Origin of the sequence: Avibacterium sp. 21-586, assembly GCF_026226775.1 — a bacterium.
Classification (GTDB): Bacteria; Pseudomonadota; Gammaproteobacteria; order Enterobacterales; family Pasteurellaceae; genus Avibacterium.
Genome location: NZ_JAKKOD010000001.1, coordinates 633,341 through 748,683 on the forward strand (window position 1 = coordinate 633,341; position 115,343 = coordinate 748,683).

Here is a 115,343-nt window from a genome sequence, read left to right on the forward strand (position 1 = left end):
CTAGTTTCCCTGTTATCTTGGGGAGTTATTGGAGTTTCTTCTATCCCTTATTTACGCAGAAAATTGTCCGCTCGTTGGTTTAAACTGCATCAGTTTTCACATTTGGTTTTAGCTTTAGCGGTATGGCACTATTTTCTTGCTGTGAAAGGGTATGATCTTTATTCGCTCTTATTTATTGTACTTGCTATTGTTTTTATTATTTGGAAATATTTTAATAAATTATTAATAAGGTTAGTCAAACAATAAAATTGCTAACTATCATTAAAATATTATTGAGTTTTTTAAATAATACTAGAAATATTTCAATCTGTATCAGATTAACTAATATACCTATCTGATACAAATTATATCAAGGTTTTTGTGATTTTATCTAAGCACCTTGATTATAAATCGTTGCCCGCCCCTCTCTAGCAAAACCAACTAAAGTGAGTTGACTTTGTTTAGCTTGTTGCACAGCAAGTGATGTAGCGGCTGAAATCGCGACTAGACATTCAATACCAACGATAACGGTTTTTTGTACCATTTCATAACTGGCACGACTAGAAATTAATACAAAGCCTTGTTTTTTTTGCTGTTTACTGTACCAACCTAATAATTTATCTAAAGCGACGTGACGCCCCACATCCTCTCGAATAGCAAGTAAATTTCCTTGTAGATCAAAAAATGCAGCTGCGTGAGTTGATCCCGTTTTCTGTCCAAGCTCTTGAGAGGTTTGCAATTTAACGAGACAATCATCCAGAATGGACATATTTAAAGAAAAAGTGCGGTGTAAAACAGGTAAATTTTTATGGATTTTCTCTAACTGTTCCGTGCCACAGATACCACATCCAGTTCTACCGATGAGGGTACGACGACTTTCTTTAAGCGCAACAAAACAACGCGTAGCAATCTCTAAGTGTACTTCTATGCCATTACAAGTTTCTTCTATATCAATACCGTAAACGTCTGCAGGCTTTTCAATAATCCCTTCAGTAATTGAAAATCCAAGAGCAAAATCTTCTAAATCTTGTGGAGAACACATCATCACTGTATGACTAATACCGTTATAGACTAAAGCTACAGGCACTTCTACCGCAAGATTATCTTCTCGTTCTTCAAGCAAGAATGTCCTTTCAACTTGTTGATAATTTGTTAATTTTTTGAAAAAAATAATTGGCAATTTTGTGATCCAGCTCAAGCCTTTTCCCCTTCTTAATCAAGATTATTTATAGATTTTGCCTGCAAAAAAGCGTATCCTTAAGATCGTATATATTTTGTTAATTGTAATACAATTTGCAATAAACTATACAGTACTGAATTTTATTGATGTAAAAAAATATTCATTGAGATAAATTCAGTCCCCAAACGAATATCAATAAATTCTACTACTACACAATAACACAACAATTTTGTTGGTTAAGGAGTATCTGTATGCAGGTCACAAGAAGAAAGTTCTTTAAGATCTGTGCAGGAGGTATGGCAGGGACGTCTGCGGCGATGCTGGGCTTTGCTCCAGCAACGGCTTTAGCAGCTCCTCGCGAATACAAGTTATTACGCGGTAAAGAAACCCGTAATACCTGCACCTATTGTGCCGTAGGCTGTGGTATGTTGTTATACAGCTTAGGTGATGGCGCAAAAAATAGCGTGGGTAAACTTTATCACATTGAAGGAGACCCCGATCATCCAGTAAGCCGTGGAGCGCTTTGTCCGAAAGGGGCAGGTGCATTGGATTATGTAAACAGCCCACGCCGTGTGAAATACCCTGAAGTACGTGAAGCCGGTTCAAGCGAGTGGAAACGTATTTCTTGGGAAGAAGCCATTGAGCGTATCGCTAAGCATATGAAAGCAGACCGTGATGCCAACTTTGTGTTAAATAATGAAAACGGCACGCCTGTTAATCGTTGGATGACCGCTGGTTTCTTAGCAGGTTCCGCCTGTAGTAATGAAACAGGTATCTTAACGCAAAAATTTGTACGCTCACTCGGTATGATTTATACCGACAACCAAGCGAGTATCTGACACGGACCAACGGTAGCAAGTCTTGCTCCATCATTTGGTCGCGGTGCGATGACCAACCACTGGGTTGATATTAAAAATTCTGATTTAGTTATTGTAATGGGCGGTAACGCAGCGGAAGCTCACCCTGTTGGGTTCCGTTGGGCGATTGAAGCAAAAAAACAAAATGGTGCGAAGTTAATGGTGGTTGATCCACGCTTTAACCGTACAGCTTCAGTTGCAGATATTTATATGCCATTGCGTTCTGGGACAGATATTGCATTTTTATCTGGCGTTATTCGTTATTTATTAGAAAAAGATCAAATCCAACACGAATACGTTAGACATTATACGAATGCGGCATTCCTCGTTGATGAGAACTTCAAGTTTGAAGACGGTTTGTTCTCAGGTTATGATCCTGAAACACGCAAATATGATCGTTCAACTTGGCGTTATCAATTTGATGCGGAAGGTCAGCCTATTCGTGATCTGACCTTACAACACCCTCGTTGCGTGATTAATCTGTTAAAAGATCACGTTTCTCGTTATACCCCTGAAATGGTAGAACGTATCACTGGTACACCACAAAAAAGCTTCTTAAAATTCTGTGAAGAAATTGCCAAAACCTCTGCACCTGACAAAGCTGCAACCTTTATGTACGCATTAGGTTGGACTCAACATACTGTGGGTTCACAAAATATTCGTACAATGGCGATGATCCAGTTATTACTCGGTAATATCGGGGTTTCTGGCGGTGGTGTAAATGCGTTGCGTGGACACTCAAATGTACAAGGGATTACGGATTTAGGTTTATTCCCACATATGTTACCGGGTTATATCCCATTGCCAACAGAAGCGGATACCAGTTTAGAAAACTTCCTAAACCGTATTACACCAAAAACAATGATGAAAGATCAGGTAAACTACTGGCAAAATACGCCGAAATTTATGGTAAGTATGCTGAAAACCTTCTTTGGTGAAAAAGCGACAGCAGAAAATGAGTTCGGCTACCATTATTTACCAAAATTGCCGAAAGGTGGTATGGATCAAATGCGCTACATTGATGAAATGTATCAAGGTCGCGTAAATGGTTATTTCTGCCAAGGAATGAATCCTGTTGCCTCTTATCCAAACTCAGGCAAAATCATCAAGGCCCTAAGTAATTTGAAATACTTGGTAATTATGGATCCGTTAATTACAGATACCTCTGAATTTTGGAAAAATTACGGTGAATTTAATGATGTGAAAACAGAAGAAATTCAAACCGAAGTATTCCGCTTACCAACCACTTGTTTTGTAGAAGAACACGGCTCAATCGCCAACTCTGGCCGTTGGTTACAATGGCACTGGAAAGCTGTTGATGCCCCATTTGAAGCGAAAAGTGATGGCGAAATTCTTTCTGAATTAAGAGCAGCACTAATCGAGCTTTACCATAAAGAAGGTGGTGTATCACTCGATAGCCTTGAAGCGATGAGTTGGAACTATGACAATCCGCGCGAGCCAAAAGCAGAAGAAGTGGCGAAAGAAATGAACGGCTATGCCTTACAAGATCTCCTTGATGCCAACGGCAACGTGATCTTGAAAAAAGGTGAGCTACTTTCAAGTTTCGCACAAATGCGTGCTGATGGTAGCACTTCTGGTGCATGCTGGATTTATACCGGTCAATGGACACAAAAAGGTAACCAAATGGCGAATCGTGATAACGCTGATCCATCTAACTTAGGTAACACCCTAGGCTGGGGCTTTGCGTGGCCAATGAACCGCCGTATTATCTATAATCGTGCAAGTGCGGATTTATCTGGTAAACCTTGGAATCCAAAACGCCAGTTGATTAAATGGAATGGCAAAAACTGGAACTATGTGGACGTGGCAGACTTCGGTACAGCACCACCAAATAGTCCTACCCTACCATTTATTATGCAACCTGAAGGGGTAAGTGGTTTATTCGTGCGTGAACGTATGGCTGATGGCCCATTCCCAGAGCATTATGAGCCAATTGAAACGCCAATTGGTACGAACCCATTACACCCAAATGTGGTATCAAGTCCTGTTGCACGTATTTTAGAAAGTGATAAAGCAGATATTGGTACTTCTACGGAGTTCCCTTATGTCGGTACAACTTATCGTCTAACAGAACATTTCCACTTCTGGACGAAAAACGTGTTGCTCAATGTAATTGCTCAGCCAGAACAATTTGTTGAAATTGGTGAAGCACTTGCAAAAGAGAAAGGTATCAATAATGGCGACTATGTCAAAGTTACCTCAAAACGTGGCTATATTAAAGCTGTTGCCGTGGTAACAAAACGTATTCGTCCACTCACTGCCGATGGCAAAGCCGTACATACCGTAGGTATCCCAATTCACTGGGGCTTTAGTGGTATCGGTAAACAAGGTTTCTTTGCCAATAATCTAACCATTCGCGCAGGCGATGCGAATACACAAACACCAGAATCAAAATGTATGTTGGTAAATATTGAGAAAGTGGGGGCATAATATGGGAAATATTCAATCACAAGATATTATTAAAGCCTCTGCAACATCGGGATTAACACCACCACCTCACGCACGGGATCACCAGCTTGAGGTGGCGAAACTGATTGATGTAACCACTTGTATCGGCTGTAAAGCCTGCCAAGTGGCTTGTTCAGAATGGAATGACATTCGTGCTGAACCAGAAAAATGTATTGGCTCATACGATAACCCGATCGATCTCAATGCCAAGGCCTGGACGGTGATGAAATTCAACGAAGTTGAAGAAAATGATCGTTTAGAGTGGCTAATTCGTAAAGATGGCTGTATGCACTGCAGTGAACCGGGCTGTTTAAAATCTTGTCCTTCACCAGGGGCGATTATTCAGTATGCAAACGGGATCGTAGATTTCCAATCTGATAAATGTATCGGTTGTGGTTACTGTATCGCAGGTTGTCCATTCAATATTCCAAGAATGAACCCTGAAGATAACCGTGTGTACAAATGTACGCTTTGTGTAGATCGTGTGACTGTAGGTCAAGAACCAGCCTGTGTGAAAACCTGCCCAACAGGTGCTATTCATTTCGGTACAAAAGAAGAAATGAAAAACTATGCAGAAACCCGTATTGCGGATCTCAAATCTCGTGGTTACGAAAATGCAGGACTGTACGATCCGGAAGGCGTGGGTGGCACACACGTGATGTACGTGTTACATCACGCAGATAAACCGGAGCTTTACTCTGGCTTACCAAAAGATCCACAAATTGACGTTACCGTGAAATTATGGAAAGACGTATTGAAACCAGTTGCAGCAGTGGCAATGGGAGGCTTAGTACTTTCTGAAATTGCGCACTATCTTGCAGTTGGTCCACATACGGAAGATATAGAAGAACATGAAGAAGTCGTGCCAGAAGATGAACAAGCACATAAAGGAGGCGAAAATGAGTAAAGTTAAGATCAGCAACGATCAACGAGTTATTCGCCATAAATTACCTGCGCGCTTAAGTCACTGGTTACTTGTAATCTGTTTCTTCACCACAGGCTTATCAGGGCTTGCATTTTTCTTTCCTGATTTTGCTTGGCTAACAGAAATTTTAGGTAATCCAAGAATTGCCCGTTTTATCCACCCATTCACAGGGATAGTAATGTTTATTGCCTTTATCAACCTTTGCTTGATTTACTGGCCTCACAACATTCCTGAAAGAAATGACTGGGTATGGCTAAAAAATATTAAAGAAGTCTTAAAAGGCAACGAACATGCCGTTTCAGACAACGGAAAATATAATTTAGGCCAAAAAATGCTATTCTGGACCTTAATCCTTGCAATGATTACCCTATTAGCAACAGGAATTATTATGTGGCGACAATATTTCTCCCATAATTTCCCGATTCCTGTCATTCGCATTGCAATTTTACTTCACTCTGCTAGTGCCTTTATGCTTTTTACCGGTATTATGGTACATATATATATGGCATTCTGGGTGAAAGGTTCTATTCGTGGAATGGTTGAAGGTTGGGTAACGGTACGCTGGGCGAAAAAACATCACCCGCGCTGGTTCCGTGAAGACATTCTACCTGAACTGGAAAAAGAAGCCGCAGAAAAAGCGAAAGAAAAGCATGTTAAATAATTAACAATGGTAAAGTGCGGTGGTTTTTTGCAAAATTTTGCAAATTTACACCGCACTTTCTTTATTGACAAAAGTTGGTTAAAAATTATGAGTATAAAAATACTGCCAAAAGATGAAATTGTACAAGCTGCCAGCTCTTTTCATCACCCTATTCTTTTATTTTCCAACCCGAAAAATCTTTACCAACGCCGTGCCGAACGTTTACGTTCTTTGGCCGACAATCATCCTATGGCTGATTACCTTAACTTCGCCGCTAATATTGTAGATTGCCAACTTGCACTATTAAACGAACAGCCTGTTACGCAAAAAATTGAAATCAGTACGGAAACAAACGTTCCCCTTGACATAACAAAATGGCAACGTGATCCGCAATGGCGAATCTTGCTACAGGCGTTACTCAATAAAATGAAAAATACTGGCAATGAGAGCGTTCAAGGTACTATTGAAAATTTAGAAAAAGCCTCTGACAGTGAGCTTGAAGAGCTTGCCGATAAACTACTTGCTCAACAATTTTCTGATGTAAGTAGCGACAAAGCCTTATTTATTTGGGCAGCACTTTCCCTTTATTGGATTCAGCTTGCACAGCAATTACCACAAAATAGTAAAATGGAAAGCGGTGAACATCTTCATCTTTGCCCTGTGTGCAATGCCCCACCTACAGCAAGTGTGGTGCATTTTGGATCGGAGCAAGGCTTACGTTATGTGCATTGCTCCTTATGCGAAAGTGAATGGAATGTAGTACGTAGCAAATGCACGAATTGTAATCACACTGGAAAATTGGATTATTGGTCAATCGATAGCGAGTCAGCCCCAGTTAAAGCCGAAAGTTGTGGTGATTGTCATAGCTACCTAAAAATGATGTATCAAGAAAAAGATCCTTATGTGGAAGCCATTGCCGATGATCTGGCGAGCATCTATCTTGATATCGAAATGGAAGAAAAAGGCCTTGCACGCAGTGGTTTAAATCCTTTTATGTTTCCAAATAAAGGAGAATAAAGGAAGAATAGCCCAGTCTTATTTCTAATAAAAAACGAGCAAGAAAAAACTACCTGCTCGTTTTCATTTTATAAGTTAGCCAAAAAAGGATTACTTTTCTTTTCTTGACCGATGGTGGTATAACCACCATGTCCAGGAATAATCACCATTTCATCTGCGAGTGGATACAATTTGTCTTTAATACTATCCAATAATGTTTGATGATCACCACCTGGTAAATCTGTTCTTCCTACTGAGTTTTGAAACAATACATCGCCAGTAAAAGCAACATTTTTAGCCTTTTCAATAAACCCAATATGACCTGGACTATGTCCAGGTAGATGTAATACATCAAAGGTAAAATCACCCACCTCAATTACATCACCTTCATTGAGCCAGTGATCAGGTAAAAATGCTTTTAATTCAAATAGCAAGCCAAAACGTTCAGCCTGCTGTGGAAGGCCTTCAAACCAATATTTATCCGCTTGGTGTGCACCAAAAATTTCAACAGCAAAGTGATGTTTTAATTTTTCTGCCGCCCCAATATGATCTAAATGTCCATGAGTAAGCAGAATGGATTTTAAATTTAATCCTAGCTCTTCAATACGTTTAACTAATTTATCCGCTTCTCCACCTGGATCAATAATTGCTGCAATTTTTTCATCATCATAAATTAATGAACAATTTTGCTGGAAAGGCGTAACAGGGATAATTTCGATATTCATTTTATTTCCTTTTTATATGCTCTTTAAAACGATAAAACCGCAATCACTTGCGGTTTTATGTGATGATTAGAATAAAATCAACTTCCACGCCAAGTACGCACAGGACCTGTATCAATATGGACAAAATTACTTCTTGGATAATAGCCTACTCCACCATTATTTAAACTTTCTGCAGCTCGCTTTACTCTAGCAAGTGGTATGCCATCAATTCGAAAATCGATCGCCTGACCACGAATATGGTAACTATTACTCGCAACCCCACGACTTCTACGATGCATGGCGGCGTTACTTGCTGGAGAACGATAACCACAAATAATTTGGATTTCTACATTGTGCAATCCTAAATTATTCTGGATTTGATAAAACTTAGTAAACAATCTAGGATCCATTCTATGGACACTATTATTACGCTTATCCCGTAACAAGTAATCTAACTTCTTTAAATTATTAGCAGAAAATCCTTGAGAAAAACTAAACTCCCCACTGAAAGTATCGCCTGTATTAATATTTCTAAAACGTAAAATTCTTGGTTTCTGTGTTGAAAAGGCGGCTAATAAAACATTAGGTACTAATGATACACCTAAAGCAATACCTCCCAAAGATAACCATTTTCGACGGGGCTTATTAACGCTATTCATATACATTACTCAATTTAACTTTATAATACTTATTTCTCTTAGTCCATATCATATTGAATTAGTTCAATAAAATTGATTAAAAATAAGAAATAATCATTACATTAAATATTTTTTTACCGCACTCCAATTTATATAGCTAAGATTTGGAACAGAGTCATACCCATAAATATCTGGCAAAGAGTATATTTTTCCGCCATCAACCCACGTTGTTACATAATATAAATACACAGGATTAGTTGAGCGAATATTAGCAGAAGCGGTCTTCTTACTGCTTAATACTTTATTTTTCCGCTCTTGCGTCCAACCAGCTTCTTTTAACAAAATAGTGGCTAATTGATCGGACTGTTGAACACGAACACACCCAGAACTCAAGGCACGATCTTTCTTACTAAACAAATTATGATTTGGCGTATCATGTAAATAAATCGCATCAGTACTTGGCATATTAAATTTATAATTACCTAATGCACTATCTCCTGGAGCTTGACGAATACGATAAGGAAATTTAGCCCCAATTGCAGCCCAATTGATAGAATACGGATCAATAGTTCTTCCTGAGCTATCTGTAATAGTGTACCCATTACGAGCAACATAACCTGGATCTCGTTTAATTTTTGGTACAAGATCTTCATTGACTAAACGTGTTGTAGGAGTCCAAGGTGGATTAACTACAACGTTACTTAATTTACTATACATAACAGGTGTCTTACGAGCTTGCTTACCCACAATTACTCTCGAATTTAAGAGCAACTTACCATCACGATAGTAATTAAGCTGATAACTTGGAATATTAACAAAGATTCCATTGATAAATTCAGGAATAATTCTCAAACGTTGGACATTAATTGCCAATTTATAAATTTGTCTACTCTCATTCTTGCCTGATGCGATAAGCGCTTCTAATTGATGTAATGTTTGGCGATATAAAGAGTTTTTACCCGACAACTCACTAATAAAAGCAAAATGCGATCCATCTTTCACTGCACCTAGCCAAAGCTGAATGTCCTGTTCCGTAGGTTCACTTGCTTTATAAGCATTCGCACTATAAAGCCAGCGTTGTGCAGAATTCAAAGCATTCTTACTGTAAAAAAGATAATCTAAAAAAGCATCAGTTAATAAAATATCACGCACAAGGGGATCTTGATTCTCCGTTTTATAAATGCGATCTAAATTTTGTGCAGATTGTCTAGAAATACCGCTAGCAACTAATGCCGCATAATCGCGCAAAAACTGCTTTTCAGCTTTCTTATCTTCCCATAATAGAACATAATCATTTTGCGTATAAATCTTAGCAATTCTAGATTTAAATTGTAATGATTGTGTACCAATGATATCTGTCAAACGCTGTTCAGAACGCTCCTGTTGCTCGGCATTAAGACGATTATCTTCCGCCATACGCTCGGCAGTCAATTTATCTGCAACAACCTGTTTTTCGAGAAGTAATTGTTCATTAGTTAATTTGACCTTTTTTACAATACCCGATTCGGCGGGCATTGAAGAAATCACTGGAGCGGCTTGTGTCTGTGTTGCCAACACATTTCCAACATAAGCATAAGACGTCAATAAAGTTGCTACTTTGACTAACTTAAATGAAGTCATCTTTAACATATTTGAGTCCTTAAATTGAAAGTTTATTATTGTAATTAAAATCTATACAAGCAATTATACCATTACAAATATTAGGCAATAAATATTCAATCCTAACAATAAGTACAGCAATATTTTATTCAAAATGATAAAATTCTTTTATGGGTTTGATAAATCACTTGCTTTTTTAGTATAAAATGAAACCAAATCTGCAGCCATATGTTCGGCTTCTTTCAAGGCAAAATCAGGCGCCTCATAATCTTTAGGTAATTTATCTAAATCTTGTATTGGCTTTTTGCCTTCGCGTTTAAAGCGTTCATTAAGATCTTTTAAGCGCTTAGCATCATCCTTATCATTTTCAGCTTTCCGCTTGTCATAATTTAATGATAAAAACTTACGCGCACGACGTTCTTCAAGTATCTTAAGATTTTCATTCAAGACGATAAATTCAGGATCTTTTGCCATTCGAGCAATATGAATAGGCTCTAATTTCTCAACCGCTTCTCTTGCTTTACCCTGCTCTGAATAAGTGGCAGGGGGAATTTTATCCCAAGGCAAAGCATTATCTTCTTTTTCTTCACCATATTCTTTCATATCAATTAAGGAAGGAAAAGTAATATCCGGTTTAACCCCTTTTAATTGAGTACTTCCCCCATTAATACGATAAAATTTTTGAATGGTATACTGGATTAACCCCAATGGCTTATCATTTAAATCATAAATAAAATTGAGTGAATTGCTACGTTGAACGGTCCCTTTCCCAAAGGTATTTTGCCCGATTATAATACCACGATTATAATCTTGAATTGCTGCGGCAAATATTTCTGACGCAGAAGCACTAAATCTATCAACCATTACCAATAGTGGACCTTTATACACTTGCTCAACATCTGGATCTTCATGAATACGAATTCTCTGATAAGCATCGCGTACTTGAACAACTGGACCATCACTAATAAATAATCCGGTGAGCTCAACAGCCTCACCTAATGCACCACCACCATTTTCGCGCAAATCAATAATTAATCCTTGTGCTTTTTTATCCTTTGTTTCTTTCAACAGTTTTCTTACATCATCTGTTAATCCAATGTAAAAGCCAGGAATTTTTATGACTGCGATTTGTTTACCATCAACTTTATTCAAGGTCAATTTAGCCGCTTGATCCTCCAGACGAACACGATCTCGGACTAAAGTGACAATATGATTCTTTCCCCCTTTCTCGGGTTCAATTTCTAAACGAACTTTAGTACCTTTTTTTCCCTTAATTTTTTCAATAACATCATCTAAACGCCAACCAACTACATCAACAATTGGGCCTTTAGCTTGTCCAACACCAACAATTTTATCACCAGCTTTAATTTTTTTACTACGATCTGCTGGCGCGCCTTTAACCAGAGATTTTACTACTGTTTCTCCGGTTTCTTCTGTTTGCAAGGTTGCGCCAATTCCCTCTAAGGAAAGGTTCATCGTCTCATTAAAGCTCTTAGCTATTCTTGGTGCAAGATAGCTAGTATGAGGATCAATTTCACGAGCTAGTGCATTGAGATAAAGCTGAGTAATATCTTCTGCTTTAGTTTGGGTTAAACGACGAATAGATAAATTATAGCGTTTGACTAATGTTTTCTTAATTTCAGGCCATTTTTTGCCTTTTAATTTTAAGCTAATTACATCATTTTTGACACGCTGTTGCCACAGTTTATTTAGTTCAGCTTCTGTTGTAGCCCAAGGAGATTTTTCACGATCAATTTCAATCTGATCATCTTGACTTAAATCAGGCTCTTTATCTAATAAGGAAAGCGCATATTCATAACGTTCATAGCGTCTTTTCATCATTCTGTTATACATATCAAATGCAATATCTAATTTACCCTGATTTAGTTGATCGCCAATCTTACCTGCATATTTCTGGCGCATTTCTACTATATCAGAATCTAAAAAGGTATTGCGATTACGATCTAAGCCTTTTAAGTAGCGATCAAAAATTCTTTGTGAAAACTCATTATCCAATTGAAATTTTTGATAGTGAGAATTAGTTAAACGTGCGGTTACACGTTTGGTTGCTAATTGATGACTTTCATTATATTTGGGTAAAACAATATCAGAACTTTTTAACGTTGGTACAACAGCAAAACTGAGCTGGCTAGATAAAAACAAAGTACCAAGCATAAAGACAAATTTGCTCTTGCTTTTATAAAATTTCATCAAACTTTCCTAATCAATTAAAGCAAAATAAAAAGCATATCATTAAACAAATAAACGATCTGCTGTTACAGAAATAGTTAAACCGTTTTCTAATTGCACACGTGCATTTTCTTTTACAACTTCAATAACAACAGCAGATTTAGCCGTATTCCCAGCTTTTACTTTCACCACATCACCTTGTGCTAAGGTTGTAACATCCACCGCGACAAGATTAGGTTTATTTTGTGGTTTTTTCGCTACAAATTTCTTCGCATTTGGACGTGCAGGCTTTTTATTCACTTTCGGATTTGCTGCACGCTCTGCTGCACGTTTTTCTGCGACTTTCGCTTTGCTTTCTGCTAATTTTTGTGCAGCGTGTTCAGCATGTTCTTTCTCTAATATACCTGCTGGATTACCTTGTAAATCGACACGCTCAGCCCCTTCTTTACAAGCATATAAATAACGCCAACCCGCTGTATATAAACGCAATGCTTGGCGTAATTGAGTTTTACTCACTCTTTCATCATCTGCAAGAGCTTCTGCTAAATCTTGGAAAATCCCGACTTTTAACGGTTTTGCCTCACCCTCAAGGAAAAAACAGCGCGGAAACTTTTCCGCTAAATAGGCTATAATTTCTTTATTATTGGTTGATTTCTGAACTTCTGTCATTGTGTAATCTCACATACCATTAATTTTTGAATAGAAAAACGTTGCACATTCTAGCTTAAATTCGCAAGAAATGGCAATTTTTTGATTAGTTTTTACCTTACACCTTAATAAAAACGCAGTGCGGTGCTTTTTTTCAGCTCAATTTTCTGTCAAAAACTAACATACAAAAAACTAACATACTTTGAAAAGCAAGCAAATCCATATAAAATAATACTTTTAATTTGCTTTTAGCAATAAAATTATATAGGTATTAAAAGCGAGATAGAACCGTTGAATACTAAACATTATGCCACACAGCGTATAGCACGTTGCTCTCATTGTGATGCTACGGTATCTGTACCCGTATTAGAAAAAAACCAATACGCGGAATGTCCTCGCTGTGATGAGGTACTGTGTTCGGGCAGCCGTTGGAGTTTGCATCGCTGTGCCATGATTGCATTATCCATTTTGATTCTGATGCCGTTCGCCTTAAATTATCCTTTACTAAGTATTGATTTACTTGGTTCGAATATCAGTGCATCAGTCTGGCAAGGTATCTGGAAAATGGCAACTCAAGGTTATCCTTATACCGCATTTTTAATATTTCTCTGTGCTGTATTTATGCCAATTTCCTTTGCAATTTTGGTAATTTTACTGCGTTTATCACAAATGCTCGCAATTAAACCTCGTAATGTTCTACTCGCCTTAGGCTATATTAAACCTTGGGTGATGTTTGATGTCTATTTGGTTGCCCTAGGGGTAACGATGTTTAAAGTGCGGGAATACGCGACCCTTAGCCTTGATATTTATTTAATTGCCTTTATTTTCACCGCACTTTTGACAACACTACTGTTTATTAAGCTTAATCTCAATGCGCTGTGGAATGATTTTTATCCACAAGACAGACTTTTGACTGAAATACCTAATCAGCCACCTTGTGTCTGTTTGGAATGCCATTACACTTTTACAAAGCCTTATCAAGACAGCAAACATCGAGCGCGTTGTCCGCGCTGTTTAACGCTACTAGAAGCGCCAATAAACATCAAATTGCAACGTACTTGGGCAACTTTGATTGCCGGCATCATTATGCTTTTCCCCGCTAATTTATTACCTATGTCGGTGGTTTATGTAAATGGTGCGCCAAGTGCCGATACCCTGATATCTGGCGTAATCACCTTTGTTGAAATGGGCAGTTATTTCGTGGCATTTGTGGTATTTACCGCCAGTATCTTTATACCCATCAGCAAAATTTTTATTTTGCTTTATTTATTAATTTGTGTACATTTCAATCTCCGCCAATCGATAAAATGGCAAATGCGTTTATTTCACTTTGTACATTTTGTAGGGCGTTGGTCGATGTTGGATTTATTCGTACTCGCATTGATGATGTCCTTGGTTACTCGCGGACAGATAATCAATTTTTCCGTAGGCCCTGCTGCTTTTTATTTCGGGGCAGCGGTCTTCTTAACTATGATTTCAGCTTCGCAATTCGATAGCCGTTTACTTTGGAAAATTTATGACAGACAACAACAAAGCACCTTCCGTTGAGGATAATTATAATGCTGTAAAAGCCACTATTCATAAAAACAAACGGATTTCGCCATTTTGGTTACTTCCATTTGTTGCCTTATGTATTGGCGCAATTTTGTTCTTTCAAATTGTGCAAGAGCAAGGAATAAATATCAAAATTACTTTTGATAATGGTAACGGATTAATAGCAGGAAAGACACAAATTCGTTATCAAGGATTACAAATTGGTGTGGTTAAAAAAGTAAATTTTACTGATGATCTGAAAAAAGTTGAAGTACAAGCCAGTATTTATCCAGAAGCAAAAACCATATTGCGAGAAAACACCAAGTTTTGGCTCGTTCGTCCAAGTGCTTCATTGGCAGGAATTTCAGGTATAGATGCTCTCGTTTCGGGCAACTATATTACCCTACAACCCGGTGATGGTGAATCGCAAGATGAATTTATTGCTGAAACGGAAGGTCCGATCGCCCAAGTTAGCGAAGGCGATTTGCTCATTCATTTACTAGCTGATGATTTAGGCTCGATCTCTATCGGCGCGTCTGTCTATTTCAAAAAAATGCCCGTGGGGAAAATTTATGATTACCGCTTCACCAAAGATCAAAAGAAAATTGAAATTGATGTGGTAATCGATAAGCCTTATGCCCAATTCGTAAAAAAAGACAGCCATTTCTGGAACATTAGTGGCATTAACGCCAATGTTGGGCTTTCCGGCATTAACGTACAAATGGATAGCCTAAATGCCGTGGTGCAAGGTGCTGTGGCATTTGATTCACCGCAAAATAGTCCAAACGCGGAAAGCAACGAACGTTATCGTTTATATGCTAATTTACAGGCAGCCAAACGCGGTATTGAAATCAATGTAACTGTGCCAAATATTGCGGGCTTACGCGCGGGTAAAACTGCGGTGTATGCACAAGATTCACAAATTGGTTTGCTTTCAGAATTAAGTGCGGTGGAAAATAATGAAGAAATTTTACAAGGCAAATTACTCATTGACCCAAGCGCTGAAAATCTGTTTAAAACCGACACAGAGATCGTGCTACGCAATACTAAATTTAATTTGAACGAACTGAGCGATACGCAAAAACTATTCCGAGGTGAATATTTTGATGTCATCAGCGGAACGGGTGAAAAACAAACGCAATTTAGCGTGATTAAAGAAAATGAACTACTACTCAAACAGCCTGATACCTTAGTCTTAACCTTAACCGCACCTGAAACCTATAACATCAGCGAAGGGCAGAAAATTTACTACAATAATTTCCCTATTGGTGAAATTGTAAATCAGCGGATCGAACAAGAATCAGTACGTTTTAAAGTGGCGATTGCAGGACAATATCGTCATTTAATTCACCCTGACACACTCTTTATTGCTGCGTCAAATTTTGAAGTGAGCATTGGTACTGACGGCGTGAAAATGCAAGCCGCAAGCCCTGAAAAATGGCTACAAGGTGGCATTCGCATTGTTGCTGGTCATCAATCGGGTAAATTACCTGAAAGTTTCCCGTTATACAGCGATCTAAGCAATGCTGAAGCAGGAATTGTGAGCAATAATCTCACCCCAACCCTTACCTTAACCACTTCACAGCTGCCAAGTATTGATAAAGGCTCTCTAGTGCTTTATCGCCAATATGAGGTAGGCAAAATTCTGGCTATCCGCCCGAAAAAAGATCATTTTGACGTGGACGTATTCATCTATCCAAAGCATCGCAATTTGCTCACTAGCAAAAGCCTATTCTGGGTGGAAAGTGCAGCACAGGTGGACATTACACCGAAAGGCATTACTATCCAAGCAACGCCTATTGCTCGCACCTTAAAAGGCGCGATCAGTTTTGATAACAGCGGTTCAGGCAATAAAATTCTTTATCCAAATGAAATGCGTGCCAAATCCGCAGGACAAGTGATTAAGCTCACCGCCACCGATGCGACCAACTTAAGTAAAGGAATGCCGTTACGTTATATGGGCTTAAATATTGGTGAAGTGGATAGCATTGAACTTTCTGCCGATCGCAAAATTATCGCCACGGCGTTAATTAACCCGAAATATATGGCAATCATTGCCAAAGAAAACAGTAAATTCCGCCTGATTTCACCGCAAATTTCAGCGGGTGGTATTGAGAATTTAGATAGTTTATTACAGCCTTATATTGATGTAGAAGCAGGCAGTGGCAAAGCACGCCGTCAATTCCGCCTCGCGCAATCTGTGCCAACCACCAACAAATATGGTGATGGTTTCCCACTCATTTTAGAAACCAAAAACGCAATGAATATCACAGTGGGATCCCCTGTGTTGTACCGAGGCGTGGAAGTGGGAACAATTCGCAATTTAGAACTCAACAGCCTTGGCGACCGCGTGTTAGTACATATCGTGATTGCCAATAAACACAAAGCCCTTGTGCGCCAAAATTCAGAATTCTGGATCTCATCAGGTTATGGTATGGAACTTGGTTTTAGTGGCTTATCCATTAATACGGGATCAATGCAGCAACTGTTAAAAGGTGGAATTGCCTTCTCAACGCCGTCTGGCTCTGTGGTACAACCGCAAGCAAAAGCCAACCAGCGTTTCTTGTTGCAAGACAAGCGTCCTAAAGAAGCCATAAACTGGAATTTAGGCATTTTAGGTAACGAATAAAAATTCACAAAAAACCAACCGCACTTTTATTTTGCACGCATTTGCGTTTTCTGCGGTTGGTTTTCTTGTTAAACTTTCGCCAATTTTTTGATTTGAAATTACGGACTCCCAATGACAACAAATTATTCCGCCAATGAAATTACCGTTTTAAAAGATCTTGAGCCAGTTCAGCTGCGCCCCGGTATGTACACCGACACCACTCGCCCAAACCATTTAGGGCAAGAAGTGATTGATAACAGCGTGGACGAAGCACTAGCCGGCCACGCCACCAAAATTGAAGTCATTCTGCATAAAGATCAATCCCTTGAAGTGATTGATAACGGACGTGGAATGCCGGTGGATATTCATCCAACCGAAGGCATTTCAGGGGTGGAAGTAATCCTCACCAAATTGCACGCGGGGGGAAAATTCTCCAATAAAAACTATACGTTCGCTGGCGGTTTGCACGGCGTGGGGATTTCTGTGGTGAACGCCCTTTCTGAACGCGTGGATATTCAAATTAAGCGTAACGGACAAGTATATAAAATCGCCTTTGAAAATGGGGCAAAAGTGCAAGAATTGGAAGTCATCGGCACTTGCGGTCGCCGTACTACTGGCACAACCGTGCATTTCAAACCAAACCCAAAATATTTTGATAGCCCTAATTTTTCCGTCAGCCGTTTACGCCATTTATTGCGTGCCAAAGCGGTGCTGTGTTCAGGCTTAGAGATTCGTTTTATTGATAAAATCAACGGCACAGAAGATGTTTGGCTCTATCAAGACGGTTTGTCCGATTACTTAACAGAAAGCGTAGAAGGTTACACCACCTTGCCAGTCTCCCCTTTTGTTGGCAATTTTGAAACTGAAAAAGAAACCGCCAGCTGGGCGTTAATTTGGTTGCCTGAAGGGGGGGATTTGCTCGGCGAAAGCTATGTGAATTTAATTCCCACCATTCAAGGGGGAACGCACGTTAATGGGTTACGCCAAGGCTTGCTCGATGCAATGCGTGAGTTTTGCGAATTCCGTAATTTGCTACCCCGTGGTGTGAAACTTACCGCCGATGATATTTGGGATCGCTGTGCTTATGTGCTTTCGATCAAAATGCAAGATCCACAATTTGCAGGGCAAACCAAAGAGCGTTTATCTTCCCGTCAAAGTGCGGTGTTCGTCAGCGGCGTGGTGAAAGATGCCTTTAGCTTATGGCTCAACCAAAACGTGCAAGAAGCCGAAGAACTGGCGAAAATGGCGATTAGCTCGGCAGAACGCCGTTTGCGTGCAGCGAAAAAAATCGTGCGTAAAAAACAAGTGAGTGGCCCTGCCCTGCCGGGAAAACTCGCTGATTGTAGCTCACAAGATTTAGCACTGACCGAATTATTCTTAGTCGAAGGGGATTCCGCAGGAGGATCGGCCAAACAAGCACGCGACCGTGAATATCAAGCTATTTTGCCATTGCGCGGAAAAATTCTAAATACTTGGGAAGTGTCTGCTGATCAGGTGCTTGGCTCGCAAGAAGTGCACGATATTGCAGTGGCATTAGGTATTGACCCTGATAATAGCGATCTTTCTCAGTTACGTTATGGCAAAGTTTGTATTCTTGCTGATGCGGATTCTGATGGCTTACATATTGCCACCCTACTCTGCGCCCTATTCTTACGCCACTTCCCGAAACTGGTCGCGGAAGGACACGTTTATGTGGCAATGCCGCCACTTTATCGTATCGACATTGGTAATGAAGTCTATTACGCCCTTGATGAAGGAGAAAAAGCAGGCATTTTAGCTCGGCTAAAAAATAAAAAAGGCAAAATCAACGTGCAGCGCTTCAAAGGGCTAGGTGAAATGAACCCGAGCCAGTTGCGTGAAACCACAATGGATCCCAATACGCGCCGTTTGGTGCAGCTCACCTTTGATCAAGAAAATGAACAAAGTGAAACGGAAACCTTTGAATTAATGGATATGCTGTTGGCAAAAAAACGTTCCGAAGATCGCAAAACGTGGTTACAGGCCAAAGGCGACCAAGTGGATTTGAGCGTATAAGCCTGCTACCAAATAAGCAAGGAAACACCGAATGAAAAAAAACTTTTTAGCCTTAATTTTCACCGCACTTTTAAGCAGCAATGTTATCGCCACAGAACAACATTCAACGAAGCCCAATGCGGTTGAAAATACAAATACAGCGAAAAATACCAATTTGTCTGAAAACAAAAGTGCGGTGCAAAATGTGAAAATTTCTGATCTTCCCGTGATTGAGGCAGAACTCACTACCGCACCAAATGTGCCAGCCCCCATTACGCGCGATTATCCGGCGCGTGTGGTGGTAAGACTGGAAGCGCTGGAAAAAATTATGGAAATTATGCCAAAAGTGCAATTCAAATATTGGACATACAACGGTTCAACCCCCGCGCCGTTTATTCGTGTGCGCGAGGGGGATACAGTGGAAGTGCATTTATCCAATCCAATCAATTCCAAACTACCGCACAGCATTGATTTCCACTCGTCAGACGCCCCTGAAGGCACGGCACTGGCGAGCAACACCGCACCGGGACATACCAGTATTTATCAGTTCAAAGTGCTATCTCCTGGGCTTTATCTTTACCACTGCGCCGCAATGCCCGGTGCACCAATCCACATCGGCAAGGGTATGTTCGGTTTAATGCTGGTTGAGCCAAAAGAAGGCCTACCACCAGTGGATAAAGAATTTTATATTGTACAAAACGAATTTTATACCCAAGGGGAATTTGGCGAAGCGGGCTTGCAAGTTTTTAGTCAACAAAAAGCGAGCTATGAACTACCTGACTATGTGGTCTTTAATGGGCATTATGGCTCAATGCTCGGCGATAACGCATTAAAAGCCAAAGTGGGCGAGAAATTACGCTTTTATGTCGGCAATGCGGGGCCAAATAAGGTGTCGTCTTTCCATTTGATCGGCAAGCCTTTTGATACGGTGTATGTGGAAGGCGGTTCATTGCAAAATCACAATGTCCAAACCACCTTAATTCCTGCTGGCGGCGCGATGATGGCTGAAGCCACCATTCTCGTACCCGGCCCTTATCCTTTCGTGGATCATTCCATTTTCCGTACTGAAAAAGGCGCGAAAGGGGTGTTAATGGTAAGTGGGGAAAAAAATCCACACATTTTCAGTGGAAAATTAAAAGATGAGCCTTACACCAAGCGCAACCCTGATGCGGATGTTTCCACAGGATTTCAACATTAAAAATCGCACAAAAAACTACCGCACTTTAATTTTAACGAATATAAGAGAAAAACAAATTTATGGCAGAAATTAATTACGAAGGCATTGAGCAAATGCCACTGCAAAACTTCACCGAAAGTGCCTATTTGAATTATTCAATGTATGTGATTATGGATCGCGCATTGCCCTTTATTGGTGATGGATTAAAGCCCGTACAGCGCCGTATTGTGTATGCAATGTCGGAATTGGGGCTCAATGCCACGGCGAAATATAAAAAATCTGCGCGTACCGTGGGGGACGTATTAGGTAAATTCCACCCGCACGGTGATACTGCTTGTTACGAAGCTATGGTACTAATGGCACAGCCTTTCTCTTATCGTTATCCGCTCATTGATGGACAAGGTAACTGGGGTGCGCCTGATGATCCGAAATCCTTCGCGGCAATGCGTTATACCGAATCACGTTTAGCCAAAATTTCAGAAATTTTGCTCAGCGAACTGGGTCAAGGCACGGTGGAATTTCAGCCTAACTTTGACGGCACGCTAGAAGAGCCTGAATATTTGCCTGCTCGCCTACCGCATATTTTACTCAATGGCACAACGGGGATCGCCGTGGGAATGGCAACGGATATCCCCCCACACAATCTCAATGAAGTGGCCGATGCGGCGGTAATGTTGTTGGATAACCCAAAAGCCAATTTAGATGATGTAATGAGCGTGCTGCAAGGACCTGATTATCCAACGGAGGCGGAAATTATTTCGAGCAAAGAGGATATCCGTAAAATTTACGAGCAAGGACGTGGCTCAATCAAAATGCGAGCGGTGTGGAAAAAAGAAGATGGCGAAATTATCATTAGCGCACTGCCCCACCAAGCCTCGCCATCAAAAATCATCAGCCAAATTGCTGAACAAATGAATGCGAAAAAACTGCCGATGGTAGAAGATATTCGTGACGAAGCAGATCACAATAACCCAATCCGTATCGTATTGGTGCCACGTTCCAACCGCGTGGATACCGATGCCCTAATGGCACATTTATTTGCCACCACGGATTTAGAAAAAAGCTATCGTGTGAATATGAATATGATTGGCTTGGACAACAAGCCTGCGGTGAAAAATCTGCTGCAAATTCTCACTGAATGGCTGATTTTCCGCCGTACCACGGTAACCAGACGCTTACAACATCGCTTAGATAAAGTGCTGAACCGACTGCATATTTTGCAAGGTTTGATGATTGCCTTTTTAAATATTGATGAAGTGATCGCCATTATTCGTAACGAAGACAAGCCAAAGCAGGAATTAATGGCACGCTTTAATTTAAGTGAGGAACAAGCCGAGGCCATTTTAAACTTGCGCTTACGCCAATTAGCCAAATTGGAAGAGCACGAACTGCAAGCGGAGCAAGATAAATTAGAACAAGAGCGGTTGAATTTAGAGCAAATTTTGGGATCAGATCGCCGTTTAAACACGCTCATCAAAAAAGAAATTCAGCAAGATGCCAAAACCTTTGCTAGCCCTCGCCTTTCGCCAATTGTAGAGCGTGCGGAAGCCAAAGCAATGGCAGAAAACGAAATGATCCCAGCCGAACCTGTTACTGTGATTTTATCGCAAATGGGCTGGGTGCGTTGTGCCAAAGGCCACGACATTGATCCACAAGGACTAAGTTACAAAGCAGGCGATGGATATCTAGCGCACGCCTGCGGAAAAAGCAATCAGCCTGTGGTATTCCTTGATAGCACAGGGCGTAGTTATGCGGTAGAACCACTATCCTTGCCTTCCGCACGCTCACAAGGCGAACCGCTAACGGGCAAACTTTCCTTGCCAGCAGGTGCAACAGTGTCCCAAGTGTTAATGGAAAATGATGAGCAAAAATTATTAATGGCATCGGACGCAGGCTATGGGTTTATTTGCCAATTTAGCGATTTAGTAGCACGTAATAAAGCAGGTAAGGCCTTGATTTCCCTGCCAGAAAATGCCCACGTCTTGCCACCATTAAGCTTACAAGAAAATAAAAACTTGCTGGTAGCACTCACTTCCGCAGGCAGAATGTTGATTTTCCCAGTGCAAGATCTGCCTGAGTTATCCAAAGGAAAAGGCAACAAAATCATTTCTATCCCCGCGGCTAACGCGAAAGATCGCAGCGAATTATTGGTACGCTTATTGCTGATTTCTGAACAAGCAAACTTGGTATTCCATTCAGGCAAACGCAAAATCACCCTTAAAGCGGAAGATTTACAACGCTTCCGTGCTGATCGTGGTCGCAAAGGCAGCCAGCTACCAAGAGGCTTGCATAGTGGCGCAGAAATTGAAGTGATTGAGCCAAATCAATAAAACGTAAATGTACTTATAGGCGAATCATCAGGTTCGCCTATTTTTCTCTTTTCTCTCGCTAAATTTTTGATATTGCTCACAAATATTGAATTTAACACAAGCTTTTTTATTCTTTCTGCTTTATGATGAAAAAAATAGCCCCCATGTTATAGAGAATTGAGAGGATAAAATGAGCCGTATTGAACAACATATTTCTCACCGTTTACAGCACGCCTTAGCACAATTAGAAAATCAAAACTTGGCACAAGATCTTTGGCATATTTTCGCCGAACAACATTTTCAAGGGTTTCTATCTCACTTTGCCGTACAGCATTTATGCCAAAAATATCAATTAGATCCTAAAACCCTTTCTTTGTTATTATTGCCCGTCAGCGCAACCTATGCCAATCCAACCATCTCACAATTTAACGTGGGTGCGGTGGCAATTGGCGAAAGTGGCAATTTCTACTTTGGCGGAAATCAAGAATTCTGCGCCACTAATATTCAACAAACCATTCACGCAGAACAAAGTGCCATTTCTCACGCCTGGATGCGCAAAGAGAAAAAGCTCACCGACATCACGGTGAATTACACACCGTGCGGGCATTGTCGTCAATTTATGAATGAATTAAATAGTGCAGATAGCTTACATATCCATCTACCACACAGCCAGAACAATCTACTCCATAGCTATTTGCCCGATGCCTTTGGCCCCGCAGATTTAGCCATTCCTTACCGATTATTTGACGAAAAAACTAATGGCTTACAATTATCCACAAAAGATCCGTTAATTCACACCGCACTTGAAGCCGCAAACCAATCCCACGCACCTTATACCCAAAGTTTCTGCGGAGTCGCGGTAGAATTACAAGATAAACAAGTTTTCCAAGGCAGCTATGCAGAAAATGCAGCTTTCAATCCTAGTTTGCCAGCTCTACAAGTGGCCATCAACTATCTCCTACTGAGCGGTCAAGAAGTAGAAAATATCGCTCGCGTAGTGATGGTAGAACACCCAGTCAAACTTTCTTACAGACAAATGGCCGAAGAATTATTGGGTTATTTAGGAGAAATAAAATTGGAGTATATTGCGGTTTAAAATCGACAATAAGTATAGCCTGAATTTAGCTAAAATATGATCTAAATCACAGTGATATCAATCGAACTTCGATAGGATTAATTTTCTTACTGATCTTTTCTTAAATAAGGAGCAAACAATGCAAGCCTCACTACAAGATATTCTCGATGTGGTTAAAGCGAAAAATCTAACCTATCATCAAAAATTAATGAGCTTAGGCAATATTGCTGAGCGGCTATTTAACCCTATTGATTTATTAGGTTACACAGAAGAAGAATGGGAATATCTGCAAAATCATATGATTTGCGATTTATGTGAAGGCTATGCCATTTATCGTCCGCGTTATATTTTGCCTGACTATAATGTTTATATCCAAAAAGGCTGTAAATTCCTTGACTTGCCTCCACCCAAAGATCTTGATGAAGTGCTAGATGGCTTGCTCATTCTCTATTCCCACGTTCCGTCCATTACCACTTATCCTGTTTATATTGGACGCTTAGATGAGTTGCTCGATCCTTTTATTACTGACGAAAAGCAAGACTACATCAAAATTAAACGTTTCTTAAACCATATTGATAAAACCATTGCAGATTCCTTCTGCCACGCCAATATTGGCCCTTATGACACTAAAGCGGGGCGTTTAATTCTACAGGCGGTCATTGAGTTAGAAAACACCACGCCAAATATGACCATTCGCTATGATAAACAAAAAACCTCGCGTGAATTTGCAGAACTTGCTGCTAAAGCCTGTTTATTAGTGTCAAAACCGTCCTTTGCCAATGATCCTTATTACATTGAAGATCTCGGTGAACAATATGGTATCGCCAGTTGTTACAATGCTCTGCCTGAATGCGGCGGCGCTTATACCCTGACTCGCTTAAGATTAGGCACCATCGGACGTGCTTGCTCAAGTGTTGATGAAATGGTGAATGAATTATTGCCTAAAGTGGCAAAACTCGCCCTTTCCACTATGGATAAACGGCATAAATTCTTGATCGAAGAAAGCAATTTCTTTGAAAGCAGCTTCTTAGCACAAGAAGAATTTATCAAGCGTGAAAACTTCACCAGTATGATCGCCATTGTGGGATTAGCCGATGCGGTCAATCATCTTTTACAACAAGAAGGCATTAACGAAACTTTCGGGCAAAGCCAACGTGGTGATGAGATCGCCACACTCATTATGGATAAATTGGAAGAGGTCAATAACGCGCATAAAGGGCTTTATGTGGAGCGTACAAATCATCGTTATTTACTACACGCGCAAGTGGGGGCGAGCAATCACGAAGAAGATAAGATGAATACACCGGCACACCGTATTCGCGTAGGTGAAGAACCAACATTATTAGCACATCTAAAACAATCTGCCCCATTCCATAAATACTTCCCCTCTGGTACAGGGGATCTCTTTGCTTTCGATCAAACCTATACCGATCATTTAGATGCGGTGGTGGATATTATTGATGGTGCTTTCGCACAAGGCTATCGCTACATTACGACTTACTTAAAAAATACCGATCTCATTCGCGTAACAGGCTATTTAGTTAAGAAAAGCGAGGTTGAACGTTATCGCAAAGGCGAAGCGGTATTACGCGATACCACTTGGTATGGCTCTGGCACAGACGATTGCGCCAATGTCTTTGATCGCCAATTGCGCGATGAAGAAAACGTCAGCGCCAATTCATAATGACTAAGCCAGTTCAGCTTTCAGAAATTTATGTTCCTCTGCATCGGATTATTCCCTTTTCCAATGTAGAGGGACAAGGCAATCGTACCAGCATTTTTCTGCAAGGGTGTAAGCTGAATTGTCTTTATTGCCATAACCCAGAAACTATTCCAAGAAAAAATAGCGAAGCAAAGCTGGTCAGCTTGCAATATTTGTATGATCAGGTAATGCACGCCGTGCCGTTTATTCGCGGCATCACCGTTTCTGGCGGTGAACCCACCATTCATCATAAAAAATTAGTGCCACTTTTCACCGCACTTCGTCAGCAGAGTCTAACTTGTTATCTTGATAGCAGCGGATTTTTTGATTATGACAGCACGCAATCCTTAATTGCCGTAACCGATAAATTTCTCTTTGATCTCAAAGGTGATGGCTTAGGCTTACAGACACTCTGTTTTGAACGCCGCAATCAGCAAGGCAAAGTGCCAACTCAAATTATCCCCACAACGCAGCATATCAAAACAGAAAATCTTAGCCGAAATTGGCAAAATCTCGCCAAATTATTACCGCACAATAAAATTGAAGAAGTGCGGTTGGTTTTTATCAAAGATTTTTTTGACGCCTACCACTTAGTGGAAAAAGCGGCGCAACTGCTACGGGATTATCCCGAGGTGTTATTCAAAATTATTCGAGTGCATAGCAAAGGGGCAAGAGATGAAGCTGGTTTAACCCCTTTTATTCCCACTGTGGAAGAAACTCAGGCACTGGCCGCATTTGCTAAACAATGCGGAATACAAAAAATTACCACAATTACCTAAATTCATTCATCAAGGAGCGTAACTATGGATCTCATTATCAGTATTGTCGGGATTTTCGTCCTGCTTGGTATTGGCTTGTTGTTTTCCAACAACCGCAAAGCCGTTAATTTCCGAACTATTTTTGGTGCCTTAGCCATTCAAATCGGCTTTGCTGCGCTGATTTTGTATGTACCAGCGGGAAGAAATGCCCTGCTTAGCACCGCTGAAGGCGTGAGCAAAGTAATTAATTATGGCAACGAAGGGATCGCCTTTCTTTTTGGTAACCTTGCCGATCCAAGCAATGTGGGCTTTATTTTTGCTTTCAAAGTGCTACCAATTATCGTCTTTTTCTCAGCCTTAATTTCCGTATTGTATTACATTGGCGTAATGCAATGGATAATTAAAATTATCGGTGGTGGCTTGCAAAAAGCACTGGGTACATCAAAGGCGGAATCAATGTCTGCGGCTGCCAATATTTTTGTTGGACAAACCGAAGCACCACTTGTGGTTAAGCCTTTTATTAGCCGAATGACCGAATCTGAATTATTTACCGTGATGGTAGGTGGAACGGCCTCCATCGCAGGTTCTGTATTAGCAGGCTATGCCGGTATGGGTGTACCACTCACCTACTTAATCGCCGCGTCATTTATGGCAGCGCCCGCAGGCTTATTGTTCGCCAAATTGATGTATCCACAAACAGAAAAATTCAGCGACACCTTAGAAGAAAATGTCAAAATCGAAAAACCAAATAATATCGTTGAAGCACTTGCCAATGGTGCGGCGTCAGGGGTAACGCTTGCCATCAATGTGGGTGGTATGTTGATCGCCTTTATCGCCTCTATCGCCTTATTAAATGGCTTAATCGGTGGCATTGGTGGCTGGTTTGGCTATGGCGATCTCACCTTACAAAGCCTACTTGGTTATCTATTCCAACCTATCGCGTTCATCATCGGTGTACCTTGGCAAGATGCTGAAATCGCAGGACAAATGATCGGAATGAAATTAGCCGTAAATGAATTTGTGGGCTATTTAGAATTTGCTCAATATTTACAACCTGACGCGGCTGTACAACTTAGCGATAAAACCAAAGCCATTATCACTTTTGCTTTATGTGGCTTCGCTAACTTCAGCGCGATTGCCGTGCTAATCGGCGGAATTGGCAGTATGGCACCAACTCGCCGCTCAGACATCGCTCGTCTAGGCTTAAAAGCCGTCATCGCCGGCACACTCGCCAACCTAATGAGCGCCACTATCGCAGGATTCTTCATTGATCTCAGTGGTGCGGCGTTGAGTTAATCACTCAAAATAAAGGCATAGCGGGAACTATTCCGGCTATGCCATTAATAAAAAATTGACAAAAAAGCACCGCTCTTTAATTTCTTTCTCTTTCTTAAGAAACTCCACTCCCCCACAGCAACATCACAAAAAACAGCAAGGATACTGCCATTTCTGCCATTCCGACTTGCTTAACAGAAAGTTTGTATTTTGGGAGCAAGATTGCGCGGATAAATGGTGGGACAAAAGCGAAAGCTAATACATATTGCTTGCATAAGGCAAAGCCAAGAATGCAGAGTAAATGGAATGCGATGGACGCGTGTAGATAGCGTGGATTTTTGCGTTCACGCATTACAGATTTTACATACAGGGTTACACCAACAAAAAATAAGCTTGGGTAGAGCGCAACCCAGTAGATTTTGTGATCGAATTGTGAATTAGCGAAATAATACGCGGCCATTCCTGCGATGGCGAAAATGATAATGCCAGCAAAATCGTTCAGCAATGCACGTTCATCTTTTTGTTTTACATAGTAAATATTCACTGCGACAAAAGGCAACATTGCTAGCAGAAAATATAAAATATGCCAGTTATGCCATAAAGCGGGCAAGGCGAAAAGTAAGCTAGCAGTGGCGTAAATTAGCGTCCATTTGCGATAAAGATCAAGATTTCTGCCTTTGAATAAATTTAAAAAGGGGTAGGTCATCAAATAAAGGGCGAACCACGCCAATAACAGAAATAAATGCAGCGTAATCGGCGTGGAAAGTAACATTCCGTATAAAAACGGCATCAGTGCCATCACGATAGCACCGTGTTGATTGGAAATAAGCAATTTCATAATAGCGAATAAGTGCGGTGAAAAATTGCCAAGAATTTTAGCTATTTTTTCTCATAATCGCTATAATCCTTGCGAATTATTTTTATTTCATATGAAGGAAAAAAATGACAACAATCCAACGTTTTCACGCCAATGAGCGCCTTGCCGAAATGTGCGTTTATAATGGCGTGGCTTATTTGGCGGGGCAAGTGCCAGAAAATACGCAAGGCAATGCTTATGAGCAAACCAAGGAAGTGCTTGGCCTAATTGATAAATTGCTGGCTGAAGCGGGATCAGATAAAAGCAAAATCTTAAATGCACAAATTTTCTTGGCTGATATGCAAGATTATGCGGAAATGAACCGCGCTTGGGACGAGTGGGTTGATCGCCACAATCCACCAAGCCGGGCGACCGTAGAAGCCAAACTAGCCGTGCCTGAGTGGAAAGTGGAGATCGTAATTACCGCTGCGGTGTAGCCAAAATTAATTCCACCAGTAACGGATTATGATCGGAACTGGTGGTCTGTACCGTGCGCGCCGATTTCACGCTAAAACCCCGCACAAATACCCAATCAAGCGGATTATCCAAAAAACGTAGCCTGTCATCAGGCTGAAATGATACGCCGGTCAAACCATAAAGTGCGGTGAGTTTTTTGATTAACTTTATCCGTCCTTTGTTCCACGCATTGAAATCACCTGCCAAAATAATTGGCCCTTGATGCTGTTCAATCAGTTTAAACATTGCTTCTAACTGCTGTTGATAATGGCTTGGATGCAGCTCAAAATTCACCAAATGCAAATTAATTGTCAATAGCGATTGCCCATTACTCAACGGAAACGCCATTGCATTGCCCACTTTAGGAATACGAATCCAAGGCTCAACAGAAGATCCTGCACAATAATATTGTGGCGCAAAACGGCTCATCAGCGCGACGCCTGATTGATTGCCTAAATAGGCAAAACTGCTAGTATAAAGTGCGGTGGAAAATTTGGAAAAATTTTGGGAAGAAACTTGCTCTACCAACTTTTGCTGACTTGACACTTCTTGCAACAAAAGAAAATCTTGCCCTTGCGACAAGCTGGCTAATTGTTGCTGCCAACCTTGATCTTGCCCTTTGTGCATATTCCACACCAACAGTCGAAAATCCTGCTGTTCAATGGGCTTAACAGATTGTTCAGCATAAAAACACCTCACCGATTTATCTAACGTTTTTCGATGATAAGCTAAGTGGCTTTCTATATGAAATTTAATTTGAGGAACCGAATAAATTTCTAGGTTATCCCACAAATAACCTAAGCCAAGTAGAATCAAACCTAGTAATCCGACAAGAAAAGATTTTAATTTACTCATTTTGATGTATTTTTAAATTTTATGCTTTCTAAATAGTAGCAGTTTACTTATACTACGCCAATTAATTTGGTTTATCGCTATTCCTTTCTAGTTACCAGATGGAGTAAAATCAGCCAACTTTCTTAGCTAGATTTTTTGTTATTTGATCAAGGTATCTCAATGAACATTTATACCTATATTTGCTTTCTGTCAGCCATTTCTATTCTAATCGGCTTTGTTACACAAAAAATTAATGATAAAATTCAATATACTATCGCCATTACTGCAACTTCTATGATTGCCTCGCTCATTTTCCTTATCTTAGGACATTTAAATCTGTTTAATCTAGATAAGTTAGCTCGAGCGGTAATGGAGCAAATTGATTTTAAAAGTTTCTTACTCAACGGAATTTTAGGTTTTCTCTTATTTGCTGGAGCATTAGGCATCAAACTTCCCGTAATGAAAAGCCAGAAATGTGAAATTACTATTCTAGCCTTATTCTCTACCTTTGCTTCCACTTTTCTTATCGGTACAATCCTATACTTTTTAACTTACGCACTTGGCTGGCAAATAGATTTTATTTATTGTATGTTATTCGGTGCATTAATTTCTCCAACTGACCCAATTGCTGTATTAGCTATTATCAAAAATCTCAAAGCCCCCAAAAAATTATCTATGAAAGTAGAAGGTGAATCCTTATTTAATGATGGTGTAGGTTTAGTGATTTTTACTACTATTTTTGCCATCGCTTTTGGTGGAAAACAACCTACGCTGGTAGATGTGAGTGAACTTTTTCTTATGGAAGCTGGTGGCGGTTTACTATTTGGATTAATACTTGGCTTAATCGCTCATTTTCTGATTTCAGCTACCGATGATGGAAGTTTAGAAATTCTCCTTACTCTTACAATCCCGACTGCCGGCTTTATGATAGCCGATTTACTTGAAGTATCAGGCGCACTAGCCATGGTGGTTTCTGGGATTATCATAGGAAACTGGACAAGGCTAACTGGCTTCTCTAAACAAAGCCAGCACTATTTAGATCATTTTTGGGAAATGATAGACCATTTCCTAAACTCTCTTTTATTCCTCTTAATCGGTGCGGCAATGTTATTGGTAAACTTCACCTATCAAGGCATTATTTTAAGTTTACTCGCCATTCCACTTTGTTTAATCTGCCGTTATATCAGTGTCTGGACACCATTCAAATTGTTAAGTATGAAAACCACTTACAATCCTTACACCCTGCGCATTCTAACTTGGGGCGGACTACGTGGAGGGCTTTCTCTGGCAATGGCTCTTTCAATTCCAGTTGGAAGCTTATATATTCCCAAAATCGGAATGAACGTCCGTGATTTACTATTAGTAATGACCTATGCAGTGGTAATGTTCTCTATTTTAGTACAAGGTGCGACAATTGAAACGATGGTTAGAAAATCAAAAGAAGCCACTCTGCAAGCAAGGGGATATGTAGGATTAAAACCTGAACATAAAGCACAGAAAGAATAAAAAGATAACATAAAGGTTAACTTCCTATACTCTTAAATTGATATAAAAAAAATCTGCACGGAAATCCTAGTGCAGATTTTTTATTGATTATAGTATTAAATATTCATCTTTTATTATTCTTCAATACTACGCAGTAATTCATTGATGCCAACTTTACCTAAGGTTTTTGCATCTACTTTTTTCACAATTACAGCACAGTATAGGCTATATTTGCCATCTTTTGATGGAAGGTTACCAGATACTACTACAGAACCTGCTGGTACACGACCGTAGTGAATTTCACCTGTTTCGCGATCATAGATTTTAGTAGATTGACCAATAAATACTCCCATTGAGATAACGCAACCATCTTCTACGATAACACCCTCCACTACTTCAGAGCGTGCGCCAATAAAACAGTTATCACCGATAATAGTTGGGTTAGCTTGTAATGGTTCTAATACGCCACCAATACCAACACCACCTGAAAGATGGACATTTTTACCAATTTGTGCACAAGAACCAACTGTTGCCCAGGTATCCACCATTGTACCTTCACCAACGTAAGCCCCGATGTTTACATAAGATGGCATTAATACAGCGTTTTTCGCAATGTATGCTCCTTTACGCACGGTTGCCGAAGGGACAACACGAAAACCTTCTTGTTGAAAACGCGCTTCGTCATAATCAGCAAATTTAAGGGCGACTTTGTCGTAATATTTGGTTTCAGCCCCATCAATTACTTGATTTTCATTGATGCGGAAAGAAAGTAATACAGCCTTTTTTAACCATTGATGGGTCACCCATTCGCCCTCAATCTTTTCTGCAACACGGTATTTACCGCTATCTAAACCTTCGATGACCTCTTCAATCGCAGAACGAGTCTCCGCATCGACACTGTTAGGTGTAATTTCAGCTCGGCGTTCAAATGCCGATTCAATAATACGTTGTAAATTTGACATACCTGTTTCCTATTTAAATAAAAAATTAAGTGTTGTTTGTATCATATTTCTGTATAGAACTCACCTGTTATATTAAATTTCTTTGCTTAAAAATAAAAAAGAAATCTAAACTATAAAACCTCCAATACCACATCATCAAACAACTTTTTCACCATATTATTATCAGGTAAACGTTCTGCTTTTTCTACCATTGAACGCGTTAAATGAGGTGAAAACATATTGATGAAATCATACATATAATTGCGTAAAAAAAGACTATGTTTAAACCCAATTTGCGTCATACTAGCACGGAAAATGTGGCTTGCATCAATGGCAATGAGATCCTCATCTGCTGGCGTGTGAGCCATTGATGCCATAATCCCGACACCTAAGCCTAGTCGCACATAAGTTTTAATCACATCAGCATCGGTGGCGGTAAACACAATATTCGGCAATAGCCCTGCGCTGTTGAAAGCATAATCTAAATCTGATCCCCCCGTAAAACCAAAAGTATAAGTCACAAGGGGATATTTTCCTAGCTCTTCAATGGTGAGTTTTTCACATTGCGCCAAAGGATGCTCTGGCTTAATGATTACGGAACGATTCCATAAATAGCAAGGCAATAAAACTAAATCATCAAATAAATACTGCGCCTCTGTTGTGATAGCTAAATCAACCTCCCCTAACAGCAACGCATCATGAATTTGACTTGGCGATCCCTGATGAATATGTAAGCTTACATCTGGGTATTTTTTAGAAAAACGCTCCACTACTTTAGGCAACATATAACGAGCTTGCGTGTTGGTTGTTGCAATTCGTAATACGCCATGATTTGGCCGAGTATATTCATCTGCTACAGCCTTAATGCTTTGCGTTTTAACCAATAATTCGCGCGCAATCGCAACTATTTTTTTACCTGCTGGGGTAAGTCCTTTAATATGTTTGCCGTTACGCTCAAAAATCTCTAAGCCTAGCTCATCTTCCAATAATCGTACTTGTTTGCTTATACCTGGTTGCGAAGTAAATAAAGTATTTGCCGCCTCGGTTACATTCAAATTTTGATTTACGATTTCAACGATATAACGTAATTGCTGAATTTTCATCATCACTCCTTGCTCAAAGTGCGGTGCTTTTTTATGGCATTTTTAGGCTTTTTTGTAACGTTTATTCATATCCGCATAACGTTTCACCGCTCGGCGGATTTGCCCTGTTTTGGCGCGTCTACGTTGTTGAGTGACGTCTAATTTACTTTGGGTTTCTGGCTCAAGCCCCACCAATTCACGCAGATAATTCACATTGGTGAGATCCATCTCTTCCCAACCGCCACGCGGTAGGGTTTTCATTAATTTAATATTACCGTAGCGAATGCGAATCAAACGGCTGACTTGAATGCCTTGCGATTCCCATAAGCGGCGAACTTCACGGTTACGCCCTTCCATTAGGGTAACGTCAAACCACTGGTTCATACCTTGTCCGCCCATTGGCTTAATAGCTTTAAAATTGGCTGGTCCATCTTCTAACTGTACGCCTTTGCGTAAACGGGCAATCATCGCCTCGTCTACTTGACCAAAAACACGCACGGAATATTCACGTTCCACTTCACGGCTTGGGTGCATTAAGCGGTTTGCCAATTCGCCGTCTGTGGTAAAGAGTAATAAGCCAGAAGTGTTAATATCCAAGCGTCCAACGGCAATCCAACGCGATCCAGTTAAGCGTGGCAAGCGGTCAAATACGGTGGCGCGTCCTTCGGGATCGTGGCGGGTACAAAGTTCGCCTTCAGGTTTGTAATACATCAACACGCGACATACTTCTTTTTGTGCTTGTTGTAAATTCACAACATGTCCGTCAATGCGGATTTTTAAATTTGCATTCACCACGACACGATCGCCTAAGGTTGCCATTTTGCCGTTTACACTCACTCGGTTGGCAGCGATCATCGTTTCAATTTCACGGCGAGATCCTTGTCCTGCGCGCGCTAACACTTTTTGTAATTTTTCCCCTTCCACTTTATGGGTGGCAGAAAGTGCGGTCTTTTTTACCGCACTTTTTTCTTTACTTTCTACATTTGATACGAAAGGCTTGTCTGTACGTTTTCTTTCAGTGTTATTTTTTTCAGCAAAACGCATTCCCTTGACGGCATTGCGTTGTGAATAAGATGTTGTTTTCATATTTCCTCTTGTCGCTTTCCCAAGCGTCTAACAGTTTGAAAAAATTAAATAAATGGTGTGGTTGAACCACTACCCTCGCGCAAAATCACTGGCGTGTTGTCGGTTAAATCTACGACGGTTGTTGGCTCTTGCCCTAAATAGCCACCGTTAATAATTAAATCCACTTGATGTTCTAAACGATCACGAATTTCTTCTGGATCAGATTGTGTAATAAATGCTTCCCCCGGCAACATCAAAGAGCAAGATAAAATCGGCTCGCCTAAGGCATTTAATAAGGCGAGTGCGATTTGATTATCTGGCACGCGCAGCCCAATGGTTTTACGTTTTGATGTCATCAAACGGCGTGGTACTTCTTTGGTGGCGGTGAGAATAAAGGTATAACGTCCTGGCGTGTTATTTTTAATCAGTCGATACGCCATATTATTCACCGTGGCGTAAGTAGAAAGTTCTGATAAATCGCTACACACAAGGGTGAAATTATGATTTTCTGGCAGTTGGCGAATTTGCACAATGCGATCCATTGCGTGCTTATCACCGAGCATACAACCCAAGGCATAACCTGAATCCGTTGGGTAAACAATCACCCCACCTTGTGTCAAAATATCCACCGCTTGATTAATCAAACGCGGCTGCGGATTTTCTGGATGTATATAAAAAAACTGGCTCATAACCTTTATCCTGTAATCATTAACTGGGTCATTATACCGAAATTCCCCATTGATTATAGGGTTAGGGAAAAATAAATTTGTATAAAAATAAACTTACAGATTCTCCAACCCAAACTGATACAACGCATTTTTCTTATAGCCATAAAGCTCTGCGACAATAGCGGCGGCTTTTTTAAGTGGGAGTTCCTTGGCGATAAGGGTTAGGGCTTTGATGGCTTCAGGGGAAAAGCTTTCTTCTTCACTGCTCACATTGCCTTCTACGATCAGTACCATTTCGCCTTTGCTACGGTTTGGATCTTCGCTCACCCATTGGCGTAATGCGCCGACTTCATCACCGTGAATGGTTTCCCACGTTTTGGTTAGTTCTCGCGCTAGCACTATATAGCGTTGTGTACCGAATACCTTTTCCATATCCGCAAGGCAATCTAAAATACGGTGAGTAGATTCATAGAAAATCAACGTACGGTCTTCTTTTGTGAGATTTTCTAATTTATCGCAACGGGCTTTTGATTTAGCTGGCAGAAAACCTTCAAAACAAAAACGGTCAGATGCAATACCTGAGGCACAAAGCCCTGCTATTGCAGCACAAGCGCCCGGAATTGGCACGATTTTAATGCCAGCTTGGCGACATTTTCTTACCAGATGAAAGCCCGGATCGCTAATCAGTGGCGTACCTGCATCAGAAACCAATGCTATACTTGTACCTTGCAGCAGTTTTTCGCACAGAATATCGGCTTTTTGTTGCTCATTATGATCGTGCAAGGCAAAAAAAGGCTTTTTAATGCCGTAATGACTCAACAATAAACCACTATGGCGTGTATCTTCTGCGGCGACTAAATCCACTTGTTGCAACACCCTCAATGCGCGTTGGCTGATGTCTTGCAAATTGCCAATCGGCGTTGCCACGATATATAAAATTCCAGTTAAATTGTCCATTTTTACTTCTTTTATTTGATTTTAATTATGGAGATAAGTAAGATCCCCCAGATTGTTTTCAACAACGGAGTAATTATGACTATTCTATTACAACGCATTAATTTAAAAAATCGATTAATGCCTTTTTTATTTGCATTGGTGTTGGCAGGCTGTACCAATTTGTTCGGTAACAGCTTCACAAATATGCTGAAAAACGATGCTAATGCCAGTTCGGAATATTACATCAATCAAATTCAACGGACACAAAATCTAGAAGATCAACAAACCTATAAATTGCTTGCTGCGCGTGTTTTAGTGCGTGAGAATAAAATCCCTCAAGCACAAGCAATGCTCTCAGAATTGAAAAATTTAAACGAAGAGCAACTTTTAGATAAATCGATTGTTGAAGCGCATATTGCGGCGGTAAAAGGCAATAATCAAAATGCCGATAAACGTTTAAAAGTGATCAACTTGGCTTTATTAAGCCCTTCACAAAAAGCGCGCTACTATGAAGTGGTCGCCCGCGTAGCAAAAAATCGTAATCAGATCATTAATGCGGTAAAAGCCCGTATTCAAATTGATGCGTTATTAACTGATACTAAAAGAAAACAAGAAAATAATGACCGCACTTGGGCATTATTACGTAGTGCAAATCGTGGCTTAATCAACGGCACACCAGCGAATGGCAATGCAGCATTAGCTGGTTGGTTAGCGCTGGCAAAAACCTATAACGATAACTTAAATCACCCAGCGCAATTAAGCCAGGCATTACAAAATTGGAAAGCGATGTACCCTAGCCATTCTGCAAGCTATCTTTTCCCAACAGAATTACAAGGGTTATTTAATTTCCAACAAACTCAGATTGAACAAGTGGCATTATTATTGCCATTAAGTGGTGATGCACAACTTATTGGTAGCACAATCAAACGCGGTTTTGATGATGCCAAAGGTGATTCTGCAATTCAGGTTAAAGTGTTTGATACCCTTTCTACTCCTGTTGAAAATATCATTGAACAAGCCAAACTAGAAGGCATTACCACTATCGTTGGGCCATTGCTGAAACAAAATGTGGATCAATTAACCAATCGTGCCGATCTGCTACAAGGCTTGAATGTGCTAACCCTTAATTCTACGGCAAACTCTCGTGCTATTGGTCAGCTTTGCTATTATGGCCTAGCACCTGAAGATGAAGCAGAATCCGCGGCAAACCGCATTTGGAATGAAGGCATTCACAATCCGTTAGTGATCGTGCCACAAAATGATTTAGGCCAGCGTACTGCATCAGCGTTCAACACCCGTTGGCAAAAATTATCTGGCACAGATGCTAACGTAAAATTCTATAACCGTGCTGATGATATTAGCTTTGCTTTACAAGCAGGCATTAATGAGAATATTAAAGGCTTATACATCGTTGCCACCAATACTCAATTAAGCGAATTAAAAACCGTGATTGACAACACCAATGCGAAGTTAAAACTTTATGCAAGTTCACGCAGTAATTCATCTAATAACGGCCCTGAATATCGCTTATTAATGAACGGCTTAGAATTTAGTGATATTCCATTCTTTAAAGATGTGGATTCTGCACAATACAAAAAAGTCGCAGGCTTTACCAATGGCGATTATTCCTTAATGCGTTTATATGCAATGGGCGCGGATGCGTGGTTATTGATAAACCAATTCAATGAGTTACGCCAAGTTCCAGGCTTCAATATTAACGGTTTAACCGGTAAATTAAGTGCCGGCCCGAACTGTAATATTGAACGTGATATGACGTGGTATCAATACCAAAATGCATCAGTGGTAGTATTAAGCAATTAATATGTTTAAATCCAAACGTCAGCAAGGGGCGAGCTTTGAGCAACAAGCTCGCCTTTTTTTACAAGCTAAAGGGTTAAAATTTATTGCCGCCAACCAGCATTTTAAATGTGGGGAACTGGATTTGATTATGCAAGATGGCGAAACCATTGTTTTTGTCGAAGTGCGACAAAGAAAAAATGATTTTTTTGGTTCAGCTGTGGAAAGTGTAGATTGGCAAAAACAGCAAAAATGGTTAGATGCTGCCAATATGTGGTTGGCAAAACAAGATTGTAGCCTTGAAGATACCGATTGCCGTTTTGACTTAGTCGCATTTGGTAATACAATACAAGACTTACAATGGATTCCTAATTTTCTTGATGAATAAGCCTGATTAAGCATAATGTTAGATAAAATAAAAGATCTTTACAGCGAAAGCATACAAACCCAGATTTCTGCCTCAAGCTTATTGCCCAATGCCATTTTTCAAGCAGTGCAAAACATTGTCGCTTGTCTATTGCGTGGCAATAAAATTATCGTCTGCGGACAAGGAAAATCTTATGCCAATGCACAGTTTCTGGTGGCGAATTTACTTAATCGCTATGAGCTAGAAAGACCAAGCTTTCCTTCCGTCTTATTAAGTTTGGATAACGCCATTGGATCAGCAATTATTGCCGATCGTCCGAAACAACAATTCTACCAACGCCAATTTAATGCTGTAGCACAAAAAGGGGATCTGTTGATAGTATTTTCCCCTTTTGGCAATGAAGAAATGGTGCTAGATACAATTAATTCGGCACTAAATAAAGAAATTAGTGTCATAGCACTAACGGGAGCAAATAATGATCACATTCAAGGCTTTCTCACTGAGCAGGATTTGGAAATCACCGCCCCAACGGTAAAAGAAAGCCGTATTTTGGAGCATCATCTATTTATTATTAATACGATTTGTGAGTTAATTGATCATTCGCTTTTTTCTCATTCATAATTGTCAACGATTTATAGATCCCAACAAAGGAGTATAACTAATGAAAACAAGAAATTTAAAAAAACTTGCCCTTATTCTCGGTAGCGCATTTTTATTACAAGGCTGTGTAACCGCAACTGTTGCGGGTGTAGCTGGTGCGGCCGCCATTGGTACGAAAGTCGCCACAGATCCAAGAACAACGGGAACGCAAGTTGATGATGAAGTTCTTGAAGAAAAAGTGCTAAGTGCAATCTATAAAGACGGGCAAATCAAAAGTGAAGGCCGTGTTAATGTGGTGTCTTATAGTGGACGTATTTTACTCATCGGGCAAGTGCCAAATGAAAATTTAAAAGATCTCGCTACGGGATTAGCTGAAGGTGTGGACAATGTTTCCAAAGTGTATAACGAACTGCGCATTGGTTCACCTATTTCTGTATCACAAATTGCTAAAGACAGTTGGATCACCACTCAAATTAAATCCAAAATGTTTGTAAATTCAAGCGTGAAAGCCACTGATGTAAAAGTGATCACTGAAAACGGTGAAGTGTTCTTAATGGGGAATCTCACGGAAGAACAAGCGAACGCTGCCACTGAAGTTGCAAGAAATGTCTCAGGCGTGGCAAAAGTAGTTAAAGTATTTGATTACCTTAAGTAACCTCGTAAGATTTTAGCCTTGCCCTTAATTTTTTAAGGGCAAAATTTATCAAAAAACCACCGCACTTTTCTTCTTATTTTATTAGCATCACATCTTATTTTTTATTCTGCAGCTCTCCCTTTTAAGCGACCACCTCATAAAGCAAACGATTGCTTAAATTCTATTTTCAAGTATAATGCGCGCTATTTTTTATCACTCAGGAAAGCATTATGAACAACAACCTACTCTATTCCGTTGAAGACAAACCACCTTTCGGGTTAAGTCTATTATTAGCTGCTCAGCATTTGCTCGCTGCCTTAGGAGGAATTATCGCGGTGCCATTGGTTATCGGTAATGTATTAAAATTACCGACTGAAGACACTATCACTTTGGTAAACGCAGCATTACTCATTTCTGGCGTGGTAACCATTATTCAATGCCGTGGCTTAGGTCCGATCGGTATTCGCTTACCAAGCGTAATGGGAACAAGTTTCACCTTTGTTGCCGCCGCCCTTTCCATTGGATTTAGTGAAGACGGCGTGGCGGGAATTTTAGGCGCTTCGCTCGTGGGTTCACTAGTAATGATCATCGGCAGCTTCTTTATGCCTTATATCCGTAAATTATTCCCACCAGTGGTAACGGGAACCGTGGTGATGATGATCGGCCTTAGCCTTATCCCTGTTGCGGTGGACTGGTTCGCCGGCGGACAACGTAACGATCCCAACTATGCCACGCCAGAAAATCTGATGATGGCAAGTTTTGTGTTAGTTATCGTAGTAATTTTAGTGCAATGGGGCAAAGGTATTTTTTCCGCCGCAGCCATTGTAATTGGAATGATGACAGGCTATCTATTGGCGCTCGCTCTAGGTTGGGTGAATTTTGATGGGGTGAAACAAGCACAAATTTTTGCTGTACCACAACCCTTACATTTTGGTTTATCCTTCCCTATCGCAGGAATTATTGGAATGTCTATCGCCTATTTGGTCACCATTGTGGAATCAAGCGGTAATTTCTTAGCTCTAGGTAATGCCACCAAAACCGAAATCACAGGAAAACATTTACGCGGTGGTGTGTTGTGTGATGGTTTAGGTTCTGCCCTTGCAGCGATTATGTCCACCACGCCGTTTTCTTCTTTCTCACAAAATATCGGCGTGATTTCTCTCACGGGAGTGGCTAGTCGCTATGTAGTTGCCATAACAGGGGCATTATTGGTGCTAGCTGGCTTATTCCCAGTATTCGGTGCATTAATCGTGTCAATTCCACTTCCGGTGCTTGGCGGTGCGGGATTGATGATGTTCGCAATGATTATTGCCGCAGGAATCCAAATGCTAGATAGCATCGAACGTAGCAAACGCAACGGATTAATTATCGCGATCTCTATTGGCTGTGGCTTGGCGGTAACCACTCGCCCAGAATTGCTCGAAAAACTCCCGCAATTTTTCAAAGAAGTACTAGGTTCAGGCATTACTGTGGGATCATTATTAGCGCTAATTCTAAACTTAATCTTACCGCAAGATAAAAAAATAGAAAAAACGCAATAGTCTTTCACTCAACGAGCTAGATAAGGGCAAATGCAATGTTTTTGCCCATTTTTATCAAAGTACCTCTTTCATTTTATCACTCTTCATTGCTTCACACTTTAATACTATTATTCCTTGCTAAATACAATAAACCCATAATAAAAGTGCGGTAATTTTGTCTCGTTTTTATTCGATAAATCTTCCCCCTATTGAAATGATAACGGTTATCAATTAAAATCCCCCACCTTATTTTATTCGCCGTAGGAAATATCGTGTTTGAATTAAATGCCGTGTCATTCGCCTTACCTGAAAAAGTGTTGTTGCAGCCTATTTCACTGCAATTCGGCACGGGAAAAATCTATGGTATTATTGGACCAAATGGCTCGGGTAAATCTACCTTGATTAAACTCTTAGCACGTCAGCAATTTCCTTCGAGTGGCGCGCTGCATTTTGCCGATCAGCCTATTCAGCAATGGAAAAACAAAGCCTTTGCCCGTGAAGTGGCATATCTGCCACAATATTTGCCGCAAGCCAGTAATTTAACGGTGAAAGGGCTGCTACAAATGGGTCGTTATGCGTGGAATGGGCTGTTAGGGCGTAACCCTAAAAAAGATGAGCAAGCGATTCAAAATGCCCTTGAGTGGACAAATATGCAAGGCTATGCCGATCAATTTGTGGATACCCTTTCAGGCGGTGAACGTTCTCGCGTCTGGCTTGCAATGTTGTTGGTTCAACAAAGTCGCTTTTTATTATTAGATGAACCCTTGGCAGCATTGGATATTGCCCATCAAGTGGAAGTAATGCAGCTTATCCAAAAACTGGTAAAAAACCTGAATTTAGGCGTGATTATTGTTATTCACGACATCAATCTTGCTGCACGTTTTTGTGATGAACTCATCGCCTTGCAATCAGGCAAATTATTAATGCAAGGCACACCACAAGAGATTATGACCCCGCAAGCCCTTGAGCAAATTTATCATATTGATCTGCAAGTGCTATCCCACCCTGTGGATCAAGTTCCTGTGGCGTTCTTTTAGGAGGCAATAATGAAAAAATATGCTTACTTATTGCACGCACTTTGGCTCATTGTTACTTTACCTACGTTAGCGACATCAAAAGTTGCTACCTTAGATTGGACAATCGCCGAAACCTTGCTCGGACTAGGCGTAACACCCGTTGCCGTAGGGGATAAACAAAGCTATCAAAACTGGGTGAGCGAACCTGCGTTACCACAAAGTGCGGTGGATTTAGGCACGAGATTACAACCTAATAAAGAATTACTGGCACAACTTGATATTGAAAGTTTCCCCAATAGCGATATGTATTTCGCCACCGCACAAGCCAATTTGCCTTATTTGTCCAACGTAAACACCTTGGATCTCGTCAATTTTTACCAAACAGGCGATTTTTGGCAAAATCAACTTCAAGCAACACGCCAACTTGCCAATCTGGTGGAGGTAGATTCCACGCCGTTAATTGATCAAACCGAAACTCTTTTTGCCGCACAAAAAGCTTTGCTCGCCCCATTTCAAGCACGCCCTTTATTAATTGTGCAATTTATTGATGGACGTCATTTGCGTGTTTATGGCAAACAAAGTCTGCCCGGTGTAGTGCTAACCCAACTTGGACTATACAATGCGTGGCAAGAAACGGTAAATTTATGGGGATTTAGCCAAATTAGCCTAAATCAGCTCGCACAATTTCCCCACGCGAAATTGGTGATCATCAAGCCTTATCCGCAAAATGTGCCGCAAGAACTGGCGAGCAATAGCCTATGGCAAGCCTTGCCTCTAGCGAAAGATCCCTTGATTTTACCCGCCATTTGGACATTCGGCGCACTGCCCTCTGCTCAGCGTTTAGCCCTTGCCTTAAGCCAAGGATTACGTCAGCCACAAGGGGAAAGCCAATGGTGAAAATTCGTTTAATGCCAAGCCTTGGGCTGATTGCTATGGCATTATTTGCGTTGCTACTTTGGCAACAGCCGGAACAAAGTGAAACTAGCCAACTGCTGATTTTCAATTTCACCTTGCCGCGCGTGCTAATGGCAATCTTAGCAGGGACAAGCCTAGGTGTGGCTTCGCTATTATTACAGCAAATTATGAATAATTCGTTGGCTTCCGACAGCACCCTTGCAGTGAGTGGTGGCGCACAATTCGCCCTGTTTCTGGCTACCCTATTTTTACCAAATTTATTGCAATTTGGCACAACGCCGATTGCCTTTATTGGGGCATTATTCGCCTTAGGCTTAGTGCTATTACTGGCGTGGCGGCAAATGCTTTCACCGTTATTGATCGTGCTTGCAGGGCTGGTGGTGAGTTTTTATCTTGGGGCATTTTCTTCCCTTTTAATGCTGTTTTACCCTGAAGAAAGCCGTGGCTTGCTCGTGTGGGGCAGCGGCTCACTGGTACAAGAAAGCTGGTATGACAGCCTAACCCTGCTGCCGTTACTCGCCCCTGCCATTGTTGGCATCCTGCTACTTAGCCCAACATTGCAAATTCTGCAATTACAAGAAAGTAACGCACAAAGTTTAGGCGTAAATGTGAAAAGAATCCGCCTGCTCGGTGTGTTGCTTGCCGCTTATTTAGTCGCCATTATCGTCAGCCGCGTAGGAATGATCGCCTTTATTGGCTTAGCCGCCACCACGCTAGCGCGGCAATATCCTGATTATCGCTTTAAGATTTTATTATGGCGAAGTGCCTATTTTGCTGGCATCTTATTGTTGATTGCCGATCTCTGTCTTCAACTGATTGAACAATGGCAAGGCATTTCCTTGCCGACAGGATCGATTACCGCATTATTCGGCACACCTTTGCTATTATGGCTCGTGTTCAAACATCATCAGCAATATGGACGCGTGCAAGAAAGCCAAAGTACGTGGAAAAATTCTGGCAAAAAAAGCACCGCACTTTATTTACCGCTATTTTTGGCGGCGGCGTTAGGCTGTTCTTTATTTTTGGCTCAAGGCGTAAACGGCTGGCAAGTTTACTTAGATCAAAGCCTGTTCGACTTGCGTTTCCCACGCCTTGCCTATGCCCTTTGTGCCGGCATAATGCTCGCTTTGGCGGGAACGATTTTACAACGCTTAAGCCGCAATCCAATGGCAAGCCCTGAATTACTGGGCATTACTTCCGGCGTGAGCTTTGGCGTGTTATTGGCGATTTTTGTCGCTGGTGCAAGCGTGCTTAGTCAATATGTATTATGGGGTACGTTTGGGGCATTATTGATCTTAGGGTTAATCTGGCTTATCAATCGCCGCAACGGCTTGCAGCCCGATCAGGTGTTGCTCACGGGAATTAGCATTTCCGCCTTATTTGACGCCGTGCAACGCATATTTATCGCCAGTGGCGATCCCCGTGCCTGGCAATTATTAAGCTGGGGATCGGGTTCGACCTATTACGCTAGCAATGATGTGGCAATACCTATGCTAATTATCGCAACGGCACTTTTCGCCTTAAGCTTTATTTTTGTCCGCTGGCTAGATTTACTCAGCTTAAATAGCGTGGTGGCACAATCCTTTGGGGTGAGTCTCGTGCAGTCGCGTAGTATTTTGTTTTTATTTGCTATCTTACTCACCTTGCTTGCCACATTGATTGTGGGATCGCTCAGTTTTATCGGCTTGCTTGCGCCCCATTTGGCATACAGCCTAGGCTTTCGTCAAAGCAAAACCCAGCTACTTGCTGCAGGATTATTAGGTGGAACAGTGATGATAATGGCAGATTGGCTTGGGCGGCAATTGTTGTTCCCTTATGAAATCCCTGCGGGCTTGGTGGCAACCTTGCTTGGCGGAACTTATTTTTTATGGTTAATGCGAAAAATGTAACAAATTTACACCGCACTTTTCTACTCGCTTCTATTAGCTGTACAGCAAAGTGCGGTGCAAAAAACTCAATTTTTTATCAACAAATAGGAGAAATCAAATGAAAAAACTCACTAAACTCACTTTGCTTTGCGGATTAGCTTTACCTTTCGCAAGTTCTGCACACGATTTATGGGCTTATGCCCAACACGCGGAAGCAGACAAACCGTTGCTTGCGGTGTTAGGCTACGGGGATAAATTCCCATTAGGCGAAAAAATTGCGGAAAGCCGTTTAAATATCCTCAATCCACTGGTGTTACACCAAGCTGACGGCAAAAACACCACGCTCACCCAGCAAGGAGAGAATTATCATTATGTCACCAAAACGCCATTGGGTAAGGGGGAATTCAAAATTTCAGGAAGCTACAAACCGACTTTCTGGTCAAAAAATGAAAAAGGCTGGAAACGTGAAAATCTCACCCAAATGACGGACGCCAATTACTGCGAAGAATCCAGTATGTTCGCCACAACCTATGTGAACAACGGGGTTGAGGTGAGCGATTTCGCCATTGCACCAGTGGGCTTGCCACTAGAAATTGTACCATTGGTGGATCCAACCCAAGTTAGCGTAATGGACGTGTTCCCAGTGCAAGTGTTATATCAAGGGCAGCCAGCCAAAGGCGTGAGCATTATCGGCACAACCAACGAGTTTACCAAATTTGATGAAAAAGCCGTTTATGATCACCGTGAACCACAAGCCTTCTCTGGCAAAACGGATAGTCAAGGCAAAGTGAATATTCTGCCTGCTCTTGCTGGCACGTGGAAATTAAAAGCGATTTATGAAATGGATTATCCTGATCAAAAAATCTGCCAAAAACGTAAATTTTATAGCACTTATACTTTTAAAGTGAAATAACCTTTTTCTCTTGATTGGCGTGTTCACCACACGCCATTTTTTATTAACACAATAGGAGCTGTATGAAAGCAAATATTTTTAAACTCTCATTAATTTCCACCGCACTTTTCGCCACAAGCCAAGGGGTTTTTGCCGAAGAGGTGGAGCAGTTGGACGAAATTCAAGTCACTAGCGGTTCAATGTATCGAATGGGTGAAGTGCCTGTTTATCAAGCCAAATCAGCCATTGCGATGAATGCGGAGCAGTTAGCAGAACAAAACATTACCAAAGTCGATGAAATTGGTCGCTACCAAGCAGGATTTTCCACCCAAGTTTTCGGTGAAGATACCAATACAAACTGGTTTCGTGTAAGAGGCACAGAAGTCAGTCAAGCGCTGAATGGCTTGCCTTTAACGTCTTACGGATTTTTCACCCCTTATGTGAATACGTTCGCATTAGAAGCGGTGGAAATGACCAAAGGCGCAGACGCAATGACGTTCGGTGCGGCAAATTCAGGTGGCTTGATCAACTATGTCACCAAGCGTCCGCATAAAGATCAAATTGGCAAAGGGGAAGTTACCCTTAACGCTGGAAATCATCATCAATATGGAATCGGCGTAGATTATACGGATCGCATCGGCAATAATGATGATCTGCGTTATCGCTTAGTGGGTGCATTTTCGTCTAAAAATGGACAATGGGACGCAACAAAAAATAAAACCGTTTATTTTGCGCCCTCTTTGGAATGGGATATTTCTGATCGCACCCGCTTAACCCTTTTAACCAGCTATCAATTTGATAAAGGCGTGCCAAGCTCGAATTTCTTGCCACAAGAAGGTTCGCTTGTGCCATTCCCTGATGGCAGCTATATTGGACGTTCTACCAACCTTGGCGATCCAGTAAATGATCGTGAATACAACCGCCAATACAATATCGGCTATGAATTTAGCCATCAATTTGATGATAATTTAAGTTTTGACAGTAGCTACCGTTACACTTATGCCAATAACAATCACCGTGGTTCTTATGCTTATCCTTCAGCTTATAATGCAGACTGGACGCCCAAAGCACCAAGTACGGCAGGTTATGAATTAGCTCGCGGTGTCGTATTTAATGACGGTACATCTATTTCTCATACCCTAGATAATCATCTCACTTGGAAATATAGCAATGATTGGCTGAAAAATAGCTTGGTGGTGGGAACAGATTATCGTAATCAAAAAGTGAAAGCCTACTATATCCTATTTGGCAGCACTTCTGCGGTGAATTTAAAACAGGCTCGCTCTGGCTATCATCAGGCTCAAACCATCAATGCCCCTTATACCTATATCACCGCACGCCAGCTTGGGCTTTATCTACAAAACCAAAGCCGTTTTATGGATAGCCTTGTGTTAAACCTTGGTGTACGCCACGATCGTGCGAAACAAGATGAATACACCTCTTCACAAAAAATCAGCAATATGTCCTATTCTGCTTCATTAATGTATGAAGCACCATTCGGCTTAAATCCATATTTTAGTTATAGTGAGTCCTTTAACTTACCTGTGGGATTAAGTGGCAATCAAAAACTTTATGATCCAAATATCACTCATCAATATGAAGTGGGGATCAAATATTTACCAGATTGGTTAAACGGATCAATCACCCTTGCCACCTTCAAAGCCAAAGATAAAGGGGCGTTGGTGTCAAATGGTTTAGGTAAAACAGTGAGCAATGCCGATCCTGTGCTTCGTAAAGGAGTGGAATTACAAGCGGATGTGAATGTAACTAACAACTGGAATATGGGCTTAGCTTATACCTATTTGAAATCAATCACTCGTAAAGAGAATGGCGATGTGCGTAACCCATTAATTCCAAAACATACTTTTTCTGTGAAAACCGATTACACCTTTGATAACGGTGCATTAAATGGTTTAACGGTAGGCGCAGGCGTACGCTATATTGGTAAAAGTGTAACCGAGCAGGGATCACTCTATTCAGGCAAAGAAGTACCTTCTGCGACTGTGGTAGATCTAATGGCACGCTACGCATTTGATTCTAACTGGATTGCACAGTTAAATGTAGAAAATGTTGGCAACCGCCGTTATGTCGCAGGTTGCGATTATTACTGCTACTACGGTGCAGCGCAAAATATCAATGCTTCGGTTTCTTATAAATTTTAATCAGTTATATTTTAAGGGGAAGAACTATTTTTTCCCCTCTATTTACATAAAATGTTTATTAAATACTATTTGATATTGCCCTATCCTGTTTACTTAATGTAAAATGTGCAACATAGAATAGACATACTTGCTATTCTAACTTTAGTTTTATATCAAAAGGAGTGCGATTATGAACCAAACGGCAAAAGTGACATTAGCGACATTAATATTATCTGCATTAACAGCTTGTAGTAGCGGTGGTGGAAGCGGGTCTTCCGATGGAACAACAGCTAACAGTAATACCTCATCAAATACCACTGTCTCAACAACCTCTCAACCCGGTTCATCTGCTAATAATACGACTTCAGAATCAGATACATCTACTACTAATAATACAACCTCACAACCAGATACATCTACTACTAATAATACAACCTCACAACCAGATACATCTACTACTAATAATACAACCTCACAACCAGATACATCTACTACTAATAATACAACCTCACAACCAGATACATCTACTACTAATAATACAACCTCACAACCAGATACATCTACTACTAATAATACAACCTCACAACCAGATACATCTACTACTGATGCAACTTCACAACCTACAACTCCTGAATTTACTGGTTATGCTTTCTCTTACAATGCAAAACTAGGAAAACCAACCAATCCAGGTCCAACTATCACAATTAATTCAGATTCTATTGATACGATTGTGGTTAATGGAAAATCCTATTCCCTTATCCCTAACTTAACTGGGATTTCTGGAGGCTCAGTAAATATCAGTACAATCTGGCAAAGTGATGATACTAAAATTGTGTGCTGTGGAACAAAAACAGATATTAAATCCGTAAAAATAGGTGCAGTATTAGATAATGAAACGTTATATACCTTTGTACAAGGAAAACCGACCCCTGAAGATCAAATTCCTACAGCCGGTAGAGTCGTATATCAAGGAAATGGAACGGCTAAGTTAATTAATTTATCTGATCAAGATAATAAAGGTTTCCAGAATTCTTCATTAAGCACACATATTGACGCTGATTTTGATAATAAAAATGTGTCTGGATATTTATACGACGGTAGCCAAAAATTCTTTGATATTACAGACGGTAAAATTAATGGTAACGATATTACCAATGGTAAAGTAAGTCTGACAGTACAAGATGAAGACAATAAACAGGCCCTTAATATTGATAACAATGCCCAATTCTCAGCCCCATTAAATGCAAAATTCTATGGCGAAAATGCTAAAGAAGTAGCAGGTACTGCACATAATGAAAAATGGGGCGTTATTTTTGCGGCAAGCAAATCAGAGTAATATTGTTAATTTTCTTACTAAAAGCCATTCGCTTGAATGGCTTTTTTCATAGTGAGGTTTTATGTTGAAACATAATCTAACATTTCCTTTTGCTACATTAACACTAATATTTACAATTTCAGCAAACGGAAATCAGCAAGTTTTACCAGCAAATGATCGATTAGATCGAAGCGAACAACAAAATACTCCTGAGGTAAAAATTGATCCCTCTAAGCCATTAATTGCTCGCTCTGCTACAGCAAAGACAAAAAATAGGTTATCTATTTCAAAGGAAGAATTATCTAAACACCCTGATTTAATTATGCGCGCTTTAATTCCAGCTGTTAGTCAAAACAATAGTGATGCAGTTGCTTTACTTTTTCCCCTTTATCAAAAACAAGCTAATACCGATCGCACGCTGATTTTATGGTGTAAAGCAATTCTTGCTGCAAAAGAAGAAAATTATCATCAATCTATTGGGTTTTATCGTGAAATTATCAGTAATTATCCACAAATTACACCCGTAAGATTTCAATTAGCGCAAGTATTATATTTAAACTATGATAATGAAGCAGCACTCGATCAGTTCACAAAATTACGTTCTGAATCATTATCTTCAACAAATTATCAGGTAATAGATAACTATATTACCGCTCTGAAAAAACGACAAAGCTGGCGTTTCTATGGTGGAATTAGCTATGTTAAAGACAACAATATTAATAATGCGCCTAAATCAGATACCTACATAGGAAACTGGAAAGCTTGGGATTCCGAAAGTGCGGAAGGATTTTCCTATAATTTAGGCGCATCTAAACAATGGGAAATAAAAAATGGCTATTTTACCCAGCTTGATTTAGATCTAATTGGTCGCTATTACTGGGATAATAAAAAATATAATGAACTAGAATTTCGTACCGGTCTTGGAATAGGCTATCATAGTGCCTATTTTGAGACCCTTTTAATGCCGTTTACAAGTAAACGCTGGTATGGTGGTGGCGCATCAGGTAGTAATAGTTTAAAACAATTTTCACAAAATAGCGGTGTAAGACTCAGTTCAAGTTATTGGCTAAATAATCAGTGGAAATTAGCTAACACTTTAGAATACTCTGAAATACGCTATAAAACTCGTAAGCATCTAAATGGCAACCGTTATTTTGGCGATATGAGCTTATTATATATACCCAAAAGTACACAGTTTTGGTTTGTTGGTACAAATTATTATCGTAGCAATGCTCGTGATAAAGATGAATCATTCAATCGTGTTGGTATTCGCATAGGTTGGGCACAAGAATGGGATTTCGGGATATCAAGTCGTCTAGTGTTTGGTTATGCTCAACGAAGATATTTAGCACCAGGAAGAATGTTAGCTAAAAAGCAAATTAATCACGAATATTCTCCACAATTAACACTTTGGCATCGTAATCTCAAGTTTTTTGGTATTACGCCACAAATTACTTGGGAATATAATAAAGTGAAGAGTAATAATCCTTTTTATAGCTACGATAAACACAATATTTATTTTAATTTTAGTAAAAGCTTCTAATCAAGACAGGGCTAATAGTAGTTAGCCCTCAAAATATATAGGTTATTAATGTTAAGCTATCTCAAAGAAAATTTTTTCACACTCATTTTATGGTTAAAAAAGCCGAGTAATGGACTATGGCTTACGCCTGTTTTAGGTGCAGTATTTGCGGTTTTTCTAGCCTTATTTGCTGCATTGATCAAGAATAAATCTTTACCACTCGACATCATCCCTGACATTAGTGCTGAATTGCTGAATGATATTCTCAGCATTATGGCATCTAGTATGTTAGCAGTAAGTACGTTTTCCCTTTCTATTATGGTTTCCGCCTTTTCTTCTGCCTCTAATGGAGCAACACCAAGGGCTACAGAATTAGTAATGGGGGATAATACTACCCGCCTTGCAATCGCAAGTTTTATCTCTGCTTTTGTCTATGCCGTGATTGCTAAAATTACGTTAGGTATGGAATATTACAATGAGGCTGGGCGTTTTGTATTATTTATAGGTACAATTTGCGTATTGATCTACTTAATTACCACTTTAATTACTTGGGTCAGTACATTATCTCAGCTGGGATTGCTAAATAATACGTTAGATAAAATTGAAACAGCTTCGCAGCAAGCCCTAGTAAACTATTGGGAATCACCAAATATGGGGGCTAAATCCCTTGAAAAAATTCACTTCAGTTACGCTATTTATGCGTATAAAACAGGGTATTTGAGTCATATTAATATGCAAAACTTACAAGATTTTGCTGAAAAAAATGACTGCCAACTCGAAATTGCTATTCAGCCAGGAAAACTCATTTATACAGGCATGCCTCTCGCTTATGCGAATAAATCTATAGATGAAATAGCGCAATTACAAGAAAGTTTTATCATTGAGAATAACCGTTCTTATGCACAAGATCCTAAATTTGGACTGCTTGTTCTGAGTGAAGTGGCACAGCGAGCTTTATCTAAAGCAGTCAATGATCCTGGCACGGCTATTAAAGTAATTAGTGTATTATTACGCTTACTTCTTGATAGTAAAGTTGAAAAGCAAGCAGTGAAATATGATCGTCTTGCAATGTTAAATCTAAATGAACAAGAATTTGTATTACAACCTTTTACACCGATTTGTCGAGATGGAAGTAGTATGTTAGAAATTCATATCAAAGTTCAAAAAACATTAGCTATATTATATGAAATGTCGGATAGTCCGGCTATATCCGAAGCTGCAATAAAACAAGCAAAAATTGATTTAGATTACGCCTTACAAGGATTAGTATTAGAGAGTGAAAAATTGCTAATAAAAAGCACTCACCAAACTTTATTTCATAAATGATTCATAAAAAACGGACCTTATTTTATTAAACAAGGTCCGTTAGATATCTTATTATATTCAATTATTTAGCATAAAGCGGAGATGGACCTACATCACCAGCTTCATTAGTTATTGCTGCTTGTTTCAATAATTTACCGGATGATGAAATTTCAACACGACGATTTTCACGTAAACAATCTTTCAACGCTTGACCAGACTCATCATTACAAGCTTTAACTTGATTTGCTTTTCCATATCCAACAGCTTCAATATTTGCAGTTACGCCTTTCTTAATCAAATATGCTTTTACACGCTCTGCACGACGTTGTGATAATTTCAAGTTATAAGCATCAGAACCTAAACGATCTGTATATCCTGAAACTTTAACATTTGCAGCTCCTGCTGTTTTAAGCTGTTCAGCAACAGAATCAATCACTTTAGCACCTTTTGCTGAAATCGTGTCTTTGTTAAAATCAAATAAGAAATCACCTTTTAAGCTGAAAGACAGGCTACCATTACAGCCATTTGGATACCAATAGAAATTCTGTGCATTCATATCTTTGTCAAATAAAATTTTGTATTGACAAATCTTGTGTTCACCATTCTCTTTATAATTAAATACATAATCCCATTCACGAACGCCAAACAAACCTTCTGCAAAATGCGGACGCCCAATCAAATAATAAATTTGATCTTTATTCATACCACGGCTGATTGAACGAACATTATCCCAGTTCGGCCAAGTTCCTTTTTGAAAACCATCGTGATTAAAACCGGAATCTTCAACTTTTGGCCAAACCAAATGATCTGATGTACCTTTGTCAGTAACATCGCTCAAATTTCCACAAGCAGCTAGTGTTGTAGCGGCTGCTGCAGACAATAAAAGATATGATAATTTCATTTTTTCTACCTTAACTGTAAACTTATAAATGAACGTGATGTAAAAAACATTTTTTACCTAATGGGTAATAGTAAAGCTAATTTATAACAAAGTAAATGAACAAAGTTACTTGCAAAGTAAAATATACTAATTTTTTGTCAATTAATGTAAATATCTTATAAAAGATACACAAAATCGCTAATATGACGTTCAATTATTATACTTTAGCAACCCTAAAAACACGTTACGCATACTTTTTTCTACTTGTTTACCTAGCTTTTGTGCAAAAGATTTCTTGATGGTATATTTTACGGAAAGCACTAACTTATCTTGCATTGCGTCCAAAATGAAATCATCACTCGTTGCAATATCATCAATTAATTTTAATCCTAAAGCCTGCTCACCAAACCAATGTTCTCCCGTTGAGATAGATTCAATATCAATGAGCTGAGGGCGATGCTGCGCTACAAATTGTTTGAATAATTGATGCGTTTCATCTAACTCTTGCTGGAATTTTTCCTTACCTTTTTCTGTATTTTCGCCTAATAACGTCACGGTTCGCTTATATTCACCTGCAGTCATCACATCAACATCTACATTATGTTTTTTCAACAAACGGTGAATATTAGGCACTTGTGCAACAACGCCAACTGACCCAATAATAGCAAAAGGTGCAGCCACAATCTTATCTGCAACACAGGCCATCATATAGCCCCCACTTGCAGCGACTTTATCCACCGCCACCGTTAATTTAATTTGGTGTTTTTTCAAACGAGCCAGTTGTGATGCAGCTAAACCATATCCATGAACTACACCACCTGGGCTTTCCAAACGAAGCAATACTTCATCTTCAGGTTTTGCTACAGCAATAATAGCACTCACTTCCTCACGAAGTGCAGCAGTTTCTGAAGCTAAAATATCACCTTTAAAATTCAACACAAACAAATGCGGCTTTCGTTGATTTTCTAAATCCAGATCTTTTTTAAGCCTTTCTTTTTCTAGTTTAGATTTTTGTTTTTCCTCTTTTTTACGCACTTTTTCAATCTGTTTTAACGCCTCTTCGGAAAGATGAAAATCAGCCAAACGCTTTGTATTTTCTTTATATTCTTGTGATAAATCTGTAATCACTAACTCCCCTGCTTGGTGAGACTTTTTCTGTTTGAAAGCGATAATCATTGCTATAATACCTGCAATAACTAACAGTAATGTAAGAATTTCTAAAATAAATAAACCATAGCCTACGGCTAATTCAGACCACATAACTTGCCCTTTTCGTTGAATAAAATAAAAAAGTAATCATAAAGGATTTATAGCAAAGTGCAATTCCCTATTAATTATGAACTATTAAGAAAAAATCTTTTTCCTTTTATGCCATTTATTAAAAAAAAGTGTCTTCTATAATAGGGAATCTCCATGATAAGTAAACTGTAAGGATTTCTGATGCAAAAAATTCTCGTTTTAAGATCTAGTATTCTTGGTGATAATTCACAAACTAACCAGCTAGCTAATTATGTCATAGCTAAATTTTCTGACGCTCAAATAACCGTTCGTGATTTAGCAACAAACCCACTCCCCCATTTTGATGGTATTGCAGCGAATGCCTTACGTGGTGCCCCCAAAACACAACAAGAGCAAGACTTGCTGGCTCTTTCCGATGAATTAATAACAGAATTAAAAGCTACAGATACCATCATTATCAATGCACCAATGTATAACTTTAATATTCCAACCCAATTAAAAAGCTATATTGATTTCATTGCCCGTCCAGGAGCTACTTTCCAATATACAGAAAATGGTCCTGAAGGCTTAGTAAAAGGTAAAAAAGCTATTGTATTAGCTTCCTTCGGTGGTGTGCATCAAGGGCAAACAACAGATGTTATCACACTATATTTGAAAACTTTCCTTGGCTTTATTGGCATTGATGATGTCGATTTTGTGTATGTAGAAGGCATAGGCTCTGGCGCTGAAGTAGCTGCAAAATCACAAGAACAAGCTAGAGCGAAAATCGATACATTAATTTAGCACTATTTTTCCCTATCATAAGCACGGTATTTCCGTGCTTTTTCTTTTGTAACAAATATATTTCTTGACAAAACCCTTTTGTACTAGTTTAATAGTGCATAATTATTTTATGTAAAAAAGGAATTCCAATGACAACGCCTTTTCTCCACATTTTTTCACAAGAAGTGGCTTATCACAGTGATCCCACTGCGGTATTTGCCACCTTATGCCAAGCTCAAAAAAATACACTGTTACTTGAATCAGCAGAAATCAGCAGTAAAAATAGCTTAAAAAGCCTGTTATTAATTAACGCTGCCCTAAAAATCAGCTGTTTAGGCCAGTGCGTTACCTTTACTGCATTAAATGAAAACGGTACGGCATTGTTACCTTTGGTGCAAGAAAAATTGCAGCCCATTGCTCAACGCCTTTCCCACCAAGATAAACAAATGATCGCAGAATTTGCACCGCTTAACCCAAATTTAGATGAAGACAGCAAGTTACAAGCGCCGACAATTTTTGATGGTTTGCGTTGTTTAACGGATCTTTACAAAACAAGTAAAACGCCGATTTTTCTTGGTGGATTATTTGCCTATGATTTAGTGGCGAATTTTATCCCGATGGAAAATATTGTGCTGCATAATGATGGCTTAAGCTGTCCTGATTACGTTTTCTATTTGGCAGAAAATTTATTGATTCTTGATCACCAACGCCAACAGGCTCAGCTACAAACTTTCTGTTTTAATCAAAATACGCTTTCCGCCACGGAACAAAGTGCGGTGCAAATTACGCAAAAATTACAAAAAATTGAACCGCACTTAACCATTCAACCGGCTTCCACGGAAGTAAGCGTAAACATTGAAGATGAGCCATTTAAAGACATTATTCGCCGCTTAAAACATCATATTAATATTGGCGATGTGTTCCAGATCGTGCCTTCGCGCCGTTTTTCTCTGGCTTGTCCGAACAGCCTTGCCACTTATCGCCAATTAAAGCTGAACAACCCAAGTCCTTATATGTTTTATATGCAGGACGAAGATTTCACCCTGTTTGGTGCTTCCCCTGAAAGTGCGTTGAAATATAGCCAAGATTCACGCCAATTAGAAATCTATCCGATTGCAGGATCACGTCCACGCGGTTTTAATGCACAAGGCAATATCGATCCAGAATTAGACGCGCGTTTAGAACTGGAATTACGGTTAGATAAAAAAGAGCTAGCGGAACATTTAATGCTGGTGGATTTAGCCCGTAATGATGTGGCTCGAGTTTGCCAAAGTGGCACGCGCCAAGTGAAAGATTTAATGCAGGTGGATCGCTATTCACACATTATGCACTTAGTATCGCGCGTGGTGGGCAAACTTCGCCCTGAACTCGATGCCTTGCACGCCTATCAAGCCTGTATGAATATGGGTACACTCACGGGCGCACCAAAAATCAAAGCAATGCAATTAATTTACCAAGTGGAACAACAAAAACGCCATAGCTACGGCGGTGCGGTGGGCTATCTTGCATCTGACGGCAATTTTGATACCTGTATTGTGATCCGCTCTGCCTTTGTGCAAAATGACATTGCTTATATCCAAGCTGGCTGCGGTGAAGTGCTGGATTCCGATCCACAAATGGAAGCAGACGAAACACGCCACAAAGCCCGTGCTGTGATTAAGGCAATTCAGCAAACCAACCAGCTTGCTCAATAAGGATAGATTATGGCTAACATTGTTTTTTTAGATAATTTTGACTCTTTCACCTATAACTTGGTGGATCAATTCCGCACACTCGGACATCAAGTGCAAATTTACCGTAACGATTGCGATATTGCACTCGTGGAAAAAATGGCATTGCAGCCGAACAGCATTCTGGCACTTTCACCGGGGCCGGGCAATCCACAAGAAGCAGGCATTTTGCTGCCACTCATTCAACGCCTTACAGGTAAAGTGCCGATTATTGGCATCTGTTTAGGGCATCAAGCGTTAATCGAAGCCTTTGGCGGCAATGTGGTACATTCTGGTGAAGTGCTGCACGGCAAGGTGTCTAATATTCAACACGATGAACAAGCAATGTTCGCAGGCTTAAGCAATCCAATGCCTGTGGCTCGTTATCATTCCTTAATGGGTGAAAATTTGCCCGATGAATTTATCGTAAACGCTGAATATAACGGCATTATTATGGCAATTCGCCACAAAACGTTACCTATTTGTGGTTTTCAATTCCACCCAGAAAGTATTCTCACTGTGCAAGGGGGAAAATTATTGGAAAATTCAGTAAACTGGTTGCTCAATCGCGATTAAGGATAAACCAATGATTATTGTTTATGGATTAAAAGAACGCCTTAACTCACGCAAAGCCCAGCTTGCGGAAATTATTTATCATTGTTTAAGCCTAGAAATGGATATTCCCACGGGCAAACATTTTATTTATTTCCAAGGCGCAGACGCGGACGATTTGTATCTACCAAGCGGACGTAGCCAAGATTTCACTGCCATTGAAATTAATTTAATGCAAGGACGCACAGAATTTACCAAAAAACGTTTAATAAAAATGCTATTTTGCGAACTCGAGAATAAACTCAATCTCGCCCCCATTGACGTAGAAATCACCCTCAAAGAGCAACCTGCCCACTGTTGGGGATTTCGCGGAATGACAGGCGATGAAGCCAAAGATCTCAGTTACAGCATTTATCGTTAAATTTAAGAAAAAAGCACCGCACTTATGCTACTTATGCTTTAATAAAAGAAAAGGAATACCCTATGCAAACAGAACAACTTCTTAACCAACTTTTTGAGAAACAACCTTTAACTCAAACCCAAGCAGAAACCCTGTTCAATGCGGTGTTGCAAGGGGAATTGAGCAATGAACAACTTGCCGCTGCCTTAATTGCATTAAAATTGCGTGGCGAAACCGCGGAAGAAATCAGCGGTGCGGTGAATGCCGTACTCGCTAATGCCAATAGCTTCCCAACACCTAATTATGTCTTTGCGGATATTGTTGGCACAGGCGGTGATGGCGCAAACACCATTAATATTTCCACCGCTTCCGCCATTGTTGGCGCAGCTTGTGGCTTAAAAGTAGCGAAACACGGCAACCGTAGCGTATCGAGCAAAACAGGCGCAAGCGATGTGCTAAGTGCGTTAGGGGTAAATATCAATATCAGCGCCGAACAAGCTCGCCAAGCCCTTGATGAAATTGGTATTTGCTTTTTGTTTGCACAACAATATCACCCCGGCTTTAAGCACGCCGTGCCAGTTCGCCAAGCACTAAAAACACGCACTATTTTCAATATTTTAGGGCCATTGTGTAACCCCGCTCGCCCGAAACATCAATTATTAGGCGTGTATTCCCCTGATCTCATTGCTCCTTATGCAGAAACCGCGGTGCGTTTAGGGCATAAACACAGCATTGTGGTACACGGTGCAGGCTTAGATGAAGTGGCGATTCACGGTAAAACAGAAGTAGCGGAAATTCGTGATGGTAAAATTGAACGTTATAGCCTAAGCCCTTATGATTTCGGCTTTGAGCCACACCCCTTAGAAAGCCTGCGTGGTGGCGAACCTGAAGAAAATGCAAAAATTTTGACCGCACTTTTACAAGGCAAAGGCAAAGCAGAACACGCCCAAGCCGTGGCAATGAACACCGCGCTATTAATGAAATTATTCGGCTATGAAGATCTCAAACGCAATGCCGAAAACGTGCTTGCGGTGCTAGCTTCTGGCAAGGCTTTTGAAACATTAAATCATCTGAAATTAATATAAGGAAAATCAATGTTTATTTATCATTCAAATAAACTTCGATACTCTACAGATAAAAAGTTTAAGAAATTCTATAACTATAAATTTGGTAACAATATAATTTCTAGCGTTCTATTTATTATATTTTTTTATTCCATATATAACGCGATGTTTAACCAAAATCTTGACTTTTTTATAGTAGCTATATTCATAGGACTATTAACACCTTTATGGGTAATACCTATATGCAGAAAACTCCCTTGCTTCAAAAAAGATATTGAAGATGATATAGGCTGGACTTTATTAGTTCTTATCATTTATGTAACCATATTGCTTTTCCTTTTAAATTTACCACTGAAGATCTACTTTTATGAAAGTGCAGTATTCTCAAAAGGATTTGAAGAGCATTTGCCTACATTAATTAGCGTACTTTATGGCTCTTTTGTCGCTAGATACTTAGTCCCCTTATTTAAACTTATTGAAATGGATAAGCCTAATACTTCACAAGAGATTAATAAACAATGATCATCAACAACCAAACTCCAACGATTTTACAGAAAATCGTGCAAGATAAAGCGCAATGGGTAGAAGCGAAATCACGCACGTTCCCTTTACGGGATTTTGAAAAAAAACTTGAAAAATCTGACCGCTCTTTTTATCAAGCGTTGGCACAAGGCACGCATCAACGCCCTGCTTACATTTTAGAATGTAAAAAAGCCTCGCCTTCTAAAGGCTTAATCCGCGCGGAATTTAACCTTGATGAAATTGCTCAAGTGTATAAACATTATGCGGCTGCCATTTCCGTGCTGACGGACGAAAAATATTTCCAAGGGGATTTTGCCTACATTGCGCAAGTACGCAATCAAGTCAGCCAGCCTGTGCTGTGCAAAGATTTTATGATAAGCCCTTATCAGGTGTATCTGGCGCGTTATCACCAAGCGGACGCTATTTTGCTAATGCTTTCCGTGTTGGACGATGACACCTACGTGCAACTGGCAGATTTAGCCCACGAATTAGGCATGGGCGTGCTAACGGAAACCTCCAATCAGCAAGAATTAGAACGTGCCATTGCTTTGGGGGCGAAAGTGATTGGCATCAATAACCGTGATTTACACGATCTTTCGGTGGATCTTGGCCGCACGCCTCCACTTGCGAGCCAAATTCCTGCGGATCGCATTGTGATTAGTGAATCGGGCATTTATTCCCATCAACAAGTTCAGCAATTAAAACCTTATGTGAACGGCTTTCTGATCGGCAGCAGCCTGATGGGCAGCGATGATTTGAATAATGCAGTAAGAGCGGTGATTTTTGGCGAAAATAAAGTATGCGGTTTAACTCGTCCGCAAGATGTGCAAGCAGTGTACAACCAAGGTGCATTATATGGCGGATTAATTTTTGCTGAAAGCTCAAAACGCAAACTTTCGTTACGCCAAGCGCAAGAACTTGTGACGCAAGCACCGTTGCGTTTTGTCGGCATATTTCAAAATCAAGAGATTGATTTTATTGTAAAAATCGCCTCGCAGTTAAATCTCTTTGCGGTCCAGTTACACGGTAGTGAAAATGCGGAATTTATTGCACAACTTCGTTCACAGCTACCTGCCCAATGCCAAATTTGGCAAGCTGTTTCTGTGCCATTAGAAAAACAAAGTGCGGTGCAAATTGAGCCAATTTCTCAAGTTGATCGCTATGTGTTAGACAGCCAGCTCGCTCATCAACAAGGTGGCACGGGGCAAGCCTTTGATTGGTCGCTGATTCCTGCTGAAATCAAAGATAACGTAATGCTCGCTGGTGGCATTAATCAGGAAAATTTAGCCCTTGCCCTATCACAACATTGCTTAGGGTTGGATATTAATTCAGGGGCAGAAAGCAGCGCAGGCGTGAAAGATGCCACTAAATTGGCGCAATTATTTAAACACATTTTAGATTATTAAGTAAAAGGAACGATAACGATTATGTCAGAAACGCAACTTAATCCTTATTTCGGTGAATTTGGCGGAATGTATGTGCCAGAAATTTTAGTCCCTGTGCTAAAACAGCTGGAACAAGCCTTTGTGGAAGCACAAGCCGATCCTGAATTTCAAGCAGAATTTCAAGACTTACTGAAAAACTACGCAGGTCGCCCTACGGCATTGACGCTGTGCCGTAATCTCACCAAAGGTACAAAAACCAAACTTTACCTAAAACGGGAAGATTTATTGCACGGTGGTGCGCACAAAACCAACCAAGTTTTAGGGCAAATTTTGCTCGCCAAACGAATGGGCAAAACGCGCATTATCGCCGAAACAGGGGCTGGCCAGCACGGTGTTGCCACTGCCCTTGCCTGTGCAATGTTGGATATGCCTTGCCGGATTTATATGGGGGCGAAAGATGTGGAACGCCAATCACCCAACGTATTCCGTATGCGTTTAATGGGTGCAGAAGTCGTGCCGGTGGAAAAAGGATCTTGCTCGCTCAAAGATGCCTGTTGTGAAGCAATGCGTGATTGGTCAGCCAATTATGACACCACCCATTATTTGCTTGGCACAGCGGCAGGCCCTCACCCTTTCCCAACCATTGTGCGAGAATTTCAAAAAATGATCGGGGAAGAAACCAAACACCAAATTTTAGAAAAAGAAGGACGTTTGCCTGATGTGATTATCGCTGCCGTGGGTGGTGGCTCTAATGCGATTGGAATGTTTACCGATTTTATTGACGAACCGCAAGTACGTTTGATCGGCATTGAACCGGCGGGCAAAGGCATTGCCACAGGACAACACGGCGCACCGCTGCGTCACGGCAAGGTGGGCATTTATTTCGGAATGAAATCGCCAATTATGCAAACCGAAGAGGGCCAAATCGAAGAATCTTACAGCATTTCTGCGGGCTTAGACTTCCCCTCTGTTGGGCCACAACACGCCCATTTACACGCCATTGGACGCGCACAATACGAAAGCATTACAGACGACGAAGCCCTTGACGCTTTCCAAGCACTGGCCAAACACGAAGGCATTATCCCAGCGTTAGAAAGCTCGCACGCCTTGGCTTATGCGTTAAAATTAATCCAACAAAACCCAGACAAAGAACAATTAATCGTCGTGAATTTATCAGGCCGTGGTGATAAAGATATTTTCACCGTGGACAAAATTTTGACTGAAAAGGGGAAAATCTAATGAGCCGTTTTGAAACCTTATTCACCCAACTGAATGCCAAAAATGAAGGTGCATTCGTGCCATTCGTTACCCTATGCGATCCCGATTTAAACCGCTCTTTCGAGATTATTTGTACCCTTGTGGATAACGGCGCAGACGCATTGGAGCTCGGCTTTCCTTTTTCTGATCCCTTATTAGATGGGCCTGTGATCCAAGCAGCCAACAACCGTGCCTTGAAAGCAGATTGTAGCACGGCGGAAAGTTTTGAATTGCTAGCAAAAGTGCGGTCGAAATATCCTGAAATTCCAATCAGTTTATTATTATGCGCTAATTTAATTTATGCACAGGGGCTAGATCATTTCTATCAACGCTGTGCCGAAGTAGGTGTAGATGCCGTGCTTGTAGCGGATATTCCTTTGCTAGCAGCTGAACCTTATATTCAAGCGGCGAAAAAACACGGCGTGCAACCTGTATTTATCTGCCCACCCAATGCAGATGAAGCCACCATCAAAGGTGTGGCACAACACAGCGAAGGCTACACCTATTTAGTTTCTCGCGCAGGGGTAACCAGTGCCGAAAACCAAAGCCACGCAGCGAATTTAGATACGCTAGTAGAACAACTTAAAGCCCACCAAGCGCCACCAATCCTACAAGGTTTCGGCATCGCCCAACCCCAGCAGGTTAAAGAAGCCTTACAACTTGGCGCAGCCGGCGCAATTTCTGGCTCTGCCACGGTTAAAATCATCGAACGTAATTTAGACAACCATGCCAAATGCCTGACTGAATTAGCTCAGTTTGTGAAAGCAATGAAAGGCGCAACGTTGTAAGGCAGCGTCAATGCTAAAACATAAAGAGCGGTAGAAAATTTCAATATTTTTCACCGCTCTTTTGCACACGCCGTCCCATCAACTCATACCTGTTGTTTATCCCGCATAGATTAATTTACCACTTCCTTATTATTCGCTATACTGTGTTGTAATTAATTTTGGAGTACTACAATGAAAAAAATTGAGCAACTTTTCGCTAATAATTATAGCTGGGCAACGCGAATGAAAGAGGAGAACTCTGATTATTTTCGCGAGCTTGCGGATCATCAAACGCCGAGTTATTTGTGGATTGGTTGTTCTGATAGCCGTGTCCCCGCAGAAAAATTAACAAATCTTGGCCCAGGTGAGTTGTTTGTTCATCGTAATGTGGCAAATCAGGTTATTCATACCGATCTCAATTGTCTTTCTGTAGTGCAATATGCCGTTGAAGTGCTTGATATTGAACATATTATTATTTGTGGACACACCAACTGTGGCGGCATTAGAGCTGCGATGTCAGAACAAGACTTAGGTTTAATCAATAATTGGCTCTTACATATCCGTGATATTTGGTTTAAGCACAGCCATTTACTCGGCAAACTTCCTCCCGACAAACGGGCAGATATGCTAACAAAATTAAATGTCGCCGAACAAGTATATAATTTAGGGCGTTGTTCTATTGTGCAATCTGCTTGGAAAAGAGGAAAGAAACTTTCCCTGCATGGTTGGGTTTATGATGTTAATGATGGCTATTTGATTGACCAAGGGGTGATGGCTACTAGCCGTGAAACCTTAGAAATTTCTTATTTAAGTGCGATTTCTCGTTTGCTAAAACAAAATGAAGACGATTTGGTAAAAGCGGAAATACAAGAAGAACATACAGAAAAATAAATAAAAAATGTACCGCACTTTGCGTGCAACATTATTCTTTTAACCCACATCATCAAGGATTCTATAATGCCAAAAAGTGCTTTATATCCAATTGTTTATGTATTAGGTAATGGGCAGTTAGGTCGAATGTTACGCTATGCTGGTGCGCCTTTAGATATTCAGGTTGAGCCTTTGCCTTTCAATGCCCCCATATTTGAGCAGGAAGAAGATTGTCGGATTACGGCGGAAATTGAGCGTTGGGAACGCACCCCGCTGACAGAAAAATTAGCCAATCATCCGCAGTTTATTAACCGTTCTGTTTTTGGCTTGCTTGCCGATCGCCTTTCGCAAAAATCTCTCCTTGATGAACTCAATCTTCCCACTTCACCTTGGACACGCCTTGAGTCCGCTTCTCAATGGCAAGATATTTGGCAACAAATTGGCGATAAAGTGGTGGTAAAACGGCGTACTGGCGGCTATGACGGGCGTGGACAGTGGATCATCACGCAAGAAAATCAAGATCTTATTGACGATGAATTATTTGGGCAAGTGATTGCGGAAAAATTTATTCCCTTTGACGGTGAAATTTCCTTAGTGGGAGCACGATTTAAAGATGGCTCAAGCCGTTTTTATCCTGTTACACACAATTTACAACAAAACGGCATTTTGCGTTATAGCATAGCAGATACCACACTGCCACAACAGGCTCTATTACAGCAACAAGCGGAAGCAATGTTAGCTAAAATAATGCACAAGCTGGATTATATCGGCGTGATGGCAATGGAATGTTTTGTGGTGGGTGATAAATTGCTGATTAATGAGCTTGCACCACGGGTACATAATAGTGGCCATTGGACACAGTTGGGCTGTTCCATTAGCCAATTTGAATTACATTTACGCGCCTTACTGGATTTACCTACGCCAAAACTGATGAGCACGATGCCTACGGTGATGATTAATTTAATTGGTACTGCACATAATGCCCAATGGCTCAATACACCGTTTAGCCAGCTCCATTGGTATGGCAAGGAAGTACGAGAAGGGCGTAAGGTTGGGCATATTAATTTAGCTCATCCCGATCGCCAAGAATTATTACATTTATTAGATAAATTTGCTCAAGAACTTCCACAAGATTATCAATCAGGTTTAGCGTGGGTGCAAAGTAAATTGAAATTATCTAAATAACCATTGTGATTTTTAAATAAAAATTGCATTATAGCAGTAAAAATCAGATTCCTTTTATCCAATGCTTGCAAATTGACTAAATTCTCAAGTATAAGAGTAAATAGAATTTCCTTTAACTAAAAGCGAAATGACATTATTAATAATAAACTAAACACAACACGAAAAGGATAATACCATGTTTGAACATATTAATGCTGCTCCAGCTGACCCTATTTTAGGCTTAGGTGAAGCATTTAAAACAGATGAGCGTAGCAACAAAATTAACTTAGGGATTGGTGTATATAAAGATGCCAAAGGCAACACACCAATTATGAAAGCAGTAAAATCTGCCGAACAGCGTTTGTTTGATGTAGAAACCACCAAAAATTACCTTTCTATTGACGGTGTTGCCGATTTTAATGCGCGTACACAAGGCGTGTTGTTCGGTGAACATTCTGACATTGTAAAACAAGGGCGTGCTAAAACTGTACAAAGCCTTGGTGGCACAGGCGCATTGCGTATTGCAGCAGAATTTATCAAACGCCAGACGAAAGCACAAAATGTATGGATCAGCACGCCAACTTGGCCAAACCACAATGCGATTTTTAATGCGGTAGGAATCACCATTCGTGAATATCGTTATTATGATGCTGAACGTAAAGCCTTAGACTGGGATAACCTAATTGCAGATTTAAGCAATGCAGGCGAAGGCGATGTGGTATTATTACACGGCTGCTGCCACAACCCAACAGGAATCGACCCAACACCTGAACAATGGCAACAACTGGCTGAAATGTCTGCCCAAAATGGCTGGCTCCCCCTATTCGACTTCGCTTATCAAGGACTAGCTAACGGCTTAGAAGAAGACGCATTTGGTTTACGCACCTTTGCCACAAATCACAAAGAGTTACTGATCGCAAGTTCTTATTCTAAAAACTTCGGTTTATATAACGAACGTGTCGGGGCATTCACTTTAGTGGCAGAAACCGCAGAAATCGCTGCCACTGCGCTAACCCAAGTGAAATCAATCATTCGTACACTCTACTCTAACCCAGCTTCTCACGGTGCTTCCACTGTAGCAATTGTGTTAGCCGATCCTCGACTAAGAGAAGAATGGACAGGCGAGCTTGCGGAAATGCGTAATCGTATTAAAGAGATGCGTCATCAATTCGTGGCATTATTAAAAGAATACGGTGCAGAGCAAGACTTTAGCTTTATCGAGCAGCAAAATGGTATGTTCTCATTCAGCGGTTTAACCCCAGAACAAGTAGATCGTTTAAAAGAAGAATTCGCTATTTACGCTGTACGTTCAGGCCGCATCAACGTTGCAGGGATCACTGAAGATAACATTCGTTATCTGTGTGAGAGCATCGTTAAAGTGCTTTAGTTAAAAAAACAAAAACACCACGCTTTTAGCGTGGTGTTTTTTCTCCTACCTCATATCAATCCTTTGTAAAAAACCTTTCTCTTAACTGATGTAACTGATCACGCACGGAGGCGGCTTTTTCAAATTCCAAGTCTTGAGCGTGCTTGTACATTTGCTGTTCCAGTTTTTTGATTTGTTGCTCAAGTTCTTTGGCACTGGTTGGTTGATAAAGAGCGGTGGGTTCTGCCACAGATTTTTGTTTTTGCTTGCTTTTCGCTTTATTGTTGCTTGCACCTTGGCCAATATCAAGCAATTCGCCCACTTTTTTATTCAATGCTTGTGGGACTATGCCGTGTTCCTCATTGTATTTCATTTGTTTTTCACGGCGACGGTTGGTTTCGTTGATGGCCTTTTCCATTGATTTGGTAATGCTATCCGCGTATAAAATGGCTTTACCATTTAGGTTTCGCGCAGCACGCCCAATGGTTTGGATCAATGAGCGTTCGGAACGCAAAAAGCCTTCTTTATCCGAATCTAAAATCGCGACTAAAGACACTTCGGGAATATCCAAACCTTCGCGCAATAAGTTGATTCCCACCAACACATCAAACTCACCTAAACGGAGATCACGGATAATTTCCACCCGCTCTACGGTGTCAATGTCGGAGTGCAGATAACGCACCCGCACGCCGTGTTCTTCTAAATAATCGGTCAGATCTTCCGCCATTCGTTTGGTTAATGTGGTTACCAGAACACGCTCATTTTTATCCGCTCTTTGGCGTGCTTCGGAAAGCAAGTCGTCCACCTGAATTGCCACAGGGCGAATTTCAATTTCTGGGTCGAGCAAGCCTGTTGGTCGAACTACTTGGTCGATAATTTCACTGCCCGATTTTTCTAATTCGTAAGGTCCGGGGGTGGCGGAAACATAAATGGTTTGCGGTGCAAGGCGTTCAAATTCTTCAAATTTTAATGGACGGTTATCTAGCGCTGAAGGCAAGCGGAAGCCATATTCCACCAAGGTTTCTTTGCGTGAGCGATCGCCACGATACATCCCACCAATTTGTGGCACAGTAACGTGAGACTCATCAATAATCAGCAAACCGTCTGCGGGAATATAATCAAACAATGTCGGGGGTGGCTCGCCTTCTTTACGCCCTGATAAATAGCGTGAATAATTCTCAATGCCTGAGCAATAGCCTAGCTCGTTCATCATTTCAATGTCAAACTGCGTGCGTTGGGTAATGCGTTGTTCTTCCAGTAATTTATTTTCTTTGATAAAGTATTCTCGCCGTTGTGCCAATTCCGTTTTAATTTGATCGATGGCCTCTAAAATCCGTTCGCGCGGCGTAACATAGTGAGTTTTCGGATAAATGGTATAACGTGGCACCGCACCAAAATTTGCGCCTGTAAGCGGGTCAAAAAGGCTCAAACGTTCAATCTCGTCATCAAATAATTCAATACGAACGGCTTGATCATCGGATTCTGCTGGGAAAATATCAATAATTTCGCCCCGCACTCTGAATGTGCCACGCTGAAACGCTTGATCGTTGCGTGTGTATTGTAGTTCTGCCAATTTCGTCAAAATTTCTCGCTGGTTGATGATCGCTCCTGTTTGCAAATGCAACATCATTTTAAGATAACTATCCGGATCGCCCAACCCATAAATGGCAGAAACAGACGCGACTACGATGGTATCACGGCGCTCTAGAAAAGATTTTGTGGCGGACAGACGCATTTGTTCGATTTGATCGTTAATGGACGCATCTTTCTCAATAAAGGTGTCGCTACTCGGCACATAGGCTTCTGGCTGATAATAGTCATAGTAAGAAACAAAATATTCCACCGCGTTTTCAGGGAAAAAGGCTTTCATTTCTGCATAAAGCTGGGCGGCAAGGGTTTTATTTGGCGCAAGCAACATTGCGGGGCGATTGAGCTTGGCAATCACATTGGCAATGGTAAAGGTTTTGCCTGATCCCGTTACCCCAAGTAGAGTTTGGTGCGCTAAACCATCATTGAGATTTTCACTCAGCTTTTCTATCGCCTGCGGCTGATCGCCCGAAGGCGAAAAATCAGAATGAAGAATAAAAGATTTGCTGTGAATTTTGTGACTCATAAAAAACTGCCTATCAGAAAAGTGCGGTCGATTTTAGCATAATTTTTTACTTTCAGCTTGGATAAAATTTTAAGTTTTACACAGACTTATATTTGTCAAGATTGAAATCTCACAAAATCAAAAAAAATTTTTAAAAAATCCCTAGATTTTTATTAACTTATTGATAAATAAGGAAATGCTATTTTACAGTCAATTTTATTATTAATGCGCTAACCCCTAGTTTTTTCAAGGGATCGGCGATTTTTTCAAATTAAAACTCACAGACTTATCCACAGCCTCTGTGGATATAAAAAAAGAATATAATTTTTCAATATTTTTTTAATTTCACTGTTGACAAAGGAAAGACAGATCATTATTATTTGCGACCAATTCCTTATGATACAGAATTATTCCTCCTTAGTTCAGTCGGTAGAACGGCGGACTGTTAATCCGTATGTCGCTGGTTCAAGTCCAGCAGGAGGAGCCAATTTTCTCTTTGGTAGTTTTTATTTGTCTCCTTTTATAAAAACCATTTATATCCAAGAGAACTTAAAGCCCATATCCTCCTTATGGGCTTTAATTTTTTCTAACTAGCCTTTCATAATAATGATAATATTCGTGACTTTTCATCATTTATAGGACACCCAAATGCTTTTATCTTTTCTCGCTATACTGGTCGGATTGGCAATTTTAGTGTGGAGTGCAGATCGCTTTATTGACGGCGCGGCTTCTCTCGCCAGTTATTTAGGTATGTCGCCATTGTTGATCGGCATTGTCATTATTGGTTTTGGTACTTCTGCGCCTGAAATTATTGTTTCAGCGCTTTCTGCATTAAACCACAGTTCTGGTATTGCACTGGGAAATGCTTATGGCTCAAACATCACCAATATTGCATTGATTTTAGGTGTAACCGCAATCATTAAGCCAATTATGGTCAATTCACAGGTGCTAAAAAAAGAATTGCCCGTGTTAATGGTAGTTACCCTCCTTTCTGCCTTTTTAATTTATGACGCCACCATTTCTCGCCTTGATGCGGTGATTTTACTGGTGGTGTTTACACTCTATATGAGCTGGACAATTTGGCAAGGCAAAAGATATTCAGGCGATAGCCTTGAGCAAGACATTAACGATGAACTCAAAGAAAAATCACAAATGCCATTAAAAACTGCGGTATTGTGGTTAGTGATTGGGCTAGCCTTATTAATGGCTAGCTCGCAATTATTAGTATGGGGCGCAGTGAATATTGCCACCTATTTAGGCGTGAGCGATTTGATTATCGGCTTAACCATTGTCGCCATTGGCACGTCATTGCCAGAATTGGCTGCCTCCATTATGGCAGCGAGAAAAAATGAATTAGATCTCGCGGTGGGCAATATTATTGGATCTAACCTGTTTAACACCCTTGCGGTGGTAGGAATTGCTGGCTCTATCAGCCCAATTCAAGCCACACCAGAAGTGTTTAGCCGAGATATGCTTGTTATGATTACATTAACAGGTTTGTTGTTTTTATTTGGTTATGGTTTCAAAGGGCGAAATGGGCGAATTAACCGAGTTGAAGGATTGGTGCTATTTCTGTGCTATGTAGCTTATAATTCTTGGTTAATTTACACCGCTCTTTAAGCTGAACGAATGATACGATAAAAAGAAAAAGGGGGGAGATTCCCCCCCCTATTTTTCATCTTAAAAATCATCCGCCAAATAGCACCGCCCCACCACGCACAGGCAAGGTTGTGCCATAAAATAATGCTGCTGCAAAGAAGATCACCACAAACCCTGCGATCAATTTTACCGTCATCTCGGCATAAGGGGAATGTTCTGCGCTAACATACCAACGCCCTAATCTCACCGCTGTCTGTCTTGCATATTGTACAATCAAGGCAAATAAAGAAAGTGTAATGCCTGTGCCAACGGCCATCGCCATTGCTGCCGCCATTCCCCATTGATAAAGATCCAGCATATAGGAAAGAAACAGAATAAAAATCGCCCCTGAGCAAGGTCGCATACCAATGGTTAAAATCACAAGCAAACGAGATTTAAAATTGGTCGCCTTGTCTAATTGCTGTGAACTCGGCAAGTGTTGATGTCCACAACTGCAACCTTCTGCGTGATCGCTATGATCACAATGGGATTGTACAAGTCGAACCGGTTTTTCTGAAATTGCTTTTGCCGAAATCGGTTTGATGGCGTGAATTTTTCCCACCGAAATGGTGCGTTGCTTGTGACGAAATTCTCGCAAAAATTTCACCGCACTTTGATAAATCCAATATGCGCCCAGCAAGAACATTAAAATAAAGGCGGATCGCTCAAGCCAAAGTTGGCTCAATTTGAAATAATTCGAAGACAAACGCAATCCCACCACAATAATGGATGTCGCCACCACCGCCACCACGCCTTGCATTAAAGAAGAGAACAAGGTGAGCTGAACGCTGGTTTTTAATTTTGCTTGGTGGGTGGATAAATAACTGGCAATAACAAATTTACCGTGCCCTGGACCAAGTGCGTGTAACACGCCATATAAAAAACTGATAAACATTAAGCCCAAGCCCGCTTGCACAGGATATTGTCTAATTTGATGTAAATAGCCAGAAATACTCTGGTTAAAGGCTTTTTGCCAGCTGATGGTTTGCCCAAATAAATAAGGCAAGACATAAAAACCTAGCCCTACGAGTACCAGCAATATTGCCAGATACTTAAAGCCCTTTTGGGTGCGGTTGTTTAATGGCATACTATCTCCACTTTTTGGCTAAACACTTCGCCAAGGGAACTATCCTCATCACGCTGACTACGATCTAAAGACGCTGCGTATTCACGCACCTTTTCATCAACATTCGGTTCAATCACCTTGCCCGTACATTGAGTAGGAAGTTGTGAAAAATCCACTGCACTTTGCTTATTTTGTGTGTGTTTATTCTGAGTTGGATAAGTCATTGCCACAAAATAAGTAGGATCGTATGTCGCTAACTCAAACTGGTTTTCCTTCAGCACTTGCGGCTTAGACAACAAAAAATCAAAATAGTACATCACTTGGGAGCCATTGGATTTCATTCCATAATTTTGCGGCTGCGCTTTGTATTTAATTTTTTTCTTATTTTTATCAAAGAGATAGCTAAAATAATGCTCATTGACAATATTTTTCATTGCTTCATCAATCAACTTTTGCTTATCGTGCGGCTGAGTGGACTGGGCTAAATCATAAATAATACTGGCAGAACTTGGCTCATCAAGCACCCACTGCATTGAAAACCCGACTAGCTCGCCCTTTTCCACCAACACTTTACTTTGCATATCAATAAAGGCATGCGGGTGAGCAACACTAAACAACGGAACTAAAGCTAATAGCCCCAAGCATTTTTTGAACATAATCAACCTTACTAAAACAAAAGAAAGCAAAATCCTACCACTAAATCAAAAGGCAGACAAAATCCCATTTGCTGATTTAAGCAACAAAATCTAACAAAAAAATTCTATTTCTGTGATTTATATCAAAAAAATGTAAATTCATCATTTATTTATCAACAACTTATAGGTAGTATATGCCCTGTCAAGTGAGAGCTTGATATTCATAAAGTTCCTAAATAAAATAATCAAAATAAATAGCTAAACTACTTTCCTACCTCCCTTTTGGGAGGTTTTTTTTTCGCTTTCAATTCGCCAAAAAGCAAAATCTCAAGTAAAATAACCCGCACTTTTTACAGCTAAGAGAGCAATTTATGTCATCACAATTTGTTTATACTATGCATCGTGTCGGTAAGGTTGTACCGCCGAAACGTCATATTTTAAAAGATATTTCTTTGAGCTTTTTCCCGGGTGCAAAAATTGGCGTGCTGGGGTTAAATGGTGCGGGGAAATCTACCCTGCTCCGTATTATGGCTGGCGTGGATAAAGAATTTGAGGGCGAAGCGCGCCCACTGCCGGGGATCAAAATTGGCTATCTTCCACAAGAACCAAAACTTGATCCGCAACAAACCGTGCGTGAAGCGGTAGAAGAAGCCGTGGCGGAAGTGAAAACTGCGTTAAATCGTTTAGATGAAGTCTATGCGCTTTATGCCGATCCTGATGCGGATTTTGATAAACTTGCCGCAGAGCAAGCAAAGCTGGAAGCCATTATCCAAGCGCACGATGGACATAATCTTGAAAACCAACTTGAGCGTGCGGCTGATGCCCTGCGTTTGCCTGATTGGGACGCCAAAATCGAGCATCTTTCAGGGGGGGAACGCCGCCGTGTGGCACTTTGCCGTTTATTGCTCGAAAAACCGGATATGCTCTTATTAGATGAGCCAACCAACCACTTAGATGCCGAATCGGTAGCTTGGTTAGAACGCTTCTTACACGATTATGAAGGCACAGTCGTTGCCATTACCCACGACCGTTACTTCCTAGACAATGTGGCTGGTTGGATCTTAGAGCTTGACCGTGGTGAAGGGATCCCTTGGGAAGGTAACTATTCTTCTTGGTTAGAACAAAAAGAAAAACGCTTAGCCCAAGAAGCAGCGGCTGAATCAGCTCGCCAAAAATCGATTGAAAAAGAATTAGAATGGGTTCGCCAAAATCCAAAAGGTCGCCAAGCAAAAAGCAAGGCGCGTATGGCTCGCTTTGAAGAATTAAACAGTGGTGAATACCAAAAACGTAATGAAACCAATGAATTATTTATTCCACCTGGCCCACGCTTAGGAGATAAAGTAATAGAAGTGAGCAATTTGAGTAAATCCTATAGCGATCGCACTTTGATTGATGACTTATCTTTTAGCATTCCAAAAGGGGCGATCGTTGGCATTATCGGAGCTAACGGTGCAGGTAAATCTACCCTTTTCCGTATGCTTTCAGGGCAAGAGCAGCCAGATAACGGCAGCATTACCCTTGGTGATACTGTGGTGCTTTCTTCTGTGGATCAGTTCCGTGATGAAATGGACGACAGCAAAACCGTATGGGAAGAAGTTTCACACGGGCAAGATATTTTGCGTATTGGCAACTTTGAAATCCCAAGCCGTGCTTATGTAGGACGCTTCAACTTTAAAGGTGTCGATCAACAAAAACGTGTTGGTGAACTTTCAGGTGGGGAACGTGGACGCTTACATTTAGCCAAGTTATTGCAAGCAGGTGGTAACGTGCTGTTATTAGACGAGCCAACCAACGATCTTGACGTGGAAACCTTGCGCGCCTTAGAAAATGCGATCTTAGAATTCCCAGGTTGTGCAATGGTGATATCCCACGACCGCTGGTTCTTAGACCGTATCGCTACCCATATTTTAGATTACGGCGATGAAGGCAAAGTAACGTTCTATGAAGGCAACTTCTCAGACTATGAAGAGTGGAAGAAAAAAACCTTTGGGGCTGAAGCAACTCAACCTCATCGTATAAAATATAAGCGAATAGCTAAATAAGGTAACCAATGGAAAAGTGCGGTCATTCTTTCCGCACTTTTTATTATCCTTTTTTCAATACAAAGTCGATAAAGTCGATATTGCCATCACAATAAAAATCAATGAAATAAAACTGACCGCATAGTTTATCATTCTACAAAAGATATATGCTCATCGAAAATAAAATATCTCAATATATTTCGGAACACTACAATGTTCCAGCAGAATATTTATGGAATAAATTCCCTCAATATGCTGTATTTCGGCACTCAAAGAGTAGAAAATGGTTCGCAATATTAATGAATGTTGCAGGGCATAAAATTGGTTTAAATACAATAGAAGACACTTGGATTATAAATGTGAAAGCCAAGCCAGAGTTGATTGGTTCGTTACGATTAATGAAAGGCATTTACCCTGCTTATCATATGAATAAAGAACATTGGCTAAGTCTAAATTTAGTGGAAGTCGATGAGGAATTATTGTACCAATTAATTAACGAAAGCTATTTTTTAACTACAAAGAAATATAAAAGTTCATCCAACTAAAAATAAATCTGAGCAAACTGTCAAAAATAGCAATATATGCCCCGCACTTACGGGGCAAAAGAATCATTTATGAGCTTTATAAATCGCGATTGCTTCAGGCATTAGTCGAAGTAAGTTTTGCTGGCGATCTTTATCACTTGGGTGAGTAGAAGAAAGTGCCGCAAGCACGCTTTGTGAACCTGATGAAGCTTTTTGCATTTTTTCCCATAATTTAGGCGCTGCTTCTGGGTTGTAACCCGCTTTTGCCATTAACAATAACCCTACTTCATCGGCCTCTGTTTCAGCACTGCGAGAATAAGGTTTATCGAGCGCCCAATCTTTAGTTAAGCCAACCACTAAGCCACTTCCATCCGTGCCAATTTGGGTTGAAAGCGCAACGTATGCAACTTGTGCGATCACTTCAGTAAATGCGCCCATATTCACTTTTTTCTTGCCGTGTTCTTTGAGGGCGTGCGCCATTTCGTGTCCCATTACGGTGGCAATTTCATCATCGCTTAACTGTAATTTATTTACTAATCCAGTGTAAAATGCCATTTTTCCCCCCGGCATTGCCCACGCATTTAGTTCATCAGATTTGATCACCGTAATTTGCCAATCGAACGGTTGCCCAGTATGGTTTTCTTTATTTGCATAAGGGTACATTTTGTTAAAGACTTTATGAATGCGTTTCGCGGTGGTAGAAGTGGTATCTACTACTCCTTGCTGTTTTGCTTGATTAACTGTTTGGCGATAATTTGCTGCAGCTTGTTGGTTAATGCTCGCGGAATCCGCACAGGCGTTGAGCATTAATGCCAATACAGAAAGTGCGGTGATTTTTTTCAAGGTTTTTAACATTTTCACTCCTTAAGTTTACACATAGAAAAATACCGCCCTACAAAAAGGCGGTATTAAAAGTAAAGGAAAAATTATTTTTTCGCGCGCTCGAAAGAGTCTAAAATCTCTTGACGGGCAGCTTCAACACCTTCCCAACCATCAACTTTCACCCATTTACCCGCTTCAAGGGCTTTATAGCTTTCAAAGAAGTGCTGAATTTGCGCTTTTAATAACGCAGGTAAATCGCCTACATCTTTAATGTGATCGTATTCTTTACTTAATTTTGTGTGTGGCACGGCGATCACTTTCGCATCTTGACCTGATTCGTCCGTCATTTTTAGCACACCTACTGGGCGACAACGGATTACAGAACCGGGTTGTAATGGATAAGGGGTTGGTACTAATACATCAACAGGATCGCCATCTAAAGATAAGGTGTGGTTAATGTAACCATAGTTCGCTGGGTAGAACATTGCGGTTGCCATAAAGCGATCGACGAATAATGTCCCGGTTTCTTTATCCACTTCATATTTGATTGGATCTGAATTAGCTGGGATTTCAATAACAACATAAATATCATCAGGAAGCTCTTTTCCTGCTGGAACGATTTCTAAACCCATTTGGTCTTTCCTTCTAGTTAATGAATGGTAATAAAACTCCTGAATTATAGCTTGATTTTTTTGCTTTTGCCAAGATAAATGGGCAATTTAGCCATTGTATTTTTATTTTGTACTATTATAATAGTTCATCGATACCAGTATTAAACTTATAGGTGAATTTATGAAAAAAAATCCTTCCTTATTCGGCGGTGCAATGATTATCGCTGGTGGCACCATTGGTGCAGGAATGTTGGCAAACCCGATTGCCACTTCTGGCGTGTGGTTTATCGGCTCTATTTTGATCCTTTGCTACACTTGGTTTTGTATGACCACATCAGGCTTAATGCTACTTGAAGCCAACTTACATTATCCCACTGGAGCAAGTTTTGATACCATTGTGAAAGACTTGCTCGGCAAAGGCTGGAACCTGCTAAATGGGCTTTCCGTGGCATTTGTACTCTATATTCTGACCTACGCTTATATCACATCTGGCGGCGGTTTGACGGAAAGTTTTCTGAATCAATTATTTAGCAGCGAACAAAGTGCGATGGAAATTGGACGCGTTTCTGGCTCACTGATTTTCTGTGCAGTACTCGCCTTTTTCGTGTGGTTTTCCACCAAAGCGGTGGATCGCTTTAGTACTATTTTAATCGCAGGAATGGTGGTTGCCTTTTTGCTTTCTGTAACCAATTTACTGGGAATGGTAAACACCGATATTTTGCTTGATAACCTCGCTACTGGGGATAGCCAATATCTACCATTCGCCCTTGCTGCCTTACCGGTTTGTTTGGTGTCTTTCGGTTTCCACCAAAATGTGCCGAGCTTAGTGAAATATTATGATCGCGATAGCAGCAAAGTGACCAAATCTATTATTTACGGCACATTCATCGCATTAATCATTTATATGCTATGGCAGCTTGCCATTCAGGGCAATTTGCCACGCAATGAATTTATCCCAGTGATCCAAAAAGGCGGCGACATTGCAGCATTACTTGAAGCTTTGAATAGCCAAATTCAAACGAATTTTGTCGGCTTAATGTTGCGTTTCTTTGCCTATATGGCAATTGCCAGCTCATTCCTTGGTGTAACCCTTGGTTTATTTGACTACATTGCAGATTTATTCAAATTCGACAACAGCAGCGCGGGCAGAACAAAAACCGCATTAATCACCTTCTTACCGCCGTTGATTTTAAGCCTACTTTTCCCATACGGTTTTGTGATCGCCATTGGTTACGCAGGGCTTGCGGCAACCATTTGGGCGGTAATCATTCCTGCGCTTCTTGCCAAGGCTTGCCGCGCGAAATATCCAAACCAAACCTACCAAGTTTATGGTGGCAATGGAATGATTTACTTCGTTATCCTGTTTGGTCTGCTCAATATCTTTATTCAACTGGCTGATCTCTTTGGCTTGTTACCAGTATTTGGCAGATAACTGCAAATAACATAAAATACCCCCAGATATTCAACCATTAGCACGGGAAACCGTGCTAATTTTTTCGCATAACAATAATGAAAACGTCTGTTTACGATAAAGAAGGCTTTTTTGAGCTTTACCAAAAATTACGTCAAAATCCCATTAGCCTGAACGAAATTGTGGAAAAACCCACAATGTTAAGTTTACTGCCTGATTTAACGGGCAAAAAACTGCTCGATCTAGGTTGTGGAATGGGTGAACATTTACAGCTTTATTTGCAAAAAGGCGCAGCATTTGTGGTGGGAATGGATTTATCCCAAGCAATGTTGCAACAAGCGGCAAAAAACCTCGCCGAAAAACAACCGCACTTTGCGTTACACCAGCTTGCGATGGAGCAGCTTAATACATTGCCTGATAACAATTTTGATGTAATTACTAGTTCTTTCGCCTTTCATTACGTGCAGGATTTTCCCCACCTGCTCGCAGATATTTATGCTAAGCTCAACACTAACGGCACGCTTATTTTCTCACAAGAACATCCTATTGTAACTTGCTACCAAGGTGGTGAACGTTGGGAAAAAGATAAGTATAAACAACAGCTTGCTTATCGTTTAAATTATTATCGTGATGAAGGAGAACGGGATCGAAATTGGTTCAAACAACCTTTTAAAACCTATCATCGCACTCTTTCTACTATTGTGAATGATCTAATTCGCACAGGTTTTCAAATCGAACAAATGGTTGAGCCAATGCTAGCAGATCAACCAAAATGGCAGCAAGAATTCAAGGATTTACAGCATCGCCCCGTGTTACTTTTTATTAAAGCGAAAAAAAATTAAAAATTTTGCTTGCATAAAAATTCTTTTTTGCATAGATTAATAAACAGTTATTTTTGGAGAATACAAAATGAATTTTAATCGTAACACTCATCATCACCATCACCCTGAATAATCTTTCAGGCGATGGCTATTGCTTGGAAGATAAAACTTCCGAGTGAGTGTTGCCAATCCTACTAATTTAAAAATTAGCGATCTCTCGGAAGTTTCTTTCGAGAGATTTTTTTATACCCAATATTTTTAATTAGAAGGAAAACACAATGACTAACCCGACTCGCTTAAGAATCGCCTTACAAAAGAAAGGTCGCCTCAGCAAAGATTGCGCCGATCTGCTCAAACAATGCGGCGTAAAAATTAACTGGAACGAACAACGTTTAATCGCTTATGCGGAAAATATGCCGATTGAAATTCTGCGCGTGCGTGATGATGATATTCCGGGTTTAATTTTTGACGGTATTGTGGATCTTGGCATCATCGGTGAAAATGTGCTGGAAGAGGAAGAACTCGGTCGCCTTGCCACAGGCGAAGGCGTGGCTTACAAAAAATTACGCACCTTAGATTTTGGCGACTGCCGTTTATCCTTAGCCATTGATCGCGATCGCACTTACAACGGGGTGCAAGACTTTGCCAACTGTCGCATTGCCACCTCCTACCCTAATTTACTCAAACGCTATATGAACGAACAAGGCGTTGGCTTCAAAAGCACCTTGCTCAACGGTTCAGTAGAAGTTGCCCCTTCCGCAGGTTTAGCTGATGCTATTTGTGATTTAGTTTCATCAGGCGCAACGCTTGAAGCGAACGGTTTAAAAGAAGTGGAAGTGATTTATCGTTCCACCGCGTGCTTAATTCAACGCAAAGAACCTTTATCAAGCGCAAAACAAGCCCTTGTGGACAAACTTCTCACCCGCATTCAAGGCGTGCAACAAGCCGGCGAATCCAAATACATTATGCTCCACGCCCCTAAAGCACAGTTAGAACGCATTATCGCCCTACTACCGGGTGTAGAAAACCCGACCATTCTGCCCCTTGCACACGATGAAAGCAAAGTGGCGCTACACGCCGTTAGCCAAGAAACCCTGTTCTGGGAAACAATGGAACAGCTCAAAGCCGAAGGCGCAAGTTCCGTGTTAGTGCTGCCAATTGAAAAAATGCTAGCGTAAAGTGCGGTAAAAATTTACGAAATTTTAAGGAAAAATAAGGAAGAATGATGCAAACGCTTATTTGGAAAGACTTAACAGAACAAGAGAAACAACAAGCCCTAATGCGCCCTGCCCTTTCCGCCGCAGAGAGCATTAAAGAGGCAGTGAATGCCATTCGTGAAAAGGTGCAACGTAACGGTGATAAGGCGTTATTTGAACTCAGTGAACAGTTCGATAAGGTGAAATTAGATAGCCTAATTGTGCCACAACAAGCGATTCAAGCCGCCACAGCACGTTTACCCGAAGCACTCAAAACCGCTATTCAAAATGCGAAAGCCAATATTGAACGCTTTCACCAAGCACAAATTCCGCAACCAGTGGATATTGAAACACAAGCAGGCGTGCGTTGTCAGGTGGTTACTCGACCGATTAATCGCGTTGGATTGTATATTCCAGGGGGATCTGCACCGCTTTTTTCTACCGTGTTAATGCTTGCTATTCCAGCCAAAATTGCGGGCTGTAAAAAAATCGTGCTTTGCTCTCCCCCACCGATTGCCGATGAAATTTTATATACGGCAAATTTATGTGGTGTAGAAACCATTTATGCAGTGGGTGGCGCGCAAGCCATTGTAGCAATGGCCTTTGGTACAGAAACTGTAGCGAAAGTGGATAAAATTTTCGGCCCCGGCAATGCCTTTGTTACCGAAGCCAAACGCCAAGTGAGCCAAGCACTGAATGGTGCTGCTATTGATATGCAAGCAGGCCCGTCTGAAGTATTGGTATTGGCAGACGAGAATGCTGATCCTGATTTTGTCGCCAGCGATCTGCTTTCTCAAGCGGAACACGGTGCTGACAGCCAAGTGATTTTGGTTACCCCGAGCGAAATTTTAGCAAAAAGCACCGCACTTGCCATTGAACGCCAACTTACCCAATTACCCCGTGTCGAAACCGCACGACAGGCCTTGGCTCACAGTCGTATTTTTATTGCCGAAGACTTAGCGCAAGCAGTGGAAATCAGTAATCAATACGCCCCAGAACATTTAGTGGTGCAAGTGGAAAATGCCCGTTCATTACTTGATCAGCTGGATAACGCAGGCTCTATTTTTCTCGGTGCATATAGCCCTGAAAGTATGGGAGATTATGCCTCTGGCACGAATCACGTTTTGCCTACTTACGGCTATACTCGCACTAGCTCAAGCTTAGGTTTGGCAGATTTTAGTAAGCGAATGACAGTACAAGAACTCACCCCGCAAGGGTTTAAAGATCTGGCGGAAACAGTGATACAAATGGCAAGTGCCGAACAGCTAGATGCTCATAAAAATGCGGTATTAGTGCGGTTGGAAAAGTTGCAAAATTTGTATAAATAACGAATAACAAACTAGTTTTATATACAGTGTAGTATTGGGAAGAATATGCTAAATCAAATTGAGATTTATCAAGCAAAAGACGGACAAACCCAAGTTGAAGTGAAGTTTGACAATGATACTGTGTGGCTTAGCTTACAGAAAATGGCTGATATATTCGGACGGGATAAATCTGTTATTTCACGCCATCTGCGTAATATTTTCAAAGAGGGAGAGTTAGACCCTACTTCAACTGTTGCAAAAAATGCAACAGTTCAAAAAGAAGGGGAAAGATTAGTTGAACGTAATATTGAGTTCTATAATCTTGATGCAATTATTTCCGTTGGCTACCGAGTAAACTCAAAAGCAGGTACGCAATTTCGTATTTGGGCAACCCAACGCCTTAAAAAATACCTCATTCAAGGTTATACGCTGGTTGCACTGGCATTATTGGTGGCAGAAAGTATACCAGAACAAAAAGAGCTAATGATAAAACTGATCGAACATTTTATTTTAATCAAATAAAAGTGCGGTCAAAAAACAAAAATTTTAGAGAGAACAAAAATGACAATCACAACATTATCACGCAAAAATATTCAAGCCTTAACACCTTACCAATCGGCACGCCGTTTGGGAGGGAAGGGAGATGTATGGCTTAATGCCAATGAATATCCACTATCACCAGATTTTGCCTTACAACAGACTATATTTAACCGCTACCCTGAAGCACAACCTGAAGCGTTAATCCAGGCTTACGCCAGCTACGCCGAGGTTTCAGTGGATAATATTATCGTTACACGAGGTGGCGATGAAAGCATTGAGCTTATTATCCGTGCATTTTGCGAAAATGAGGATAGAGTCCTCTACTGTCCGCCAACCTATGGTATGTATGCGGTGAGCGCCGAAACCTGTGGGATTACCTGTAAAACCGTGCCATTGACGGCGGATTTTCAACTGAATTTGAGCGAAATTGAACGCCAATTAGACGGGGTAAAAGTGGTGTTTGTTTGTAGCCCTAATAACCCAACAGGAACGCTACTCAAGCGGTCTGATTTAATAAAACTTTTGCAAATAACGGCTGGCAAGGCTATTGTAGTCGTTGATGAAGCTTATATTGAATTTTGCCCTGAAAGCACAATGGCAAGTGAATTGCTGAACTATCCGCATTTGGCGATTGTGCGAACGCTCTCTAAAGCCTTTGCGTTAGCCGGATTGCGTTGCGGTTTTACGCTTGCCAATGCAGAGCTTATTAGCGTGTTGCAAAAAGTGATTGCGCCTTATCCAATTCCTGTACCTGTTTCAGATATTGCCACGCAAGCCTTATCTGCACAGGGCGTGAGCGAAATGCAAAATAATGTCGTGCAAGTAAAAGCCCGACGCCAATGGCTAATTGAACAATTAAAAGGTTTGCCACAGGTAGAAGATATTTTCCCGAGTGAAGCCAATTATATTTTAGTGAAATTTAAAAATGGTAATGAGATATTTCAGGCACTTTGGCAACAAGGCATAATATTACGCAATCAAAATAATGCGTTAGGGCTAGAAAATTGTATCCGCATCACCGTGGGAACGGCTGAAGAAAATTTACGGGTAGTTGAGGCAATTAGCTCGCTAAAATAATGAAAAAAAACACCGCACTTATTCACAATCAAAAGGAAAAATAAAATGACACAACAATCAATCTTATTTATCGACCGTGATGGCACATTAATTGACGAACCAAAAACAGATTTTCAAATTGATAGTCTAGAAAAATTAAAACTTGAAGCTAAGGTGATCCCAGCACTATTAAAACTACAACAAGCGGGCTATCGTTTGGTGATGGTGAGTAACCAAGATGGTTTGGGTACGGCGTCTTTTCCACAAGAAAATTTTGATAAACCACACAATGCAATGATGCAGATTTTTAATTCACAGGGCATTCAATTTGATGACGTCTTAATTTGTCCACATAAACCAGAAGATAGCTGTGAGTGCCGCAAGCCGAAAGTAAAATTATTAGAAAAATATATCAGCCGACAGCTGTTTGATCCTGCAACAAGTTTTGTGATTGGCGACCGTGCAACTGATGTTGAACTTGCCAAGAATTTAGGCATTCAAGCTTTGCAATATCACCCAGAAAAATTAAACTGGGAGCTGATCACCGAAAAATTATTAGGACAAACAGTCACCAACATTGGCGACCGTACACCACGCTATGCTGAAGTAGAACGCACAACCAAAGAAACCGATATCAAAGTGCAAGTGTGGCTTGATGAAACGGGAGTAAATCAAATTAATACTGGCGTGGGCTTTTTCGATCATATGCTCGACCAAATTGCCACACACGGTGGTTTCCGTATGAATATTCATTGCAAAGGCGATCTCTGGATTGACGAACACCACACAGTAGAAGACACCGCACTGGCACTCGGCACAGCATTGAAACAGGCAATTGGTGATAAACGAGGCATCGCTCGTTTTGGTTTTGTATTGCCAATGGACGAATGCAAAGCAGAATGTGCAATGGATCTTTCTGGGCGACCATTTATCAAATTTAAAGCCGATTTCAAACGAGATAAAGTCGGTGATTTCAGCACAGAACTGACTGAGCATTTTTTCCAATCTATCGCTTTTACAATGCTAGCAACGCTACACCTTGCGGCACAAGGCGACAACGATCACCACAAAATCGAAAGCCTGTTTAAAGTATTTGGACGAACATTAAGACAAGCCATTCGTATTGAGGGCAATGAACTACCAAGTAGTAAGGGGGTTTTGTAATCCCACCATAACAAAGTGAGCTTATTTTTATCCCACTAAAGAATGAATAAACATAAATACTATTGTTAATATTTGAACGCTTACAAGGAACATTCATAATGAGATATAACGAATTTAACCAAGCAATTGGCGAAGCATTACAACACTATTCTGCTGGAGACTCCCCTTCAGCGACTTTACTACAAGGACAATTTTGTCGCTTAGAGAAATTATCAGTCACCAAACATGGTCACGATTTATTTGAGGTATACTCATCACCTTTACATTATTGGACCTATTTACCTTTAGATCCCTTTAGTGATAGAAATACGTTTATTAACTATTTAACTAAACTAGAAACCTCGAAAGATCCTTATTACTTTTCTATTATTGATGAACAAACACAAAAGGCAGTGGGTACATTTGCCTTGATGCGTATTGACCCAGATAATAGAGTTATTGAGGTTGGTTGGATTACTTACTCACCAATACTACAAAAAACAAAAATAGGCACAGAAGCTCAATTTTTACTGGCTAAATATGTTTTTGAGAAATTGAAATACCGCCGTTATGAATGGAAATGTGACAGTTTAAATCAGGCTTCCAACCATGCGGCAAAACGACTTGGCTTTTGCTTTGAAGGAACATTCCGACAAGCCCAGGTTTATAAAGGGCGAAACCGAGATACAAACTGGTATTCTATGTTAGATTACGAATGGGAAAGTAAAAAATTACGATTTCAACGTTGGTTATCAGATGATAATTTTGATATTAACGGACAGCAAAAAGTCGCCTTATCTACAATGGAATAGAGAGAAAATACTATAAATTTAGTTATCATCGACACAGGATGTACCAATCTTTCTTCAGCGAAATTTGCTTTTGACTGATTGGGTTGTCACGTTAACATTAGCTGTCATTTAACCAAAATAGTCCAGACGGATAAGCTAATTTTGACAAGCCATTCGTATCGAAGGTAATGAGCTACCAAGCTCTAAAGGGGTACTATAATCTTTAAAATAAAAGTGCGGTGCTTTTTTGCAAATTTGTTGGAAAGGTAACCTCTTGTTATATAAATATGTTTGAAGATAAGTATTATCGCAATAAGATGGTTAAAAATAAAAATGTTAAATAAATTAGACAATTGGCTTATTTACCATAAGCCAAACCCTCAACTCAATGGTATAAAACGTTTTATCATAGAATTTTTATTTTTTGGTTTAAAGGAAGCAAGATCTTGTCTGTTTGCTGGATTATTTTTTATTACCATTTTTATTGTTCCTAAATCAGGTATATGGGGCATTCCACGTTATGATGTTTTATTTATTTTAGCTTTGATTCTACAAGGCATTATGTTTTGGGCAAAATTAGAAACCCTAGATGAAATAAAATCCATTACCTTATTTCATTTTGTCGGTTTTATTTTGGAATATTTTAAAACATCAAGTAGCATTCAATCATGGACTTATCCTGATTTTGCGTATACTAAAATAGCAGGCGTGCCATTATTTGCAGGATTTATGTATGCTGCTGTCGGTAGTTATATTATTCAAGCGTGGCGGTTATTTGATTTAAAAATTAAAAGGCATCCACCATATTGGCTTTCGACTTCAGTGGCAATACTCATTTATTTAAACTTTTTCACACATCATTATATTGATGATTATCGTTGGTATTTAGCCGCCTTTGCAATGGGGCTTTATGCACGTACTTACGTTTATTTTACACCTTATGATCGTAAACGAAAAATGCCCTTATTATTGGCATTTGCATTAATCGGCTTTTTTATTTGGTTAGCAGAAAATATTGGTACTTTTATTGGTATTTGGCAGTATCCTCATCAAATTTCTGCTTGGACAACCGTTTATTTAGGGAAGTGGGGAGCTTGGTCGCTGTTAATTGTGATGACATTTACCATTGTGGCAAATTTAAAACATATAAAACATACAATTCATGTTTCAAGGGATTGATTTGGAAAAATTTTATGACAGTCAAATTACTTGTAACAAAAAACAAAGGAAATAGTGAATAAAGTGACAAATATTATCATCATCGACACAGGCTGTGCAAACCTATCCTCTGTAAAATTTGCATTTGAACGCCTAGGATATAAAGCAGAGATTAGCCAAGATCTTAATCAAATTAAGCAAGCGGATAAATTATTACTCCCAGGAGTAGGAACCGCTAAGGCTGCGATGCTCAACTTAGCCAATCGAAATTTAATTGATACGATTAAACAGCTTACACAGCCCGTTCTCGGCATCTGTTTAGGAATGCAACTATTGGCTCAATTTTCTCAAGAAGGCGATGTAAAGACACTGGGTATTATGTCGGGAACAACAGCAAAGCTACCTGATAAAGGACTACCCTTGCCACATATGGGTTGGAACCAAGTAAAATTTGCTGAAAATGAACCGCTCTTTTCGGATATTCCAGTGAATAGCTACTTCTATTTTGTGCATAGCTTTGCAGTGCTACCAAATGAGCACACTATTGCTACTTGCGATTATGGTGTCCCATTTTCAGCAGCACTGAATAATGGCAATTTTTATGGTGTACAGTTCCATCCGGAACGCTCTGGTAAGGTAGGTTCGCAGTTATTGAGAAATTTTGTGGAAAATCTATAATGAAAAAAATCAAAAGTGCAATAAAAAATCTATTCATTTTCGCCTTGTTATTTGGCGTTATATCTTTTGCTATTGATTATTGGCGGCGCCCCAACGCTCCTGAAAATGCCTTACACCAGACGTTGATTGCACTAAATGGTGAAAAATTTCAGCTAGCAGAATTAAGCCATGAAAAACCAGTACTACTCTATTTTTGGGGGAGTTGGTGCAGCATTTGCTCACTCACTTCACCAAGCATTGCAAGCCTTGCTAATGACGGCGTACAAGTGGTTAGCGTAGCATTAAAATCAGGTAATAAGCAGGCAGTACAAAACTATTTACAGCAACATCAATATAATTTTTTAACGGTAAATGACCCACAAGGTGAGCTTTCCGCCCAATGGCACATTCAGGTTACGCCAAGCATTATCATTATTAAAAACGGCAAAATTGTTCACACTACCACAGGATTAAGCAGCCCGTGGGGCTTGAAATTACGTTTATGGCTTAGTTAATAAACAAAAGAGAACACAACAATGAAAAAAACATCACAAATTATTCCCGCACTGGATCTGATTGACGGCAAGGTTGTGCGTTTACATCAGGGTGATTACGCAAAACAGACCACTTATAACGATAACCCAATAGCACAGTTTGCTGATTATGTGCAACAAGGGGCAAAACAGTTGCATTTGGTGGATTTGACAGGGGCTAAAGATCCGAGCAAACGTCAGACCGCATTAATTGGTGAGATTATCGCTGCGATTGATTGCCCTATTCAAGTGGGCGGTGGTATTCGTAGCGAGCAAGATGTAGCGGATTTATTAGCAGTCGGCGCAAGTCGTGTCGTGATTGGTTCAACGGCAGTTAAGCAACCTGAAATGGTAAAAAGTTGGTTTAAAAAATACGGTGCAGAAAAATTTGTATTAGCTTTGGATATTAATATTGATGCAAGCGGTCAAAAAATCGTAGCCATTAGCGGCTGGCAGGAAGCCAGTTCTCTCACCTTAGAACAGTTAATTGAATATTTTCAAACCGTTGGATTACAGCACGTTTTATGTACCGACATTTCCCGAGATGGCACATTGCAAGGCTCAAACGTGGCGTTATACCGTGAAATTTGCGCAAAATATCCCAACATACAATTTCAATCTTCTGGCGGTATTGGTTCATTAGCCGATATTGAAGCCTTGAAAGGAACAGGTGTCGCAGGTGTGATTGTAGGGCGTGCCTTGTTAGAGGGTAAATTTGATGTAGCGGAGGCAATTCAATGTTGGCAAAACGCATAATTCCTTGCTTAGACGTTCGTGATGGACAGGTGGTGAAAGGCGTGCAATTTCGCAATCACGAAATTATTGGCGATATTGTTCCCTTAGCGAAACGCTATGCGGAAGAAGGGGCGGACGAACTGGTGTTTTACGACATCACCGCCTCATCAGACGGACGAACGGTGGATAAAAGCTGGGTAGAACGTGTGGCCCAAGTGATTGATATCCCATTTTGTGTTGCGGGAGGAATTAAAACCATTGCGGATGCTGAACAAATTTTTGCCTTTGGTGCAGATAAAATTTCGATAAATTCCCCCGCACTTGCTAATCCAGATTTGATAAACCAATTAGCCGAGCGTTTTGGTGTACAAGCGATTGTGGTTGGAGTGGATAGCTGGTTTGAGCAGACAACATGCAAGTATTGGGTCAATCAATACACGGGTGATGAAAAACGTACTCGCCAGACAACTTGGCAAACCATAGACTGGGTACAAGAAGTGCAAAAACGTGGTGCAGGTGAAATTGTACTGAATATGATGAATGAAGATGGCGTGCGTAATGGCTATGACTTAGTACAACTGAAAAAAGTGCGTGAAGTCTGCCATGTTCCCCTAATTGCCTCTGGCGGTGCAGGAGAAATGGTACATTTCCGAGATGCGTTTGTTGAAGCAGATGTCGATGGTGCGTTAGCAGCAAGTGTGTTTCATAAACAGATTATTAATATTGGGGAGTTAAAAGATTATCTTAACTCTCAAGATATTATTGTCAGATATACCTAAGGTAATATAATATTATTGTTTATATTTTACCCACATAGCATTATGTGATAAGCATTCTAAAAATCTATCTATTAAAATAAACAGAGAGAATTACGCAATGAAAATAACCAAACTTTCTATTTTTGCATTATTATCATTATTTATTACAGCTTGTACAACCCCGAAAAATAATGATTTAACAAAAGATTTAACTACTCTTTCAATTGTTGAAGAAAATCACGCAGTGATTACCGAAAATATGGAAAAATATACGCTTAATACCTACATCAAGCTTTTTTCACGCCCTTATTTTATTCACATCGTGAAGCAAAATAGAACAGAGATAAACGAAGCTACCGCCTTAAAAATAGTGAAAAATTATATCCAGTCTCGTGGTTGTACAGCACCAATCGAAAATGAGCAGATAATTAAAAAATCTGTGGATAAAAGCCAATTGATTATTCGTTTGGAGTGTTAATATGCAACAGAAAATCAACTGGCAAAAAATAGATAATTTGCTACCTGTTATTGTGCAAAATGCCACCACTTGCGAAGTATTGATGTTGGGCTATATGAATCCAGAAGCTTTGGAAAAAACCTTAGCAGAAAAACGGGTAACCTTTTTCTCCCGCACTAAGCAACGTTTATGGACAAAAGGCGAAACCTCAGGAAACTTCCTTAATGTGGTGGATATGAGCTTGGATTGTGATAACGATACCTTATTGATTTTGGCTGATCCCGTGGGTGAAACCTGCCATACTGGAGCGGAAAGTTGTTTTCATCAATTTGAACAACAAGATCAACCTGATTGGATTTGGCTAAGCAAATTAGAACGTTTGATCGCTAGTCGTAAAGGGGCAGATCCCGAAAGCTCTTACACCGCTCATCTCTATTCTCGTGGCACGAAACGCATTGCACAGAAAGTGGGGGAAGAAGGCGTGGAAACTGCGTTAGCGGCAACGGTAAAAGATCGCGAAGAAACCATTTGCGAGGCGGCGGATTTGGTCTATCATTTAACGGTGTTACTGCAAGATGCCAATTTGAGCTGGGCAAATGTTATCGCTAAGCTGAGAGAACGTCATCAAAAATAAGTCTAAAAAATGGATTTTGAGCATTATCGTGAATTACTCTCTTGCCCTGATTGGCAGACATCAGGGCATTTTGCTGTAGCTGAAATTGCCCGATGGGTGCAACATCAAGACTCGCTAACGCAAAAATTGCAGCAAGCCTGCCAACAACTTGACGTAGAAGTGATTCATCAAGGCTGGCAAGAAAATTTAAGCGAAAAAATTTCGCCCAAAAGCACCGCACTTGAAAAAATTTGGCTACGCGAAGTGTTGCTGAAAGCCGATGGCATACCGTGGATTTTTGCACAAACGACACTTCCTGAAACCACCGTGCAGAATGTGGCGCAATATGTGCTTCAACTGGGCGAACAACCCATTGGTTTGTGGCTATTCAAACAACCTATGCAGCGTGTTTCGCTATATTGGCGGCAAGATCCTGAAACAGGGCTTTATATGCGCTTTTCTGATTTTGATCTCAAAGGGTATCCTTTACAAATCAAAGAGTTATTTCTCGAAGATTTTCCTTTTCCCACTTAATTTGTCCTTTATATTAAAAAATCAGTGAAAAAGCACCGCACTTTTTTCACTGATTTTGCGTAATTTCGCTGTTAATTTTCGTCACTTTGATTTAGAATTTGTCGATTTTATTTTTACGGGTCGAAATAAGGGGTTACAGATGAAAATTGTTGAAGTCAAACATCCATTGGTCAAACACAAATTAGGTCTAATGCGTGCCGCTGATGTTAGCACCAAAGATTTCCGTGAATTAGCCACGGAAGTGGGTAGCTTGCTCACTTATGAGGCAACGGCAGATTTAGAAACAGAAAAAGTCATTATTGATGGCTGGTGCGGCCCTGTGGAAGTAGATCGCATCAAAGGTAAAAAAGTAACCGTTGTGCCAATTCTGCGTGCAGGTCTAGGAATGATGGACGGCGTGTTAGAGCATATCCCAAGTGCGAGAATTAGCGTGGTGGGAATGTACCGCGATGAAGAGACCCTTCAACCTGTGCCTTACTTCCAAAAACTCGCCAGTGATTTAGAAGAGCGCTTAGCGATCGTGGTGGATCCGATGCTAGCAACAGGCGGTTCAATGATTGCCACCATTGATTTGTTAAAAGAAAAAGGCTGTAATCAAATCAAAGTCTTGGTATTAGTAGCAGCACCTGAAGGGATTGCGGCGTTAGAAAACGCACACCCAGATGTGGAATTATATACCGCATCTATCGATCAAAAATTAAATGAACACGGCTACATTATCCCTGGTTTAGGTGATGCAGGTGATAAGATTTTTGGTACCAAATAACCTTTTTTAGAAACGGCATTTATGCCGTTTTTTTCCGTGCGTTTTATGCAAATAAAGCGTTTTTTTAAAGTTAATTCAGACAGAGAGTTGAAACTTAAAATGACAAAAACCAATCCAAATGCACCTGTCGAGGTGGAAAGTAAAGCGAAGCAGGCGTTTGTCGGCTTGCAAATGTTGTTTGTAGCCTTTGGTGCGTTAGTGCTTGTGCCGTTAATTACAGGGCTAGATGCAAACACCGCCTTATTAACCGCAGGCATTGGAACATTAATTTTCCAATTATGCACGGGCAAACAAGTACCAATTTTTCTAGCCTCTTCTTTTGCATTTATTGCACCAATCCAATATGGTGTTGCTACTTGGGGCATTGCGGTAACAATGGGGGGGCTTGCCTGCACCGGCTTAGTCTATTTCGCACTAAGCACCTTAGTAAAATTAAGAGGGGCTGAAGCACTGCAAAAAGTGTTCCCACCTGTGGTTGTTGGCCCTGTAATCATTATTATCGGTATGGGCTTAGCGCCTGTGGCAGTGGATATGGCATTAGGCAAAAATTCCGCCTATGAATACAATGATGCGGTGATCGTTTCAATGGTTACCTTGCTGACTACCCTTTCTGTTGCGGTGTTTGCTAAAGGGATTATGAAATTGATCCCAATTATGTTTGGGATCACCGCAGGTTATGTGTTGTGCTTATTTTTAGGTTTAATCAATTTCCAACCTGTACTAGATGCACCTTGGTTCAGCCTGCCAAATATCACCACGCCAGAATTTAAACTGGAAGCGATTTTATATCTCTTACCTATCGCCATTGCCCCTGCTGTTGAACACGTTGGCGGCATTATGGCGATTAGCTCAGTAACGGGTAAAGATTTCCTAAAAAAACCGGGGTTACACCGCACTTTATTGGGTGATGGCGTGGCAACCACTGCGGCTTCATTATTAGGTGGTCCACCGAATACCACTTACGCTGAAGTTACTGGTGCTGTAATGCTAACACGCAACTTCAATCCAAATATTATGACTTGGGCTGCAGTATGGGCAATTGCCATTTCTTTCTGTGGAAAAGTGGGTGCATTCCTTTCTACCATTCCAACTATTGTGATGGGCGGCATTATGATGTTGGTGTTTGGTTCGATTGCCGTTGTGGGAATGAGTACCTTAATCCGTGGTAAAGTTGATGTAACCGAAGCACGTAATCTGTGCATTATTTCTGTGGTAATGACCTTTGGTATCGGCGGAATGTTCGTGAACTTCGGCGAAGTATCCCTAAAAGGTATTAGTTTGTGTGCGGTTGTGGCGATTATTCTTAACTTGATTTTACCGAAAGCGAAAGATCAGGTCGAAATTCAAGAATAAAATTCCACCAAATTCAACGTAGAAAATAGGGGTAGGCTTTATTTATCCCTATTTTTTTTGTATATTCTTACCGCACTTTAGTTTACGAACACATTGGTTATTAGATTTGCAGCTACCGCTTCCCATTCATCAAATTGATGAAGAAACCCTTGAGAATTTTTATGCCGACAATAATTTATTGTTGCTTGATTCCTTGCATAAAAATTTTGCGGAACCTAAACAGCAGTTTTTCTATGTTTGGGGATCGGAAAGTAGCGGAAAAACGCATTTGCTAAAAGCCTGCTCTAATGAATTTTTAGTGCGACAACGCCCTTCTATTTATGTGCCATTGAGCAAATCTCAATATTTCTCCCCTGAAGTGCTGGAAAATTTAGAACAGCAAGATTTGGTTTGCTTAGACGATATTCAATCGGTGATCGGCAATGATGAATGGGAACTGGCAATTTTTGACCTGATTAACCGTATGCGCGAACAAGGGCAAAGCATTTTGCTCATCAGTGCTAATCAATCGCCAAACGCATTATCGGTGAAATTGCCTGATTTAGCTTCGCGTTTATCTTGGGGGGAAAGTTATCAGCTTGCGCCTTTAGATGACCAGCAGAAAATTGAGGTGCTGCAACAAAAGGCCCATTCGCGTGGCATTGAATTGCCAGACGAAACCGCTAACTTTCTGCTTAAACGCCTTGATCGCGATATGCACACCCTATTCCAAGCGCTGGCTGATTTAGACAAAGCGTCTTTACAAGCACAACGCAAACTTACTATTCCTTTCGTGAAAGCCATTTTACAGTTATAAATTTTGGCAAAATCTCACCGCACTTTTAGGCTTCGCCTCTTTGTTTATACTCAGAACTAAAACTTTTTGGTACCAAGAATAAGGCAGGAACCACAAAAAGTGCCATTAGTACAAAGCTCATTTGTGCTGAATAAGGATAAACAATCCCTGAAATAAAGGTAAATAATGCCATCATAATGCAACTGGAACTAGCAAAATATATACTCTGTAATTTTGGAATCATTTCACTTGGCTGGGAAGTAATATAACGAATAATAGCTAAATGTCCCATTGCGTAAGTAAACGCATGCAGGATCTGAGCAAGCATTAAGAAGCTAAGATCCGTTGTGTAAGCAATTGTTAGCCAACGAATAATGGCGGCTGTTGCAGAAAAAAGCGTTAAATAATGAATTTTCCAATTTTTCAACAGGCTCTTAGAAAAATAGAAAAAGATAATTTCTGCAATGACACCTAAACTCCACAACAAGCTAATTGATGAGGTGGTAATATTATTTTCTGACCAATAAATCGTACCATAAGCATAACAAGCTGCATGCGATCCTTGAATTAAGGCTGTCGAAACAACCATTCTTAGGGTGATTGGATTTTTTAATAGATCAGAATAACGTATGGAAGATATGCTTTTTTCCCGTTGCTCTTCTTGAAATCGCTGAGTGGGATTAAGGCTAATTCCCAATCCCCAAAATATCAAATAACCAATAATAATACCGATAATGGCACTCTCTCCAAGCCAGCCAAGTAAATAACCTGCTGTCATTGACCCCACAACAAACGCAAAGGATCCAAATAATCGGCTTTTTCCATAATCTATCCCTAACTGACGATGCCAGCTTGCCGCAATGGTATCGCACACTGGCATAATTGCCCCATTTAGCATATGAAATATCGCCAAAATAGGCAGCAATAACCACAGAGATTGTACCGCCCAACTTACACCAAGTAAGACAATAACACTTAACCAAGTAAGTAAACGGGTTAATGGAATGAGTTGGTCAAGATGGCGTAAATTTTTGGTAAAAGCAATCGCCCCCGCAAAACGACACAAGTATCCCAATGAAATCAAACTACCAATTAATTCCATATCATAGCCATATTGCTGCAACCAAATCGGTAGAAACGGGACGATCACGCCATAAGCACAATAAAAACCAAAGAAATTAAAAGATGACCACTGGAAAGGAGTAAGTTTTTGCATAATTTATTACAATAAATTTAAATTTCGCTATTATACTTTTGCATAGTGAATATCCAAAGGAAATTATAATGAGAAAAGTGATAAAAGTTACTGTAGTAATTGATGTATAACCTTTTGGTAAACACGAATTACGGTGCACAGCTAAAGTAGAGATGAAACTTTATGTTCACTATTCAACCAAAAAAGCACAATATTATTCATCGATACTTGCAAAAAACAAAGCATTGTCTAGTATTACAGAAAAACTCAATAGCATTGATTATAAAAACACTTCAGTTTTATTACTCGGTCAGTATCATGCTCGTCTAACTGTCGCTTATCAACGGTTACAAAACGCAATGTTTGTATCGTCTATTGATACATAAATATGTCAGAAATTGACGCAGAATAATTCTACGATTAACGGTTTATATAATTAAAATAGTTAATCAGACGCTGACTTTGCTATATGACGAATTTTCACGCAGTGAGAATATTCCAGCCACAAAGGGAAATTACCCCTAATGGCAATTGAATAACAATAATTTTATAGGGAGAAAGTATGCAGAATTATCAAATCTACACAGCTTTTGGACTTTATCTTGTTATTATTTTAGGTATTGGAATATACGCCTATATTTCCACCAAAAATTTTAACGATTACATTTTAGGCGGCCGCAAAATGGGTAGCTTTGTTACCGCAATGTCCGCCGGTGCCTCAGATATGTCAGGTTGGTTGTTACTTGGGTTACCAGGGGCAATTTTTCTCACTGGCTTGTCGGAAGCATGGATTGCCATCGGCTTAACTGTAGGGGCATATCTAAACTACCGTATTGTAGCAGGGCGTCTACGGGTTTTCACCGAACATTATGGCAATGCACTCACGTTGCCTGAATATTTTGCTATGCGATTTCCCAAACGGGCAAAATCGCTAAAAATTCTTTCTTCTTCAGTAATCTTGTTTTTCTTCACCATCTACTGTGCCTCAGGTGTCGTTGCGGGGGCGAAATTATTCCAAAGTTTATTAGGTATTGATTACAGCACAGCCTTAATTTTTGGTGCACTGGCAACTATTACTTATACCTTTATTGGCGGTTATTTGGCGATCTCGTGGAGCGATACCATTCAAGCCTCACTAATGATTTTCGTTTTATTGCTTGCCCCAGTGATGGTGTTACTCAACATTAGCTGGGAAGACATCACCCTTGCCCTAGAAGCAAAATCACAACAAACAGGAATCCCTTATTCCAACTGGCTTTATAATGTATCAGGCATTGGCGTAATTTCTGCCCTTTCTTGGGGATTAGGCTACTTCGGCCAACCGCATATCTTAGCCCGTTTTATGGCTGCCAGTTCTGTGCAAGCCCTAGATAAAGCACGGGTAATAGGGATAATTTGGATGCTCCTATGCTTAAGTGGTGCTTGTGCAGTGGGTTATTTTGGCTTGGCTTATTTTGAAGTAAAAGGTATTACTTTATCATCTGCAGAATCCATTTTTATCGAAATATCTAAAGCTATTTTTAATCCTTGGATTGTAGGGATTGTATTATCCGCTATTTTAGCAGCAATTATGAGTACACTATCTGCACAATTTTTAATGTGTTCTGCGGCGATTACTGAAGATTTCTACCACAGTTTTTTACGTAAAAATGCCTCAAGTAAAGAGTTAGTCTGGGTTGGCCGTGCAATGGTACTGCTTATTGCAACGCTGGCTATTATCATCGCTCAAGATCCAAATTCCAAAGTTATGGGACTAGTATCCTATGCTTGGGCCGGCTTTGGCGCAGCATTTGGCCCTCTGGTGATTATTTCCTTATTTAACCGCAACATCACTTCCAACGCTGCATTATGGGGAATGTTAGCTGGTGCAATTACGGTGGTAATCTGGAAACCACTAATGAATACGCTAAACTGGAAAGATATTGCAAATTTATACGAAATTATCCCTGGTTTCTTAGCTTGTTCTTTTGTTACACTTACTTCATCAATTTTTTCTCCCGCAGATAAACAAATTGCAGAAAAATTTGATCACGCAGTGGAAAGCTTTACTAAACAGTAACTTCTTATAAACGATAAAGGCTAATCATTTGATTAGCCTTTAGATTACTAAAATAAACTTAGAATGTTAAATAGGGAGCAATTTTTTCAATAGTACCCGCACCAATTCCTGAAATATTCGATAATGCTTCTACTGATTGAATTTTGCCAACTTTCTCACGGTATTCAACAATAGCTTTTGCTTTAGCTTCACCAATTCCTGAAAGGTTTTGTAAAGTTTTCACATCTGCTTTATTAATATTGATTTTTTCACCCATATAAGATTTTGATTTTTCCGCTAAAGAATTTACTTTCTCTTTTGTTTTATCTTGGATAAATTGCTTACTGTTTTTATCTTTCGATGGTTTATCAATTAAAGACTCTTTGACAGATTTGGCTTTATTTTTTACCGCACTTTTGCTTTCATTCGATTTATTTTTTGCCTTATCTATTTTTTCACTTACTGATGATTTTACCGACTTAGCCTTTTCTTTTGCCGTATCTTTTACAAGATGTGCTTTGTCTTTTACTAAATCTTTAGCTTTTTGCATATTCTCTTTTGTCATTGACTGTGTTGCTTTTACAGCTTCCTTTGGGGAGGACAACGAGTTTTCTGCCAATGCGACACCTGAGGTCACAACTGCAAAACTTAACACTAATACTGATCCTAATGATTTCATCTTAACTCCTTAAGTAGAATGATTTTTATAAAATTGCTTATACTTATAAAATAACATTATAAGAAATCTACAACAAGTTATACTAATTTAATGCTATAGATAACACTGTTAGTGCATAGATTTTTCAAAAAGTTCCTTCACATAATATAAAATAAAGAATTTTATAAAATTGATGCTTCACCAACTATATTCAACTCCTTTTCTGAATAAATGATTTCACATAAAGTATTATCCTCCCAATCTGTAAAATAATTTTTAATTTCTTTAAAAAAAGGTGAAGTATTTTTTATCTCAAATACATCTAATCCCTTTCTCACAGTAATCCCTTTTGAAGTTAAAAATGCTTTATCTTCAACCAAAAAAATATCTGAATATCTATATTTGAGAATCATTTCCTTAAAAATTCAATTTCTCATCATTGATAATATTTTTATAGTCTAAAAGATAAAGAAAATCTTTGTAGTTTTTAGGAGCATCTATCCAATTGTTTGAAATATTGACCGGAGTTTCTTTTTCTTCATATTCCGTTTTTCTTTCTGGTTGTATTATATCTTTTATAGTTAAAATATTAACAATACCCTCATCTTTGAAAAGAACTTCTTCCGTAATTACCTCTTTATCATCCCTTTGATATAGATTGAATTGTCGGAAAAATAGTTTGCCGTTAGGATATGCTAATGAAGTATCATTTTTTTCATCATAATATTTTCTATTATAGTTTAAGAATAAGTATCTGAACCATTCCCCATTTATATGGGTTAGAAAACTAATAGAAATATCTGTGAAGTAATGTAGTGATCCACTAAATTAGCAGTCCCTGATAGGTTTTTTTCGCTAAAATTGGCGGTAATCCTTGATTATAGCTATGCGGTCTCACCCTGTTATAGTAAAACACATAACGTTTAATATCTTCCTTAGCTTCATCTAAGGAAGAATAACCGCCCTTTAACATCCATTCATATTTAAAACTTCTAAACCAACGTTCCAGCGGCGCATTATCCCAACAATTTCCTCGGCGACTCATACTTTGTATCAAACCATGCTGTTTCACACATTGTATAAACAACTCACTCCCATAAATACTGCCTTGGTCTGAGTGAAACAACATCCTCCTCGTTCTCTCCGTTGTTAGCATTGCATGATTTAAGGCGCCAACCACTAACATTGAATCATGCTGTTTCTGTAATCGCCAACCTACTACTTGACGGTGCGCTAAATTCATTACCACTGCCAAATAATGCCACTCCCCCTGTACCTTTAGATAAGTTGTATCACCACATAATACCGTTGTCTCTGAGGTTGGATTAAATTGCCGATTTAACACATTATGAAACAATGTGGACGCTTTCTCTAATGTACCTTGACGCCAACGTTTTTGTGGCTGTTTACTGACTAATCCCTGTTGTTTCATGAGCTTTCGAATTAAGGCTAATCCTACCTCAATCCCCTTACTTTTTAATCTCGCCTTTAAAGTCCGCTTTCCTGCTGAACCCCGACTTTCATCAAATAACGCCTTTATCTCTACCGCCAAGCCTAAATGCTTATTGGGCTTAGCTTTTTGCTTTCTCTGAGCATAATAAGCTCGTTCTGAAAGAGAAAATAGCGCACAAACACGTTTTATTCCATATGATTTTAATGTCTTCACCGCTTGATAGCGTTGCGCTCGAGTGACATGAAAATCACTGTAGCCTTTTTTAGGATTTCTTTATCCTCTTCAAGTATTTTAATGCGTCGCTCAAGCTCTCGTATCCGTTGTTGCTCGGGTGAAAGAGGCTTAGTTCCTGGTAATACATAGCCTTGTTTTTCTGCTTGGACTTGTTTTATCCAACGACGCAGGGCTGTTTCGCCTATGCCTAATTCTAAACAGGCTTGGGCAATAGAGTAACCTTGCTCGGTGACTAATTTTACTGCGGCCACTTTGTAATCTGGGCTAAATGTTCTTCTCATTTTAGTGTCCTCTTTTTGTGATAGTTTACCACCTATCTAGGACTGTAAAATTAGTGTACCACTACAAGATATAAAAAGAGATTTATAAGAAAAATTGTGAGCGTTTTCTTTTTATTGGGGTTACCCCCCTATTATAAATAAGAAAACGCTCATTCTATGAGCTATAGAATAGTTCTGAACCTATAATAACTTAGATTCATTATATTTTGTTAGTGCATAAACTGCCCATACTGCAGCTGGCAACCAACCGAATAGCGTTATCTGTAAGATCAAACAAATAATACCAGAAAAAGGTCTACCAATGGTAAAGAAAGTAAGCCATGGCAATAATAATGCAATAATGATTCTAATCATAAATTTCTCCATCTATATGCAATAAAACTTGTATATTATACTAAATTCATCAATTTTTTTCAATCTAAATTTAGTTCTCAATAAAACACTGCTATGGCTACCCTTCATTATCTAGTATATAGAAAAAATAAAATGAATACTCAATTTTTATGATTGTATAACGAAGAATTAGTATAATATTTATTTAGATAATTTGTCACTTGACTATTCTACCTAACTAAATTAGATACTAAATCCCATTATTAATAATGGGATTTTTCATTCAATCTAAATTGATAATTATTAAATAGTACAAATTATTTAGTAATAAAAAAATACAACACTAAAAATAGAACATAACAGGATTTTAAGTATTTAATCAAATCGACATAGCTCTTCTCAAAGAAGAGCTAAAATTCATTATATGTGCGATAAACTAATATAGGAAGCTTTATAACTATATACAAACCTATACGAATATAGTCATCAAAAAGATCTGGATTCATCAAGATATATCTATCGAACAGATCTTTTTTATATTTAAAAAAACACTCTCAATCCTGCACCAATTTTACGATCATTCTCCTTATCGTTACGCAAATATCTTGCACCCTCTAACCAAGTGACCACATTTTTATGCAGTTTATGTTCTATCCCTAAACTATAAATATTGCTCGTGCTATCTGTCTTATTCGGTGTTTTTACTGTGCCTCTCAGATATTGAGCATACAAGGCGGTAGGTTTTGCAAGACGGTATTTGGTGGCAATCATAACGTAAGTTTTCTTTGTCTTATCACCCAATTGCGGTGTTTGGTAAGTTTCACCATAATTAGCCGCCGCAGAAAAATCGTTATAGCCTAGAGTGAAAGCCACTCGCCAAGATTGCTGTGTTTGCTCAATGATCTGCTCATCTCGTTTGAGATTGTTTTTATCAAAGGAGTATGCAACCCGCCCGCCTAAATTTAGCTCATCGGTTACTTTTTTACTATATCCTAAATAGAAATCATAGCCATATTTCTTACCCGTGTTGTTCTCTTTTAAATCACGGAAAATATAGTCTGTCCCCAAAACCCAACCATTCAAATTAGCGGAACGTAGTTTAATAACCTTTTTCCCTCCTCCTGTTACGTTATTATTTTCACCAGTCAACCAAGTATAGTCACCTGCCTTAGCAGAAAAACCATTGGTTCGCTGTGTACCCAATGTTAATGTTCCCACGCCCTCTTTTTCAATGCCAGCATACAAATATTCCGTAAAAAGCTCTATGTCTCCACTCTCTTTTAGCTGTTTTGTTTTTAGACGGAAATAGGCTAAGGCAGAATAGCCATTTCCTAATTGATGTTTAATTGAAAAATCAACATTAGAGGCGTGATTTTCTAATGTGGTACGCTGTGCTTTTGCATTTACTAAGCGAACACCAACCCAACCACCAATCGAGAGTTTACTGCCCTCCTGCTCATAAATTGTGGTCGCCTGCACTGCACTTGCACAAAGTGCGGTTAATGTTAGTGCAATAAGATGTTTTTTCATAAGTGTCTCCTATTAAATATGACGAGTGTATTTCAATGGACGAGGATACGCATCAGCGATAGCCCATAACTTTCCACCGTTTAAAGTGATCTGTAAGGCGTAAAATTTGCTGCTATCCAGTTTGTCATAAGGGGCATTTTGCCAACTTAGCTCATACCAGCCATCTGCACTTTTGCTTAGCACGGATTTATCCGCTTCAAATCCCTCTTGCTGCACTTTGCCGTTGCGATCTAACAATGCGACTTGACAGCTTTCACCCGCATTTAGTTCTAAAAGTAACCGCACTTTTTTCTGCGGGAAGTTCAATCCTTGTGTGGTGATCACGCAAGGTTTAGCTGGATCACGCGCGGTATAATAGGCAAATTTATCTTTTTCAATATAACCTCGACCAAGTGCAGTTTCTCGCCAACCAGTATGTTTACCTTTACCGCCCATATAGTAGAAAACTAACTTATTATCTTGTTCTAAAGGTAGGGCTGAGAAAATCACATTACTATCAAACTCCCCGTCTGGATAACCTTTCCCTTCACTACCGTGTGGAATAAAAGTGGAATCATCATCTGGAGCACAAGGGATAAAACGATCTAACGTGGTCGTCCAGTGCAACTCAAGATCAACATTATCTTGTTGTTTCAGACTATTATCACCATCACGGAAAATTGAGGCTAACCCGAGATAAATCCCTTCATATTGAAAAACAGGCATTGAGTAAACTTGGTCAAAAAAGCCTCGACCTCGATGCAACTCTTTTGGTGGTGTCCAGTGGTAAAAGTCTTTTGAACGAGAAATTGCACTGACACGGATATTGTTATCCCATAAACGTGTAATCAACACATACTCATTGGTGCGAGGATCAATAAATACCGAATTATGGCAATCTCCGCCTGGTACTGGCGATTTACTCTCTTGTGGCCAAACTTGTAACTCGCTAAAATGAATCCCATCTGCCGAAAAAGCGACACATAAATTTGCCTTACCTTTTATCTCTTGTAAGGTAATCAATTTATAACGGCGGCTTGGATCACGCTCTTTTGCATCATATAGCACACCCGTTCCTTGCACATCACGCAAAATAAGGTTATTGTCTTTCGAGCCTTCAAATTCAACCAAGCCTAAATTTGGCTTCGTCCAATGAATACCATCTTTTGATTCTGCATAGGCTAACCCTGTTTTACGTCCCTTAATCACATAAGGTCCTTTTTTGCGTGCTTCTGGTGTGGTATTTAATGAATGATCATCTTTCACAAATAGCGTGTAATAGAGACGGTAAAGTTTGGCTTGCGGATCGTAAATTACATTAGGATAGCCGTTATCGAAACGTGGCTCCCACAATTTGCGTGGCGTTTCAAATTGTCCTTCAATTAATAACGCCCCTTGTGGATCTTTATGAAATGTTCCCATCTTAACAATACAGTTAGACATAATATGGCCATTCCATAATCCCGTATCAAAAGCATAGAATTTATTCTGCTGGGCAGGATCAGGCAGTGCAGGAAAATCACTTGTGTTTAAACAAGTAGTTTGTTCTGTTTGATTAGCAAAAGAAAGATTAGGTAGGACACTCAGTGCAGCGACACCACCCGCTAACGAAAAAAGTTGGCGGCGATTTAATTCAGGTGCTATGTTTGTTTGTTTGTTTGTTTGTTTGTTTGTTTGTCATATAGGTTACCCCCTAGTGGTTAAAAAGATACAGTTATGTTAAGTAACATACTGAAAAAAAGATGAAAATAAAGTTTGAATTTTTAAAAATGTGATCTAACTCGCAAAAATAAAGCAAAACTCCAATATAAAAATAAAAATAAAAAAAAACACCAAAGAAAAACTCCCCCCTCCTTTAGATAGAATAAAGTGCGGTAAATTTTGTTAAATTTATACTCAAAAACCCAAAATACGATACAAATTACAAGCAACTTTAATAAAAAATGATTGCAACAAGAAGCAATCTAAGGTATATCTTTATCCCGTCTGTAAAATTTTTGTTAATTTTGGGACTCACAACATCTTATCGGTGAACTTTAACTATCATAGATTCGCCTTTAATAGGAATTTAATATCCAAAAGGAGTAAAAATGAAAAAATTATTAAAACTCTCTCTTATCGCGGGCCTAGCAGCCACCTCTTTTTCTGTGCAAGCGGAAGATCAGTTTGTTACCATCGGTACAGGTGGTCAGACTGGGGTTTACTATGTGGTTGGTCAATCAATCTGTCAATTAGTGAATCGTGATACCGCAAAAACTCATATTAAATGTAACGCACCATCAACAGGTGCTTCTGTGGCAAACTTAAATGCAATTGCGGCAGATCAAATGGAAATGGGCATTGCGCAATCAGACTGGCAATATCACGCTTACCACGGTACTAGCTCCTTTGCGGGTAAGAAAAATGATAAATTGCGTGCAGTGTTCTCAATTCATCCTGAGCCGTTCACCTTAATGGCGCGTGATGATGCTAATATTAATTCTTTTGATGATTTAAAAGGTAAACGCGTGAACGTTGGGGATCCTGGATCTGGTACGCGTGCAACAATGAACGTGATTTTGGCAGCAAAAGGTTGGACAGACAAAGAATTCAAAGTAGCGTCTGAATTAAAACCAGCAGAGATGGCATCTGTAATGTGTGATAACAATCTTGATGCGATTACCTATAACGTAGGCCACCCAAATGGTGCATTAAAAGAGGCCGCGGCTTCTTGTAATGCTCATCTTGTTCCTGTAGCTGGTGAAGCGATTGATCGTTTAGTGGCAGCAAATCCGTACTATGCCAAAGCAACTATTCCAGGTGGGTTATACCGTGGCACAGATAATCCAGTGGAAACTTTCGGGGTATATGCGACCCTAGTAACATCTTCAGATGTACCTGATGACAAAGTTTACACCGTTGTAAAAGCAGTGTTTGACAACTTCGATCGTTTCAAACGTTTACACCCAGCCTTCGCTAATCTTAAAGAAGAAGAAATGATTAAAAACGCACTTTCTGCGCCATTACACGAAGGTGCAGTGCGTTACTATAAAGAACGCGGTTGGTTAAAATAATCTAATCCTAACTATTTAGGCAGGCTTAGCCCTGCCTTTTTCCGTTTTCATTAGCTTAAAATTTTTCGGGAGATTCTATGTCAGAATCCACAAAACAAATGGATTACGATGATCTGCAAGATATGGTCGCCTCCAATGATTCAGGCGGGCGCAATCCAACTGGATTTAGCAAGAAACTGATTGTAATCACAGCAATTTTATGGTCTGTGTTTCAACTTTATTACACCTCCCCTTTACCATTTTGGTTACAAGAAGTGGTACGCAATTGGGGATTAGATATTAACGTGGTAATCGATGATACCAAAGCAAGATCGATCCACCTTGCCTTTGCGTTATTCTTGGCCTATTTATCTTTCCCAGCCTTTGCTACTTCACCTAAGCATCGTATTCCGTTGTTAGATTGGTTTTTTGCCACCCTTGGGGCATTTTTAGGTGCATATTACATTTTCTTCTATGAAGGCTTGGTAACACGTTTTGGCGCGCCAAATACGCAAGACATTATTGCCGGTTGTCTAGGCGTGTTATTGCTTTTAGAAGCCTGTCGCCGTAGTCTTGGCTTACCTTTGGTGATTATCGCTAGTGTATTTTTAGCTTATAACTATTTTGGACAATTCCTACCAACCGATTGGATCATCAGCCACCGCTCAGGCTCACTTGCACAAATGGTGAACCAACAATGGGTAACCACTGAAGGCGTATTTGGTGTGGCATTAGGGGTTTCCACCAAATATGTGTTCCTTTTTGTATTATTTGGTGCGTTGCTCGATAAAGCCGGTGCCGGTAACTATTTCATTAAAACCGCTTTCGCTTACTTAGGGCATCTGCGCGGAGGGCCGGCAAAAGCTGCCGTGGTTTCATCAGGCTTAACTGGGCTAATTTCAGGTTCATCTATTGCTAACGTGGTAACCACGGGAACCTTCACCATTCCAATGATGAAACGCGTAGGCTTTTCAGCAGAAAAAGCAGGTGCGGTAGAAGTGGCTTCATCAGTAAATGGACAAATTATGCCACCTGTAATGGGGGCTGCGGCTTTCTTGATGATCGAATATGTCAATATGCCATATAGCCAGCTCATCACCTATGCTGCACTGCCTGCACTGATTTCTTACATAGCATTGGTTTATATCGTGCATTTAGAAGCATTAAAAATGAACTTGCACGGCTTGCCAAGAACCGATCCGCCAAATCCATTCTTAGTCACCTTGCTAAAATTGGTCAGCACCATTTTAGTGGTGATCGGCTTAGTAATTGGTGTGAAATTTGGCTTAGGCTGGTTGAAAACCGTTGCGCCTGATCATAGTTTCTTAATCGTTGCGGGGCTATTGGCGTTGATTTATCTCGCTTTAATTCGCCGTGTGGCACAATTCCCCGATTTAGAAATTGATGATCCTAATTCACCAGTGGTAAAACTGCCTTCCGCCAAACCAACGGTAAATGCAGGATTGCATTATTTAATTCCTGTTGTCGTGCTAATTTGGTGCTTAATGGTCGAAATGCTTTCACCGGGGCTATCTGCTTTCTGGGGAACAGTTACCTTGATGATCATTTTAGTCACTCAGCATCCGTTACTAAACTTCTTCCGTAACAAACCGATCACGAAAGATCTGTTTAAACAAGGCGTTGATTCCCTTGTTGATGGTTTAGAAACAGGCGCACGCAATATGATCGGTATTGGCATCGCCACAGCAACAGCGGGAATTATTGTCGGAGTGGTTTCACTCACTGGTTTTGGTGTACAGCTTTCCGGCATTATCGAAATGCTCTCAATGGGTAACATCTTACTTATGCTTATCCTTGTGGCGATATTCAGCTTAATTCTAGGAATGGGCTTACCAACCACTGCCAACTATATCGTGGTGTCATCTTTAATGGCGCTAGTTATCGTAGAAGTGGGTAAACAAAATGGCTTAATCGTACCGCTGATTGCTGTGCATTTATTCGTGTTCTACTTCGGGATTATGGCAGATGTAACCCCACCTGTGGGGCTGGCCTCTTTCGCTGCTGCGGCAGTATCAGGTGGTAGCCCAATAAAAACAGGTTTAGTGGCATTCTTTTACAGCCTAAGAACGGCAATCTTGCCATTCTTGTTCATCTTTAATACGGATCTGTTATTAATTGATGTGGGCTGGGCAAAAGGCATACTGGTTGCGGTGGTGTCCACCATTGCCATACTCGCCTTTACTTCCGCCACAATGAATTATTTCATCACTAAGAATAAAGTGTGGGAAACCCTTGCCCTTATTTTTGCGGCATTTATTATTTTCCGCCCTGGCTTCTTTATGGAATATATTTCGCCAACGTCTTATCATATTGAGCCAGTTCATTTGGCACAAGAGTTAGGAAAAGTGCCAGTTGATGAAAAAATTACCGTCAAAGTGGCAGGCACCAATCCTTATGGAAAACAAATTGAGTTCTATTCTGAACTCAGCGTGCCAGAAGGAAAAACCGGTGAAGAGCGCCTGAATAAACTCGGCTTAACCTTGCTCAATACAGGTGAAACCATTGAAATTGATGGCAACACTACAGAAAAAGTAATTATTGATATGGTTGAAATTGATTCTCCTGCCGCCAAAGCAGGCTTAAATTGGGATCAAACCCTACTCGATATTTCTTTACCAAAAGTGGCTATCGCCAAAGAATGGATGTTCATTCCAGGCTTGTTGATTATTCTCCTTGTTGGATTTAATCAACGCCGTAGAACGAAAAAGCAATAAAAAATTGACCGCACTTTGCGCTTAAAGTGCGGTCAAAATTTTATGAAATTTCCTAAAAATGTAAAACGCAGAAACCGCAACCCAGTAAAAGGATCTTATTATGTACAACAAACTGCTTATCGCCATTGATCTAAGCAATCTCAAAAGCGCAAAATATGTGGTGGATACCGCCCTTCAGCTCACCAACCACAATCCTAACGCTATTTACCGTGTCGCTACCATTATCGAACCGATTGACGACAGCTTTATCTCCGCGTTCTTACCAAAAAACTTTGATAAATCCGTCATCGAAGAAGCTAACAAAACCCTACACGACTTCACTAAAGCTCACTTTCCACAAGGCTCAAAAGTTCAGCATATTGTCGCTCACGGCACGATCTACGAAGAAATTAACCGTATCGCCGATGAAAAAGAAGTGGATCTGATCATTATGCTCGCCAGCAGCAAACCTAATGCCAAAGGATTAAGTAGCAACACCGTAAAAGTGGCGCGCCATGGCAATAAACCAATTTTAATCTTACGATAATTGTAATAAATCAGAAAAAGCGGATATGTCCGCTTTTTTATTACAATATTTTCTCTCTAAATAAAAGTATATTGTTAAAGTATAGCTTCTAGATAACCACAAAACCTGTTTAAGCTAAGATATCTCAGCGAAAAAATCGTCTAAGTATTCACTAAGAAAGAGAAAGCCTAGTTAGCACCGCAATAAAAACAAACCTACAATAGAACATCATAGGTTTGCCATTAATCTGATTTTTTCAAAATAGAAACGTTTTTTCTTATTAAAATACAGAAAAATTATGCATAAACCGGCAAACGTTTACAGATGTCTAGCACTTTCGCTTTTGTTGCTGCGATAACGTCTGCTTCGTTTTCTTTACCCACAGCATCAAGCACATCACACATCCAGCCTGCTAGCTCTTTCACTTCCGCTTCTTTAAAACCACGGCGAGTAACTGAAGGTGTGCCTACACGAATCCCTGAGGTGATAAACGGTTTTTGTGGATCATTTGGTACAGCATTTTTGTTTACCGTAATGTTTGCTTTGCCTAATGCGGCATCGGCGGCTTTCCCGGTTAAACCGTGGCTCACTAAATCCACTAAGAATAAATGGTTTTCTGTGCCGTTAGACACCACGTTATAACCACGCTGTTTAAACACTTCCACCATCGCTTTTGCGTTTTTCACTACTTGTTGCTGATAAGCTTTAAACTCTGGCTCAAGGGCTTCTTTAAAACACACCGCTTTGGCTGCTATAACGTGAACCAATGGACCACCTTGACCAGCGGGGAAAACGGCGCTGTTTAATTTTTTGTAAAGCTCTTCATCACCGCCTTTGGCTAAAATCAAGCCACCACGCGGACCGCCCAAGGTTTTGTGCGTTGTGGTTGTCACAACGTGGGCGTGCGGTAATGGGTTAGGATAAACCCCTGCTGCAATTAAGCCGGCAACGTGCGCCATATCCACGAATAAATAAGCACCCACTTCGTCAGCAATCTCACGCATTTTCGCCCAATCAACTACTTGAGAATAGGCAGAAAAACCACCCACGATCATTTTTGGCTTAACGCGTAACGCTTGTTCACGCAATGCGTCATAATCAATTACGCCTTCATCGGTGATGCCATATTGTTCTGCGTGATAAATTTTGCCAGAAAAGCTCACTGATGCACCGTGAGTTAAGTGACCACCGTGTGCTAAGCTCATTCCTAAAATAGTATCACCAGGGTTTAACAATGCCATATAAACAGCGGCATTCGCTTGTGAACCAGAATGCGGTTGTACATTCGCATAATCTGCGCCAAATAATTCTTTTGCACGATCAATAGCCAGTTGCTCAAGAATATCCGCATATTCACAACCGCCGTAATAGCGTTTACCTGGATAACCTTCGGCATATTTATTGGTAAATTGAGAACCTTGCGCTTCCATTACACGTGGGCTGGCATAGTTTTCTGATGCGATTAATTCAATATGCTCTTCTTGACGACGATTCTCATCTTGGATCGCTTGCCATAATACGGGATCATAATCAGCGATATTCATACTTCTTTTTAACATTGTGTTTGTCCTCTTATAAATATGATTATTTAAGATTTAACTAGTTTAGCCTTTTTTCACTATCTTGTAATGAAAAATTAGGCTCAAAATTTTCATTGCGATGATGAATATTATTCATATCCTATGATTGTCGCAATTCCTTTTTACAATTATTAATATAAAGCGAGATATCTTCTTCTTGGTAACCAAGCAATTTACCAATTTCTCGTTCTACCATAGGATCAAAGTGTCCTATACTTTTCTTCAATAGTTGCTCAAGCTGTCCTGCATATTTTTGATGAACAGGTCTAAATAGAATAAAGGCTCCCAACTCTATTGGAGTCTGCTTATCTTGAGGAACTAAAACAAGATAATTACAACGCCCCCCCCCCGTTCTATATAAGGTAAAAACGTACCTGGAACTCCCATATCATTAAAGAAAAGTGCTAACATTTTCTTTTTCGATAACATTAACTCAAGCTCTATTCCTTCGTGAGGGCCAATTTTTCCTTTACATATCATAAACTATGGTACAGCTAAAATGCGGCAATTACATAAATCATCGCTTTCAAACTCGGTCATTTCTCCTGCTACTTTATTAGGAATAGGGAATAACCTGACGGTAAGGGGCTTATTTAAACGAAACGCCATTGTGCCAGTATCACTCATTAATCCTGCGATTTGTTCAATGGTTGTCTCACCTGAAATTGGTACAGTATCTAAACCAATGCCGCATACGGCACTATAAGTGAGTAACGCTCGAATATCAAATTGCGATCTTTTTGTGCCTTCTGCTAATCCTAAATCTTCCGTTACGGCTAACATTAAACCCGAAAAGCCAACCAAATTAACATTTTTGATGGATTTGAACACGCGAGTGAGTAATTCAGATACCTCAACAGTGCCTGCTGCACCAAAATAAGGCACACCAAGTAATTCATAAACTTTTGTCATTGAATGGCAATTTTTTGATGGTGCTGCTGAGCTATCAAAACCCGCTAAGCTAAAATGACCAGATAACGCAGATTTTACGGCATTTTGCACTTCATCAATGTGATATTGCAAAGCTTGAGACATTGCCACACTTGCTTGATGAAAGAACTGTTGGCGATTTTCACTACTTGGTAAATTTTCTAGCACATCCACTAATAAATCAGGAGTTTCTAGCCCAATTACCACAGCATTATCTAACTCACTGCGATGATAACCTGCGGGGAAATAAGGAATAAAAGGTTTACAATTAAAGTTCACGGTAAAATTAAAATTGCCTTCACCGCGTGGAGTTAATTCTGCAATTTTTTGCACCGCACTTGCACAATCTAATAATAAATCATAATTTAGAAAGCCATTTTCATCGCGTTCCACATTCACGCAAGCGTTACATAAATCACCATAATCTGCGATTAACTCTGGTAATAAAGCAATCTCTTTTGCAGTTTTTGCCTCACCAATCGCAAAGCGAATACGTAATCCACTCTCATTTAATTCATTGAGCAAAGTTTTAAGCAAGGCTAAATCACGCTTTGCCGTATCAATGCTGGTCAAATCCAAATACTCCGTAAAAGGGTTGGTGATAATACGGATAGACTGAATTTCATAACCTTTTTGCTGAATAGCTGGAATAAGTAGGTCAAATTCCGCTTTCGCAATTTGTAGTTGTTGTTGCCATTGTGCTTTATCTTTAGTTAGGGATAAAAACAGGCTGATTGCTCTCACGCGGCAAAGTGATTTATCTTGATACATATTTCTCCTTTTTCTTATTACTTCTCTATTATGACTTCTCGCGCGCAATAGCTCTCCAGCCAATATCACGGCGGAAGAAACCTCCTTGCCATTGAATTTGTTCAGCGAGTTTTAATGCTTTCTGTTGAGCATCAAGCACAGAATCACCTAATGCGGTGGCACAAAGAACGCGGCCACCATTAGTCACTAACTTACCATTTTCTTCACTCACACCAGCAAGGAAAACTTTTTCATCCGCTTGCTCAGCGGTTGGTAACCCTTGGATTTCATCACCTTTGCGATAATCCGCAGGATAGCCTTCTGCAGCAAGCACGATGCCTAGCGCGGCTTGTTTTTTCCATTGCGATTGAACTTGATCCAGCTTCCCTTCGCAGGCTTTTAAGCAAAGTTCCACCAAATCAGAATCCAGTCGCATCATAATAGGTTGCGTTTCAGGATCACCAAAACGGCAGTTAAACTCAATGACTTTTGGCTGACCATTTTTATCGATCATCAGACCTGCATATAAAAAGCCTTTATATACATTGCCTTCAGCCGCCATTCCTTGCACGGTTGGATAAATAATTTGCTCCATTACACGTTGGTGAATTTCAGGGGTAACCACAGGGGCTGGCGAATAAGCGCCCATTCCGCCTGTATTTAAGCCTTTGTCGCCCTCACCCACACGCTTGTGATCTTGGCTTGTTGCCATTGGCTCAACATTTTTTCCGTCCACCATTACGATAAAACTGGCTTCTTCGCCATCTAAAAATTCTTCAATCACCACGCGTGAACCTGCATCACCAAAGGCGTTACCTGAAAGCATATCTTTAATGGCTTCCTCTGCTTCCGCTAACGTCATTGCCACAATCACGCCTTTGCCTGCTGCCAAGCCATCTGCTTTAATCACAATCGGCGCACCTTTTTGGCGAACATAAGCAAGGGCTTGTTCCACATCTGTGAAGTTTTGATATTCTGCCGTTGGAATTTGATGACGCGCTAAGAAATTTTTGGTGAATGCTTTTGAGCCCTCTAGCTGAGCGGCGGCTTGGCTTGGGCCAAAAATGGTTAAACCTGCTTGTTCAAAAGCGTCAACCACACCAGCTACCAACGGCGCTTCTGGCCCAACAATGGCTAAACCTACTTGATTTTCTTGTGCAAATTTCACCAATGCAGGAATATCTGTTGCAGAAATTGCCACATTTTTCACCGCACTTTTGCCGAAGCCCTTTTCTCTCGCAGTGCCTGCATTGCCTGGGGCAACAAACACGTTACTGGCTAAAGGTGATTGCGCCGCTTTCCACGCAAGGGCGTGTTCACGCCCACCATTTCCGATAATTAAAATATTCATTTTTTTCTACCCCACTTTTAATTAATGACGGAAATGACGCATTCCCGTTAGCACCATCACCATATTGTGTTCATCTGCGGCATCGATCACTTCTTGATCACGCATTGAGCCGCCTGGGTGAATCACACATTCAATGCCTACTTTAGCAGCGGCATCAATGCCATCACGGAATGGGAAGAACGCATCAGACGCCATTACGCAACCTTTCACTTCCAAGCCTTCATCTTGTGCTTTAATACCCGCAATTTTGGCAGAATAAACACGGCTCATTTGCCCTGCGCCAATGCCGATGGTTTGATTATCTTTGGCATACACAATGGCGTTCGATTTCACAAATTTCGCCACTTTCCAGCAAAATAGTAAATCTTGCAGTTCTTTTTCTGTTGGCTTACGTTTGCTCACCACTTGTAAATCAGCAAGATCGACCATTCCTAAATCGCTATCTTGCACTAATAATCCGCCATTGACACGTTTGAAATCTAAGCGTTGCTGTGGCTCGCTATACCATTCGCCACATTCTAAAACACGCACATTTTTCTTCGCTTTCAACACGGCTTTCGCACTTTCTTGCACCACTGGCGCAATAATCACTTCAACAAATTGACGATCAACAATGGCTTGTGCCGTTGCTTCCTCTAAAGGACGATTAAAGGCAATAATGCCCCCGAAAGCGGAAGTTGGATCGGTTTGATAAGCGCGGTTGTAGGCGTCTAAAATATCCTCGCCTAAGGCAACACCGCAAGGGTTCGCGTGTTTCACGATAACACAAGCGGGTTCATTAAAACTTTTTACACATTCTAGTGCGGCGTCCGTATCGGCAATATTGTTATAAGAAAGGGCTTTGCCTTGTAGCTGTTTTGCAGTGGATACGCTGGCTTCTTTTTGTTCTTTTTCCACATAAAATGCGGCATTTTGATGGCCATTTTCCCCATAACGCATTGTTTGTTTACGAATAAAATTCAAATTCAAGGTGCGTGGGAATTGTCCGCACAAGGCATTTTGCTCTTCTTCATCGGCGGCAAAATAAGGTTTCACCAATTTACCAAAATAGTTGGCGATCATCGCATCATATTGTGCGGTATGCTCAAAGGCTTTGATGGCCAAATCAAAACGTGTTTCTAAGGTTAAACCATTTTGATTTTGATCCATTTCTGCCAAAATTGCGGAAAAATCCTGATTATTCACCACAATCGCCACATCTTTATGATTTTTCGCTGCAGATCGCACCATTGTAGGGCCGCCAATATCAATATTTTCTACTGCATCTTCAAGGGTGCAATCTGGTTTTGCCACGGTTTGGGCAAAAGGATAAAGGTTCACCACCACCATATCAATAGGATCAATCTGGTGCTGCGCCATTACTTCATCATCAACCCCACGGCGTCCTAAAATACCGCCGTGAACTTTCGGGTGCAGGGTTTTCACCCGCCCATCCATCATCTCTGGAAAGCCTGTGTAATCGGATACTTCGATAACGGGTAAACCTTTTTCCATTAATAATTTTGCCGTGCCACCAGTGGAAAGCAACTTCACTCCACGTTGCACTAAGCCTTGAGCAAATTCCACAATACCAGTTTTGTCTGAAACACTAAGTAAAGCCTGACGAATTGGGCAATTTGGTTGCATTGAGATTTCCTTTAATTTAATGAAATGAAAAAACGTCCGCATTATAACGCAATCGTTTGCTTTTATGTAGCACGAAATCAAATTTCTTAACAAAAAACCAACAATTCAAGATTTCCATAGGCAAGGCGTACCAACAGTGCGGTGCATTTTTGAATTATTTTTCTTAAAAGACAAAAAAACCCGCTAGTGCGGGTTAAAATCAACAACTCTAAAAAAGACAAATTAGTTTTATTAGCTTTTCTTGCAAACTTTGTTATCTAATGCAAAAGCGCCAGCACCTAAGAAAACAAAGTTTAAGAAAACTAAAGAATATAATGCAGCAAGCTCACCTTTATTGACGATTGGTAATAACACGTTATCCAAAGAAGCGTGAATTTGGAAATAGGCCACCGCCATCATACCAGAAAGAATGAATGCCACAGGGCGGGTAAATAACCCTAAAATCAATAATGCGCCACCAACGATTTCTAACACACCGCCGATGCCCATCATTGAAAAGAGTTCCACAGCACCGTTTCCGCCAGTCATTGAAACTGGGTATTCAAAGAATTTTGAGGTGCCGTGTAACAAAAACATATAGCCTGCAATAATGCGTAATAATCCAAGTGCATAAGGGCTAATTTTATTTAATGAATTCATCATGTTTCCTTTAAAAATAATCTTACTCCAGTAAGAGCAAAAGAGCGCGTATCATAACGGAATTGCATTAATTACACAATTTACAATAATGAAAATCACTTTTTCTTATAAGTTAAAAATAAACGAAAAAAGTGCGGTAAAAAATCACCGCACTTTTGCTTTATTGTTTAGAGATGAATTAACGCCACGCTTTGTATTGGTTGATTAAACCGTTGGTTGAGCTATCGTGGCTGGTGATTTCGTTGTTGTTTTCAAGCTCTGGTAAAATGCGGTTGGCGAGCTGTTTGCCAAGCTCTACGCCCCATTGGTCAAAACTGAAAATGTTGAAGATCACACCTTGTGTGAAGATTTTGTGTTCGTACATTGCAATTAATGCGCCCAAGCTAAATGGGGTGATTTTTTGCAATAAGATTGAGTTAGTCGGTTTGTTACCCGTGAATACTTTAAATGGCACGATGTCTTTCACTTCATCAAGGGATTTACCTGCTTTGACAAATTCGGCTTCCACTTCTTCTTTAGTTTTACCAAAAGCAAGCGCTTCTGTTTGTGCGAAGAAGTTAGACAATAATTTTTGGTGATGATCTGAAAGTCGATTGTGGGTTTGCGCTGGGGCAATGAAGTCACAAGGAATTAAAATTTTCCCTTGGTGAATTAATTGATAGAACGCGTGTTGTCCGTTTGTACCCGGTTCGCCCCAGATAATTGGGCCAGTTTGGTAATCCACCACTTTGCCATCACGCCCCACGTATTTTCCGTTTGATTCCATATTGCCTTGTTGGAAATAGGCTGCGAAACGGTGTAAATATTGGTCATAAGGCAAGATAGCTTCTGTTTGTGCACCAAGGAAATTGGTGTTCCATAATCCCACTAAGGCAAGGGTGGCTGGGATATTTTCAGCGAGTGGTGCATTGCGGAAATGTTTATCCATTTCGTGCGCCCCCGATAACAAGGCTTCAAAGTTTTCAAACCCGATAGAAAGGGCGATAGATAAACCGATGGCTGACCATAAGGAATAACGTCCGCCAACCCAATCCCAGAATTCAAACATATTTGCGGTATCAATGCCGAATTTTTCTACTTCTTTTGCGTTAGTTGAAAGTGCGGCAAAATGTTTTGCAATATGCGCTTCATCTTTTGCACTGGCTAAGAACCAATCACGAGCAGAATTTGCGTTGGTCATTGTTTCTTGCGTGGTGAAAGTTTTTGATGCCACTAATACCAGTGTGGTTTCAGGGTTCACTTTTTTCAAGGTTTCCGCAATATGCGTACCGTCCACGTTAGACACAAAGTGCATGGTGAGATGGTTTTTGTAAGGGCGTAAGGCTTCAGTTACCATATAAGGCCCTAAATCTGAACCGCCGATACCGATATTAATCACATCGGTAATGGCTTTGCCTGTATAGCCTTTCCATTCGCCTGAAATCACGCGGTCGCAGAAAGATTTCATTTTGGCAAGCACGGCATTCACTTCTGGCATCACATCTTTGCCGTCCACTAATACTGGGGTATTTGAGCGATTGCGCAATGCGGTATGTAACACGGCACGGTTTTCTGTGCGGTTAATTTTTTCCCCTGTGAACATTGCTTCTGTTGCTTCTTGCAAGCCACATTCTTCCGCTAATTGACGTAATAGTCCTAAGGTTTCTTGGGTGAGATTATTTTTTGAGTAATCCACCAAAATCTCATTATCAAAGGTTAAAGAATACGCTTTAAAACGATTTGGTTCTTGTGCAAATAATTGCTGAATCGTGGTTTCGCCTAGGTTGCTTTTGTGTTGTTCTAAGGCTTTCCACGCTTGAGTGGTAGTTGGGTTGATGTTTTTCATTTGAGTTTCCTTTTATCAAGTTTAATTAAAATTAATCCACATATTCCGTCAAAACTCGTGGGGTAAGTTTTGTTATTAATTCATAACTTAAAATGCCACTTATTGCTGCGATTTCTTCAATAGGTAATTCCTTACCCCATAGGATGACTTCATCACCCACTTTATCTTGGCTGTCTTTGCCGAGATCTACGGTGAGCATATCCATTGATACTCTGCCTACAATTGGCACAAGACGACCATTAAGATAAACAGGTGTTCCCATTGGCATATCTCTTGGATAGCCATCGCCATAACCAATCGCAACGACACCAATTTTGGTGTCTTGTTCACTCACCCATTTTCCGCCATAGCCTACGGGTTCGCCTTTTTTATGATCGCGCACTGCAATCAATGATGAAGTCAACGTCATTACTGGAATTAAGCCGTATTCTTGACTTGGCACATTGTTCGGGGAAATGCCATATAAAATAATGCCAGGCCGAATCCAATCTAAATGTGCTTCGTGCCAAAATAAAATCCCCCCTGAGGCCGCAATACTGCGCTCTCCTGCTCTATTTTCGGTAGCTTGAAGAAAGGCGTTAAGTTGTTTTTGCGTGTAATCGGATTCTAATTCATCGGCACGGCTAAAATGACTGACGAAACCAAAGTGCGGTTCAATATTTGGACATTTTTCAAGGGATTGGCAAAATGCTGCCACTTCATCTAAAGCAACACCAAGTCGATGCATTCCTGTATCAATTTTAAGCCAGACTTTAATCGGGTTGGGCAAGTCAGCTTGCTGTAAGGCTTGTAATTGCTCTTTATTATGCACGATAGTTTGGATATTATTCACCGCAATAATCGGCAAATCTTTGGCACGGAAAAAACCTTCTAATAACAAAATAGGCTTGGTAATGCCGTTGGAACGCAACGTCAGTGCTTCTTCTAAGCGTGCCACCCCAAAACAATCGACAAATTCTTCCAATACGGACGCCACAAATGCCACACCGTGTCCATAGGCGTTGGCTTTTACCACAGCAATCACTTTACTATTTGGTGCTTTTTGTTTGATCACCATAATGTTATGTTTTAATGCGTGCGAACTAATTTTTGCCGTTGCCGGTTTTACATCAATCATTATACTTACTCATGAATATATTCGGGTTGTTCTTGAAGATTGTCAAAACGGGAAAATTGTCCATTAAATTTTAACCGCACTTTACCAATTGGGCCATTACGTTGCTTACCAA

102 protein-coding genes, 1 tRNA gene, 1 pseudogene and 1 other annotated feature (2 of these 105 running past the window's edge) are annotated in these 115,343 nt (G+C 40.3%); of the genes and pseudogenes, 68 read left to right on the top strand and 36 right to left on the bottom strand.

The features are described 5' to 3' along the window. A protein-coding gene (locus L5B71_RS02880; RefSeq protein ID WP_265756881.1) for a ferric reductase-like transmembrane domain-containing protein crosses the window boundary here: on the top strand, positions 1 to 246 show its final stretch. Its footprint begins 363 nt before the window's first position; 246 of the gene's 609 nt are visible here — the last part of the coding sequence; its start codon lies beyond the left edge, outside the window; its stop codon occupies positions 244 to 246. Between the two features lie 124 nt (positions 247 to 370). On the opposite strand, the gene fdhD is transcribed toward L5B71_RS02880, so the two are convergent. Further along, entirely contained in the window at positions 371 to 1,177 is an 807-nt protein-coding gene (gene fdhD / locus L5B71_RS02885) for a formate dehydrogenase accessory sulfurtransferase FdhD (RefSeq protein ID WP_265756882.1), read from the bottom strand. Between the two features lie 233 nt (positions 1,178 to 1,410). Here fdhD and fdnG point away from each other — a divergent pair, with 233 nt between their 5' ends. The 4 genes from fdnG (at position 1,411) to fdhE (ending at position 7,067) form a co-directional block, all read left to right on the top strand. Next, the gene (gene fdnG, locus L5B71_RS02890) at positions 1,411 to 4,467 is read left to right on the top strand and encodes a formate dehydrogenase-N subunit alpha (protein ID WP_265756883.1); all 3,057 of its coding nucleotides are present in this window, start codon (positions 1,411 to 1,413) and stop codon (positions 4,465 to 4,467) included. A 1-nt stretch (position 4,468) separates the two neighbouring features. Then, entirely contained in the window at positions 4,469 to 5,392 is a 924-nt protein-coding gene (gene fdxH, locus L5B71_RS02895; RefSeq protein WP_265756884.1) for a formate dehydrogenase subunit beta, read from the top strand. Further along, positions 5,385 to 6,071: a formate dehydrogenase subunit gamma gene (locus tag L5B71_RS02900; protein WP_265756885.1), complete on the top strand. Its 687-nt coding sequence runs from the start codon at positions 5,385 to 5,387 to the stop codon at positions 6,069 to 6,071. Before fdxH ends, L5B71_RS02900 begins: the two co-directional genes overlap by 8 nt. An 87-nt stretch (positions 6,072 to 6,158) precedes the next feature. Continuing rightward, the gene (fdhE, locus tag L5B71_RS02905; RefSeq protein WP_265757776.1) at positions 6,159 to 7,067 is read left to right on the top strand and encodes a formate dehydrogenase accessory protein FdhE; all 909 of its coding nucleotides are present in this window, start codon (positions 6,159 to 6,161) and stop codon (positions 7,065 to 7,067) included. Between the two features lie 68 nt (positions 7,068 to 7,135). On the opposite strand, the gene L5B71_RS02910 is transcribed toward fdhE, so the two are convergent. From L5B71_RS02910 to proQ, 5 genes are all read right to left on the bottom strand, one after another. After that, positions 7,136 to 7,771 (bottom strand): MBL fold metallo-hydrolase, encoded by a 636-nt coding sequence (locus L5B71_RS02910; protein ID WP_265756886.1) that lies wholly within the window; start codon positions 7,769 to 7,771, stop codon positions 7,136 to 7,138. A 77-nt stretch (positions 7,772 to 7,848) separates the two neighbouring features. Beyond that, positions 7,849 to 8,409 (bottom strand): YcbK family protein, encoded by a 561-nt coding sequence (locus L5B71_RS02915; RefSeq protein ID WP_265756887.1) that lies wholly within the window; start codon positions 8,407 to 8,409, stop codon positions 7,849 to 7,851. Positions 8,410 to 8,505: 96 nt separating this feature from the next. Continuing rightward, positions 8,506 to 10,017: a L,D-transpeptidase family protein gene (locus tag L5B71_RS02920; RefSeq protein WP_265756888.1), complete on the bottom strand. Its 1,512-nt coding sequence runs from the start codon at positions 10,015 to 10,017 to the stop codon at positions 8,506 to 8,508. Positions 10,018 to 10,155: 138 nt separating this feature from the next. Then, positions 10,156 to 12,198, bottom strand: a complete 2,043-nt coding sequence (gene prc, locus L5B71_RS02925) for a carboxy terminal-processing peptidase (protein WP_265756889.1) — start codon at positions 12,196 to 12,198, stop codon at positions 10,156 to 10,158. Between the two features lie 42 nt (positions 12,199 to 12,240). Then, positions 12,241 to 12,846 (bottom strand): RNA chaperone ProQ, encoded by a 606-nt coding sequence (proQ, locus tag L5B71_RS02930; RefSeq protein ID WP_265756890.1) that lies wholly within the window; start codon positions 12,844 to 12,846, stop codon positions 12,241 to 12,243. Positions 12,847 to 13,116: 270 nt separating this feature from the next. Between proQ and L5B71_RS02935 the strand changes: the two genes are divergently transcribed. The 9 genes from L5B71_RS02935 to L5B71_RS02975 all read left to right on the top strand — a co-directional run bounded on the left by L5B71_RS02935 (position 13,117) and on the right by L5B71_RS02975 (position 27,296). After that, positions 13,117 to 14,373: a paraquat-inducible protein A gene (locus tag L5B71_RS02935; protein ID WP_265756891.1), complete on the top strand. Its 1,257-nt coding sequence runs from the start codon at positions 13,117 to 13,119 to the stop codon at positions 14,371 to 14,373. Beyond that, positions 14,342 to 16,987: a PqiB family protein gene (locus L5B71_RS02940; protein WP_265756892.1), complete on the top strand. Its 2,646-nt coding sequence runs from the start codon at positions 14,342 to 14,344 to the stop codon at positions 16,985 to 16,987. The genes L5B71_RS02935 and L5B71_RS02940 overlap by 32 nt, the downstream gene beginning before the upstream one ends. 111 nt (positions 16,988 to 17,098) lie before the next feature. Further along, positions 17,099 to 19,000, top strand: a complete 1,902-nt coding sequence (gene parE / locus L5B71_RS02945) for a DNA topoisomerase IV subunit B (RefSeq protein ID WP_265756893.1) — start codon at positions 17,099 to 17,101, stop codon at positions 18,998 to 19,000. 31 nt (positions 19,001 to 19,031) lie between these two features. After that, on the top strand, positions 19,032 to 20,177 hold the full coding sequence (nirK, locus tag L5B71_RS02950) for a copper-containing nitrite reductase (protein WP_265756894.1): 1,146 nt from the start codon (positions 19,032 to 19,034) through the stop codon (positions 20,175 to 20,177). A gap of 59 nt (positions 20,178 to 20,236) precedes the next feature. Next, entirely contained in the window at positions 20,237 to 22,486 is a 2,250-nt protein-coding gene (parC, locus tag L5B71_RS02955; RefSeq protein WP_265756895.1) for a DNA topoisomerase IV subunit A, read from the top strand. Positions 22,487 to 22,655: 169 nt separating this feature from the next. Then, complete coding sequence (gene cdd / locus L5B71_RS02960) at positions 22,656 to 23,561, top strand: cytidine deaminase (protein WP_265756896.1); 906 nt, start codon at positions 22,656 to 22,658, stop codon at positions 23,559 to 23,561. Between the two features lie 118 nt (positions 23,562 to 23,679). Next, positions 23,680 to 25,224 (top strand): YjjI family glycine radical enzyme, encoded by a 1,545-nt coding sequence (locus L5B71_RS02965; RefSeq protein WP_265756897.1) that lies wholly within the window; start codon positions 23,680 to 23,682, stop codon positions 25,222 to 25,224. Next, positions 25,224 to 26,021, top strand: a complete 798-nt coding sequence (locus tag L5B71_RS02970; RefSeq protein ID WP_265756898.1) for a 4Fe-4S cluster-binding domain-containing protein — start codon at positions 25,224 to 25,226, stop codon at positions 26,019 to 26,021. The genes L5B71_RS02965 and L5B71_RS02970 overlap by 1 nt, the downstream gene beginning before the upstream one ends. A gap of 24 nt (positions 26,022 to 26,045) precedes the next feature. Beyond that, complete coding sequence (locus L5B71_RS02975) at positions 26,046 to 27,296, top strand: NupC/NupG family nucleoside CNT transporter (RefSeq protein ID WP_265756899.1); 1,251 nt, start codon at positions 26,046 to 26,048, stop codon at positions 27,294 to 27,296. Between the two features lie 94 nt (positions 27,297 to 27,390). Here L5B71_RS02975 and L5B71_RS02980 read toward each other — a convergent pair whose 3' ends face one another. Continuing rightward, positions 27,391 to 28,113, bottom strand: coding sequence for a YwiC-like family protein (locus tag L5B71_RS02980; RefSeq protein ID WP_265756900.1), 723 nt, complete (start codon positions 28,111 to 28,113; stop codon positions 27,391 to 27,393). A gap of 104 nt (positions 28,114 to 28,217) precedes the next feature. Between L5B71_RS02980 and L5B71_RS02985 the strand changes: the two genes are divergently transcribed. Continuing rightward, a complete protein-coding gene (locus tag L5B71_RS02985; RefSeq protein ID WP_194750728.1) occupies positions 28,218 to 28,568 on the top strand; it encodes a RidA family protein in 351 nt (116 codons plus the stop codon). On the opposite strand, the gene L5B71_RS02990 is transcribed toward L5B71_RS02985, so the two are convergent. Then, entirely contained in the window at positions 28,552 to 29,442 is an 891-nt protein-coding gene (locus L5B71_RS02990; RefSeq protein ID WP_265756901.1) for an endonuclease/exonuclease/phosphatase family protein, read from the bottom strand. The genes L5B71_RS02985 and L5B71_RS02990 overlap by 17 nt on opposite strands. Positions 29,443 to 29,601: 159 nt before the next feature. Here L5B71_RS02990 and L5B71_RS02995 point away from each other — a divergent pair, with 159 nt between their 5' ends. Further along, a complete protein-coding gene (locus L5B71_RS02995) occupies positions 29,602 to 30,927 on the top strand; it encodes a cation:proton antiporter (protein ID WP_265756902.1) in 1,326 nt (441 codons plus the stop codon). Between the two features lie 113 nt (positions 30,928 to 31,040). On the opposite strand, the gene dapD is transcribed toward L5B71_RS02995, so the two are convergent. The 5 genes from dapD to rsmI all read right to left on the bottom strand — a co-directional run bounded on the left by dapD (position 31,041) and on the right by rsmI (position 35,619). Further along, the gene (dapD, locus tag L5B71_RS03000; RefSeq protein WP_265756903.1) at positions 31,041 to 31,868 is read right to left on the bottom strand and encodes a 2,3,4,5-tetrahydropyridine-2,6-dicarboxylate N-succinyltransferase; all 828 of its coding nucleotides are present in this window, start codon (positions 31,866 to 31,868) and stop codon (positions 31,041 to 31,043) included. A gap of 110 nt (positions 31,869 to 31,978) precedes the next feature. After that, complete coding sequence (cysB, locus tag L5B71_RS03005) at positions 31,979 to 32,950, bottom strand: HTH-type transcriptional regulator CysB (protein ID WP_265756904.1); 972 nt, start codon at positions 32,948 to 32,950, stop codon at positions 31,979 to 31,981. Between the two features lie 42 nt (positions 32,951 to 32,992). Continuing rightward, complete coding sequence (rluB, locus tag L5B71_RS03010; RefSeq protein ID WP_265757777.1) at positions 32,993 to 33,973, bottom strand: 23S rRNA pseudouridine(2605) synthase RluB; 981 nt, start codon at positions 33,971 to 33,973, stop codon at positions 32,993 to 32,995. A gap of 86 nt (positions 33,974 to 34,059) precedes the next feature. Continuing rightward, positions 34,060 to 34,683, bottom strand: a complete 624-nt coding sequence (locus tag L5B71_RS03015; protein ID WP_265756905.1) for an L-threonylcarbamoyladenylate synthase — start codon at positions 34,681 to 34,683, stop codon at positions 34,060 to 34,062. 93 nt (positions 34,684 to 34,776) lie between these two features. Further along, positions 34,777 to 35,619, bottom strand: coding sequence for a 16S rRNA (cytidine(1402)-2'-O)-methyltransferase (gene rsmI, locus L5B71_RS03020; protein WP_265756906.1), 843 nt, complete (start codon positions 35,617 to 35,619; stop codon positions 34,777 to 34,779). A 75-nt stretch (positions 35,620 to 35,694) separates the two neighbouring features. Between rsmI and L5B71_RS03025 the strand changes: the two genes are divergently transcribed. The 13 genes from L5B71_RS03025 to L5B71_RS03085 all read left to right on the top strand — a co-directional run bounded on the left by L5B71_RS03025 (position 35,695) and on the right by L5B71_RS03085 (position 51,511). After that, positions 35,695 to 37,419: a penicillin-binding protein activator gene (locus L5B71_RS03025; protein WP_265756907.1), complete on the top strand. Its 1,725-nt coding sequence runs from the start codon at positions 35,695 to 35,697 to the stop codon at positions 37,417 to 37,419. A 1-nt stretch (position 37,420) separates the two neighbouring features. Then, complete coding sequence (locus L5B71_RS03030) at positions 37,421 to 37,783, top strand: YraN family protein (protein WP_265756908.1); 363 nt, start codon at positions 37,421 to 37,423, stop codon at positions 37,781 to 37,783. Positions 37,784 to 37,798: 15 nt separating this feature from the next. Beyond that, positions 37,799 to 38,383 (top strand): D-sedoheptulose-7-phosphate isomerase, encoded by a 585-nt coding sequence (locus L5B71_RS03035; protein WP_265756909.1) that lies wholly within the window; start codon positions 37,799 to 37,801, stop codon positions 38,381 to 38,383. Between the two features lie 40 nt (positions 38,384 to 38,423). Beyond that, positions 38,424 to 39,017 (top strand): division/outer membrane stress-associated lipid-binding lipoprotein, encoded by a 594-nt coding sequence (gene dolP / locus L5B71_RS03040; protein ID WP_265756910.1) that lies wholly within the window; start codon positions 38,424 to 38,426, stop codon positions 39,015 to 39,017. A gap of 209 nt (positions 39,018 to 39,226) precedes the next feature. After that, positions 39,227 to 40,537, top strand: coding sequence for a nucleobase:cation symporter-2 family protein (locus L5B71_RS03045; RefSeq protein WP_265756911.1), 1,311 nt, complete (start codon positions 39,227 to 39,229; stop codon positions 40,535 to 40,537). Between the two features lie 251 nt (positions 40,538 to 40,788). Next, a complete protein-coding gene (locus tag L5B71_RS03050) occupies positions 40,789 to 41,553 on the top strand; it encodes an ABC transporter ATP-binding protein (RefSeq protein WP_265756912.1) in 765 nt (254 codons plus the stop codon). A gap of 9 nt (positions 41,554 to 41,562) precedes the next feature. Next, a complete protein-coding gene (locus L5B71_RS03055) occupies positions 41,563 to 42,429 on the top strand; it encodes an ABC transporter substrate-binding protein (protein WP_265756913.1) in 867 nt (288 codons plus the stop codon). Next, the gene (gene fhuB, locus L5B71_RS03060; RefSeq protein ID WP_265756914.1) at positions 42,423 to 44,336 is read left to right on the top strand and encodes a Fe(3+)-hydroxamate ABC transporter permease FhuB; all 1,914 of its coding nucleotides are present in this window, start codon (positions 42,423 to 42,425) and stop codon (positions 44,334 to 44,336) included. Before L5B71_RS03055 ends, fhuB begins: the two co-directional genes overlap by 7 nt. A 97-nt stretch (positions 44,337 to 44,433) precedes the next feature. Beyond that, the gene (locus L5B71_RS03065) at positions 44,434 to 45,228 is read left to right on the top strand and encodes a DUF4198 domain-containing protein (protein ID WP_265756915.1); all 795 of its coding nucleotides are present in this window, start codon (positions 44,434 to 44,436) and stop codon (positions 45,226 to 45,228) included. A gap of 62 nt (positions 45,229 to 45,290) precedes the next feature. Further along, positions 45,291 to 47,369, top strand: coding sequence for a TonB-dependent siderophore receptor (locus L5B71_RS03070; protein ID WP_265756916.1), 2,079 nt, complete (start codon positions 45,291 to 45,293; stop codon positions 47,367 to 47,369). A gap of 169 nt (positions 47,370 to 47,538) precedes the next feature. Continuing rightward, positions 47,539 to 48,684, top strand: coding sequence for a transferrin-binding protein-like solute binding protein (locus L5B71_RS03075; protein ID WP_265756917.1), 1,146 nt, complete (start codon positions 47,539 to 47,541; stop codon positions 48,682 to 48,684). A gap of 61 nt (positions 48,685 to 48,745) precedes the next feature. Then, complete coding sequence (locus tag L5B71_RS03080; protein ID WP_265756918.1) at positions 48,746 to 50,206, top strand: surface lipoprotein assembly modifier; 1,461 nt, start codon at positions 48,746 to 48,748, stop codon at positions 50,204 to 50,206. A gap of 48 nt (positions 50,207 to 50,254) precedes the next feature. Next, positions 50,255 to 51,511, top strand: coding sequence for a DUF2254 domain-containing protein (locus L5B71_RS03085; RefSeq protein WP_265756919.1), 1,257 nt, complete (start codon positions 50,255 to 50,257; stop codon positions 51,509 to 51,511). A gap of 61 nt (positions 51,512 to 51,572) precedes the next feature. Here L5B71_RS03085 and L5B71_RS03090 read toward each other — a convergent pair whose 3' ends face one another. Then, the gene (locus L5B71_RS03090) at positions 51,573 to 52,391 is read right to left on the bottom strand and encodes an OmpA family protein (protein WP_265756920.1); all 819 of its coding nucleotides are present in this window, start codon (positions 52,389 to 52,391) and stop codon (positions 51,573 to 51,575) included. A gap of 189 nt (positions 52,392 to 52,580) precedes the next feature. Beyond that, positions 52,581 to 53,630: a protease SohB gene (sohB, locus tag L5B71_RS03095; RefSeq protein WP_265756921.1), complete on the bottom strand. Its 1,050-nt coding sequence runs from the start codon at positions 53,628 to 53,630 to the stop codon at positions 52,581 to 52,583. A 180-nt stretch (positions 53,631 to 53,810) separates the two neighbouring features. Between sohB and L5B71_RS03100 the strand changes: the two genes are divergently transcribed. The 12 genes from L5B71_RS03100 to L5B71_RS03155 all read left to right on the top strand — a co-directional run bounded on the left by L5B71_RS03100 (position 53,811) and on the right by L5B71_RS03155 (position 65,448). Beyond that, complete coding sequence (locus tag L5B71_RS03100; protein WP_265756922.1) at positions 53,811 to 54,392, top strand: FMN-dependent NADH-azoreductase; 582 nt, start codon at positions 53,811 to 53,813, stop codon at positions 54,390 to 54,392. A 128-nt stretch (positions 54,393 to 54,520) separates the two neighbouring features. Next, the gene (gene trpE / locus L5B71_RS03105) at positions 54,521 to 56,065 is read left to right on the top strand and encodes an anthranilate synthase component I (RefSeq protein ID WP_265756923.1); all 1,545 of its coding nucleotides are present in this window, start codon (positions 54,521 to 54,523) and stop codon (positions 56,063 to 56,065) included. Between the two features lie 9 nt (positions 56,066 to 56,074). After that, entirely contained in the window at positions 56,075 to 56,656 is a 582-nt protein-coding gene (locus L5B71_RS03110) for an aminodeoxychorismate/anthranilate synthase component II (protein WP_265756924.1), read from the top strand. Positions 56,657 to 56,666: 10 nt separating this feature from the next. Continuing rightward, positions 56,667 to 57,053 carry a tautomerase family protein gene (locus L5B71_RS03115; RefSeq protein WP_265756925.1) on the top strand — a complete coding sequence of 129 codons (387 nt, stop codon included), beginning with the start codon at positions 56,667 to 56,669 and terminating at the stop codon, positions 57,051 to 57,053. A 62-nt stretch (positions 57,054 to 57,115) separates the two neighbouring features. Further along, complete coding sequence (gene trpD / locus L5B71_RS03120; RefSeq protein WP_265756926.1) at positions 57,116 to 58,117, top strand: anthranilate phosphoribosyltransferase; 1,002 nt, start codon at positions 57,116 to 57,118, stop codon at positions 58,115 to 58,117. Between the two features lie 9 nt (positions 58,118 to 58,126). Beyond that, the gene (locus L5B71_RS03125; RefSeq protein WP_265756927.1) at positions 58,127 to 58,618 is read left to right on the top strand and encodes a hypothetical protein; all 492 of its coding nucleotides are present in this window, start codon (positions 58,127 to 58,129) and stop codon (positions 58,616 to 58,618) included. Beyond that, positions 58,615 to 60,024 (top strand): bifunctional indole-3-glycerol-phosphate synthase TrpC/phosphoribosylanthranilate isomerase TrpF, encoded by a 1,410-nt coding sequence (gene trpCF / locus L5B71_RS03130; RefSeq protein WP_265756928.1) that lies wholly within the window; start codon positions 58,615 to 58,617, stop codon positions 60,022 to 60,024. Before L5B71_RS03125 ends, trpCF begins: the two co-directional genes overlap by 4 nt. A 21-nt stretch (positions 60,025 to 60,045) precedes the next feature. Continuing rightward, positions 60,046 to 61,242: a tryptophan synthase subunit beta gene (gene trpB, locus L5B71_RS03135; protein ID WP_265756929.1), complete on the top strand. Its 1,197-nt coding sequence runs from the start codon at positions 60,046 to 60,048 to the stop codon at positions 61,240 to 61,242. Continuing rightward, complete coding sequence (gene trpA / locus L5B71_RS03140; RefSeq protein ID WP_265756930.1) at positions 61,242 to 62,048, top strand: tryptophan synthase subunit alpha; 807 nt, start codon at positions 61,242 to 61,244, stop codon at positions 62,046 to 62,048. The genes trpB and trpA overlap by 1 nt, the downstream gene beginning before the upstream one ends. Positions 62,049 to 62,219: 171 nt before the next feature. Beyond that, positions 62,220 to 62,918: a carbonate dehydratase gene (can, locus tag L5B71_RS03145; RefSeq protein WP_265756931.1), complete on the top strand. Its 699-nt coding sequence runs from the start codon at positions 62,220 to 62,222 to the stop codon at positions 62,916 to 62,918. Between the two features lie 66 nt (positions 62,919 to 62,984). Further along, complete coding sequence (purK, locus tag L5B71_RS03150) at positions 62,985 to 64,082, top strand: 5-(carboxyamino)imidazole ribonucleotide synthase (RefSeq protein ID WP_265756932.1); 1,098 nt, start codon at positions 62,985 to 62,987, stop codon at positions 64,080 to 64,082. Positions 64,083 to 64,257: 175 nt separating this feature from the next. Continuing rightward, a complete protein-coding gene (locus L5B71_RS03155) occupies positions 64,258 to 65,448 on the top strand; it encodes an amino acid aminotransferase (protein ID WP_265756933.1) in 1,191 nt (396 codons plus the stop codon). Between the two features lie 55 nt (positions 65,449 to 65,503). Here L5B71_RS03155 and uvrB read toward each other — a convergent pair whose 3' ends face one another. Beyond that, entirely contained in the window at positions 65,504 to 67,540 is a 2,037-nt protein-coding gene (gene uvrB, locus L5B71_RS03160) for an excinuclease ABC subunit UvrB (RefSeq protein ID WP_265756934.1), read from the bottom strand. Positions 67,541 to 67,930: 390 nt separating this feature from the next. Between uvrB and L5B71_RS03165 the strand changes: the two genes are divergently transcribed. Together L5B71_RS03165 and L5B71_RS03170 are read left to right on the top strand one after the other, a co-directional pair. After that, positions 67,931 to 68,006, top strand: a tRNA-Asn gene (locus tag L5B71_RS03165). 161 nt (positions 68,007 to 68,167) lie between these two features. Next, entirely contained in the window at positions 68,168 to 69,139 is a 972-nt protein-coding gene (locus tag L5B71_RS03170; protein WP_265756935.1) for a calcium/sodium antiporter, read from the top strand. Positions 69,140 to 69,206: 67 nt separating this feature from the next. Here the strand turns inward: L5B71_RS03170 and zevB are convergent, their stop codons facing one another. Together zevB and zevA are read right to left on the bottom strand one after the other, a co-directional pair. Continuing rightward, positions 69,207 to 70,244 (bottom strand): zinc transporter permease subunit ZevB, encoded by a 1,038-nt coding sequence (gene zevB / locus L5B71_RS03175; RefSeq protein ID WP_265756936.1) that lies wholly within the window; start codon positions 70,242 to 70,244, stop codon positions 69,207 to 69,209. After that, entirely contained in the window at positions 70,235 to 70,879 is a 645-nt protein-coding gene (gene zevA / locus L5B71_RS03180) for a zinc transporter binding subunit ZevA (protein WP_265756937.1), read from the bottom strand. The genes zevB and zevA overlap by 10 nt, the downstream gene beginning before the upstream one ends. 350 nt (positions 70,880 to 71,229) lie before the next feature. Here zevA and ettA point away from each other — a divergent pair, with 350 nt between their 5' ends. Together ettA and L5B71_RS03190 are read left to right on the top strand one after the other, a co-directional pair. Beyond that, positions 71,230 to 72,900 carry an energy-dependent translational throttle protein EttA gene (gene ettA, locus L5B71_RS03185; RefSeq protein ID WP_265756938.1) on the top strand — a complete coding sequence of 557 codons (1,671 nt, stop codon included), beginning with the start codon at positions 71,230 to 71,232 and terminating at the stop codon, positions 72,898 to 72,900. Between the two features lie 146 nt (positions 72,901 to 73,046). Further along, positions 73,047 to 73,424 carry an MmcQ/YjbR family DNA-binding protein gene (locus tag L5B71_RS03190; protein WP_265756939.1) on the top strand — a complete coding sequence of 126 codons (378 nt, stop codon included), beginning with the start codon at positions 73,047 to 73,049 and terminating at the stop codon, positions 73,422 to 73,424. 63 nt (positions 73,425 to 73,487) lie between these two features. Here the strand turns inward: L5B71_RS03190 and L5B71_RS03195 are convergent, their stop codons facing one another. Both L5B71_RS03195 and ppa read right to left on the bottom strand, forming a co-directional pair. Beyond that, on the bottom strand, positions 73,488 to 74,258 hold the full coding sequence (locus L5B71_RS03195; protein WP_265756940.1) for a M48 family metallopeptidase: 771 nt from the start codon (positions 74,256 to 74,258) through the stop codon (positions 73,488 to 73,490). Between the two features lie 71 nt (positions 74,259 to 74,329). Next, a complete protein-coding gene (gene ppa / locus L5B71_RS03200) occupies positions 74,330 to 74,857 on the bottom strand; it encodes an inorganic diphosphatase (RefSeq protein WP_265756941.1) in 528 nt (175 codons plus the stop codon). Positions 74,858 to 75,017: 160 nt separating this feature from the next. On the opposite strand from ppa, the gene L5B71_RS03205 reads away from it, so the two are divergent. From L5B71_RS03205 to hda, 19 genes and pseudogenes are all read left to right on the top strand, one after another. Continuing rightward, complete coding sequence (locus tag L5B71_RS03205; protein WP_265756942.1) at positions 75,018 to 76,268, top strand: aromatic amino acid transporter; 1,251 nt, start codon at positions 75,018 to 75,020, stop codon at positions 76,266 to 76,268. A gap of 77 nt (positions 76,269 to 76,345) precedes the next feature. Further along, the gene (locus tag L5B71_RS03210) at positions 76,346 to 77,089 is read left to right on the top strand and encodes a class I SAM-dependent methyltransferase (protein ID WP_265756943.1); all 744 of its coding nucleotides are present in this window, start codon (positions 76,346 to 76,348) and stop codon (positions 77,087 to 77,089) included. A gap of 87 nt (positions 77,090 to 77,176) precedes the next feature. Then, positions 77,177 to 77,314: a sequence feature (His leader region), on the top strand. 32 nt (positions 77,315 to 77,346) lie between these two features. Next, on the top strand, positions 77,347 to 78,246 hold the full coding sequence (gene hisG, locus L5B71_RS03215; RefSeq protein WP_265756944.1) for an ATP phosphoribosyltransferase: 900 nt from the start codon (positions 77,347 to 77,349) through the stop codon (positions 78,244 to 78,246). Positions 78,247 to 78,293: 47 nt separating this feature from the next. Beyond that, positions 78,294 to 79,592 (top strand): histidinol dehydrogenase, encoded by a 1,299-nt coding sequence (hisD, locus tag L5B71_RS03220; RefSeq protein ID WP_265756945.1) that lies wholly within the window; start codon positions 78,294 to 78,296, stop codon positions 79,590 to 79,592. Between the two features lie 45 nt (positions 79,593 to 79,637). Next, a pseudogene (locus tag L5B71_RS03225) lies at positions 79,638 to 80,003 on the top strand (virulence RhuM family protein); the annotation flags it as partial. Between the two features lie 129 nt (positions 80,004 to 80,132). Continuing rightward, on the top strand, positions 80,133 to 81,188 hold the full coding sequence (hisC, locus tag L5B71_RS03230; protein ID WP_265756946.1) for a histidinol-phosphate transaminase: 1,056 nt from the start codon (positions 80,133 to 80,135) through the stop codon (positions 81,186 to 81,188). Positions 81,189 to 81,233: 45 nt separating this feature from the next. Next, entirely contained in the window at positions 81,234 to 82,331 is a 1,098-nt protein-coding gene (hisB, locus tag L5B71_RS03235) for a bifunctional histidinol-phosphatase/imidazoleglycerol-phosphate dehydratase HisB (protein ID WP_265756947.1), read from the top strand. Between the two features lie 98 nt (positions 82,332 to 82,429). Then, complete coding sequence (locus tag L5B71_RS03240; protein ID WP_265756948.1) at positions 82,430 to 83,122, top strand: GNAT family N-acetyltransferase; 693 nt, start codon at positions 82,430 to 82,432, stop codon at positions 83,120 to 83,122. 312 nt (positions 83,123 to 83,434) lie between these two features. After that, positions 83,435 to 84,280, top strand: coding sequence for a DUF817 domain-containing protein (locus tag L5B71_RS03245; protein WP_265756949.1), 846 nt, complete (start codon positions 83,435 to 83,437; stop codon positions 84,278 to 84,280). A 63-nt stretch (positions 84,281 to 84,343) separates the two neighbouring features. Further along, on the top strand, positions 84,344 to 84,937 hold the full coding sequence (gene hisH / locus L5B71_RS03250; RefSeq protein WP_265757778.1) for an imidazole glycerol phosphate synthase subunit HisH: 594 nt from the start codon (positions 84,344 to 84,346) through the stop codon (positions 84,935 to 84,937). Then, positions 84,937 to 85,431: a protein disulfide oxidoreductase gene (locus L5B71_RS03255; RefSeq protein ID WP_265756950.1), complete on the top strand. Its 495-nt coding sequence runs from the start codon at positions 84,937 to 84,939 to the stop codon at positions 85,429 to 85,431. The genes hisH and L5B71_RS03255 overlap by 1 nt, the downstream gene beginning before the upstream one ends. 21 nt (positions 85,432 to 85,452) lie before the next feature. Beyond that, on the top strand, positions 85,453 to 86,205 hold the full coding sequence (gene hisA / locus L5B71_RS03260) for a 1-(5-phosphoribosyl)-5-[(5-phosphoribosylamino)methylideneamino]imidazole-4-carboxamide isomerase (RefSeq protein ID WP_265756951.1): 753 nt from the start codon (positions 85,453 to 85,455) through the stop codon (positions 86,203 to 86,205). Then, on the top strand, positions 86,187 to 86,963 hold the full coding sequence (gene hisF / locus L5B71_RS03265; protein WP_265756952.1) for an imidazole glycerol phosphate synthase subunit HisF: 777 nt from the start codon (positions 86,187 to 86,189) through the stop codon (positions 86,961 to 86,963). The genes hisA and hisF overlap by 19 nt, the downstream gene beginning before the upstream one ends. 97 nt (positions 86,964 to 87,060) lie before the next feature. Further along, positions 87,061 to 87,420 (top strand): hypothetical protein, encoded by a 360-nt coding sequence (locus tag L5B71_RS03270; protein ID WP_265756953.1) that lies wholly within the window; start codon positions 87,061 to 87,063, stop codon positions 87,418 to 87,420. A gap of 1 nt (position 87,421) precedes the next feature. Further along, the gene (gene hisIE, locus L5B71_RS03275) at positions 87,422 to 88,033 is read left to right on the top strand and encodes a bifunctional phosphoribosyl-AMP cyclohydrolase/phosphoribosyl-ATP diphosphatase HisIE (RefSeq protein ID WP_265756954.1); all 612 of its coding nucleotides are present in this window, start codon (positions 87,422 to 87,424) and stop codon (positions 88,031 to 88,033) included. Between the two features lie 9 nt (positions 88,034 to 88,042). Then, on the top strand, positions 88,043 to 88,546 hold the full coding sequence (locus L5B71_RS03280) for a chorismate--pyruvate lyase family protein (protein WP_265756955.1): 504 nt from the start codon (positions 88,043 to 88,045) through the stop codon (positions 88,544 to 88,546). A 139-nt stretch (positions 88,547 to 88,685) separates the two neighbouring features. After that, positions 88,686 to 89,312 carry a uracil phosphoribosyltransferase gene (upp, locus tag L5B71_RS03285; RefSeq protein WP_265756956.1) on the top strand — a complete coding sequence of 209 codons (627 nt, stop codon included), beginning with the start codon at positions 88,686 to 88,688 and terminating at the stop codon, positions 89,310 to 89,312. Positions 89,313 to 89,411: 99 nt separating this feature from the next. After that, positions 89,412 to 90,665 (top strand): nucleobase:cation symporter-2 family protein, encoded by a 1,254-nt coding sequence (locus tag L5B71_RS03290; RefSeq protein WP_265756957.1) that lies wholly within the window; start codon positions 89,412 to 89,414, stop codon positions 90,663 to 90,665. 106 nt (positions 90,666 to 90,771) lie between these two features. Beyond that, positions 90,772 to 91,461 carry a DnaA regulatory inactivator Hda gene (gene hda / locus L5B71_RS03295; RefSeq protein ID WP_265756958.1) on the top strand — a complete coding sequence of 230 codons (690 nt, stop codon included), beginning with the start codon at positions 90,772 to 90,774 and terminating at the stop codon, positions 91,459 to 91,461. 25 nt (positions 91,462 to 91,486) lie between these two features. Here hda and L5B71_RS03300 read toward each other — a convergent pair whose 3' ends face one another. After that, positions 91,487 to 92,656: a 3-phenylpropionate MFS transporter gene (locus L5B71_RS03300; protein WP_265756959.1), complete on the bottom strand. Its 1,170-nt coding sequence runs from the start codon at positions 92,654 to 92,656 to the stop codon at positions 91,487 to 91,489. Positions 92,657 to 93,197: 541 nt separating this feature from the next. Here L5B71_RS03300 and putP point away from each other — a divergent pair. Next, complete coding sequence (gene putP, locus L5B71_RS03305; RefSeq protein WP_265756960.1) at positions 93,198 to 94,694, top strand: sodium/proline symporter PutP; 1,497 nt, start codon at positions 93,198 to 93,200, stop codon at positions 94,692 to 94,694. A gap of 58 nt (positions 94,695 to 94,752) precedes the next feature. On the opposite strand, the gene L5B71_RS03310 is transcribed toward putP, so the two are convergent. The 7 genes from L5B71_RS03310 to L5B71_RS03340 form a co-directional block, all read right to left on the bottom strand. After that, on the bottom strand, positions 94,753 to 95,352 hold the full coding sequence (locus L5B71_RS03310; protein WP_265756961.1) for a helix-hairpin-helix domain-containing protein: 600 nt from the start codon (positions 95,350 to 95,352) through the stop codon (positions 94,753 to 94,755). 161 nt (positions 95,353 to 95,513) lie between these two features. After that, positions 95,514 to 95,744 (bottom strand): hypothetical protein, encoded by a 231-nt coding sequence (locus L5B71_RS03315; RefSeq protein ID WP_265756962.1) that lies wholly within the window; start codon positions 95,742 to 95,744, stop codon positions 95,514 to 95,516. Positions 95,745 to 96,154: 410 nt separating this feature from the next. Then, positions 96,155 to 96,997, bottom strand: coding sequence for an IS3 family transposase (locus L5B71_RS03320; protein ID WP_265756475.1), 843 nt, complete (start codon positions 96,995 to 96,997; stop codon positions 96,155 to 96,157). Continuing rightward, positions 96,994 to 97,299, bottom strand: a complete 306-nt coding sequence (locus L5B71_RS03325) for a transposase (protein ID WP_265756211.1) — start codon at positions 97,297 to 97,299, stop codon at positions 96,994 to 96,996. The genes L5B71_RS03320 and L5B71_RS03325 overlap by 4 nt, the downstream gene beginning before the upstream one ends. Positions 97,300 to 97,479: 180 nt before the next feature. Then, complete coding sequence (locus L5B71_RS03330; RefSeq protein WP_265756964.1) at positions 97,480 to 97,653, bottom strand: YqaE/Pmp3 family membrane protein; 174 nt, start codon at positions 97,651 to 97,653, stop codon at positions 97,480 to 97,482. A gap of 519 nt (positions 97,654 to 98,172) precedes the next feature. After that, positions 98,173 to 99,162, bottom strand: coding sequence for a porin (locus tag L5B71_RS03335; RefSeq protein WP_265756965.1), 990 nt, complete (start codon positions 99,160 to 99,162; stop codon positions 98,173 to 98,175). Between the two features lie 12 nt (positions 99,163 to 99,174). Further along, positions 99,175 to 100,584, bottom strand: coding sequence for a hypothetical protein (locus L5B71_RS03340; RefSeq protein WP_265756966.1), 1,410 nt, complete (start codon positions 100,582 to 100,584; stop codon positions 99,175 to 99,177). 647 nt (positions 100,585 to 101,231) lie between these two features. Here L5B71_RS03340 and L5B71_RS03345 point away from each other — a divergent pair. From L5B71_RS03345 to L5B71_RS03355, 3 genes are all read left to right on the top strand, one after another. Next, positions 101,232 to 102,194 (top strand): TAXI family TRAP transporter solute-binding subunit, encoded by a 963-nt coding sequence (locus L5B71_RS03345; protein ID WP_265756967.1) that lies wholly within the window; start codon positions 101,232 to 101,234, stop codon positions 102,192 to 102,194. Between the two features lie 77 nt (positions 102,195 to 102,271). Further along, positions 102,272 to 104,908, top strand: coding sequence for a TRAP transporter permease (locus L5B71_RS03350; RefSeq protein WP_265756968.1), 2,637 nt, complete (start codon positions 102,272 to 102,274; stop codon positions 104,906 to 104,908). Positions 104,909 to 105,008: 100 nt separating this feature from the next. Then, positions 105,009 to 105,434: a universal stress protein gene (locus L5B71_RS03355; protein ID WP_265756970.1), complete on the top strand. Its 426-nt coding sequence runs from the start codon at positions 105,009 to 105,011 to the stop codon at positions 105,432 to 105,434. 275 nt (positions 105,435 to 105,709) lie between these two features. Here the strand turns inward: L5B71_RS03355 and glyA are convergent, their stop codons facing one another. From glyA to L5B71_RS03395, 8 genes are all read right to left on the bottom strand, one after another. After that, the gene (gene glyA, locus L5B71_RS03360) at positions 105,710 to 106,972 is read right to left on the bottom strand and encodes a serine hydroxymethyltransferase (RefSeq protein ID WP_265756971.1); all 1,263 of its coding nucleotides are present in this window, start codon (positions 106,970 to 106,972) and stop codon (positions 105,710 to 105,712) included. Between the two features lie 504 nt (positions 106,973 to 107,476). Then, on the bottom strand, positions 107,477 to 108,694 hold the full coding sequence (locus L5B71_RS03365; RefSeq protein ID WP_265756972.1) for a DUF711 family protein: 1,218 nt from the start codon (positions 108,692 to 108,694) through the stop codon (positions 107,477 to 107,479). A 28-nt stretch (positions 108,695 to 108,722) separates the two neighbouring features. Continuing rightward, positions 108,723 to 110,024 (bottom strand): phosphoribosylamine--glycine ligase, encoded by a 1,302-nt coding sequence (gene purD / locus L5B71_RS03370; RefSeq protein ID WP_265756973.1) that lies wholly within the window; start codon positions 110,022 to 110,024, stop codon positions 108,723 to 108,725. A gap of 21 nt (positions 110,025 to 110,045) precedes the next feature. Beyond that, positions 110,046 to 111,650: a bifunctional phosphoribosylaminoimidazolecarboxamide formyltransferase/IMP cyclohydrolase gene (gene purH, locus L5B71_RS03375; RefSeq protein WP_265756975.1), complete on the bottom strand. Its 1,605-nt coding sequence runs from the start codon at positions 111,648 to 111,650 to the stop codon at positions 110,046 to 110,048. Positions 111,651 to 111,881: 231 nt separating this feature from the next. Further along, positions 111,882 to 112,289, bottom strand: a complete 408-nt coding sequence (locus L5B71_RS03380) for a DoxX family protein (protein ID WP_103854912.1) — start codon at positions 112,287 to 112,289, stop codon at positions 111,882 to 111,884. Positions 112,290 to 112,467: 178 nt separating this feature from the next. Continuing rightward, complete coding sequence (pgi, locus tag L5B71_RS03385; protein WP_265756978.1) at positions 112,468 to 114,114, bottom strand: glucose-6-phosphate isomerase; 1,647 nt, start codon at positions 114,112 to 114,114, stop codon at positions 112,468 to 112,470. 31 nt (positions 114,115 to 114,145) lie between these two features. Further along, on the bottom strand, positions 114,146 to 115,231 hold the full coding sequence (alr, locus tag L5B71_RS03390) for an alanine racemase (protein ID WP_265756980.1): 1,086 nt from the start codon (positions 115,229 to 115,231) through the stop codon (positions 114,146 to 114,148). A 5-nt stretch (positions 115,232 to 115,236) separates the two neighbouring features. Then, on the bottom strand, positions 115,237 to 115,343 hold the end of the coding sequence (locus tag L5B71_RS03395) for a replicative DNA helicase (RefSeq protein ID WP_265756981.1). It continues 1,303 nt past the right edge of the window; 107 of the gene's 1,410 nt are visible here — the last part of the coding sequence; its start codon lies off the right edge, out of view; its stop codon occupies positions 115,237 to 115,239.

Coding starts and splice junctions, on each gene's coding strand:
- L5B71_RS03025 (WP_265756907.1), top strand. CDS start 35,695: ATGACTATTCTATTACAACGCATTAATTTAAAAAATCGATTAATGCCT.
- hisIE (WP_265756954.1), top strand. CDS start 87,422: ATGCAACAGAAAATCAACTGGCAAAAAATAGATAATTTGCTACCTGTT.
- pgi (WP_265756978.1), bottom strand. CDS start 114,114: ATGAAAAACATCAACCCAACTACCACTCAAGCGTGGAAAGCCTTAGAA.
- L5B71_RS03045 (WP_265756911.1), top strand. CDS start 39,227: ATGAACAACAACCTACTCTATTCCGTTGAAGACAAACCACCTTTCGGG.
- prc (WP_265756889.1), bottom strand. CDS start 12,198: ATGAAATTTTATAAAAGCAAGAGCAAATTTGTCTTTATGCTTGGTACT.
- L5B71_RS03115 (WP_265756925.1), top strand. CDS start 56,667: ATGATTATTGTTTATGGATTAAAAGAACGCCTTAACTCACGCAAAGCC.
- fhuB (WP_265756914.1), top strand. CDS start 42,423: ATGGTGAAAATTCGTTTAATGCCAAGCCTTGGGCTGATTGCTATGGCA.
- L5B71_RS03355 (WP_265756970.1), top strand. CDS start 105,009: ATGTACAACAAACTGCTTATCGCCATTGATCTAAGCAATCTCAAAAGC.
- trpA (WP_265756930.1), top strand. CDS start 61,242: ATGAGCCGTTTTGAAACCTTATTCACCCAACTGAATGCCAAAAATGAA.
- putP (WP_265756960.1), top strand. CDS start 93,198: ATGCAGAATTATCAAATCTACACAGCTTTTGGACTTTATCTTGTTATT.
- L5B71_RS03015 (WP_265756905.1), bottom strand. CDS start 34,683: ATGAGCCAGTTTTTTTATATACATCCAGAAAATCCGCAGCCGCGTTTG.
- hisD (WP_265756945.1), top strand. CDS start 78,294: ATGCAAACGCTTATTTGGAAAGACTTAACAGAACAAGAGAAACAACAA.
- zevA (WP_265756937.1), bottom strand. CDS start 70,879: ATGTTCAAAAAATGCTTGGGGCTATTAGCTTTAGTTCCGTTGTTTAGT.
- parE (WP_265756893.1), top strand. CDS start 17,099: ATGACAACAAATTATTCCGCCAATGAAATTACCGTTTTAAAAGATCTT.
- L5B71_RS03205 (WP_265756942.1), top strand. CDS start 75,018: ATGAAAAAAAATCCTTCCTTATTCGGCGGTGCAATGATTATCGCTGGT.
- L5B71_RS03100 (WP_265756922.1), top strand. CDS start 53,811: ATGCAAAAAATTCTCGTTTTAAGATCTAGTATTCTTGGTGATAATTCA.
- L5B71_RS03380 (WP_103854912.1), bottom strand. CDS start 112,289: ATGAATTCATTAAATAAAATTAGCCCTTATGCACTTGGATTATTACGC.
- cysB (WP_265756904.1), bottom strand. CDS start 32,950: ATGAAAATTCAGCAATTACGTTATATCGTTGAAATCGTAAATCAAAAT.
- L5B71_RS03030 (WP_265756908.1), top strand. CDS start 37,421: ATGTTTAAATCCAAACGTCAGCAAGGGGCGAGCTTTGAGCAACAAGCT.
- uvrB (WP_265756934.1), bottom strand. CDS start 67,540: ATGAGTCACAAAATTCACAGCAAATCTTTTATTCTTCATTCTGATTTT.
- can (WP_265756931.1), top strand. CDS start 62,220: ATGAAAAAAATTGAGCAACTTTTCGCTAATAATTATAGCTGGGCAACG.
- L5B71_RS03330 (WP_265756964.1), bottom strand. CDS start 97,653: ATGATTAGAATCATTATTGCATTATTATTGCCATGGCTTACTTTCTTT.
- hisC (WP_265756946.1), top strand. CDS start 80,133: ATGACAATCACAACATTATCACGCAAAAATATTCAAGCCTTAACACCT.
- dapD (WP_265756903.1), bottom strand. CDS start 31,868: ATGTCAAATTTACAACGTATTATTGAATCGGCATTTGAACGCCGAGCT.
- L5B71_RS03245 (WP_265756949.1), top strand. CDS start 83,435: ATGTTAAATAAATTAGACAATTGGCTTATTTACCATAAGCCAAACCCT.
- zevB (WP_265756936.1), bottom strand. CDS start 70,244: ATGCCATTAAACAACCGCACCCAAAAGGGCTTTAAGTATCTGGCAATA.
- ppa (WP_265756941.1), bottom strand. CDS start 74,857: ATGGGTTTAGAAATCGTTCCAGCAGGAAAAGAGCTTCCTGATGATATT.
- L5B71_RS03085 (WP_265756919.1), top strand. CDS start 50,255: ATGTTAAGCTATCTCAAAGAAAATTTTTTCACACTCATTTTATGGTTA.
- purH (WP_265756975.1), bottom strand. CDS start 111,650: ATGCAACCAAATTGCCCAATTCGTCAGGCTTTACTTAGTGTTTCAGAC.
- upp (WP_265756956.1), top strand. CDS start 88,686: ATGAAAATTGTTGAAGTCAAACATCCATTGGTCAAACACAAATTAGGT.
- L5B71_RS02985 (WP_194750728.1), top strand. CDS start 28,218: ATGACAACAATCCAACGTTTTCACGCCAATGAGCGCCTTGCCGAAATG.
- L5B71_RS02965 (WP_265756897.1), top strand. CDS start 23,680: ATGCAAGCCTCACTACAAGATATTCTCGATGTGGTTAAAGCGAAAAAT.
- glyA (WP_265756971.1), bottom strand. CDS start 106,972: ATGTTAAAAAGAAGTATGAATATCGCTGATTATGATCCCGTATTATGG.
- L5B71_RS03340 (WP_265756966.1), bottom strand. CDS start 100,584: ATGTCTAACTGTATTGTTAAGATGGGAACATTTCATAAAGATCCACAA.
- L5B71_RS03315 (WP_265756962.1), bottom strand. CDS start 95,744: ATGATTCTCAAATATAGATATTCAGATATTTTTTTGGTTGAAGATAAA.
- L5B71_RS03190 (WP_265756939.1), top strand. CDS start 73,047: ATGCTCATCGAAAATAAAATATCTCAATATATTTCGGAACACTACAAT.
- cdd (WP_265756896.1), top strand. CDS start 22,656: ATGAGCCGTATTGAACAACATATTTCTCACCGTTTACAGCACGCCTTA.
- L5B71_RS03125 (WP_265756927.1), top strand. CDS start 58,127: ATGTTTATTTATCATTCAAATAAACTTCGATACTCTACAGATAAAAAG.
- L5B71_RS03310 (WP_265756961.1), bottom strand. CDS start 95,352: ATGAAATCATTAGGATCAGTATTAGTGTTAAGTTTTGCAGTTGTGACC.
- L5B71_RS02915 (WP_265756887.1), bottom strand. CDS start 8,409: ATGAATAGCGTTAATAAGCCCCGTCGAAAATGGTTATCTTTGGGAGGT.
- dolP (WP_265756910.1), top strand. CDS start 38,424: ATGAAAACAAGAAATTTAAAAAAACTTGCCCTTATTCTCGGTAGCGCA.
- hisG (WP_265756944.1), top strand. CDS start 77,347: ATGACTAACCCGACTCGCTTAAGAATCGCCTTACAAAAGAAAGGTCGC.
- L5B71_RS03345 (WP_265756967.1), top strand. CDS start 101,232: ATGAAAAAATTATTAAAACTCTCTCTTATCGCGGGCCTAGCAGCCACC.
- parC (WP_265756895.1), top strand. CDS start 20,237: ATGGCAGAAATTAATTACGAAGGCATTGAGCAAATGCCACTGCAAAAC.
- proQ (WP_265756890.1), bottom strand. CDS start 12,846: ATGACAGAAGTTCAGAAATCAACCAATAATAAAGAAATTATAGCCTAT.
- hisB (WP_265756947.1), top strand. CDS start 81,234: ATGACACAACAATCAATCTTATTTATCGACCGTGATGGCACATTAATT.
- L5B71_RS03055 (WP_265756913.1), top strand. CDS start 41,563: ATGAAAAAATATGCTTACTTATTGCACGCACTTTGGCTCATTGTTACT.
- sohB (WP_265756921.1), bottom strand. CDS start 53,630: ATGTGGTCTGAATTAGCCGTAGGCTATGGTTTATTTATTTTAGAAATT.
- L5B71_RS02990 (WP_265756901.1), bottom strand. CDS start 29,442: ATGAGTAAATTAAAATCTTTTCTTGTCGGATTACTAGGTTTGATTCTA.
- L5B71_RS03110 (WP_265756924.1), top strand. CDS start 56,075: ATGGCTAACATTGTTTTTTTAGATAATTTTGACTCTTTCACCTATAAC.
- ettA (WP_265756938.1), top strand. CDS start 71,230: ATGTCATCACAATTTGTTTATACTATGCATCGTGTCGGTAAGGTTGTA.
- hisA (WP_265756951.1), top strand. CDS start 85,453: ATGAAAAAAACATCACAAATTATTCCCGCACTGGATCTGATTGACGGC.
- trpD (WP_265756926.1), top strand. CDS start 57,116: ATGCAAACAGAACAACTTCTTAACCAACTTTTTGAGAAACAACCTTTA.
- rluB (WP_265757777.1), bottom strand. CDS start 33,973: ATGCGTTTTGCTGAAAAAAATAACACTGAAAGAAAACGTACAGACAAG.
- L5B71_RS03300 (WP_265756959.1), bottom strand. CDS start 92,656: ATGCAAAAACTTACTCCTTTCCAGTGGTCATCTTTTAATTTCTTTGGT.
- L5B71_RS03335 (WP_265756965.1), bottom strand. CDS start 99,162: ATGAAAAAACATCTTATTGCACTAACATTAACCGCACTTTGTGCAAGT.
- rsmI (WP_265756906.1), bottom strand. CDS start 35,619: ATGGACAATTTAACTGGAATTTTATATATCGTGGCAACGCCGATTGGC.
- L5B71_RS02970 (WP_265756898.1), top strand. CDS start 25,224: ATGACTAAGCCAGTTCAGCTTTCAGAAATTTATGTTCCTCTGCATCGG.
- L5B71_RS03075 (WP_265756917.1), top strand. CDS start 47,539: ATGAACCAAACGGCAAAAGTGACATTAGCGACATTAATATTATCTGCA.
- L5B71_RS03255 (WP_265756950.1), top strand. CDS start 84,937: ATGAAAAAAATCAAAAGTGCAATAAAAAATCTATTCATTTTCGCCTTG.
- L5B71_RS03035 (WP_265756909.1), top strand. CDS start 37,799: ATGTTAGATAAAATAAAAGATCTTTACAGCGAAAGCATACAAACCCAG.
- L5B71_RS02900 (WP_265756885.1), top strand. CDS start 5,385: ATGAGTAAAGTTAAGATCAGCAACGATCAACGAGTTATTCGCCATAAA.
- L5B71_RS03065 (WP_265756915.1), top strand. CDS start 44,434: ATGAAAAAACTCACTAAACTCACTTTGCTTTGCGGATTAGCTTTACCT.
- L5B71_RS03155 (WP_265756933.1), top strand. CDS start 64,258: ATGTTTGAACATATTAATGCTGCTCCAGCTGACCCTATTTTAGGCTTA.
- L5B71_RS03210 (WP_265756943.1), top strand. CDS start 76,346: ATGAAAACGTCTGTTTACGATAAAGAAGGCTTTTTTGAGCTTTACCAA.
- L5B71_RS03365 (WP_265756972.1), bottom strand. CDS start 108,694: ATGTATCAAGATAAATCACTTTGCCGCGTGAGAGCAATCAGCCTGTTT.
- L5B71_RS03350 (WP_265756968.1), top strand. CDS start 102,272: ATGTCAGAATCCACAAAACAAATGGATTACGATGATCTGCAAGATATG.
- L5B71_RS03070 (WP_265756916.1), top strand. CDS start 45,291: ATGAAAGCAAATATTTTTAAACTCTCATTAATTTCCACCGCACTTTTC.
- L5B71_RS03195 (WP_265756940.1), bottom strand. CDS start 74,258: ATGTTAAAAACCTTGAAAAAAATCACCGCACTTTCTGTATTGGCATTA.
- trpE (WP_265756923.1), top strand. CDS start 54,521: ATGACAACGCCTTTTCTCCACATTTTTTCACAAGAAGTGGCTTATCAC.
- alr (WP_265756980.1), bottom strand. CDS start 115,231: ATGATTGATGTAAAACCGGCAACGGCAAAAATTAGTTCGCACGCATTA.
- L5B71_RS02940 (WP_265756892.1), top strand. CDS start 14,342: ATGACAGACAACAACAAAGCACCTTCCGTTGAGGATAATTATAATGCT.
- L5B71_RS03325 (WP_265756211.1), bottom strand. CDS start 97,299: ATGAGAAGAACATTTAGCCCAGATTACAAAGTGGCCGCAGTAAAATTA.
- purD (WP_265756973.1), bottom strand. CDS start 110,024: ATGAATATTTTAATTATCGGAAATGGTGGGCGTGAACACGCCCTTGCG.
- L5B71_RS03170 (WP_265756935.1), top strand. CDS start 68,168: ATGCTTTTATCTTTTCTCGCTATACTGGTCGGATTGGCAATTTTAGTG.
- trpB (WP_265756929.1), top strand. CDS start 60,046: ATGTCAGAAACGCAACTTAATCCTTATTTCGGTGAATTTGGCGGAATG.
- L5B71_RS02910 (WP_265756886.1), bottom strand. CDS start 7,771: ATGAATATCGAAATTATCCCTGTTACGCCTTTCCAGCAAAATTGTTCA.
- L5B71_RS03280 (WP_265756955.1), top strand. CDS start 88,043: ATGGATTTTGAGCATTATCGTGAATTACTCTCTTGCCCTGATTGGCAG.
- trpCF (WP_265756928.1), top strand. CDS start 58,615: ATGATCATCAACAACCAAACTCCAACGATTTTACAGAAAATCGTGCAA.
- L5B71_RS03240 (WP_265756948.1), top strand. CDS start 82,430: ATGAGATATAACGAATTTAACCAAGCAATTGGCGAAGCATTACAACAC.
- L5B71_RS03080 (WP_265756918.1), top strand. CDS start 48,746: ATGTTGAAACATAATCTAACATTTCCTTTTGCTACATTAACACTAATA.
- L5B71_RS02995 (WP_265756902.1), top strand. CDS start 29,602: ATGAACATTTATACCTATATTTGCTTTCTGTCAGCCATTTCTATTCTA.
- L5B71_RS03090 (WP_265756920.1), bottom strand. CDS start 52,391: ATGAAATTATCATATCTTTTATTGTCTGCAGCAGCCGCTACAACACTA.
- L5B71_RS02975 (WP_265756899.1), top strand. CDS start 26,046: ATGGATCTCATTATCAGTATTGTCGGGATTTTCGTCCTGCTTGGTATT.
- nirK (WP_265756894.1), top strand. CDS start 19,032: ATGAAAAAAAACTTTTTAGCCTTAATTTTCACCGCACTTTTAAGCAGC.
- L5B71_RS03270 (WP_265756953.1), top strand. CDS start 87,061: ATGAAAATAACCAAACTTTCTATTTTTGCATTATTATCATTATTTATT.
- L5B71_RS02920 (WP_265756888.1), bottom strand. CDS start 10,017: ATGTTAAAGATGACTTCATTTAAGTTAGTCAAAGTAGCAACTTTATTG.
- hisF (WP_265756952.1), top strand. CDS start 86,187: ATGTTGGCAAAACGCATAATTCCTTGCTTAGACGTTCGTGATGGACAG.
- fdhE (WP_265757776.1), top strand. CDS start 6,159: ATGAGTATAAAAATACTGCCAAAAGATGAAATTGTACAAGCTGCCAGC.
- L5B71_RS02980 (WP_265756900.1), bottom strand. CDS start 28,113: ATGAAATTGCTTATTTCCAATCAACACGGTGCTATCGTGATGGCACTG.
- purK (WP_265756932.1), top strand. CDS start 62,985: ATGCCAAAAAGTGCTTTATATCCAATTGTTTATGTATTAGGTAATGGG.
- L5B71_RS03290 (WP_265756957.1), top strand. CDS start 89,412: ATGACAAAAACCAATCCAAATGCACCTGTCGAGGTGGAAAGTAAAGCG.
- fdxH (WP_265756884.1), top strand. CDS start 4,469: ATGGGAAATATTCAATCACAAGATATTATTAAAGCCTCTGCAACATCG.